Annotated in this window: 101 protein-coding genes, 4 tRNA genes and 1 other RNA gene (2 of these 106 running past the window's edge); 38 read left to right on the forward strand and 68 right to left on the reverse strand. The window is 68.6% G+C overall.

Annotated features, from left to right (window positions below; all coding sequences use genetic code 11):
- On the forward strand, positions 1–285 hold the end of the coding sequence (locus AC1C2R_RS18765; protein ID WP_495380904.1) for an nSTAND1 domain-containing NTPase. It extends 3,951 nt beyond the left edge of the window; the window shows 285 of its 4,236 coding nt (coding positions 3,952–4,236); its start codon lies beyond the left edge, outside the window; it ends in the stop codon at positions 283–285.
- A gap of 140 nt (positions 286–425) precedes the next feature.
- On the opposite strand, the gene AC1C2R_RS18770 is transcribed toward AC1C2R_RS18765, so the two are convergent.
- The 3 genes from AC1C2R_RS18770 to AC1C2R_RS18780 all read right to left on the reverse strand — a co-directional run bounded on the left by AC1C2R_RS18770 (position 426) and on the right by AC1C2R_RS18780 (position 3,001).
- The gene (locus AC1C2R_RS18770) at positions 426–1,664 is read right to left on the reverse strand and encodes a hypothetical protein (protein ID WP_495380905.1); all 1,239 of its coding nucleotides are present in this window, start codon (positions 1,662–1,664) and stop codon (positions 426–428) included.
- Positions 1,661–2,401, reverse strand: a complete 741-nt coding sequence (locus AC1C2R_RS18775) for a copper homeostasis protein CutC (RefSeq protein ID WP_495353577.1) — start codon at positions 2,399–2,401, stop codon at positions 1,661–1,663. The genes AC1C2R_RS18770 and AC1C2R_RS18775 overlap by 4 nt, the downstream gene beginning before the upstream one ends.
- A gap of 213 nt (positions 2,402–2,614) precedes the next feature.
- Entirely contained in the window at positions 2,615–3,001 is a 387-nt protein-coding gene (locus AC1C2R_RS18780; protein WP_495380906.1) for a hypothetical protein, read from the reverse strand.
- Positions 3,002–3,116: 115 nt separating this feature from the next.
- Between AC1C2R_RS18780 and AC1C2R_RS18785 the strand changes: the two genes are divergently transcribed.
- Positions 3,117–7,340, forward strand: coding sequence for an nSTAND1 domain-containing NTPase (locus AC1C2R_RS18785; protein ID WP_495380907.1), 4,224 nt, complete (start codon positions 3,117–3,119; stop codon positions 7,338–7,340).
- An 85-nt stretch (positions 7,341–7,425) separates the two neighbouring features.
- On the opposite strand, the gene ilvC is transcribed toward AC1C2R_RS18785, so the two are convergent.
- From ilvC to AC1C2R_RS18825, 8 genes are all read right to left on the reverse strand, one after another.
- On the reverse strand, positions 7,426–8,475 hold the full coding sequence (gene ilvC, locus AC1C2R_RS18790; protein ID WP_495381109.1) for a ketol-acid reductoisomerase: 1,050 nt from the start codon (positions 8,473–8,475) through the stop codon (positions 7,426–7,428).
- Positions 8,476–8,504: 29 nt separating this feature from the next.
- Complete coding sequence (ilvN, locus tag AC1C2R_RS18795) at positions 8,505–9,014, reverse strand: acetolactate synthase small subunit (protein ID WP_495353574.1); 510 nt, start codon at positions 9,012–9,014, stop codon at positions 8,505–8,507.
- A 3-nt stretch (positions 9,015–9,017) separates the two neighbouring features.
- Positions 9,018–10,823 (reverse strand): acetolactate synthase large subunit, encoded by a 1,806-nt coding sequence (locus tag AC1C2R_RS18800; protein WP_495353573.1) that lies wholly within the window; start codon positions 10,821–10,823, stop codon positions 9,018–9,020.
- A gap of 44 nt (positions 10,824–10,867) precedes the next feature.
- On the reverse strand, positions 10,868–12,562 hold the full coding sequence (gene ilvD, locus AC1C2R_RS18805; protein ID WP_495353572.1) for a dihydroxy-acid dehydratase: 1,695 nt from the start codon (positions 12,560–12,562) through the stop codon (positions 10,868–10,870).
- A 9-nt stretch (positions 12,563–12,571) separates the two neighbouring features.
- The gene (locus AC1C2R_RS18810; RefSeq protein WP_495353571.1) at positions 12,572–14,818 is read right to left on the reverse strand and encodes a bifunctional alpha,alpha-trehalose-phosphate synthase (UDP-forming)/trehalose-phosphatase; all 2,247 of its coding nucleotides are present in this window, start codon (positions 14,816–14,818) and stop codon (positions 12,572–12,574) included.
- A gap of 105 nt (positions 14,819–14,923) precedes the next feature.
- Entirely contained in the window at positions 14,924–16,870 is a 1,947-nt protein-coding gene (locus AC1C2R_RS18815) for a YhgE/Pip family protein (RefSeq protein WP_495380908.1), read from the reverse strand.
- Positions 16,867–19,749, reverse strand: coding sequence for an MMPL family transporter (locus AC1C2R_RS18820; RefSeq protein ID WP_495353569.1), 2,883 nt, complete (start codon positions 19,747–19,749; stop codon positions 16,867–16,869). Before AC1C2R_RS18820 ends, AC1C2R_RS18815 begins: the two co-directional genes overlap by 4 nt.
- Positions 19,750–19,757: 8 nt before the next feature.
- Positions 19,758–20,357, reverse strand: coding sequence for a TetR/AcrR family transcriptional regulator (locus AC1C2R_RS18825; protein WP_495353568.1), 600 nt, complete (start codon positions 20,355–20,357; stop codon positions 19,758–19,760).
- 96 nt (positions 20,358–20,453) lie between these two features.
- On the opposite strand from AC1C2R_RS18825, the gene AC1C2R_RS18830 reads away from it, so the two are divergent.
- The 5 genes from AC1C2R_RS18830 to AC1C2R_RS18850 all read left to right on the forward strand — a co-directional run bounded on the left by AC1C2R_RS18830 (position 20,454) and on the right by AC1C2R_RS18850 (position 23,339).
- Complete coding sequence (locus AC1C2R_RS18830; RefSeq protein ID WP_495353567.1) at positions 20,454–20,642, forward strand: hypothetical protein; 189 nt, start codon at positions 20,454–20,456, stop codon at positions 20,640–20,642.
- 101 nt (positions 20,643–20,743) lie between these two features.
- Complete coding sequence (locus AC1C2R_RS18835) at positions 20,744–21,220, forward strand: hypothetical protein (protein WP_495353566.1); 477 nt, start codon at positions 20,744–20,746, stop codon at positions 21,218–21,220.
- A 126-nt stretch (positions 21,221–21,346) separates the two neighbouring features.
- Positions 21,347–22,072 (forward strand): biotin transporter BioY, encoded by a 726-nt coding sequence (locus AC1C2R_RS18840; RefSeq protein ID WP_495353565.1) that lies wholly within the window; start codon positions 21,347–21,349, stop codon positions 22,070–22,072.
- Positions 22,069–22,749 (forward strand): energy-coupling factor ABC transporter ATP-binding protein, encoded by a 681-nt coding sequence (locus tag AC1C2R_RS18845; protein WP_495380909.1) that lies wholly within the window; start codon positions 22,069–22,071, stop codon positions 22,747–22,749. The genes AC1C2R_RS18840 and AC1C2R_RS18845 overlap by 4 nt, the downstream gene beginning before the upstream one ends.
- Positions 22,746–23,339, forward strand: coding sequence for an energy-coupling factor transporter transmembrane component T family protein (locus AC1C2R_RS18850; RefSeq protein ID WP_495380910.1), 594 nt, complete (start codon positions 22,746–22,748; stop codon positions 23,337–23,339). The genes AC1C2R_RS18845 and AC1C2R_RS18850 overlap by 4 nt, the downstream gene beginning before the upstream one ends.
- Before the next feature lie 83 nt (positions 23,340–23,422).
- On the opposite strand, the gene AC1C2R_RS18855 is transcribed toward AC1C2R_RS18850, so the two are convergent.
- A tRNA-Lys gene (locus AC1C2R_RS18855) sits at positions 23,423–23,495 on the reverse strand.
- 140 nt (positions 23,496–23,635) lie between these two features.
- Here AC1C2R_RS18855 and AC1C2R_RS18860 point away from each other — a divergent pair.
- From AC1C2R_RS18860 to AC1C2R_RS18870, 3 genes are all read left to right on the forward strand, one after another.
- The gene (locus AC1C2R_RS18860) at positions 23,636–24,490 is read left to right on the forward strand and encodes an inositol monophosphatase family protein (protein ID WP_495380911.1); all 855 of its coding nucleotides are present in this window, start codon (positions 23,636–23,638) and stop codon (positions 24,488–24,490) included.
- Positions 24,491–24,492: 2 nt separating this feature from the next.
- Positions 24,493–25,416: an LLM class F420-dependent oxidoreductase gene (locus AC1C2R_RS18865; protein ID WP_495380912.1), complete on the forward strand. Its 924-nt coding sequence runs from the start codon at positions 24,493–24,495 to the stop codon at positions 25,414–25,416.
- A gap of 126 nt (positions 25,417–25,542) precedes the next feature.
- A complete protein-coding gene (locus AC1C2R_RS18870; protein ID WP_495353560.1) occupies positions 25,543–26,067 on the forward strand; it encodes a septum formation family protein in 525 nt (174 codons plus the stop codon).
- A gap of 72 nt (positions 26,068–26,139) precedes the next feature.
- Here AC1C2R_RS18870 and AC1C2R_RS18875 read toward each other — a convergent pair whose 3' ends face one another.
- Positions 26,140–27,063: a DMT family transporter gene (locus AC1C2R_RS18875; RefSeq protein ID WP_495380913.1), complete on the reverse strand. Its 924-nt coding sequence runs from the start codon at positions 27,061–27,063 to the stop codon at positions 26,140–26,142.
- Positions 27,064–27,144: 81 nt separating this feature from the next.
- On the opposite strand from AC1C2R_RS18875, the gene AC1C2R_RS18880 reads away from it, so the two are divergent.
- Complete coding sequence (locus tag AC1C2R_RS18880) at positions 27,145–28,056, forward strand: LysR family transcriptional regulator (RefSeq protein ID WP_495380914.1); 912 nt, start codon at positions 27,145–27,147, stop codon at positions 28,054–28,056.
- Between the two features lie 56 nt (positions 28,057–28,112).
- Here AC1C2R_RS18880 and ssrA read toward each other — a convergent pair.
- Positions 28,113–28,484, reverse strand: a transfer-messenger RNA (tmRNA) gene (gene ssrA, locus AC1C2R_RS18885).
- A gap of 194 nt (positions 28,485–28,678) precedes the next feature.
- Here ssrA and AC1C2R_RS18890 point away from each other — a divergent pair.
- Positions 28,679–29,353, forward strand: a complete 675-nt coding sequence (locus tag AC1C2R_RS18890) for an SIMPL domain-containing protein (RefSeq protein ID WP_495380915.1) — start codon at positions 28,679–28,681, stop codon at positions 29,351–29,353.
- Positions 29,354–29,392: 39 nt separating this feature from the next.
- Here the strand turns inward: AC1C2R_RS18890 and AC1C2R_RS18895 are convergent, their stop codons facing one another.
- From AC1C2R_RS18895 to prfB, 5 genes are all read right to left on the reverse strand, one after another.
- Positions 29,393–30,130 (reverse strand): tyrosine-protein phosphatase, encoded by a 738-nt coding sequence (locus AC1C2R_RS18895; RefSeq protein WP_495353556.1) that lies wholly within the window; start codon positions 30,128–30,130, stop codon positions 29,393–29,395.
- Positions 30,131–30,177: 47 nt separating this feature from the next.
- Positions 30,178–30,654 (reverse strand): SsrA-binding protein SmpB, encoded by a 477-nt coding sequence (gene smpB, locus AC1C2R_RS18900; RefSeq protein ID WP_495353555.1) that lies wholly within the window; start codon positions 30,652–30,654, stop codon positions 30,178–30,180.
- 118 nt (positions 30,655–30,772) lie between these two features.
- Positions 30,773–31,684 (reverse strand): permease-like cell division protein FtsX, encoded by a 912-nt coding sequence (gene ftsX / locus AC1C2R_RS18905; RefSeq protein ID WP_495353554.1) that lies wholly within the window; start codon positions 31,682–31,684, stop codon positions 30,773–30,775.
- The gene (gene ftsE, locus AC1C2R_RS18910) at positions 31,681–32,724 is read right to left on the reverse strand and encodes a cell division ATP-binding protein FtsE (protein WP_495380916.1); all 1,044 of its coding nucleotides are present in this window, start codon (positions 32,722–32,724) and stop codon (positions 31,681–31,683) included. The genes ftsX and ftsE overlap by 4 nt, the downstream gene beginning before the upstream one ends.
- A 63-nt stretch (positions 32,725–32,787) precedes the next feature.
- Positions 32,788–33,894 (reverse strand): peptide chain release factor 2, encoded by a 1,107-nt coding sequence (prfB, locus tag AC1C2R_RS18915; protein ID WP_495353552.1) that lies wholly within the window; start codon positions 33,892–33,894, stop codon positions 32,788–32,790.
- 108 nt (positions 33,895–34,002) lie between these two features.
- Here prfB and AC1C2R_RS18920 point away from each other — a divergent pair, with 108 nt between their 5' ends.
- Positions 34,003–35,301, forward strand: a complete 1,299-nt coding sequence (locus AC1C2R_RS18920; RefSeq protein WP_495380917.1) for an MFS transporter — start codon at positions 34,003–34,005, stop codon at positions 35,299–35,301.
- 19 nt (positions 35,302–35,320) lie between these two features.
- On the opposite strand, the gene AC1C2R_RS18925 is transcribed toward AC1C2R_RS18920, so the two are convergent.
- The 9 genes from AC1C2R_RS18925 to AC1C2R_RS18965 form a co-directional block, all read right to left on the reverse strand.
- Positions 35,321–35,614 (reverse strand): hypothetical protein, encoded by a 294-nt coding sequence (locus AC1C2R_RS18925; RefSeq protein WP_495353550.1) that lies wholly within the window; start codon positions 35,612–35,614, stop codon positions 35,321–35,323.
- Positions 35,615–35,617: 3 nt separating this feature from the next.
- Positions 35,618–36,016, reverse strand: a complete 399-nt coding sequence (locus AC1C2R_RS18930) for a PPOX class F420-dependent oxidoreductase (protein WP_495353549.1) — start codon at positions 36,014–36,016, stop codon at positions 35,618–35,620.
- 59 nt (positions 36,017–36,075) lie between these two features.
- Positions 36,076–36,513, reverse strand: coding sequence for a pilus assembly protein TadG-related protein (locus AC1C2R_RS18935; protein ID WP_495380918.1), 438 nt, complete (start codon positions 36,511–36,513; stop codon positions 36,076–36,078).
- A gap of 8 nt (positions 36,514–36,521) precedes the next feature.
- Entirely contained in the window at positions 36,522–36,989 is a 468-nt protein-coding gene (locus AC1C2R_RS18940) for a hypothetical protein (protein WP_495353547.1), read from the reverse strand.
- A complete protein-coding gene (locus tag AC1C2R_RS18945) occupies positions 36,964–37,389 on the reverse strand; it encodes a TadE/TadG family type IV pilus assembly protein (RefSeq protein ID WP_495381110.1) in 426 nt (141 codons plus the stop codon). Before AC1C2R_RS18945 ends, AC1C2R_RS18940 begins: the two co-directional genes overlap by 26 nt.
- Positions 37,389–37,556, reverse strand: coding sequence for a hypothetical protein (locus AC1C2R_RS18950; RefSeq protein WP_495353546.1), 168 nt, complete (start codon positions 37,554–37,556; stop codon positions 37,389–37,391). The genes AC1C2R_RS18945 and AC1C2R_RS18950 overlap by 1 nt, the downstream gene beginning before the upstream one ends.
- Positions 37,557–37,631: 75 nt before the next feature.
- Positions 37,632–38,585: a type II secretion system F family protein gene (locus tag AC1C2R_RS18955; protein WP_495353545.1), complete on the reverse strand. Its 954-nt coding sequence runs from the start codon at positions 38,583–38,585 to the stop codon at positions 37,632–37,634.
- Positions 38,573–39,433, reverse strand: a complete 861-nt coding sequence (locus AC1C2R_RS18960; protein ID WP_495353544.1) for a type II secretion system F family protein — start codon at positions 39,431–39,433, stop codon at positions 38,573–38,575. Before AC1C2R_RS18960 ends, AC1C2R_RS18955 begins: the two co-directional genes overlap by 13 nt.
- On the reverse strand, positions 39,430–40,662 hold the full coding sequence (locus AC1C2R_RS18965; RefSeq protein ID WP_495380919.1) for a TadA family conjugal transfer-associated ATPase: 1,233 nt from the start codon (positions 40,660–40,662) through the stop codon (positions 39,430–39,432). Before AC1C2R_RS18965 ends, AC1C2R_RS18960 begins: the two co-directional genes overlap by 4 nt.
- Before the next feature lie 223 nt (positions 40,663–40,885).
- Here AC1C2R_RS18965 and AC1C2R_RS18970 point away from each other — a divergent pair.
- Both AC1C2R_RS18970 and AC1C2R_RS18975 read left to right on the forward strand, forming a co-directional pair.
- Positions 40,886–40,967: transfer RNA gene (locus AC1C2R_RS18970), tRNA-Leu, on the forward strand.
- Between the two features lie 31 nt (positions 40,968–40,998).
- Positions 40,999–41,226: a hypothetical protein gene (locus AC1C2R_RS18975; protein ID WP_495380920.1), complete on the forward strand. Its 228-nt coding sequence runs from the start codon at positions 40,999–41,001 to the stop codon at positions 41,224–41,226.
- A 2-nt stretch (positions 41,227–41,228) separates the two neighbouring features.
- On the opposite strand, the gene AC1C2R_RS18980 is transcribed toward AC1C2R_RS18975, so the two are convergent.
- On the reverse strand, positions 41,229–42,095 hold the full coding sequence (locus AC1C2R_RS18980; protein ID WP_495380921.1) for an LLM class flavin-dependent oxidoreductase: 867 nt from the start codon (positions 42,093–42,095) through the stop codon (positions 41,229–41,231).
- A 164-nt stretch (positions 42,096–42,259) separates the two neighbouring features.
- Between AC1C2R_RS18980 and AC1C2R_RS18985 the strand changes: the two genes are divergently transcribed.
- Complete coding sequence (locus tag AC1C2R_RS18985) at positions 42,260–42,913, forward strand: biliverdin-producing heme oxygenase (protein WP_495380922.1); 654 nt, start codon at positions 42,260–42,262, stop codon at positions 42,911–42,913.
- 130 nt (positions 42,914–43,043) lie between these two features.
- On the forward strand, positions 43,044–43,787 hold the full coding sequence (locus tag AC1C2R_RS18990; RefSeq protein ID WP_495380923.1) for a DedA family protein: 744 nt from the start codon (positions 43,044–43,046) through the stop codon (positions 43,785–43,787).
- Between the two features lie 54 nt (positions 43,788–43,841).
- Here the strand turns inward: AC1C2R_RS18990 and AC1C2R_RS18995 are convergent, their stop codons facing one another.
- Entirely contained in the window at positions 43,842–44,762 is a 921-nt protein-coding gene (locus AC1C2R_RS18995) for a cation diffusion facilitator family transporter (RefSeq protein WP_495353539.1), read from the reverse strand.
- A gap of 80 nt (positions 44,763–44,842) precedes the next feature.
- Positions 44,843–45,778 carry an NAD-dependent epimerase/dehydratase family protein gene (locus AC1C2R_RS19000; protein ID WP_495380924.1) on the reverse strand — a complete coding sequence of 312 codons (936 nt, stop codon included), beginning with the start codon at positions 45,776–45,778 and terminating at the stop codon, positions 44,843–44,845.
- 81 nt (positions 45,779–45,859) lie between these two features.
- Between AC1C2R_RS19000 and AC1C2R_RS19005 the strand changes: the two genes are divergently transcribed.
- Positions 45,860–46,780, forward strand: coding sequence for an RNA polymerase sigma-70 factor (locus tag AC1C2R_RS19005; protein WP_495380925.1), 921 nt, complete (start codon positions 45,860–45,862; stop codon positions 46,778–46,780).
- An 8-nt stretch (positions 46,781–46,788) separates the two neighbouring features.
- Here the strand turns inward: AC1C2R_RS19005 and rdgB are convergent, their stop codons facing one another.
- From rdgB to murI, 3 genes are read right to left on the reverse strand one after another with little or no spacing between them, the layout of a single operon-like run.
- A complete protein-coding gene (gene rdgB, locus AC1C2R_RS19010; RefSeq protein ID WP_495380926.1) occupies positions 46,789–47,415 on the reverse strand; it encodes an RdgB/HAM1 family non-canonical purine NTP pyrophosphatase in 627 nt (208 codons plus the stop codon).
- Between the two features lie 4 nt (positions 47,416–47,419).
- Entirely contained in the window at positions 47,420–48,193 is a 774-nt protein-coding gene (rph, locus tag AC1C2R_RS19015) for a ribonuclease PH (RefSeq protein ID WP_495353535.1), read from the reverse strand.
- Positions 48,190–49,053, reverse strand: coding sequence for a glutamate racemase (murI, locus tag AC1C2R_RS19020; RefSeq protein WP_495380927.1), 864 nt, complete (start codon positions 49,051–49,053; stop codon positions 48,190–48,192). Before murI ends, rph begins: the two co-directional genes overlap by 4 nt.
- A 55-nt stretch (positions 49,054–49,108) precedes the next feature.
- Between murI and AC1C2R_RS19025 the strand changes: the two genes are divergently transcribed.
- Entirely contained in the window at positions 49,109–50,428 is a 1,320-nt protein-coding gene (locus AC1C2R_RS19025; RefSeq protein WP_495380928.1) for a nicotinate phosphoribosyltransferase, read from the forward strand.
- A 159-nt stretch (positions 50,429–50,587) separates the two neighbouring features.
- Here AC1C2R_RS19025 and AC1C2R_RS19030 read toward each other — a convergent pair whose 3' ends face one another.
- From AC1C2R_RS19030 to AC1C2R_RS19040, 3 genes are read right to left on the reverse strand one after another with little or no spacing between them, the layout of a single operon-like run.
- Entirely contained in the window at positions 50,588–50,875 is a 288-nt protein-coding gene (locus tag AC1C2R_RS19030; RefSeq protein WP_495380929.1) for a DUF3039 domain-containing protein, read from the reverse strand.
- 10 nt (positions 50,876–50,885) lie between these two features.
- Positions 50,886–52,460 (reverse strand): hypothetical protein, encoded by a 1,575-nt coding sequence (locus tag AC1C2R_RS19035; protein ID WP_495380930.1) that lies wholly within the window; start codon positions 52,458–52,460, stop codon positions 50,886–50,888.
- Positions 52,436–53,233 carry an ABC transporter ATP-binding protein gene (locus AC1C2R_RS19040; protein ID WP_495354409.1) on the reverse strand — a complete coding sequence of 266 codons (798 nt, stop codon included), beginning with the start codon at positions 53,231–53,233 and terminating at the stop codon, positions 52,436–52,438. Before AC1C2R_RS19040 ends, AC1C2R_RS19035 begins: the two co-directional genes overlap by 25 nt.
- Positions 53,234–53,498: 265 nt before the next feature.
- Here AC1C2R_RS19040 and AC1C2R_RS19045 point away from each other — a divergent pair, with 265 nt between their 5' ends.
- The 3 genes from AC1C2R_RS19045 (at position 53,499) to AC1C2R_RS19055 (ending at position 55,255) form a co-directional block, all read left to right on the forward strand.
- Positions 53,499–53,684 carry a hypothetical protein gene (locus AC1C2R_RS19045; protein WP_495380931.1) on the forward strand — a complete coding sequence of 62 codons (186 nt, stop codon included), beginning with the start codon at positions 53,499–53,501 and terminating at the stop codon, positions 53,682–53,684.
- Positions 53,685–53,714: 30 nt separating this feature from the next.
- Positions 53,715–54,224: a hypothetical protein gene (locus tag AC1C2R_RS19050; RefSeq protein WP_495380932.1), complete on the forward strand. Its 510-nt coding sequence runs from the start codon at positions 53,715–53,717 to the stop codon at positions 54,222–54,224.
- Between the two features lie 338 nt (positions 54,225–54,562).
- On the forward strand, positions 54,563–55,255 hold the full coding sequence (locus AC1C2R_RS19055; protein WP_495353529.1) for a phosphocholine cytidylyltransferase family protein: 693 nt from the start codon (positions 54,563–54,565) through the stop codon (positions 55,253–55,255).
- Between the two features lie 165 nt (positions 55,256–55,420).
- Here AC1C2R_RS19055 and AC1C2R_RS19060 read toward each other — a convergent pair whose 3' ends face one another.
- Positions 55,421–55,963, reverse strand: coding sequence for an ECF transporter S component (locus AC1C2R_RS19060; protein ID WP_495380933.1), 543 nt, complete (start codon positions 55,961–55,963; stop codon positions 55,421–55,423).
- Positions 55,964–56,066: 103 nt separating this feature from the next.
- Between AC1C2R_RS19060 and AC1C2R_RS19065 the strand changes: the two genes are divergently transcribed.
- The 5 genes from AC1C2R_RS19065 (at position 56,067) to AC1C2R_RS19085 (ending at position 60,175) form a co-directional block, all read left to right on the forward strand.
- Positions 56,067–56,894 (forward strand): ABC transporter permease, encoded by an 828-nt coding sequence (locus AC1C2R_RS19065; protein ID WP_495354408.1) that lies wholly within the window; start codon positions 56,067–56,069, stop codon positions 56,892–56,894.
- A 1-nt stretch (position 56,895) separates the two neighbouring features.
- Positions 56,896–57,660 carry an ABC transporter ATP-binding protein gene (locus AC1C2R_RS19070; protein ID WP_495353527.1) on the forward strand — a complete coding sequence of 255 codons (765 nt, stop codon included), beginning with the start codon at positions 56,896–56,898 and terminating at the stop codon, positions 57,658–57,660.
- Positions 57,661–57,845: 185 nt separating this feature from the next.
- Complete coding sequence (locus AC1C2R_RS19075; protein WP_495380934.1) at positions 57,846–58,904, forward strand: hypothetical protein; 1,059 nt, start codon at positions 57,846–57,848, stop codon at positions 58,902–58,904.
- Positions 58,905–58,923: 19 nt separating this feature from the next.
- A complete protein-coding gene (locus AC1C2R_RS19080; protein ID WP_495380935.1) occupies positions 58,924–59,730 on the forward strand; it encodes an alpha/beta fold hydrolase in 807 nt (268 codons plus the stop codon).
- Complete coding sequence (locus AC1C2R_RS19085; RefSeq protein WP_495380936.1) at positions 59,723–60,175, forward strand: GbsR/MarR family transcriptional regulator; 453 nt, start codon at positions 59,723–59,725, stop codon at positions 60,173–60,175. The genes AC1C2R_RS19080 and AC1C2R_RS19085 overlap by 8 nt, the downstream gene beginning before the upstream one ends.
- A gap of 36 nt (positions 60,176–60,211) precedes the next feature.
- Here the strand turns inward: AC1C2R_RS19085 and AC1C2R_RS19090 are convergent, their stop codons facing one another.
- The 5 genes from AC1C2R_RS19090 to AC1C2R_RS19110 all read right to left on the reverse strand — a co-directional run bounded on the left by AC1C2R_RS19090 (position 60,212) and on the right by AC1C2R_RS19110 (position 66,348).
- Positions 60,212–61,510, reverse strand: a complete 1,299-nt coding sequence (locus AC1C2R_RS19090) for a CDP-glycerol glycerophosphotransferase family protein (RefSeq protein WP_495353523.1) — start codon at positions 61,508–61,510, stop codon at positions 60,212–60,214.
- A gap of 159 nt (positions 61,511–61,669) precedes the next feature.
- Positions 61,670–62,515: a glycosyltransferase family 2 protein gene (locus AC1C2R_RS19095; RefSeq protein ID WP_495354407.1), complete on the reverse strand. Its 846-nt coding sequence runs from the start codon at positions 62,513–62,515 to the stop codon at positions 61,670–61,672.
- Positions 62,516–62,600: 85 nt separating this feature from the next.
- Complete coding sequence (locus AC1C2R_RS19100; RefSeq protein ID WP_495380937.1) at positions 62,601–63,413, reverse strand: CDP-alcohol phosphatidyltransferase family protein; 813 nt, start codon at positions 63,411–63,413, stop codon at positions 62,601–62,603.
- A gap of 5 nt (positions 63,414–63,418) precedes the next feature.
- Positions 63,419–64,450: a glycosyltransferase family 2 protein gene (locus AC1C2R_RS19105; protein WP_495380938.1), complete on the reverse strand. Its 1,032-nt coding sequence runs from the start codon at positions 64,448–64,450 to the stop codon at positions 63,419–63,421.
- A 149-nt stretch (positions 64,451–64,599) separates the two neighbouring features.
- Positions 64,600–66,348, reverse strand: coding sequence for a S1C family serine protease (locus tag AC1C2R_RS19110; RefSeq protein WP_495380939.1), 1,749 nt, complete (start codon positions 66,346–66,348; stop codon positions 64,600–64,602).
- A gap of 164 nt (positions 66,349–66,512) precedes the next feature.
- On the opposite strand from AC1C2R_RS19110, the gene AC1C2R_RS19115 reads away from it, so the two are divergent.
- Entirely contained in the window at positions 66,513–67,730 is a 1,218-nt protein-coding gene (locus tag AC1C2R_RS19115) for a pyridoxal phosphate-dependent aminotransferase (protein WP_495380940.1), read from the forward strand.
- Here AC1C2R_RS19115 and AC1C2R_RS19120 read toward each other — a convergent pair.
- Entirely contained in the window at positions 67,717–68,559 is an 843-nt protein-coding gene (locus AC1C2R_RS19120) for a carbon-nitrogen hydrolase family protein (RefSeq protein ID WP_495380941.1), read from the reverse strand. The genes AC1C2R_RS19115 and AC1C2R_RS19120 overlap by 14 nt on opposite strands.
- A 199-nt stretch (positions 68,560–68,758) precedes the next feature.
- Between AC1C2R_RS19120 and AC1C2R_RS19125 the strand changes: the two genes are divergently transcribed.
- Both AC1C2R_RS19125 and AC1C2R_RS19130 read left to right on the forward strand, forming a co-directional pair.
- A complete protein-coding gene (locus AC1C2R_RS19125) occupies positions 68,759–70,204 on the forward strand; it encodes an MFS transporter (RefSeq protein WP_495380942.1) in 1,446 nt (481 codons plus the stop codon).
- A gap of 471 nt (positions 70,205–70,675) precedes the next feature.
- Positions 70,676–71,128: a hypothetical protein gene (locus tag AC1C2R_RS19130; protein WP_495380943.1), complete on the forward strand. Its 453-nt coding sequence runs from the start codon at positions 70,676–70,678 to the stop codon at positions 71,126–71,128.
- Between the two features lie 108 nt (positions 71,129–71,236).
- Here the strand turns inward: AC1C2R_RS19130 and AC1C2R_RS19135 are convergent.
- Positions 71,237–71,313: transfer RNA gene (locus tag AC1C2R_RS19135), tRNA-Met, on the reverse strand.
- Between the two features lie 462 nt (positions 71,314–71,775).
- Here AC1C2R_RS19135 and AC1C2R_RS19140 point away from each other — a divergent pair.
- Positions 71,776–73,428, forward strand: a complete 1,653-nt coding sequence (locus tag AC1C2R_RS19140; RefSeq protein ID WP_495380944.1) for an MDR family MFS transporter — start codon at positions 71,776–71,778, stop codon at positions 73,426–73,428.
- A gap of 147 nt (positions 73,429–73,575) precedes the next feature.
- On the opposite strand, the gene AC1C2R_RS19145 is transcribed toward AC1C2R_RS19140, so the two are convergent.
- From AC1C2R_RS19145 to AC1C2R_RS19205, 13 genes are all read right to left on the reverse strand, one after another.
- Positions 73,576–75,279: a protein kinase domain-containing protein gene (locus AC1C2R_RS19145; protein WP_495380945.1), complete on the reverse strand. Its 1,704-nt coding sequence runs from the start codon at positions 75,277–75,279 to the stop codon at positions 73,576–73,578.
- A 3-nt stretch (positions 75,280–75,282) separates the two neighbouring features.
- Positions 75,283–76,056, reverse strand: a complete 774-nt coding sequence (locus tag AC1C2R_RS19150) for a phosphate ABC transporter ATP-binding protein (protein WP_495354406.1) — start codon at positions 76,054–76,056, stop codon at positions 75,283–75,285.
- 300 nt (positions 76,057–76,356) lie between these two features.
- The gene (locus AC1C2R_RS19155) at positions 76,357–77,196 is read right to left on the reverse strand and encodes a sortase (protein ID WP_495380946.1); all 840 of its coding nucleotides are present in this window, start codon (positions 77,194–77,196) and stop codon (positions 76,357–76,359) included.
- Between the two features lie 263 nt (positions 77,197–77,459).
- Complete coding sequence (locus AC1C2R_RS19160) at positions 77,460–78,197, reverse strand: hypothetical protein (protein ID WP_495380947.1); 738 nt, start codon at positions 78,195–78,197, stop codon at positions 77,460–77,462.
- A gap of 2 nt (positions 78,198–78,199) precedes the next feature.
- Positions 78,200–79,363, reverse strand: a complete 1,164-nt coding sequence (locus AC1C2R_RS19165) for a hypothetical protein (protein ID WP_495380948.1) — start codon at positions 79,361–79,363, stop codon at positions 78,200–78,202.
- Positions 79,364–79,457: 94 nt separating this feature from the next.
- On the reverse strand, positions 79,458–80,786 hold the full coding sequence (locus AC1C2R_RS19170; RefSeq protein WP_495353510.1) for an Ig-like domain-containing protein: 1,329 nt from the start codon (positions 80,784–80,786) through the stop codon (positions 79,458–79,460).
- A 149-nt stretch (positions 80,787–80,935) separates the two neighbouring features.
- On the reverse strand, positions 80,936–82,147 hold the full coding sequence (locus AC1C2R_RS19175; RefSeq protein WP_495380949.1) for a hypothetical protein: 1,212 nt from the start codon (positions 82,145–82,147) through the stop codon (positions 80,936–80,938).
- 137 nt (positions 82,148–82,284) lie between these two features.
- Positions 82,285–84,873, reverse strand: a complete 2,589-nt coding sequence (locus AC1C2R_RS19180) for a hypothetical protein (RefSeq protein WP_495380950.1) — start codon at positions 84,871–84,873, stop codon at positions 82,285–82,287.
- 14 nt (positions 84,874–84,887) lie between these two features.
- Positions 84,888–86,531, reverse strand: coding sequence for a phosphate ABC transporter substrate-binding protein PstS (locus AC1C2R_RS19185; protein ID WP_495380951.1), 1,644 nt, complete (start codon positions 86,529–86,531; stop codon positions 84,888–84,890).
- Positions 86,528–87,847 carry a phosphate ABC transporter permease PstA gene (gene pstA / locus AC1C2R_RS19190; protein ID WP_495380952.1) on the reverse strand — a complete coding sequence of 440 codons (1,320 nt, stop codon included), beginning with the start codon at positions 87,845–87,847 and terminating at the stop codon, positions 86,528–86,530. Before pstA ends, AC1C2R_RS19185 begins: the two co-directional genes overlap by 4 nt.
- A 22-nt stretch (positions 87,848–87,869) precedes the next feature.
- Positions 87,870–88,850, reverse strand: a complete 981-nt coding sequence (gene pstC, locus AC1C2R_RS19195; protein ID WP_495353505.1) for a phosphate ABC transporter permease subunit PstC — start codon at positions 88,848–88,850, stop codon at positions 87,870–87,872.
- A 231-nt stretch (positions 88,851–89,081) separates the two neighbouring features.
- On the reverse strand, positions 89,082–89,567 hold the full coding sequence (locus tag AC1C2R_RS19200; RefSeq protein WP_495380953.1) for a hypothetical protein: 486 nt from the start codon (positions 89,565–89,567) through the stop codon (positions 89,082–89,084).
- Entirely contained in the window at positions 89,564–90,244 is a 681-nt protein-coding gene (locus AC1C2R_RS19205) for an RNA polymerase sigma factor (protein WP_495380954.1), read from the reverse strand. The genes AC1C2R_RS19200 and AC1C2R_RS19205 overlap by 4 nt, the downstream gene beginning before the upstream one ends.
- Before the next feature lie 77 nt (positions 90,245–90,321).
- On the opposite strand from AC1C2R_RS19205, the gene AC1C2R_RS19210 reads away from it, so the two are divergent.
- Positions 90,322–90,867, forward strand: a complete 546-nt coding sequence (locus AC1C2R_RS19210; RefSeq protein ID WP_495380955.1) for a hypothetical protein — start codon at positions 90,322–90,324, stop codon at positions 90,865–90,867.
- A 48-nt stretch (positions 90,868–90,915) separates the two neighbouring features.
- Here AC1C2R_RS19210 and AC1C2R_RS19215 read toward each other — a convergent pair whose 3' ends face one another.
- Complete coding sequence (locus tag AC1C2R_RS19215) at positions 90,916–93,120, reverse strand: hypothetical protein (protein ID WP_495380956.1); 2,205 nt, start codon at positions 93,118–93,120, stop codon at positions 90,916–90,918.
- A gap of 383 nt (positions 93,121–93,503) precedes the next feature.
- Positions 93,504–93,580: transfer RNA gene (locus tag AC1C2R_RS19220), tRNA-Met, on the reverse strand.
- Between the two features lie 252 nt (positions 93,581–93,832).
- Here AC1C2R_RS19220 and AC1C2R_RS19225 point away from each other — a divergent pair.
- Positions 93,833–95,206 (forward strand): glycoside hydrolase family 18 protein, encoded by a 1,374-nt coding sequence (locus AC1C2R_RS19225; RefSeq protein WP_495380957.1) that lies wholly within the window; start codon positions 93,833–93,835, stop codon positions 95,204–95,206.
- Positions 95,207–95,238: 32 nt separating this feature from the next.
- Here the strand turns inward: AC1C2R_RS19225 and AC1C2R_RS19230 are convergent, their stop codons facing one another.
- The 3 genes from AC1C2R_RS19230 to AC1C2R_RS19240 form a co-directional block, all read right to left on the reverse strand.
- Positions 95,239–96,114 carry a class I SAM-dependent methyltransferase gene (locus tag AC1C2R_RS19230; RefSeq protein WP_495380958.1) on the reverse strand — a complete coding sequence of 292 codons (876 nt, stop codon included), beginning with the start codon at positions 96,112–96,114 and terminating at the stop codon, positions 95,239–95,241.
- Between the two features lies 1 nt (position 96,115).
- Complete coding sequence (locus AC1C2R_RS19235; RefSeq protein ID WP_495353498.1) at positions 96,116–99,007, reverse strand: UPF0182 family membrane protein; 2,892 nt, start codon at positions 99,005–99,007, stop codon at positions 96,116–96,118.
- A gap of 71 nt (positions 99,008–99,078) precedes the next feature.
- The gene (locus AC1C2R_RS19240) at positions 99,079–100,203 is read right to left on the reverse strand and encodes a YlbL family protein (protein WP_495380959.1); all 1,125 of its coding nucleotides are present in this window, start codon (positions 100,201–100,203) and stop codon (positions 99,079–99,081) included.
- Between the two features lie 220 nt (positions 100,204–100,423).
- Here AC1C2R_RS19240 and AC1C2R_RS19245 point away from each other — a divergent pair, with 220 nt between their 5' ends.
- On the forward strand, positions 100,424–101,743 hold the full coding sequence (locus tag AC1C2R_RS19245; RefSeq protein WP_495381111.1) for a zinc-dependent metalloprotease: 1,320 nt from the start codon (positions 100,424–100,426) through the stop codon (positions 101,741–101,743).
- An 860-nt stretch (positions 101,744–102,603) separates the two neighbouring features.
- Here the strand turns inward: AC1C2R_RS19245 and AC1C2R_RS19250 are convergent.
- Both AC1C2R_RS19250 and nudC read right to left on the reverse strand, forming a co-directional pair.
- Positions 102,604–104,391 carry an ATP-dependent helicase gene (locus AC1C2R_RS19250; protein WP_495380960.1) on the reverse strand — a complete coding sequence of 596 codons (1,788 nt, stop codon included), beginning with the start codon at positions 104,389–104,391 and terminating at the stop codon, positions 102,604–102,606.
- The gene (gene nudC, locus AC1C2R_RS19255; RefSeq protein WP_495380961.1) at positions 104,376–105,326 is read right to left on the reverse strand and encodes an NAD(+) diphosphatase; all 951 of its coding nucleotides are present in this window, start codon (positions 105,324–105,326) and stop codon (positions 104,376–104,378) included. Before nudC ends, AC1C2R_RS19250 begins: the two co-directional genes overlap by 16 nt.
- Positions 105,327–105,418: 92 nt before the next feature.
- Between nudC and AC1C2R_RS19260 the strand changes: the two genes are divergently transcribed.
- Complete coding sequence (locus tag AC1C2R_RS19260; RefSeq protein WP_495380962.1) at positions 105,419–106,678, forward strand: phosphotransferase; 1,260 nt, start codon at positions 105,419–105,421, stop codon at positions 106,676–106,678.
- Here the strand turns inward: AC1C2R_RS19260 and AC1C2R_RS19265 are convergent.
- Together AC1C2R_RS19265 and AC1C2R_RS19270 are read right to left on the reverse strand one after the other, a co-directional pair.
- Positions 106,588–109,875 carry an ATP-dependent helicase gene (locus AC1C2R_RS19265; RefSeq protein WP_495380963.1) on the reverse strand — a complete coding sequence of 1,096 codons (3,288 nt, stop codon included), beginning with the start codon at positions 109,873–109,875 and terminating at the stop codon, positions 106,588–106,590. The two genes, AC1C2R_RS19260 and AC1C2R_RS19265, sit on opposite strands and share 91 nt — an antisense overlap.
- A complete protein-coding gene (locus AC1C2R_RS19270; protein ID WP_495380964.1) occupies positions 109,872–112,985 on the reverse strand; it encodes a PD-(D/E)XK nuclease family protein in 3,114 nt (1,037 codons plus the stop codon). The genes AC1C2R_RS19265 and AC1C2R_RS19270 overlap by 4 nt, the downstream gene beginning before the upstream one ends.
- A 93-nt stretch (positions 112,986–113,078) precedes the next feature.
- On the opposite strand from AC1C2R_RS19270, the gene AC1C2R_RS19275 reads away from it, so the two are divergent.
- Both AC1C2R_RS19275 and AC1C2R_RS19280 read left to right on the forward strand, forming a co-directional pair.
- A complete protein-coding gene (locus AC1C2R_RS19275; protein WP_495353491.1) occupies positions 113,079–113,303 on the forward strand; it encodes a DUF3107 domain-containing protein in 225 nt (74 codons plus the stop codon).
- 1 nt (position 113,304) lies between these two features.
- Positions 113,305–113,610 carry a hypothetical protein gene (locus AC1C2R_RS19280; RefSeq protein WP_495353490.1) on the forward strand — a complete coding sequence of 102 codons (306 nt, stop codon included), beginning with the start codon at positions 113,305–113,307 and terminating at the stop codon, positions 113,608–113,610.
- Positions 113,611–113,623: 13 nt separating this feature from the next.
- On the opposite strand, the gene AC1C2R_RS19285 is transcribed toward AC1C2R_RS19280, so the two are convergent.
- On the reverse strand, positions 113,624–114,337 hold the full coding sequence (locus tag AC1C2R_RS19285; RefSeq protein WP_495353489.1) for a ferritin-like fold-containing protein: 714 nt from the start codon (positions 114,335–114,337) through the stop codon (positions 113,624–113,626).
- Positions 114,338–114,543: 206 nt separating this feature from the next.
- Between AC1C2R_RS19285 and AC1C2R_RS19290 the strand changes: the two genes are divergently transcribed.
- Positions 114,544–114,814, forward strand: partial view of a DEAD/DEAH box helicase gene (locus AC1C2R_RS19290; RefSeq protein WP_495380965.1) — the beginning only. It continues 1,277 nt past the right edge of the window; only the first 271 of its 1,548 coding nucleotides appear in the window; the start codon lies at positions 114,544–114,546; the stop codon falls past the right edge of the window.

The following is a 114,814-nucleotide window of genomic DNA, read 5'->3' on the forward strand; positions in this document are numbered from 1 at the left end:
GGCGTACAGCTCGGCGACCCCATCCCCGTGATGGGCGAGTGGAATTACACCCAGGGACTGGTGTACTCGGGAGTGCTCCGCGCCGATGGAGCAGAACTCGCGGTCAACGTCCCGGCCGGCATCGCGGTGTGGGACCTACGGCCGTCAGCGCACGCGGATGCGGCCTGCGAGATGGCCGGTCGCGACCTCACGCGCGACGAGTGGATCGCCTATCTCTCCGACCTCGGTCCCTACCGATCGACGTGCGGCTTCGGGGCAGCTGGGCAAGCCGAGCCGGCCGGCTAGATATGCAGTGACCCGTTTCTTGGTGAGGGGGTTGCGGGCCGGGGCCTCGCTCACCATTCTCGTGGGTGACCGGGCAGGGTCCACCGGCCCACCTTTCCGACAGTTGTGGGAGGCTGCTCACCACCCTAGCGACCGACGACTCAGGGGACGGGCACGCATTTCCCGTCGACGCTCGGCAGCACGATGCCGAACTCGAAGTCGATCCTCGCCGAGTCGACGGCGCCCAGCGAACCGCCGCCCACCAACGGTTCGTCGTGGAGCCGTTCGATGGTTCCGAGGCCCGCCGCCTGCCAGGCTGCGACGATGCGATCGGCGGCCGCGACATTGCGCTCGGTGACCTCGCGGTCGTGTTCGTCGCTCGTCGTGTCCGTGATCACTCCCGTCGTGAACTCGCCGTTCAGGCTCAGCTGGATGCCACCGTCGCACGCCGCCTCGACGACGGCGAGCGGTGACGCAGCCGACCAGGTCGCGGAAGGGCCGGCGGCAGCAACCGCGGCATCGGCGAGCACTGCGAACTGCCGTCGAGCCTCGTCGAGCGACGGGAGCGGGCGATCCGGCGGCGGGGATTCGCCGGCATCTGCCGCACCGATCTCGGGAACGCCACCCGGAGCGGCCGGCTCGGCGACCGACGGCGTCGGCGCTGCCGTGAGCACGGCCGCGACGATGAACACCCCGCCGAGGCATGCCGTCAGCACATACGCGCCGACCCACACCGCCGACGCTGCGCCTCTGGTGCGGAACGGCCCGAGTGACACGAGCAGTCCGCCGAGACCGAATACGCCTGCGGCAACCACGAGCACCACGGCCGGCCACGACACCGGTGCGCTGGCGCGGCGAGCGAATGACGACCAGAAATCCGCGTACGTGACGAGCAGGAGTGCGAGCGTGCCGAGCGCGAACCCCACCGAGAGCAGCAATCGCACGAGCACCGGCCGCCAGGGATCGAGCGGGCGTACGAGCTCCCACCGGTGCGCGATCACCGGCACGATGAGCGCGGTCGGCACCCACAGCCACACCGCCAAGACCGCTGCCGGCCCGAAGACGAACCCGATCGCGGCCAGGGGCGGCAACGAGAGCACGAGCCCGCCGAGCGGTACGACGAACGCCTCGAGAAGCGGTGGCCATCGCAGGGCTCGACATGTCGCCAGCACTGCCGCGGCGCCGACGCCTGCTGCTGCAGCGGCCGGCGGCAGCGCCATCCACATCGGCCCGATCAGGAAGAGCTGCTGGATCGCCAACCCGAGCACGAACGCGGCGGCCGCGGAGACGCCCCCGATCAAGACACTGCGTGCCACGAGCTGTGCGGCGGCACGAAGGATGCCGTCGGCGCTGCGGTCGGGCGGCAGCCGTACCGGTATCGGCGGCGGCGCGACGGTCATCGCATCGCCACGGTCGCGGCCGCGACTGCAGCGCGCACGAGACCCGGATCGGTCACGTCGAATCCGTCGACGCCCCCGCCTGGCCCGCTCACGCCGCCTCGGGTCGTCGTGCCACGCGCCGAGAGATGCACGGCGTCGACGCCCGCGGCCGCGATCTCGGCGATGTCGGCGATGCGCACCCCGCCGCCCGCCATGATCTCGAGCGCGCCGGATTCGGCGGCCATCAGTCGCAACGCTGCGAGACCCGTTCGGCAGTCGGATGCTCCGCCAGAGGTGAGCACTCGGCGCACGCCGAGCGCTGCGAGCGCCGTCACCGAGCCTCGGGGATCGGAGCTCGCGTCGACGGCGCGGTGCACCGTCACGTCGCCGCCGGATGCCGCATCGACGAATCGCCGAATGGCCGGCAGGTCGAGGTGACCGGTGTCGGTGAGCGCACCCACGACGACCCCGTCGGCACCGTGAGCGAAGGCCGCACGGATGTCCCGCTCGATCGTGTCGAGTTCTTCGGAGTCGTACGCGAAGCCGCCGCCGCGCGGACGCACGAGGACGTGCACGAATCCGGGCACCGAGGCGTCGAGCGACGCGGCCGCTGCGGCCTCGATCAGCCCCGCGGACGGGGTCAACCCACCGAGCCCGAGCGCCTGGCAGAGCTCGACACGGGTGGCACCCGCCGTCAGGGCGATGCGCACCCCGGCGACATCCTGGACGGCGATCTCGACGGGGAGGAATCCTGACATTCCCGATACGCTACCGGGTCGCCGTCCGCATCGGGACACTGCCTGACGAGCGCAGGCAGAGCATCTCCGGGTGCTCCATCAGGGGCCGGTCAACATGGTCGTGCCCGGCGGATGTCGCAGCCGGCGTGCCGGCAGAGACCACAGACGACTCGCAGCGACCTGACGAAGGTCCGCCCTGATCTCCGGACGAGCCTTCGTTGTCTCACACCGCCGTCATCGCGGGCCCGACGGCAGGCCGTGCAGCCCGCGCGGATCGATGTCGTTGACGGGAGAGAGATTCTTCGGTGGCGGGGTCCTCGCCTCAGCAGCCGAGAGCGCAGCGCCCGCCTTCGGGACGCCGTGCAGGCCTCGCGGGTCGGCGTCGGCGATCACCGGCATCCGCAGGTGAGCCCGTGGCTGCGTGGCATCCGGCAGTGGGCCGTGCAGGCCGCGTGGGTCGATGTCGTTCGGAACCAGCCGCCTGGGCTCGATGGCAGCGCGGGGCTCTTCGACGGGCTCAACGGGTGCGCTCGCCTGGGCGGCGCATCCGGCGAGGGCGGCCGCGACGAGTGCCGCTGCCGCCGCGGAACGGGCGATTCGGGTGGTGTGCGTGGTGTCCATGTGCCGAGCGTGTCGCGCCGCGGTATCCGTCAGTCTCAGCTGCGGTATCCGTGCGGTATCCGTCCGCCCAAGTCATCGTTGACGCCTTCGATGGCGCGCGAGGACAATGACGACCATGGGTGTCGACGTCCTCGGGACACTCGTCATCGACGGGGGCCCGGTCAGCCCGCGCGAGCGTGCGGTGCTCGCCGCCCTCGCACTCGAGGTGGGGCGGCCTCTCCCGGCGCAGCAAATCGCCGATGCGATCTGGGGCGAGAAGGTACCGGCGACCTGGGCGAAGCAGGTTCAGATCGCCATCGCCCGGCTCCGCCGACACCCTGGCACGCCACCCATCACGACGACGCCGGAGGGCTACCGGCTCGACCTGGCAGCCGACGCCATCGACGCGCGACGGTTCGAGCGTCTGGTCGCGAACGGTCGCCAGCACTTGGCGGATGGCGCGCCCGACCGGGCGACCGCGGTGTTCGAGGCGGCGCTCCACCCCTGGCGTGGCGAGCCGTACGCGGACCTTCCCGATTGGGAGCCTGCCCGCGCGGAAGCCGCACGACTGCTCGACCTGCGCGCGTCCGCAGAGGAGGATCTGCTCGCCGCTCGCCTCGGGCTGGGACATGCCGCGAGCGTCGTCTCCGACGCCGAGCGTCTCGTGCGCGAACGCCCGCTCCGCGAGCACCGGTGGGCGCTGCTGGCCCGCGCGCTCTACCGCTCCGGACGCCAGGCCGACGCGCTCGCCACCCTCCGCGATGCCCGCCGGCGGCTCGACGAAGAACTCGGCATCGACCCGTCCGCCGAGCTCACCGAGCTTGAGACGGCGATCCTGCGCCATGACCCCGATCTCGATGCCCCGAGCCCTATCGCCAGGCCTGACGTCCCGTGTCCGTACCGCGGCCTCGCCGCGTTCGGCGAAGAAGACGAGGAGGAGTTCTTCGGTCGGGGTGCCGACATCCGCGCTGGGCTCGCTCGGGTGGAACGCGGACGGTTCGTGGCCTTCACCGGGCAGTCGGGATGTGGCAAGTCCTCACTCGTGCTCGCGGGAATCGTTCCGGCACTGCGCCGGGACGGGCGGTCCGTGGACGTCACGAGCCCGCGCCGCGGCCTGCTTGCCTTCGTAGCCGGAACGCACCACGATCGAGACGTCCTCGTCGTCGACCAGTTCGAGGAGCTCTTCACCGGGCCGGACACCGAAGCGACCGACGGGGCGGCCGGCGCCGTCGAGAACGTCCTCGAGTCTGGCGGCACCGTGCTCGTGACCGTGCGCAGCGACTTCCTCGACGCGTGCGCTCGTCTGCCCCGGCTCGGTGCGCTGTTCACCGACGGCGTCCAGCTGGTGCCGGCGATGGGGCCGGAAGGGCTCAGGGCGGCGATCGAGGGACCGGCGCGAGTCGCTGGGCTGCGCCTCGAACCAGGCCTCACCGAGCTCATCCTGCGGGATGCCACCGGGCGCCCCGGTGTGCTCCCCCACGTCTCACATGCCCTCGTCGAGACCTGGGCGCGTCGCGAGGGGGCGACGCTCACCGTGCACGGGTACGAGGCATCCGGCGGGCTCGCCGCTGCCATCGCACAGTCCGCCGATCGGCTCTACCTGCGGATGTCCCCCGCCGAGCGGGTCATCTGCCGTTCGACGATGTTGCGCCTCGTCGCCCTCGCACCCGATGGCACACCGGTGCGCCAGGCCATGTCGGTCAAGGGGTTGCACGACGACGGCGCACGCGATCGCGTGCTTGCGATGCTCGCGGCCGCGCGGCTCATCAGCACCGACGAGACGAGCGTGGAGGTCTCGCACGAGGCGCTCGCCGAGGCCTGGCCACGGTTGAGGAATTGGCTCGAGCACGACGCCGACGACCTGCGGACGATGCACGCGCTCACCGTCGCTGCGGAGGCGTGGGACGGGGGCGGGCGCGGCGACGAGGACCTGTATCGGGGCGCGCGGTTGCAGTCGGCGCTCGAGTGGCAGCGCGGCGGCGACCGGGATCTGACCGAGCACGAGACAGCCTTCCTCGCAGCGTCATCGGCCCGCGAGACCTCCGAGCAGGAGGCGCTCGTCGCTCAGGCCCGCCACGAACGGACGCAGAACCGGAAGCTCCGCGGTCTCCTCGTGGGCGCGGCGGTTCTGATCCTGGCCCTCGTGGGAGCCGGCGGCATCGCGGTGGTTTCGGCGGATCAGGCGGCACTGAGCCGTGCGGATGCGAAGGTCGAGGCACTCGTCAGCGCAGCGCTCGCATTGAGAACCTCGGAGCGAGACGTCGCAGCCCTGCTCGCCGCTGAGGCGTACCGGCGCTGGCCCGAAGACCCGCGTACGCGGGCCGGGATGATGGGCGTGCTCAGGGCTGCCGGCGGGTTCCTCGGCAATGCGTTCGTCGACGGCGCGCAGAGCACGATGGGTGCGGTCGTGCCGGGCACTGACCGGGCGTTGATGGTGGATGTCTCTGGAGCGGCAGCGATCCGAGACCTCGCGACGGCGGAGTCGATCGTGCACATCGACACCGGTCTCGATGGCCAGGCGTACTTCGAGACGTTCCCACTCGTCGAAGTCAGTTCCGACAGCACGACCGGAGCGATCCTGTGGCCCGCGGACGTCCCACCGGAAGTACCCGGCGCGACGCCGGACTCCTTCTTCGTGATCCCCGGCACCACGATGAACTCGAACCTCGTCGTCGTCGATCTCTCGTCGGGGGAACGACTGCTCGGGCCGCTGCGTCTGGAGATCGGTCTCGGTGCACTCGCCGTGGCGGGCGACGGCTCCAGAATCGCGATCGCGGCTGCACGGGACGGTGCCGTCTCGCTCGTGGACGTGAGGACCGGGTCGGTGACGCCGGTCACCGGGCAGGCCACCGCGCCGCTTCATTTGGCGGAGAGCGTTGCCGCAGCGCTCGCGTTCACGGAGGACGGGCGCCTTTTCGCCGGCCGGGTGGCGGGCGCGATCGAGGTGATCGATCCGGTGGCGGCGGCGGTGGCGGCACGCTATCCGGTCCCCGAGGAATCCGCTCACGTGGCGATGGAGGTGCTCGATTCCGGACTCGTGGTCGCGAGCGGGGATCGTGCGGTCATCGCGGTCGACGGCGAGACCGGCGATGTCCGATGGGTTCGTCCCCTGACCGGGTTCGGTCCTTCCGGTTGCAATTGGATCACGGCCTCCGAGGTAGTTGGACGCGTGTACTGCGCGGGTTGGTTCGGGCTCATGGAGCAGTACGATCTCGACGACGGCGGGCCGGTGGATTCCGGATTCGACGCGCTGCTCAGTACGGTCGGTCCGGTCGCGGTCGTTTCGGAGGGAACCGTGCTGGTCGCACTCGGCCAAGGGCTGCCGGCGATCTCGCGCTGGCAACTCGACGGGGGCGGCCTCATCAAACGGCTGATCGCACCCGGATCGTTCCTGGCCGGCGGCTACTCGCAGGACGGGCACGCGCTGCTCACCGCGGACGGGCAGGGCGACACCGGTTGGGCAAGTGTGCACCACGGGGTCGCGATCCGCGACGTCGTCAGCGGTGAGGTGCTCGAGGTGTTCTCAGCCCCGGTCTACGTGCCGATCTGGGTGGGATCAGACACGATCGTGGGCTGGTTCCCCGACGACGAGGCGCTGCGGCTCGTCGACACGGCAAGTGGGGAGGACATCGGGTCTCCGCTGCCCGTGCCCAGCAGTCGCGGCATGGTGTGGGAAGCCCACGCGGGCACGCGGTTGTACGTGTCGACCGAGGAGGATGGGGTCGTCCGGATCGACCCGGCGACCGGCGAGCGGACCGGCGAGCCGATCGCCGTCGACGGGAGCGTCATCTCGGTTTCCGAGTCGCCCGACGGCCGGCGTCTCGCGATCCTCTCGGTCACCGAGTTGGACAGCGCACTCCTGACCATGGTCAGGGTGGCGAGCGGGAAGATCACTCGCAGCGGAGAGCTCGAGACGGGCCCTCCCGTGCTGCTCGACGACGGCACCTTGATCGGCTCCGCGGACAACCGGATGATGCGATTCGACACGGACACGTATCAGCAGGTGGGCTCCCTGCCCGGCACGGCCGGCGGGCTCGGCGTCCCCGAGACGAGCGACGATGGGGCGACGATGCTCATGTCGGCTGGCGACGACACGCTCCTGCTCCACGACACGGCCACGGGCATCCGGTTGGCCGAGCCCTTCTTCGCGAGTTCCCCCGACTACGTCAGCGGCTACCTGCGACCCGACGGCCTCGAGCTCGCGATCTCGGACGCCGCCGGCGTCATGATCTGGGACCTCGACCCCGAGCACCAGTTCGAGGCGGTCTGCCGCATCGCAGGTCGCGACCTCACGGCGAACGAGTGGCGCAGCTACCTCGACGGACTCGGCGAGCCACGAAGCACGTGCGGACTCGGCTGACCGGAATGAGCGCCGACGCGAAACGGCGGGGCCGACCGAAGCCGACCCCGCCGTGCGGGATGAAGACAGAGCAGCTGCGCTCGCGTCAGCGAGCGACCTCGCCGTCGACGTAGTCGTCGTCGTTCGACGCGTTCCACGCGAAGAGCTTGCGCAGCTCGCGGCCGGTTGCTTCGATCGGGTGCGCCTCGCCCTTCGCGCGGAGCGCGAGGAACTCGGGGGCACCGGCATCCTGATCGGCGATGAACCGCTCGGCGAACGCGCCCGACTGGATGTCGGCGAGCACGGCCTGCATGTTCTCTTTGACGTGGGGGTCGATGACGCGCGGACCCGAGACGTAGTCGCCGTACTCGGCCGTGTCGGAGACCGACCAGCGCTGCTTGGCGATGCCGCCCTCCCACATGAGGTCGACGATGAGCTTCAGCTCGTGCAGCACCTCGAAGTATGCGACCTGCGGCTGGTAGCCGGCTTCGGTGAGGGTCTCGAAGCCGTACTGCACGAGCTGGGAGACGCCGCCGCAGAGCACGGCCTGCTCGCCGAACAGGTCGGTCTCGGTCTCTTCGGTGAAGGTCGTCTTGATGCCGCCGGCACGCAGGCCGCCGATCGCCTTGGCGTACGAGAGCACGAGGGGCCACGCGTTGCCCGATGCATCCTTCTCGACGGCGACGATCACGGGAACACCGCGACCGGCCTCGTACTCGCGACGCACCGTGTGACCGGGGCCCTTCGGTGCGACCATGATCACGTCGACGCCCTCGGGGGCCTCGATGTAGCCGAAGCGGATGTTGAAGCCGTGGCCGAAGACGAGGCTCTTGCCCTCGGCGAGGTTGTCCTTGATGGACTCCGCGTAGATGTGGCGCTGGTACTGGTCGGGCGCGAGGATGACGACGACGTCGGCGGCTGCCGCGGCATCGGCGACGCTCAGCACCTCGAAGCCGGCCTCTTCGGCCTTCGGCTTCGACTTCGAACCCTCCTTGAGTCCGATGACGACCTCGACGCCCGAGTCGCGAAGGTTCTGCGCGTGCGCGTGGCCCTGCGAACCGTAGCCGATGACGGCGACCTTCTTGCTCTGGATGAGCGCGAGGTCGGCATCCTTGTCGTAGTAGATCTCAGCCATTTGCTGTTCTTTCTCCTTGATGGTGGGTCTGGTGCAGTTCGGGAACGTGGTCAGTTCTTGAAGACGCGTTCGGTGATGGACTTGCCGCCGCGGCCGATCGCGAGGAGGCCCGACTGGGCGATCTCTTTGATGCCATAGGGCTCGAGCACCTTGAGGAACGCGGTGGTCTTGCCGGAGTCGCCCGTGACCTCGATCACGACCGCGTCGGTCGAGACGTCGACGACGCGAGCACGGAAGAGGTTCACGGCTTCGAGCACCTGCGAGCGGGTGGTGTTGTCGACGCGCACCTTGATCAGCAGATGTTCGCGGTGCACCGACTGGTTCGGGTCGAGCTCGACGATCTTGATGACGTTGATGAGCTTGTTGAGTTGCTTGGTGACCTGCTCGAGCGGCAGTTCCTCGACGTCGACGACGACCGTGATGCGACTGAGCCCGTCGATCTCGGAGTGGCCGACGGCGAGGCTCTCGATGTTGAAGCCGCGCCGGGCGAAGAGACCCGCCACCCGGGTGAGCAGGCCCGGCTTGTCCTCCACGAGGAGGGAGAGAACGTGGGTCGACATGTCTTAGTCCTCCTCGGAGAATGCCGGCGAGTGATCACGCGCGTACTGGACGTAGCTGTTCGAGACGCCCTGCGGCACCATTGGCCAGACCATCGCGTCGGCCGACACGACGAAGTCGATGACGACGGGGCGGTCGTTGGTCTCGAGGGCCAGCTTGATCGCGTCGTCGATCTCGTCTTCTTTCGTGACCCGGATGCCGAGTGCACCGTACGCCTCGGCGAGTGCCACGAAGTCGGGGATGCGCACAGTGTCGTGGCCGGTGTTCAGGTCGGTGTTGGAGTACCGGCCGTCGTAGAACAGCGTCTGCCACTGGCGCACCATGCCGAGCGAGGAGTTGTTGATGATCGCGACCTTGATGGGAATGTTGTTCAAGGTGCAGGTCGCGAGCTCCTGATTCGTCATCTGGAAGCATCCGTCGCCGTCGATCGCCCAGACCACCCGGTCGGGCTCAGCCACCTTCGCACCCATCGCGGCTGGAACCGCGTAGCCCATCGTGCCGGCGCCGCCGGAGTTCAGCCAGGAGTTCGGTCGCTCGTACTTGATGAACTGCGCCGCCCACATCTGGTGCTGGCCGACGCCCGCGGCGTAGACCGCCTCGGGCCCGGTGAGCTCGCCGATGCGCTGGATGACCTGCTGGGGCGCGAGCAATCCGTCGGACGGGGTCGAGTACCCGAGCGGAAACTCCGCCCGCAGGCCGTCGAGCGTGGTCCACCATTCTCCGAGGTCGGTGGCGACGCCTCCGGTGATCTCGGCGTAGGCGGTATTGAGGTCGACGAGCACGTCTTTCGCATCGCCCACGATCGGCACGTCGGCGACCCGGATCTTCGAGATCTCGGCAGGATCGATATCGACGTGCACGACCTTCGCGTTGGGCGCGAAGAGCGCGGCCTTGCCCGTGACGCGGTCGTCGAAGCGCGCGCCGAGCGCGATGAGGAGGTCGGCTTCTTGCAGGGCGATCACCGCGGGCACCGTGCCGTGCATGCCGGGCATACCGAGCTGCTGCCGGTGGGAGTCGGGGAAGGCACCCCTCGCCATCAGCGTGGTGACGACCGGGGCGTTCGTCGCCTCGGCGAACGCGAGCAGTTCTGCAGAGGCGCCGGAACGGATGACGCCGCCGCCGACGTAGAGCACCGGTCGCTTCGCCTCGGCGAGCAGTTGGGCTGCCGCGGCGACCTGCTTGCCGTGCGCCTTCATGATCGGGCGATAGCCGGGAAGGTCGAGCTTGGGCGGCCAGCGGAACGGTGCGGTCGCCTGTTGCGCATCCTTCGTGATGTCGACGAGGACCGGGCCGGGCCGGCCTGTCGAGGCGATGTGCGCCGCCGCCGCGATGGTCGCCGGAATCTCGGCGGGGTCCTTCACGAGGAACGAGTGCTTCGTGATGGGCATCGTGATGCCCACGATGTCGGCCTCTTGGAATGCGTCCGTGCCCATGAGGGTCGAGAACACCTGTCCGGTGATCGCGAGCAGCGGCACGGAGTCCATGTGCGCGTCGGCGATGGCGGTGACGAGGTTCGTCGCCCCAGGACCGGACGTCGCGATGGTGACCCCGAGCTTGCCCGACGACGAGGCATAGCCCTCGGCCGCGTGCCCGGCACCCTGTTCGTGGCGCACGAGGATGTGGCGGAGCTTCTTGCTGTCGAGCAATGGGTCGTAGACGGGGAGGATCGCGCCGCCGGGCAGCCCGAACACGTCGGTGATGCCGAGCATCTCGAGCGAGCGCACGACGGCCTGCGCACCGGTGAGCTGTTCGGGGGCGCCGGAGGACGGCACTGCAGCGGGCGATGGCACGGGGGTGGATTCCGTGGTCATTCGGTTCCTGTTCTGGTGGACGGTGTGTGCGGGAAGCGCAGCACTCAGCCTGTCGTGGCGCCTTCGGCGGCGGAACGCACGAGCTTCGAGTACTTCGCGAGGACGCCACGGGTATAGCGCGGGGGAAGCGGAGCCCAGCCTTCACGGCGGGCAGCCAGCTCGGCATCGTCGACAAGTAGGTCGATGGAACGAGCTGCGATATCGACCCGTATGAGATCACCATCGCGCACGAAGGCGATGGGACCTGCGTCCACCGCTTCGGGTGCCAGATGGCCGATGCAGAGGCCGGTTGTGCCGCCGGAGAATCGACCGTCCGTCAAGAGTAGTACATCTTTTCCGAGGCCCGCGCCCTTGATGGCAGCGGTGATGGCGAGCATCTCGCGCATGCCGGGCCCACCCTTGGGTCCTTCGTAGCGGATCACGACGACGTCGCCGTGATTGATCGCACCCTCGGTGAGCGCATCCATCGCATCGCGTTCGCGCTCGAACACGCGCGCCGGTCCCTCGAACGTCGCCGCATCGAAGCCGGCGGTCTTGACGACCGCGCCCTCGGGGGCGAGGGAACCGTGCAGGATCGTGAGACCGCCGGTCTCGTGGATCGGGTTGTCGAGGGTGCGCAGCACCTCGCCGTCGAGCGGCTCGATGTCCATCTCGGCGAGGTTCTCGGCGAGTGTCTTGCCCGTGACGGTGAGCGCGTCGCCGTGCATGAGGCCCGCGTCGAGCAGCGCCTTCATGAGCACGGGGAGCCCGCCGCGGCGGTCGACGTCGTTCATGACGTACTTGCCGAAGGGCTTGAGGTCACCGATGTGCGGCACCTTCGCGCCGATGCGGTTGAAGTCGTCGAGCGTGAGGTCGACCTCTGCCTCGTGCGCGATGGCGAGCAGGTGCAGCACGATGTTGGTCGAGCCGCCGAGGGCCATACCGACGGCGATGGCATTCTCGAACGCCTTCTTGGTGAGGATCTGGCGGGCGGTGATGCCATGCTTCAGCAGGTTGACGACGGCTTCGCCTGAGCGGTGCGCGTAGTAGTCGCGACGGCGGTCGGCGGATGCCGGTGAGGCCGAGCCCGGCAGTGACAGCCCGAGCGCCTCGGCGACCGAGGCCATGGTGTTCGCCGTGTACATGCCGCCGCAGGCGCCCTCGCCCGGGGCGAAGGCGCACTCGATGCGCTTCGCGTCGGCCTCGCTCATCGTGCCGGCCTTGACCGCGCCGACCGCTTCGAACGAGTCGATGATCGTGATGTCTTTCTCGGTGCCGTCTGAGAGACGCACCCAGCCCGGCGCGATGGAGCCGGCGTAGAGGAAGACCGAGGCGAGGTCGAGGCGGGCGGCCGCCATGAGCATTCCGGGGATCGACTTGTCGCAGCCGGCGAGCAGCACCGAGCCGTCGAGGCGCTCGGCCTGCATGACGACCTCGACCGAATCGGCGATGACCTCGCGCGAGACGAGCGAGAAGTGCATGCCTTCGTGGCCCATCGAGATGCCATCGGAGACGGAGACCGTGCCGAACTGCAGCGGGTACCCGCCGCCGCCGTGCACTCCCTCTTTCGCGGCCTGCGCGAGGCGGCCGAGCGAGAGGTTGCAGGGGGTGATCTCGTTCCACGACGACGCGATGCCGATCTGGGGCTTGTCCCAATCGGCATCTCCCATGCCGACCGCGCGGAGCATGCCCCGGCTGGTCATGGCTTCGATGCCGTCGGTGACGGTGCGGCTACGCGGTTTGGGATCGAACTCCGACATGCATCGAGTCTATGGCCAGCGCGAAGGGCCTCCGCGCGCCGTGTCACGGGCGTCGGCGAGGTGCTCGAGCAGGTCGGCGACGTCTTCGGGACTGCGCACGCGATGGGTGGCGAGCGATCTTCCCTGACCCACTTTCACGCCGAGGTCGTCGGATTCGAGAACGGCGAACGCGTCTTCGTCGGTGATGTCGTCGCCGACGTAGACCACGGCGCTGGCGCCCGAGTGCTGACGGAGTCGGGTGAGCGCCTCTCCCTTGTCGCTCGGTCGCACCGAGAATTCCAGCACCCCTTTGCCGCTGCGCACTGTCAGTTCGGGGATCTCCGACTCCACCCGCTCGCGCGCGGCGTGCTGCAGTTCGGCGGCAGTCGCCGGGGCGACCTTGCGGGTGTGCAGTGCGAGGCCGGCCGGCTTCCACTCCACCCAGGCGCCCTCCGCACCTGAAGCGACCTCTTCGAGGACGCGCGTGAGATGCTCGAGCGCCGCGAGTTCGGCATCGCGCAGGTCGATCGTCACTCCACCGGTGTCGAGTTGCAGTTCGACACCGTGCGAGCCGCTGAGCAGGGCGCCCTGCGGCGGATCCGCGACCTCGCGAAGGCTCTCGAGTGCGCGACCCGAGACGATCGCGACCCTGGTGTCGTCGATGGCGGCGAGCCGTTCGATCGCGGCGCGAGCACGATTGGTCGCTCGCGCGTCTTCGGGTCGATCAACGAGCGGGGCGAGCGTGCCGTCGAAGTCGAGCGCGACGAGCAGGCGATCGGTGGTGGCGATGCGCATGATCGCGGCGTCGAGGCTCTCGGGAACACCCGACGCGATGATGCCCGCGCCGGTCAGCGTCTTCAGGAATGTCGCCGACCATTTCGCGACGTCGTTCTCCCGTACGCGCTTGCGGAGTGCCCGCATGCGGCGGGCGCGTTCCTTTCGAGGCATCCGGGCCGCCTCGACCATCGCGTCTTTCAGGCCTTCGATGTCGTGCGGGTTCACGAGCACGGCTTGCCGCAGCTCGTCGGATGCCCCGGTGAACTCGCTCAGCACGAGCACACCGTCATCGTCGAAGCTGCAGGCGACGAACTCTTTCGCGACGAGGTTCATGCCGTCGCGGAGCGCGGTCACGAGCATGACGTCGGCGGCGAGGTAGAGAGCGACCATCTCTTCGCGCGGGTAGCCGTGGTGCAGGTAGGCGATGGCCTGGTGGCCGAGCGTCGAGTAGTCGCCGTTGAGGCGGCCGACCATGAGCTCGATCTCGTCGCGCAACTGCCGGTACGTCTCGACGCGTTCGCGCGACGGGCTCGCGACCTGCACGAGCGTGACGTCTTCGACCGAGAGGCGACCATCGCGCAGGAGCTCGCCGAATGCTTTCAGCCGGTGCCGGATGCCCTTCGTGTAGTCGAGCCGGTCGACACCCAGCATGATCGTCTCGGGGTTGCCGAGGCTCTCGCGGATCTCGTGGGCGCGCGCCTGCACCTCGGGTCGGCGTGCGATCTCTTCGAAGCCGGCCGCATCGATCGAGATCGGGAACTGACGGGCGACGACGTGACGCACATCGCCGTCGGGACCGGGCACGTCGATGACGCTGCCACGGGTGGCGTAGCCGAACAACCGGCGCACCGCACGGGTGAAGTTGCCCGCGTCGGCGGCACGCTGGAAGCCGATGACGTCGGCGCCGAGCAATCCGTCGATGACCTGGCGTCGCCAAGGCAGCTGCGAGTAGATGCCATATGCCGGAAACGGGATGTGATTGAAGAATCCGATGACGAGGTCGGGGCGCTTCTCACGAAGCATCCGCGGCACCAATTGCAGTTGGTAGTCGTGCACCCAGACGACTGCCCCGTCGGATGCCGCGCGCGCGGCGGCCTCGGCGAAGCGACGATTGACCCGCACATAGGCGTCCCACCACTCGCGGTGGAACGATGGCGGTGCGATCACGTCGTGGTACAGCGGCCACAGGGTGTCGTTCGAGAAGCCCTCGTAGTAGTCCTCGAGCTCCGACTCCGAGAGCGGCACCGGGATGATGTTGATGCCGTCGTACTCGAACGGGTCGAACTCTTGATCGGCGACGCCGGCCCAGCCGATCCACGCTCCGTCGGCGGCGCGCATGATCGGTTCGAGCGCGGTGACGAGACCGCCCGGTGAGCTCTTCCACCCGGTCTCACCATCGGGTCCGCGTTCGTAGTCGACCGGCAATCGGTTCGATACGACGATCATGTCGTAGGCGGCGTCGACGTAGAGCTCGTCGCCTGTGAGTTCAGGGGCGTGCATGGCGGGTGTCCCTCCTGGCGCTTCACTCAGGCTAACAGTCGCCCGTCTCGCGCTCAGGCGGCGATCGAGGGCTGGGGCCGGGCGCGGCGGCGCCCGGCCTGCAGATCAGCCGAGCGCGGCGGCCGCGAAGCCGATCGAGCGGATGCCGCGGCGCCGCCCCACCACGATGGCGGTGCCGATCACGCCGACGGCACCGAAGAGCGCGAGCATGCCCGCGGCCATCGCCACCGCTCCCCCGGCTGCACCGGAGACGATGAGCTGCATGCCCTGCACCGCCCAGGTCAGCGGCAGGAACGGGCTGATCGCCTGGAACGGCCCGCTCAACACCTCGATCGGATAGAGGCCGCCGGATGCGGTGAGCTGCAGCGCGACGAGCACGAGGGAGACGAGCAGGCCCGCGCGTCCGAGCCACACCGTGAGGAACGCGTGCAGCGAGGTGAACGCGAGCGCGAGCAGGGCCGCGAACGCGAGGGTCTGCGGCAGCAGACTCCAGGCGACACCCATGGCACCGTGCAGGAGCAGCACGACGGTGACGGCCTGGACGAGCGCGAGGAGCCCGGCGCGAGCGAGCGTGCGCCAGACGAGGCCGCCGGTCGACGCCGTGCTGCGCAGCGCCTCGCGCCCGAACGGGCGGAACACGAGGAACAGCGCCATCGCGCCGAGCCAGAGCCCGACCGGCACGAACAGCATGCCGATCACCTCTCCGATGCCCGCGATCTCGTGGTCGCGGGTGGCGTCGACCGTCACGGGTTCTGCGACGACATCGGCGGTGGTCGCGCTGTCGATGTCGGTAAGGGCCTTCGCGCTCTCGGCACCCGTGGTGAGGCCGGTTGCGAGAGTGTTCGCGCCTCCCGCGAGGTCGGTCGCTCCGGTCGCCGCATCCGCTGCACCGGTCGAGAGTTGCCCGAGGCCGACCGCGAGTTGGTCGACGCCGGTCGCCAGACCGTTCGCCCCGTCGCTGATGCCACTCGAGCCGCCGGAGAGCGCCGCGGCGCCGCCGGAGAGTTGGGAGATGCCGCCCTGAACACCGTCGATGCCGCTGCGGGTTCCGGCTGCGAGCTGCTGACCGGACGTCGCCATGGTCGTCAGACCGCCGAGCGTGCCTTGGATGCGCCCAATGGCTTCGTCGACCCGGGGCTTGAGCTCGGGCTGATCGATCGCCAACTGGGTGAGCTGGGCGATCAGCGGCGTCGTGCCCGTCTCCACCTGGGCGACTCCCGCGGCGATGCCGCCGACGTACTGGTCCCAGCCGGCGGAGAGCCCGTCGAGCTGCGCCGCCTGTCCGTCGAGTTGCGAAAGCCCACTCGCGATGCCGTCGACGCCCTCGGCGTATTGCGCGACGCCGTCGGCGTACGCGTACGCGCCATTCGCGGCATCCGTCGCCCCGGAAGCCGCCGATGCGACGCCGTTCGAGAGCGTGCCGAGCCCGCCGGCGAGGGCGCCTGCCCCCGTCGAGAGCTGGGTCGCGCCATCTGCTGCATCGCCGAGCGAGCCACCCATCTCCGCGAGGTTCGTGTAGAAGCCCTCGAGGTACTGCGCGGTGAGCGCTCGGCCGAACGTCGTCGACATGGCGTCGCCGACCGACTGGGCGACGGATCCGGCGAGGTAGCCGTGCGCATCGTCGGTGCGGATGTCGAGGTTCGCCTTCGTCGGCTTCTGACCCGAGAGGGAGGTCACCGACTCGGAGAAGTCCGCGGGAATCGTCAGCACCGCGTAGGCGTCGCCTGAAGCGAGGAGGTCGGCCGCCTCTTCGTCGTTGGAGATCTTCCACTGGAACCCGGCGGTGTCGGGGTCGGTCAGCTCGGTCACGAGCTGACGCCCGGCGAGCACGGGCTGATCGGTGCCGTCGGGCAGGGTCATCGTGACCATCTCGTCGTTGTTCACGACGACGGCGGGGATCTGCTCGAGGTTGTCGCCGGCACCGCCGAGCGCGCCGGAGACCAGCCCGGAGACGGCGAGCGGCACCGCGATGACCGCGGCCACCAGCACGCCGTAGCGCACCCGGCGCGCCGCGGGCGTCGAGCCGAAGAGTCGGGAGAGTCGAGTACTCATCGGAGTGCCTCCTGGGTCAAGACGGGTTCGAGGGTACGGATGCCGCGTGCGGCGAGTTCCGGCGAGATCGCAGGCGACACGGCCGAAGGGCCGAGACCCACGATCGTCGTGACCTGCGAGGGCACGAGCTCGGCGAGGGCGCGCCACAGCTCACCGCTGGCCGATCCGGGATCGTCGTCGAGGTCGATCACGAGGGCCTTCGGGCGCTCAGCGAGCGCGGCGGCGACCGCCACGAGGGTTCGTGCCTCCACACCGAGCCCGGCGAGCGGGGTGTCGGCGGTGAAGCGCGGACCGTCGAGACCGTGGCCGGCGGCGTCGGCCGCCCTGGCCACCCACGACTGCACGAGGGCGTTCGATGGAGCGAGCCGGTACCAGGGCCGAGTGGCGTCGAGGCGGCGGGCGATGAGTTCGCCGACAGTACCGCCTGGCGAGGCACCCGCTGCAACCTCTGCGATCGCGACGCCGCGCATGACGGTGCCGGCGTCTGAGGGCAGAGGCGAACCGAGCACGGCGAGGCGACCGGCGACGGGGTCGAGACGCCCCGCGAGCGTCGCGGCGACGACGCGCCGATCGACCGTGTCTCCGCGCACGACGAGCACGCCGCCGACGGGAACCTCGATGGAGAGCGGGCCGATGCGCCGTTCGGGCAGGCCGAACACGGCAGCGTCGGCGTTGACCGCGGCGGGCCGTGAGGCGGCCCATGCCTCCTGATCGAGGTGTGCGCGCAGGCCCTCGCCTTCGATGTCGACGTTCGGCAGCGCCTTCGCGAGCCACTTCGGCAACCACCACGCGGCTTTGCCCGCGAGGGCCATCGCGGCGGGCACGAGCGTCATTCGCACGAGGAAGGCGTCGAACGCGACACCGACGGCGAGCGCGAACGCGATGCCCTTGATCACCCCCGAGCCTTCTGGCACGAAGGCGAAGAAGACGAAGAACATGATGAGCGCGGCCGCGGTGACGACCCGGGCGGCGTGCTGGAAGCCGTGCACGACGGCCTTGCGGGCGTCCCGGTTCTTCACGAACGCTTCACGCATGCCCGACACGAGGAACACCTCGTAATCCATCGCGAGGCCGAACAACACGGCCATGAGCAGGATCGGCAGGAAGCTGAGGATCGGACCAGGCTCGACGTGCAGGAGGTCGGCGAACCACCCCCACTGGAAGATCGCCACGGTGACCCCGATGGCACCGAACGCCGAGAGCAGGAATCCGAGGGCGGCCTTGATGGGTACGAACACCGATCGGAACACCATGAGCAGCAGCACGATCGAGAGGCCGACCACGATGAGGGCGAACGGGATGAGCGCGTCGGCGAGCCGGTTCGAGATGTCGATCGCCACGGCCGTATAGCCCGTCACCGCGATGGGGGTGGCGAGGTCGGCGGTGATCGAGGGTTCGAGATCGCGGATGTTCTCGACGAGCACCTTGGTCTCCGGTGCATCCGGAGCACTCTCGGGGATCACCTGGATGATCGCGGTGTCGACTGTCTCGTTGGGCAGGCCGTCGCCGACGTAGGCGACGTCGTCGAGTTCGTCGATGCGCGCGCCGATGGCGTCGAGGTCGCCGAAGATGTCGGTCGTCTGGGTGATGTCGACGGTCACGATGAGCGGCCCGTTGTAGCCCGGGCCGAAGCCGTTCTCGATCATCTCGTAGGCTTCGCGCTGGCTGGATCCCTCGGTTCCCGATCCGTTCGGAAGGTTCAGGTCGAGGCTCGCCGCCGGGATCGCGGCAGCGCCCAGCAGTCCGACCACGAGCACCACGAACACGACGGGCGCCTTCAGCACGAGGTCGACCCAGCGGCGACCCATGGTGCGCTTGCCGCTGTCGTCGTCGGCATTCGCCCGGCGATGTGCGCGGCCGCCGGGCTTCGGGACGAGGCGGCGCCCGAGCACGCCGAGCAGCGCGGGCAGGAGCGTGACGGCGCCCGCGACCGCGATGAGCACGGCGAATGCGGCGCCGACCCCCATCACGCTGAGGAACGGGATGCCGACGACGAGCAGTCCGAGCAGCGCGATGATCACGGTGAGGCCGGCGAACACGACGGCCCCGCCCGCGGTCGCGACCGCCTCGGCGGCACTCTCTTCGGGATCCTCCCCGCGCGCGAGCTGGTTTCGATGGCGCGACAAGATGAACAGCGCGTAGTCGATGCCCACGGCGAGGCCGATCATGACGGCGAGCATCGGCGCCGTCGATGACACCGTCGCGAACGCCGCGACGATCGAGATGCCGCCGAACGCGGCACCGACGCCGACGAGTGCGGTCAGCAGCGGCATGCCGGCTGCGAGCAGCGAGCCGAAGGTGATGATGAGCACCACGGCGGCGAACAGCACGCCGAACACCTCGGTGAGCGTGAGCCCGAAGCTGGTCTCCTGGAAGACGTCGCCGCCGAAGGCGACCGTGAGCCCGGCGTCGCGGCCGAGCTCGCCCGTCGCTGTCACCTCGTCGAGCGATTCCGCCGTGACATCCGTGACCGGTCCGTCGAACTGCAGCTGGATGTAGGCGGTGCGGCCGTCGCCGGAGATCTGGTCGCCCGCATACTCGTCGAACGGACCGAGCACGCTCGCGACCCCGTCGACCTGCTCGATCTCGGCCTCCATCGCCTCGATCGCAGCGCGGAACGAGTCGGACTCGACGGATGCCCCGTCGGGCGCTTCGACGACGGTCTTCGCCGACGCACCCGCCGTCTGCGGGAAGACGGCGGCGAGCTGGTCGATCGCGGTCTGGGACTCGGTGCCGGGAATGGCGAAGGAGTCCTGCAGTTGACCGCCGAGCCCGATGCCCGCGCCGAGGAGCGCGCCGAGGGCGAGCACCCAGGCCGCGATGACGTACCAGGCGCGGCGGAAGGCGAAACGGCCGATGCGGTGCAGGAGGAGTGCCATGGGCGGGCCTATCGGATCGGGCGGCCGTCGGCCGTCAGCAAGAGTTCGGAGAGCACGGTGATGAGGGCATCGCGTACGTCTTCGTCGGCGATCTGCTGGTCTGCATCGAGGAAGGTCGCACCGGCCACGAGCGTGTAGGTGGCCCCGGCGAGCGCGACGCCGAAGCGCATCCGCTCGGCGATCGGGGCGTCGTCGTCGCAGATCGAGTTGGCGAGTCCGCGAATGGCGACGTTGGCGCGTTCGATCACGGGCAGGCCGCGCAGCGACTGCCCCTGGTTGACGAAGGTGTGCACGGCGAGCCGGTTGCCGAGCAGGAAGTCGACGAAGTCCTCGATGAAGGTCGCGTGGGCCGCCGCAGTTCGGCCGCCGGCGACGAAGTCGCGGAGGAGGGTCTCGAGCAGGTCGATGGCCGGGCCGATGGCGGCCTCGAGCAGCGCCTCTTTCGACGTGTAGTGATAGAGGACGCTCGACTTCGAGTACCCGGCATGGTCGGCGATCTGCTGCAGTGAGCTCGCGGCGAAGCCGACGGTGGCGAACTGTTCGAGGGCGACCTGGCGCAGCTCATCGCTGGCGCGCACGCGGGACGGTATGGATGCTTCGGTGGGCATGAACTCACGATATTTGACCGATCGGTCAGCTTCTGCACGATCGGTCAGATTCACGGATGTCTCCCAGCCCGGCGAAACCAGCGGTAGCGTTGCGGCATGCGCAAGTACCTCTTCAGCGGAGCCGTGATAGGCGCCATATTCAGCGGCATCGGCGTGGTGCGGGCGACCGCGTCGGGCCCCCGCGACTGGCGCCTGCTGCTCATGTGGGTGTCGTGGGCGGCGAGCCTCGCGATCGCGATCGGCACGGTCGCCGAAGAGACGAAACAGGGCGAGCTCGGCGAATAGTTTCGTCGCCCGCGCCTTGCGCGGCGTGTCACTCGCGATCCGCAACGCCGTGCCTGAAACTGGGACGAACGACCCGAAACGATCCCACCGAGAGGGGCACGATGTTCCGCCGTTGGCGCCGTGCACGGCTTGCCGCTCAGGCCTCCGCCCATGTTGCCGCCCAGACGCCGCACCCTTCCGCGGCCGATCTTCGTGGTGAGCACATCTTCGAACTCCTGAACACGAAGTTGTCCGAGTTCATCGGTCCGGGCGGCGGGTGGTCGCTCGTGCGCAAGTCCGATGGCGACACCGATCGCATCTTCCACGCGATGCTCACGCACCAGATCGCGGCGGAACTGACCCGCGCCATCCTCGACGAGCGCGATTCCGTCGCCGTCGTCGTGCCTGCCGGCGAAGAGACCCTCGCGCTCGGCTGGGAGCCCGCTCCGCTCATCGTCTGGGCTGAGCCCGTCGAGACGTCGGCACCCTCCGATGAGCTTGTCGCCGAGGCATCCGCCGACTTCGAAACTGCAGACGTCGAAGCCGCCGCCCTGCCGACCATCGGCGCCGCCACGGCACTCGAGGCCCGCGCCGCCTGAGTCGCCTCGGCCTTCGCCGTCCAAGATCGACCCGTGATTCTTGTACGGCTGAGTCGACGAACGTCATCACCTCCCTCGTAACGTGATTCCCGGGCAACCGCCCGCACGTCACGAGAGGGGAACCCGATGACCTCCGCCCACAGCACCACCCCGAGCGACACCGCCACGAACGATGCGGGCGCGCCCGCCCCGCGCCCGCGCCGCAGCACTGCACGCGACCTCGCGCAGATCGCGGTGTTCGCCGCGCTCATCGCCGCCCTCACACTGCCGGGCGCGATCCCCCTCGGCTTCGGTGTGCCGATCACCCTCCAGACCCTCGGCGTAATGCTCGCCGGCGCGATACTCGGCGCCCGCAACGGTACCCTCGCCGTCACCGTCTACGTCGTGCTCGGCCTCGCCGGCCTGCCGATCCTCGCCGGCGGTGCCGCCGGCCTCGGCACCCTCGCCGGCCCGACCGGCGGGTTCCTGATCGGCTTCATCCCCGGCGCGTTCGTCATCGGCTGGCTCGTCGAGCGCTTCGCGCCGAAGCTCCCGTTCTGGTCGCTGCTCGTCGCGAGCCTCGTCGGCGGCGTGCTCGTGGTCTACCTCGTCGGCATCCCGTGGTTCGCGGTCGTCACCGGCATGCCGGTGGGCGGCGCGATCGCGGCGATGTCCCCGTTCCTGATCGGCGACGTCGCGAAGGCCGTGGTCACGGCGATCGTCGCGGCCGGCGTGCACCGCGCCTGGCCCGGCCTGATCACCGCGCGGCGGTGGCCGTGGGCCCGCCGTGTCGCGGCTTCCGACCCCGCGGCATCCGACACCGTGGCATCCGTTGCCGAGGCCGAGGCCGCACCCGAGTCGCCCACCGCATGAGCGAGATCGTCTTCGACCACGTCACGCACCGCTACGACGGCGAGGCGGTGTTGAGCGACGTCTCGCTCCGCGTCACCGAGCGGCGCATCGGCGTGGTCGGGGCGAACGGCTCGGGCAAGTCGACGCTCGCCCGCCTGGTGAACGGACTCGTCACGCCGAGCGCCGGTCGGGTGAGCGTCGACGGACTCGATGTCGCACGCAACGGTCGCGAGGTGCGGCGCAGGGTGGGCTTCGTGTTCACGAACCCCGACAACCAGATCGTCATGCCCACGGTGCGCGAAGACGTCGCGTTCTCACTGCGGCGGCTTCGGTTGAGCGCAGCGGATGCCGCGGCCCGCGTCGACGGTGCGCTCGAACGGTTCGGACTGACCGAGCTCGCCGACCGCCCGGCGCACCGCCTCTCGGGCGGGCAGAAGCAATTGCTCGCCCTCGCCGCAGTGCTCGTGATGCGACCGGCGCTCGTCGTGGCCGACGAGCCGACGACGCTCCTCGATGCACGGAACGCAGCGCTCGTCGAACGTCACTTCGCCGAGCTCGATGAACAGCTCATCGTCGTCACCCACCGCCTCGAGGCGGTCGCCGAGTTCGACCGGGTGCTCGTCATCGAGCACGGCCGCATCGTCGCCGACGACGTGCCTGCGGTCGCCCTCGACGCGTATCGGGCGCTCATCTCATGATCGGCGCGTACTTCGCGGGCGACTCGCTGCTGCATCGCACGCCGGCGGGTGCAAAACTCGTGGGGCTCGCGGCATCCGTCATCGTGGTGGCCCTGCTCCCGGCGTCGTGGATGCTCCTCGCCGCTCTCCTCCTGGTCGTTGCCGGCTTCGCCGTCGCACGCGTCCCGGTGCGGCTCGCCGTGCGCCAGCTCGTGCCAGTGCTCTGGATCCTCGCGATCGCCGCGCCGCTGAACGCGCTCTTCTCCGGCTGGGAGTCGGCGCTCGTCATGTCGATGCGACTCGCGGCGTGCGTCGCCCTTGCGGCGCTCGTGACGCTGACGACGAAGGTCTCGGCGATCCTCGACGCCGTACAGCGTGGGCTCCGCCCCTTCGAGTCGCGCGTCGACGCCGACCGCGTCGGCATCGTGCTCGCGATGACGATCAGGGCGGTGCCGCTCATGGCCGAGATAGTGCGCGCGGTGCTCGAGGCTCGCAAGGCGCGCGGCGCCGAGGGATCGCTCCGCGCCGTTGCGGTGCCGGTCGTCGTACGGGCGCTGCAGACCGCCGATGCGATGGGCGAGGCCCTCGTCGCCCGCGGCTTCGACGACTGACTCTGCGTCGCCTGAAAGTGAAACCATGCGCCGCTTGAAAGTGAAAAAGCCCCGAACCCGGCGAGAGGTTCGAGGCTTGATCGTGCACCCCCTGGGACTTGAACCCAGAACCCACTGATTAAGAGTCAGTTGCTCTGCCGATTGAGCTAGAGGTGCATGCTTTCGCATTCGTAGTTCGGACTTTTCAGTAACTCGAACCGAGGAATCACGTTATCAGGAGAACCCGCGGTTGCGCCAATCGGGGCCGGAATCGGCGCGCCGCAGTCTCGGCATGGCAAGCCGGTAGCCTGAACGACGTGACAGATGCCGACGCCAACGACCTCACCACCGACCTTGCATTCGCCCTCGAACTCGCCGAACTGGCCGATGCCGTCTCTCTCGCGGGATTCCGCGCGATCGACCTCGACGTGCAGACGAAGCCCGACCGCTCCCCCGTCACCGAGGCCGACCTCGCCGTCGAACGCGCGATTCGCGATCGCATCTCCGAGGCCCGCCCTGGCGATGGCATCCTCGGCGAGGAGTTCGGCACTGAGGGCGAGAGCACCCGGCAGTGGATCATCGACCCGATCGACGGCACCGCCAATTTCCTGCGCGGCGTGCCGGTATGGGGCACGCTCATCGCGCTGGCCGTCGATGGCGTACCGGTCGTCGGCGTCGCCTCCTCGCCCGCCATGGGCCGCCGCTGGTGGGCCGCGACGGGTCTGGGCGCATGGACGACGGGTTCGGCCGCCGAGGCCGGTGCGAGCGAGCACGGCACGGATGCCGCGTCCGGCCCCTTCCCCGGTGCCAGGCGCCTTCGGGTCTCCGGTGTCGAGACGCTCTCCGACGCCGTCTTGAGCTTCCAGAGCATCGCGCAGTGGCGCAACGCGGGCTACCTCGACCGGCTCCTCTCGCTCGCCGAACGCGTCTGGCGCGACCGGGCCTACGGCGACCTCTGGTCGTACATGCTGCTCGCCGAAGGCCTCATCGACATCACAGGAGAGTTCGACGTGAAGCCGTACGACCTCGCCGCGCTCATTCCGATCGTCGAGGAGGCGGGAGGGCGGTTCACCTCGATCACGGGCGAACCCGGACCGTGGCACGGCAGCGCCCTGGCAACCAACGGCGTGCTGCACGACACGGTGCTCGCAGCGATCGACGGACAGGCGTAGCCATGAAACTCTGCATCTTCACCGAGCCGCAGCAGGGCGCGAGCTACGACGACCAGCTCGCGCAAGCCAGTGCGGCCGAGCGACTCGGCTTCGACGGCTGGTTCCGCTCCGACCACTACCTCGCGATGGGCGAGGGCGATCCCCTGCCCGGCCCCACCGACGCCTGGGTCACCCTCGCCGGCCTGGCGCGTGAGACCAGCCGCATCCGGCTCGGCACGCTCGTCTCTTCGGCGACCTTCCGGCATCCGTCGGTGCTGGCGATCCAGGTCGCACAGGTCGACGCCATGTCGGGCGGCCGGGTCGAGCTCGGACTCGGCACGGGATGGTTCGCCGAGGAGCACGAGGCCTACGGCATCCCGTTCCCGCCGAAGCGCTTCGGCATCCTCGAAGAGCAGCTCGAGGTCGTGACGGGACTCTGGTCGACGCCGGTCGGCGAGCACTACGACTTCGCGGGCGAGCACTACCGCCTCGCTCACTCGCCCGCGCTGCCGAAACCCGCCCAGACGCCGCTGCCGATCATCGTCGGCGGCGCCGGGCCGCGGCGCACGCCGGCCATCGCCGCACGCTTCGCGAGCGAGTTCAACATCGGGTTCCGCGACGAGCGCATGATCGCCGAGACGTTCGACGGGGTGCGGCGAGCGTGCGAAGAGATCGGCCGCGACCCGGGTTCGATTCGCACCAGTGTCGCGCTGCCCGCCGTGGTCGCGACATCCGATGCCGAGTACCTGCGCCGCCTCGCCGCCATCGGTGCCGACCCCGACGACTTCGCGGAGGTCAACATCGCGGGCTCCCCGTCCGCGGCCGTGGAGAAATTGCTGCGACTGCGCGACCTCGGCGCCGACCGGGTGTACCTGCAGCTCGTCGACATGCGCGACCTCGAACACCTCGAGCTCATCGCCGCAGAGGTGGCGCCGCACGTGCGCTGAATCGGCAAGCGACGCGTTCCCGAGTCCCGCTATGCTGACAGCGAATCAACCGGATGAGGCGGGGCGCCGGTATCTGATGGCCCTCTCGCGATCATCGAACCCCACCCAACCGAGAGGCTCTACCCCGTGAACTCTGCCACGCGCCGCACGCTGACGCGCGCACTCGTCTCCCTCGCCGCCGTCGCGGTCGCGATCCCGCTGTCCGGATGCAGCATCGTTCGCGACCTCGTCGGCGGCTCTGCACCGCAACCCGAACGCGACGAGACCACGCAAGAGATCGTTGAAGAAGGCGACGCCGACGTCTTCGCCCTTCAGGTCGGCGACTGCATGAACGAAGTGACCGAAGAGCTCGTCTCCGAGGTGCCCGTCGTTCCGTGCGACCAGCCGCACGACGAAGAGGTGTACTTCGACCTCACCCTCGAGGGCGAGGAGTACCCCGGCGACGACGTCGTGGAGACGCAGTCCGACGAGGCCTGCCTCGCGCAGTTCGAGCCCTTCGTCGGCCTCGGCTACGACACCTCGACGCTCGACATGTACGCGTACCGCCCGTCGCAAGAGAGCTGGGAGAGCCTCGACGACCGCGTCGTCTCGTGCGTGATCTACGACCCGGCCGGCCAGGTCACGGGAACCCTCGCGGGCACCGCACGCTGATCAGCTGAGCCACGGATGCCGCGTGGTGCGCCTTCGGGTGCGCCACGCGGCATTTCTCATGCCTGCCGGGTCTCATGCCGGCCGGGGCTTGCGGCGGCTCCACGCGACGCCGGCGAGGCACAGCACGCCGCCGATCATCCCGAGCAGGGTCGGCAGCTCACCGAGCAGCAGCCACGAGAGCACGACGACGATCGCGGGCACGGCAAGGGTGGCCGAGGCGGTCGCACCGGCGGAGCTGCGCTTGAGCACGTACGCCCAGAGCAGGAACGCGACGGCTGTCGGGAAGACCCCGAGGTACACGACCGCCAGCACGGCCGGCGTCGGCGCGTCGGAGAGCTCGCCGATGGTCTGCGGGAGGAATGGCAGCAGCGCCACGGCGCCGACCACGCAACCGATCCAGGTCGCGCTCAGCGCGTCGGCCTCTCGCAGGGCGACCTTCTGCACGAGTACCCCGGCGGCATAGAGCACTGCGGCGAGGATACCGAGCACGATGCCGAGCGGATCGCTGTGCGCACCGATGCCGCCCGTCGCGATGATCACGACACCGGTGAACGCGATGCCGATTCCGATCATGAGCGGGCGCGGGAACCCCTCCTTCAGCAGTGCGCCGGCGGCGAGCGCCACGAGGAGCGGCGCGATGTTCACGAGCATCGCGGCGGTGCCCGCGTCGAGGTGGCGCTCGGCGAGATTGAGCACGAGGGTGTAGCCCGCGAACCAGAGCAGACCGTAGACCGCGATGAGCACCAGTGCGCGGGGGCGAGGCAGCGGCGGGCGGCGCCAGATGGCGATCGCGACGAGCACGGTGGCACCGACGAGCTGTCGGCCGAGCGCGAGCGGTCCGGGCGAGATCGCATCCCCGACCCCTCGGATGGCGATGAATGCCGAGGCCCAGAGCACCAGCACGATGAGCATCGCGGTCAGCACCTTCCAGCCGATCGTGGCTGGTGGCACCGGTGATTGCGGCGCGTCGGGCGCGGTCGCTGAGGGGAGTCGCATCCGTCCAGCCTGACGTGCGAATCACCTCAGTACAAGCGAACGATTCTTCCTATTCGTTCAGTGACACTGTACGATCGCGGCATGGTAGACCCACATCGACTCCGCGTGTTCCGGGCAGTCGTGCAGACCGGCTCGATCAATCAGGCTGCGACGCGACTCGGTTACACCCCTTCGGCGGTCAGCCAGCACGTGAGCACGCTGCAGCGCGAGACCGGGCTGACGCTCATCGAGAAGCGCGGGCGCGGCATCGTGCCGACGTCGGCCGGCATCGCCGTCGCCGACCGTGCCGCTCGAGTGCTCGACCAACTCGCCGATTTCGACTCCATGGCCGACGATCTGCGCTCCGGCCGCAGCGGAACGCTGCGCATCAGTTGCTTCATGTCGTCGAACCGCGCCTGGATGCCGGCGATCGCCGCCACACTCTTGAGCGAATTCCCGACACTGCGGCTCGAGCTCAGCCTCGTCGAACTGCGCGGACAACACGCCGGTGAGCCCGACATCGAGTTGTACGTCGCCGAATCGGTTCGCGGCGACCGCGACCCGGCGGTCGCAGATGGCACAGCAGACGGCTACGAGATCGAAGAGCTTCGCACCGAGGGCTACGTCGTCGTCGTGCCGAACGGGCATCCGCTCACGAAGCAGCACTCGGCGACGCTGCGCGAGCTCGCCGACGAACCTTGGATCGACAATGACCACGCTCACGGACCATGCCGTGAGATCGCGCTGTCGGCCTGCGCCGCCCGCGGGTTCGCACCGCAGTTCCGCATCCAGGCCCCCGACTATGCGACCGCCTTCGACTACGTCGCCCACAACGTCGGCGTCACCGTGCTGCCTCGCCTCGGCGTGCTCGACCTACCCGACGGCGTCACCGTGCTGCCAGTCGACGATGTCGACGTGCAGCGGCGCATCATGTTGCGAGTGAAGCGCTCGATGCGAACGCACCCCGCGGTTCTGCGCATCACGGCGCTGCTGCGCGAGGCAGCACGCACCTGAGACACGGATGCATGATGCAGCGCTGAACTGCTCCGACAATGTGCGACAACGGCCGATGGTGGAGATGGGGGGAATTGAACCCCCGTCCATCGCTGTGATTCCACGCCTTCTCCGGGCGCAGCCTGTGCAAGCGTTCTGCTCGGCCCCGACCTTTGCCACAGGCGCCTAGGTCGACGAGCCCAGCCTGAGTAAAGTCCCGCGTGTCGCTCAGGCGACCACACGCAGCAAGTTCCCTTGATGACGCCAGCTACCGGGGCGGGAACAGACCCGCGGGCTGACGGACTATCGAGCTCGCTTAAGCAGCGAGGGCGAAGTCAGTGCGCTTTGAATTGGCACTTATTGTTTTCCAGAGATCGTTTACGAGATAACCCTGGATCCTCGGCCCGCTTCTCGTGGGTTCGCAGACGATGTCGAAACCGATCATCCCCATGAATCGCCGTGACTGCTCGCTCAGTCGGAACTGAGACTGCAGTCTGGCGGGCCGTTGTCGCACACTGTGGAATTTTCAATGGGCAGAGCCCAACCCGGGCGCCGATCTTTGAATCGGTGAGTGCCCGGCCTTACAGTCTAGAACAGGCGCGGCCGCTCCGCCATTCCCGAGCGGATGATTCTGGAGGTCCATGTGGCTACCGTCATCGCCGTGCGCGGCAACGCCGAAGAGCGCGTCGCACCCGAGCTCGGCGCGGTGTCGCTGACGGTCGGCGCGTCGGGCGCCGAGCGCGACTCCACATTGGCGCGCACCGCCGAGGCACGCGAAGCACTCATCGCCGCGGTGCGCGGGCTCGAGGCATCCGGCGCCCTCGACACGTGGTCGGCGGGGCAACTGCGGATCTCGTCACACCGTCCGTGGAACAGTGAGGGCAAGCAACTGCCGGTCGTGCATCAGGCGAGCGCCGAGGTCGAGGTCGTCTTCACCGATCTCGACAAGCTCGGCGAATGGGTCAGCGCCGTCTCCGTCAACGGCCGGGTCTCCGTTGGCGGTATCGAGTGGCGACTGACGGATGCCACCCGCAAGCGCACCCAGGAGCTCGCACAGCGCGGCGCCGTCGCCGACGCCGTCGCGAAAGCGACCGTCTATGCCGCTGCGCTCGGACTCGGCGTTCCCGCACCCGTCGAACTCGCCGACACGGGCTTGCTCACCGCACAGCCGGTCGTGCCTGCTGCAGGCGCTGAGCGGATGTACGTGATGCACGATGCAACGGTCGACTCGTCGGGCGGCGGCCCATCGCAGTTCACGCCGGCGCAACTCGTGATCGCGGCATCCGTCGACGCCAGGTTCGCGGCCGCGCCCGCCTGAGGCGAGCCGGATCGGCTGACGTCGAGAAGCCCGCCGAGCTCAGCTCGGGTCGATCAGCAGCGTCTCGAGCGCGGAGAGTTCGGAAAGCGCCAGCCCGGCGGCGAGCAGGTACTCGCGCACGGAGCCGTGTTCACGTTCGATGGTCTCGATGACGCCGTCGATCGCGTCACGCGGGCTGCCGCCCATGAGCGTGCGCAGCTCGGGGCTGTCGGGCACGCCGTAACGCACGACGAGGCCCACCATCTCTTCGAGCCACTCCCCCGCGAGGTTCGCCTCGGTCGAGGCGTAATCGGCGACGACGGACTCACGATCGACACCGACCGCGAGCAGCGCGAGGGCGATGACGACGCCGGTGCGGTCTTTGCCCGCCGTGCAGTGCACCACCACGGCGCGGTCACCGGCCGTCGAGATCTCGCGCAGTGCGGCGACGACGACCGACGCGTGCTGGGTGACGATGCGCTCGTACAGTGCGTCGAGCGAGATGCCCGCGGCACCCTGTGACGCACCGGACCCCTCGAACACCGGCAGCCGCAGCACCTCGACGTCGAGGTCGCCCAGATCGTCGGGCATGACCCGGGACTCGTTCTCGTCGCGCAGGTCGATGACGATACCGACCCCGAGGTCGCGGAACTTCGCTTGCCCTGCCTCCCCCAATCTGTGCAGGCCGTCGGAGCGGTAGAGCACGCCCGCGCGTACCGTTCCGGTCAGTGCCGGCAGCCCGCCGACGTCACGGAAGTTGTACGTTCCGGGCACAGGGATGCGGGTCGAGGTCTCCATCGCGACGAGCCTACATCGCACGTCGCTTCGACAGGCTCAGGGAACGATCAGTCGCCGAGGTTGCGCCGGCTCGCCATGGCCCGGTCGGCCTCGCGCTTGTCTTGACGCTCGCGCAGTGCCTGCCGCTTGTCGAACTCCCGCTTGCCCTTCGCAACCGCGATCTCGACTTTCGCGCGACCGTTCGAGAAGTAGATCCGCAACGGCACCAGCGTGTAGCCGCCTTGGCTCGTGCGGTGGCTGATCTTCACGATCTCCTGCTTGTGCAGCAGCAGCTTGCGCTTGCGCCGCGGAGCGTGGTTGTTCCAGGTGCCCTCGGTGTACTCGGGAATGTGCACCGCGTCGAGCCACATCTCGCCGCCTTCGAGGAACGCGTAGCCGTCGACGAGCGACGCCCGACCCTCGCGCAGCGACTTCACCTCGGTGCCGGTCAGCACGATGCCGGCCTCGTAGGTGTCCTCGATCGTATAGTCGTGGCGCGCCTTGCGGTTGGTCGCCACGACCTTCTGACCGGTCTCCCTGGGCACGAGCGGCTCCTTGCCTCGAAACGGATGCCCCGGGGCATCCGGAGCAGCCGTTCAGTCTAACGGATGCCGCGGCATCCGTTTCGCCGGACTCGGAAGCTGCGAACTCAGTAGCTGCGAACTAGACCTTCAGATACCTCGTGATCGCGATGCCAGCCGACGCGGCCGCGAGCAGCACCCCCACGAGGATGAGCAACGGCACCACGATGAGCGCATCGCCGAGGTCGACGAAGGTGAACGACAGGTTGTCGGCGAGGTAGCCCTGCACGAAGAAGTACACGATCGCGACCACCGCCCCACCCGCGAGCACGGAGCCGATGAGCCCCGCGAACACGCCCTCGAGTATGAACGGGGTCTGGATGAACCGATTCGACGCACCCACCAGCCTCATGATGCCGAGCTCTCGCCGGCGCGAGAACGCCGAGAGCCGGATGGTCGTGGCGATGAGCAGGGCCGCAGCGACGAGCATGATCGCCGCGATCGCGATCGCCGTGTAGCTCGCGGCGTTCAAGACGTCGAAGATCTGATCGAGATACCGGCGCTGGTCGACCACCCCCTCGACGCCGGCCATGCCCGCAAGACTCTCGACGAGCACGGCAGCCTGCGATGGATCGACGAGGTTCACCCAGAACGTCTCGTTCAGCACCTCGGGCGTCACGTAGTCGGCCGCCGGGGTGCCCTTGAACTGCTCCTGGAAGTTCTCGAAGGCCTGCTCGTGATCTTCGAAGTAGAACTCGTCGATGAAAGGCATCAGCGTGTCGGAACCCAGTTGCTCCTCGATCGCGGCCTTCTGCTCTTCAGTCGCTTCGCCGTCGGTGCAGCCGGCTGTGGTCGACACGCCCGTGCAGAGGTACACGGCGACCTGGGCTCGGTCGTACCAGTAGTTCTTCATCTGGCCGATCTGCAGCTGCAGCAGCGCCGCGGTGCCGACGAAGGTCAGCGAGATGAACGTCACGAGCACGACGGAGACCACCATCGAGGCGTTCCGGCGAAGGCCGTTCGCCGCCTCGGAGAGCACGAGACCGATCCTCATTTCGTCGGCCCCACTTCCTGGTCGTCGTCGCCTTCCCGGGGGCCTCCCGGGGCGCGCAGTCCCAGCCGCTCAGCGAGAGTCAGATGTTCGGATGCCGCGCTTCCGGCCCTCTTCGCCTTCGCTGCGTCACTCGAGCCGGCCCCCTCGCCGGCCACGGGCACGGCGGCAGTCGCTGCGGCGGTGATCGCCGCCGCGGCATCCGTCACCTCGTCGCGCTCTTCGGGCTCGACGTAGAGCGGCTGCGCTTCGCGCATCACCTCGGTCGTGACTTTCGGTGCTGCACTCGTGATCGGCTCGCCGGTCGGCTGGGCAACGGGACCGGTGCCGTCGCCGGCATCCGCGCCGGACTCGCGGAGCGACGCTCCGTAGCCGGCGCTGCGCTCGTCGCGCACGATGTCGCCGGCGGAGAGCTCGATCACCCGGCGCTGCATCTGGTCGACGATGCCGGCCTCATGCGTGGCCATGACGACGGTCGTGCCACTCGAGTTGATGCGTTCGAGCAAAGTCATGATGCCGGCGCTCGTCACGGGGTCGAGGTTTCCGGTCGGCTCGTCGGCCAACAGGATCTGCGGGTTGTTCACGATGGCGCGAGCGATGGCGACCCGCTGCTGCTCACCGCCGGAGAGCTCGTGGGGCATGCGCTTGCCCTTGCCGTCGAGGCCGACGAGCTTCAGCGTCTCGGGCACGGCCGACTGCACGAAGCCGCGCGACTTGCCGATGACCCGAAGGGTGAACGCGACGTTCTCGTAGACCGACTTGTTCGGCAACAGCCGGAAGTCCTGGAAGACGACGCCGAGATCACGCCGGAAGTAGGGCACCTTGCGGCTCGAGATCGAGCCCAGGTCTTGCCCGAGCACATGGATCGCGCCCTTCGAGGGCTTCTCCTCTTTCAGGATCAGCCGGAGGAAACTCGACTTGCCGGAGCCCGAGGCGCCGACGAGGAAGACGAACTCACCGCGGAGGATCTCAACCCCGATGTCGTTCAGGGCGGGCCTCGCCTGGCCGGAGTAGGTCTTGGTGACGGAATCGAAGCGGATCATCGCCATCGAGCCTAAGCAGGGACGGGGTGAATCGGCGCAACGACTCGCACGTTCAGCGGGTGTTTACTCGGCGGGGCGCTTGCGCCACTTGATACCGGCCGCGATGAAGCCGTCGAGGTCGCCGTCGAAGACGTGGCTCGGGTTGCCGACCTCGTAGTCGGTGCGCAGGTCTTTGACCATCTGGTACGGCGCGAGCACGTACGAACGCATCTGGTCGCCCCAGCTCGCGGTGATGTTGCCCGCAAGTTCTTTCTTCTGCGCGGCCTCCTGCTCTTTCTGCAGCAGGAGCAGTCGCGACTGCAGCACCCGCATGGCGGCGGCGCGGTTCTGGATCTGCGACTTCTCGTTCTGCATCGACACGACCGTGCCGGTCGGCAGGTGGGTGATGCGCACCGCGGAGTCGGTCGTGTTGACCGACTGGCCACCAGGCCCGCTCGAGCGGAACACGTCGACGCGGATGTCGTTCTCGGGGATCTCGACCGCCTGCGCCTCTTCCATGAGCGGGATGACCTCGACGGCGGCGAATGACGTCTGGCGTTTGCCTGCTGCACCGAACGGGCTCATGCGCACGAGGCGGTGGGTGCCGGCCTCGACACTCAGGGTGCCGAACGCGTAGGGCGCGTCGATCTCGAAGGTCGCCGACTTGATGCCGGCCTCTTCTGCGTAGCTCGTGTCCATCACGGTGGCCTTGTAGCCGTGCTGCTCGGCCCAGCGCAGGTACATGCGCATGAGCATCTCGGCGAAGTCGGCGGCATCGACGCCGCCGGCGCCGGCACGGATGGTGATGACCGCGGGGCGGTCGTCCCACTCGCCGTCGAGCAGAGTCTGCACCTCGAGGTCGCCGATGGCCTTCTGCAGCGACTCGAGTTCGGCGCGCGCCTCTGCAGCGCTCTCTTCGTCGCCCATCTCGTTGGCCAACTCGACGAGCACCTCGAGGTCGTCGAGCCGTGAATCGATGCTCTTCACCCGGGCGAGCTCGGTCTGACGGTGGCTGAGCTCACTCGTCACCTTCTGGGCGTTCTCGGTGTCGTCCCAGAGATCGGGAGCGCCGGCCTGCTCAGAGAGCCGCTCGATCTCCGACTCGAGGCCGTCGACGTCGACGACGGAACGGATGTCGCGGAAGGTGGATCGCAGCGCGGCGATCTCCTGTGTGAGGTCAAGATCCAACATGGCCTCCCAGCCTACGCGAGTCGCCCTTCCCGCGACTGACGCGGCATCCGCCCCCTCCCCGAAGGCGACGGCACCGGGCGGTGGCGGCACGGGTGTAGCGTCGAATCGATGACCGATTCCACGCCCCGATTCTCGTGGCGCTCGATCATCCTCCCGGTTTACCTGCCGACGCTCGTCTTCTCGCTCGGCGAGGGCGCGATGATCCCGATCATCCCGCTCGTGGCGACCGAACGTGGCGCGACCCTCGCGCTCGCGGGCCTCATCGCGGCGATGCTCATGGTCGGCGAGCTGGCCGGCGATCTGCCCGCCGGCTGGCTCGTGGCGCGCATCGGCGAGCGCAACGCGATGATCGGTGCGGCGCTGCTGGCCGTCATCGGGGTGCTCATCGCGCTCGTCTCCCCGACCGTCGCGGCGCTCGGCATCGGCGTGTTCCTGCTGGGGCTTGCGACCTCGGTGTTCGGGCTCGCCCGACATGCGTTCCTCACGAGCTACGTGCCGGTGCGCATCCGCGCGCGTGCGCTCTCGACGCTCGGCGGAGTGTTCCGCGCAGGCTGGGCGGTCGGCCCGTTCGTCGCGGCGGCCATCATCGCGGCGACGGGCTCGAGCGAGACCGTCTTCTGGGTGCTCGTCGCCGCATGTTTCGCGGTGATCGGTGTGCTCGTGCTGCTGCCCGACCCGGAGCGGGTCTTCGGTGCGGCGAGGCTCGCACGTGCGGCATCCGCTGACGTGCTCGAGACCGCGACGGATGCCGCGGGCCGGCCGCGCACGGCCGGTGAGGCCGAGGCTGCGGCAGAGTCTTCGCCGAGCGTGTTCCGCGCGATCCGCGAGAACCGAGGCGTGCTCGCGCGCATCGGCACGGGCGTGGGCCTGCTCTCCGCGATCCGCGCGAGCCGCACGGTGGTGCTCCCCTTGTGGTCGGTCTCGATCGGCATGCCGGCCGAGCAGGCCGCGCTCGTGATCGGCATCTCGGGCACCATCGACTTCGCATTGTTCTACGTGAGCGGCCAGATCATGGACCGTTTCGGCCGGCTCTGGAGCGCGATCCCCGGCCTGCTCGGCATGGCCGTCGGCCACATCGCGCTCGCGTTCACGCACGACCTGCCCGACAACGTCCTGTGGTTCGCGATCATCGCCGCCTGGCTCGGCCTCGCGAACGGGGTCACGAGCGGCATCATCATGACGCTCGGCGCCGACCTCGCGCCGAAGCAGAACCCGGCGCCGTTCCTCGGCGCGTTCCGAATGATCGGCGACACCGGCGGGGCCGGGGCTCCGCTCATGATCGCGGCAGTGACCTCTCTCGGCTCGATCATGGCCGCGAACGTCGTGGTCGGGGCGCTCGGCCTCGTCGGCGCCGCGCTGCTCTGGCGCTGGATTCCCCGGTACGTGCCCCACCGGCGACGGCGCTGACGCAGCGTTCGAGCTGGTTTCAGCCCGTCGTCGTGAGTGACAGCACGACGAGAATGACCTGCGAGACGAACACGAAGCCTCCGACGGCGACGGCGCCGATCCAGAGCCATCCGGCGACGAGTGTCGGATCGCTCTTCACCTCACGCCGCGCACGCAGCCCGAGCACGACGGCGAGCCCCGACAGCGGCAGCGAGGCGATCGCGGGCGTGAAGAGCGCGGCCACGACGATCGCGACGGCGGCGATCGCCGTCCACGCGTAGCGTCGCCCGTCAGCTCGCGCTGTCGGGCCCCGATCCGAATTGCCGTCGCTCATGGCTCAGCGTCCGTTGACCTTCTCGATCTGCATCACGAGGATGACCCGGTCGGCCTTGTCGGCGGGTGCCTGCTGCTCGGCGTTGCCGTAACGCTGGCCGAGGTGAACGTAGAACGCGCCTTCCGGGTCGGGGATGACCTCGGCGAGGGTGCCGCGCAGCTCGACGTACTTCTGCGGATTCTCGGGGTCGGTCATCTCGAGGGTCATGCGGGGGTTCGCCTGCAGGTTGCGGAACTTCGCGCGCTTCGTCGTGTGCGTGAACCGGATCGTCTGCGTTTCGGCGTCGAACTCGAACCACATGGGGTTGATCTGCACTTCGCCATTGGGGCGCACGGTGCCGAGGTGGGCGAACACCGGCGCGGTGAGGATGCGAGTGAAGTGGTCTGAGATCTCAAGGGTCATGTTCCCAGTCAATCGCACGGTGAGCCGTCAATGGAACGAGCCGTGAGTTGAATGCTCCGTCAATGGAACACGGAACGTGCCGTCGCCGTCACTTCGATCGGCACCGACAGCGGCACCAGTTCTGTGTGGATGGGCGCGTACCAGACGGCCCGCATCGTGATCGTCGCGCTCTGCCCGTCGTCGGATGCCGCGCGCACGAGTTCGACGTCGTGCAAGCCGTGCACCGCGTCGGCGAGGTAGCCGTCGGCGACCTGCTGCACCTCGACATCGTCGAGGCTGAGCGAGAGGTGGTCGCCCTCGACGTGCACGGTGTCGAGGCTCCACGCCTCGGCTGCGGAGAGCGCCGCACCGTCGGCGAGGGTGAACAGGCGTTTTCGCTCGAGGTAGAGCGAGGTCGCCGAGACGACGACGAGCACGAGCGAGAGGCCGAGGAAGCAGTAGAAGATCGTGAGCAGCAGGGTCGATCCCTGTTCGCCCCGATCGAGACGCGCCCGCACCCACCGCATCATGGGCCGGTACCGCCTGTCGTCGTGGCCGCCGCGAAGCGCGACACGGTCTGAGTTGCGCTCGCCTCGAGGGGCACGCTCGTCGCTCGGTCGAGCGACAGGAACGCGGGCACGAGCGGCAGCGCGACGGTGGCCGTGACGGAGACCCGGACTCGCTCGCCCGGGGCGAGGCAATCGCCCGAGGGCGAACATGAGACGGTGACGGATGCCGCGTCGGCATCGACCCCGTAGTCGTCGAGCGTCACCCGCACGGCGCGTTCCACCGCGGCATCCGCTGCCCCTGCATCGATCGCTTGCACGGCGACGCGCGCCGCCTGCCTCGCCGCGCCCTCGACAGCGAGCGCACCGCCCTGAATCGCCGCGACGGCGAGCACGAGGTAGACGAGCGGCACGAGCAGGATGATGCCGACCGTGAGGAACTCGAGCGACGCCGAACCAGACTCATTCGAGAACTTCGAGCGCAGCATGCCCCGTCACCTCCAGCGCTCGGTCGACGCCGAGTAGTCCCACGACGGGCAGCGGGGCGCGCACCGTCACCGACACGATGGCAACGCCGCCGGCGGTCGTGATGCCCGCCTCGATGTCGTTCGCGTAGTCGGTCGAGACGGCCGCACCGATCAGTTCGCGCGTGCGGGCGATGCCGGCACCCTCGCTCGACCCGGCGAGCGCGGCATATCTGGCTCCCTCGGCGGCGGCGTCGAGCACGGTGTTCCGCACGTGCAGGGCCAGCGCCAGCTGCACCACGGCGAGCGCGAGCACCGTGAGCAGAATGCCCACGAGCGTGAACTCGGCGACGGCTGAGCCACGCTCCTGCCTCGCGAGTCGCCGCGCGAACCTCCGGAGCCGGGCGGGAAGCGCCCGGTTGATCAGACGCCGAGCACCCGGCTGATCGCCTGGTCGAAGACGCCCGACAGCGCCGGCCCGGCGAGCCCCCAGATGACGATGACCAGCCCGGCCGTCATGAGCGTGATGAGCACCCAGCCGGGCACGTCGCCGCGTTCGTCGCGGATCCGTTGCTCGATCCACCTGCGCATGGGGTTTCCTTTCGTCGGTGCACCTGACTTCTGCGCACGGGGTTGAACGGTCGTCGTCATCGATGCTGCGGTTCATCAGAATCCCGTCTGCAGCACGAGGTAGCCCGGGAACAGCGCGTACGCGACTGTGACGGGCAGAATCAAGAAGATCAGGGGCACGAGCATCGCGACCTCTTTACGCCCCGCGAGCTCGATGATCGTGCGTTTGGCTTCCTCACGGGCATCGCCGGCTTGCGATCGGAGCACGGCCGCGAGCGGGGCGCCTCGATCGAGCGCACCGAGCACCTGGTCGAGGGCGCGTGAGAGCGCCGGATGCTCCAGGTCGTCACGAAGTTGCGTCAGCGCCTGGCCGAGCGGCACCCCGGTGCCGACGGATGCCACGACTCCGGCGAACTCTCGTGGCAGTTCACCCGACCGAGAGCCGACGCTCGCGAGACGACGGATCGCATCGAGCATGCCTTCGCCCGCGGTGAGGCTGAGGGTCAGGAACTCGAGCACCGTCGGCAGCTCGGCCGAGATTCGGGCGAGGCGCCGGCGGGCGGCGCGCTGCAGCACCCAGTCGCGTGCGATCGCACCGAGCGCCGCCGCGAGGAACGGCATGGCGATGCGAACGACCGCGGGAAGCGATCCGAACGCCGGCGAGAGGAGGGCGAGCGCGGAGGCCAGGGCGAATGCGCCGGCACTCCACGCCAGTTGCTCGCCCCGGAACCGCTCGACCGTCGCCGTCGACCCCGCCTGCCGGAGGCGTCGCGCGATCGTGTCGGCTCCGCCGAGCCACTCCGAGACGAGAGTGCGCAGCGCGCGAGCGGCGGGGCTTATGAGGAACCCCAGCACCGGCGTCGGGTCGGCCGGCCGTCTCGCGAGCAATGCCCGCGCCTCGGCCGAGATGTCGGCGACATACGGAGCGACACGATCGACCAGCTTCGGGCGGCCGACACGCGGCACCGCCGAGACGACGAGCCAGAGCCCGAGGCCGAGCACTGCGCCGAAGACGAGCGCGAGCGCAGAGGCGCCGTTCAGTGGAACCATCTGCGCTCCTCTGGCAGTCGGCCGAGGGCGACCATCGCTTGGTAGGCCACGATGGTCACGACCACTCCGGCGATGATCAGGGCGGTGCCCGCGGCGGAGTCGTAGGCGACGATCGTCTCGGGTCGCGAGGCGAGCACCAGGAGCAGCAACCACGGCGCTGCGACGCCGAGGCGGGCCGCGTTGCGGATCCAGGACTGCCTGGCGACGACCTCGCCGCGAAGCGCCGCGTCTTCGCGGAGGTACCCTGCGAGTCCGCGGAGCACGGCCGTCACGTCACTGCCGCCGACCTCACGGGCCATCCGGAGGGTTTCGAAGATGCGGTCGGCGACGGGGTCGGCCAGCGAAGCCTTCAGGCGGTCGAGGCACGCTCCGAAGTTGCCCGTACGTCGGTATTCGTCATCGAAGGCCGCGAACGCCGCACGGGTGGGTGCCGGGCCGAGGTCGGCGAGTGCCCCAAGACTGTCGGGCAACGACATGCCGGCTCGCACCGACGCCACGAGGTGGTCGACGACATCGGGCCACACCGCGCGATTGGTCGCCCGCCGGCGTGCGGCTCGTGCGCGCACGAGCAGCGGGACGATGGCCGCGCCCAGCAGCGTCGCGACCATAGTGAGCACGGGCACCATGAAGACCGCCTGCGCGATCGCGCCGCCTACGACTGCGAGCACGGCAGCGACGACCACGATGACGGCGACCGGCACGCCGCCGAGCCCGGCGAGGGCGAGCTCGTCGCGGATCCTCCCGCCGTCGCCGAGGCCCTTCGTTCGCGCGACCTTGGCCGGCCACATGAGCGGAGAGAAGGCCAACAACACGCCGAGACCCAACAGCGCCCCGAGCACGAGGCTCATCGGCGGGCCGCCGCGAGCACGATGTCGGGGTCGAGCCCGACGGCATGATACTTCTCGAGTCGCGCCGGCGTCGCACCCGTGGCGATGAGTTCACCGTCGCGCGAGACGAACACAGCATCGGCGTCGACGGATGCCCCGGTGCATCCGCCGGTCGGCGCGATGATCTCGGAGACCCGACGGTGACCGTCTCGGTCGATCGCGAGGTGCACGACGAGGTCGATGCAGCTGGCAACGGTCGGCACGACGAACGAGGAGTCGATGTTGCGGCCGGCGAGGAGCGGCAGCGTGCAGAGCTTCGCGAGCGCGTCGCGCGCGGAGTTGGCGTGGATGGTGCACATGCCCGGCAGGCCCGAGTTCAGCGCGATGAGCAGGTCGAGACTCTCGGCCTCGCGCACTTCGCCGACGATGAGCCGATCGGGCCGCATGCGCAGCGCTTCTTTGATGAGCCGGCGCAGCGTGATCTCGCCGGTGCCCTCGAGGCTCGGTTGACGGCACTGCAACGCCACGAGGTCGCGCACGTCGAGATCGAGCTCGAACGTCTCTTCAACGGTGACGACCCGGTCGCTCGCGCGCGCTCCGGACATGAGGGCGTTGAGCATGGTGGTCTTGCCCGTGTGCGTCGCACCCGACACGAGCATGTTCGCACCGGCGAGCACGCTCATACGGAGGAACTCGGAGGCGTGCGGCGTGACGGAACCGAGCTCGATGAGCTGTGCGAGCGAGCGGATGCGGCGCTGGAACTTGCGGATGTTGACGGCCCAGTGCGCCCTCGCGACATCGGGGATGGCGACGTGCAGCCGCGAGCCGTCGGGCAGCGAGGCATCGACGAAGGGCGACGAGAGGTCGACGCGGCGACCCGAGTGCTGCAGCATCCGTTCGACGAGCTCTCGCACCTCGCGATCGGAGAGCACGACGGTCGTCAGCTCTGACACGCCGTGGCGGGCGATGAACACCTTGGTGGGCGCGTTGATCCAGATCTCTTCGACCTCGGGATCGTCGAAGTAGGGCTGCAACTGCCCGTAGCCGGTGATCGAGGCGACCACGTCGCGAGCCGTGCCGTGCTCGTCGCCCAGCTGGGCATGCGCGCCGGCGAGCGCACGCTCGCTGTACCGCCGCACCTCTTCATGCGCGTAGCGCGCCGCGGCGGACTCGTCACGCGTGAGATCGACCCCGTCACGGAGCACCCGTGTGCGCACCCGGTCGGCGATGGTGCGCACGGCGTCGGTCATGGCATCCATCATGCGGTGTGTCGGATGCCTCGCCCCGAAGTTATCCACAGGCGCACCGCGATGGGGCGATCATCGCCTCGCGCCCGCTCGAGGCGATGCCGTGGTTCCCGGGCACGACATGGGTGGGGCAGATCATGCCGCTCGGCGCAGCCTCGAGAGAAGCACGGCACTGTGGTCGCTCCGAGGGCGGCGCCGGCGAAACGCCTAGACTGATCGGGCACTCGCGGGAGTGGTGAAATCGGTAGACACGCAGGATTTAGGTTCCTGTGCCTTCGGGCGTGTGGGTTCGAGTCCCACCTTCCGCACGAGAGATCATGCGAGCCGACAGTTACACGGATGTCGCAGCTCGCGTTGTCGCGCTACGTTCGTCTCAGGGCCGTTATTCCGACGGCGTCAGACGAGAGGAAGCTGGCCATGACTGATTTCGTCGATCCCCTTGAAGAGCCGCTCGGTCTCGACCGCGATCCCAATCGCCCGCAGTCACAGTCGCCCGAGATCGATGACGACTGGATCGAGTACGACGCCGACGGCAACGAGATAGCGAAGGACGACTCCTCCGACTGAGTTCAGTCTCTCGGCGGCCCGGCGGCGATGCGTTCGCGAGCGTACGCTTCGATGCGCTCGGCGGGCACTGACCAATCGGACTCGAGCCACCAGGTGGCGCCCGCGTCGGCCCACGGCTGCACGAGGGCAGCGTCGGCCGCGGCATCCGTACCGCTCGTCGTGCCCTCTTGGATCACGTCGAACGGCCGATCTGCGAGACCCAGCGCTTCACGCTCGGCATGTATCCACGCGATCGCTTCGGCCGCGATCTCGGGAGCGAAGAGCCGCGTCTGCTCTTCGGGGCTCGCAGGCGACGCCCCAGGCGGCGCGTAGTTCGGAATCCACCCGTCGTACGCCGCGACACGGCGCATCGACTTCATGCGCGGCCAGAGCCCGACGACCCACGTCGGAATGCGGGGCTGCTGCACGATCGCCGGCGGCAGCATCGAATCGGTGCGCGCAGCCCGATAATGCTGCCCCTCGTATTCGAACGGCTCGGCGCGCCACAACTGCTGCATGAGCTCGAGCGACTCGTCGAGCAGCTCGGCGCGATGCTTGCGGCCGGGGTCGTCTTCGAAGGTCCAGAATCGGGGCTCGGCCTCGGAGACGCCGAGCCCGGCTGAGAGGATGACGCGGCCGCCCGAGAGCCGGTCGACGGTCATGGTCTGCCCGGCGAGCTCCCACGGGCGGCGGCGCGGCACCGGCGTGAGCATCGTGCCGAGGCGGATGCGCTCGGTGACCATCGCCGCCGCCGCGAGCGTGGCCCAGGGGTCGGTGGCCCAGATGCCCTCCCACACGAAGAACCCGTGCCATCCGGCTGCTTCGGCGAGCGGCGCGAGCTCGACCGCGAGGTTCGGATCGGTACCGGTGAAGATGAACCCGTGCTTCATGGGGGCGACGCTACCGCCGACCCCTGACAACGGCTCGCTCCAGAAGATCTCGTGGCCGCGAGAGATCGAGTCGCTCCGCGGTCGCTGAAGCTTCCCACCGAGCCGTTCGCCCCGTAGGCTGGTGAGGTAACCCTTACCTAACTCGCCTCACCCGAAGGGTCGTCATGCCGATCGCTCCCCCGACTGCGCCACGCCCCGGCACCGAACCCGTCGACGTCGCTGCACTCGTGCGCGCGGCATCCGCCGACGACCACCGTGCCGCCGAATCACGCGGATACATCGTGCAACTCATGGGCGGCGAACTCTCGCTTGCGGAGTACACGCGCTATCTCGCACAGTTCGGCTGGGTGTACCAAGCGCTCGAGGAGCGCGGCAGTCGCGACGGCGACCCCGCGGTCTTCGACCCCGAGCTCGCCCGCTCGGCCGCGATCGAGGCCGACCTCGCCGCCCTCGGCGCTGCCGACTGGCGCAGCACGCATCCGCCGCTGCCCGCAACGGCCGAGTACGCCGCCCACCTCCGCGCCATCGCCGACGACGATGTTCGCTTCCTCGCCCACCATTACACCCGCTATCTCGGCGATCTCTCGGGTGGCCAGGCCATCGCACGGCTCGTCGCACGACACTACGGCGCGACCCCCGAGCAGCTCGGTTTCTACCGGTTCGAGATCGCCGAAGAAGGGGTCGTCCGCTACAAGCGCGGGTACCGAGAGGCGATGAACGACCTCGCCCTCTCGCCCGAGCAGGTCGACGTGCTGATCGCCGAGGTTCGCGAGTCGTTCCGGTTCAACGGCGCGATCTTCGAGGCGCTCGCCGCCTGAGCGACGTCATCCTCCAGTCGGATGCCGCCCGCATCTGCCCTCGGTAGACTGCAACGACACCACGCCGCCTGCTCAGACGCCACCATCGTCGACGCTGCGCCGTGCCCGACGACGACAGGAGATCCCTCCCGTGATCCACACCGCGCTCATCCCCTGGCTCGATCCAGCGGCGATCATCTCCGGCGCGGGCCCGTGGGCACTCGTCGTGGTCTGCGCGATCGTGTTCGCCGAGACGGGCTTGCTCTTCGGGTTCCTGCTGCCCGGTGACACGCTGCTCGTGATCTCGGGCGTGCTTACGCACACCTCGCTCGTCTTCGGCGTCGACATCTGGTGGGTCTGCCTTGCGATCGGTGTCGCCGCATTCCTGGGCGGCGAGGTTGGCTATCTCATCGGCCATAGATTCGGCCCGAGCGTGTTCGAACGCAAAGAGTCGGGCCTGTTCAGTGTGAAGAACGTCGAACGCACGAACGCGTTCTTCGAGCGCTTCGGCGCGCTCGCGATCATCCTCGCCCGATTCGTGCCGATCGTGCGCACGTTCGCTCCCGTCGCCGCGGGCGTCGGTCACATGAACTACAAGAAGTACTCGCTGTACAACCTCATCGGCGCACTCATCTGGGGTGCCGGGCTCACGTACTTCGGCTTTCTCATCGGCTACATCGAGCCACTCTCCGACTTCGTGCAGGAGTACATCGACGTCATCCTCCTCGGTGCGGTCGTGCTCACCCTCATCCCCACGCTCTGGCACTACTTCTCTTCCGCGAGCAAGGCGCGAAAGGCCGCTGCAGCGGGCGCCGACGTCGTCACCGACCACGACGAGGCCGAGCACCTCGTGCTCGACCCCGAGGTCTTCGAGCGCGGCCCCGAAGAGCGGTAGCCACCAGAGAGCGTTCGCGACGGAACTCGGCGTCGTGCAGCAGCCACGCACTGCTCACGGATGCTGCGGCTGCTCCCGCTCGGCACGACCCGCCGGCTCGAGCTGGAACGTCGAGTGCGCGACGTCGAAGTGATCGCTGAGACATCCGCCGAGCTCATCGAGCATTTCGCCCGCGCGGCCCGAGGCGAACACCTCGGGCTCCACCTCGACGTGCGCACTGAACACGTGCGAGCCCGAGGTGATCGCCCAGACGTGCACGTCGTGCACCGCGACGACGCCCTTCGTGCGCAGGATGTGCGCCCGGATCTCGGCGACGTCGGTGTCGGCGGGGGCGGATTCGAAGAGCACGCGCGCCACGTCGCGCAGCAGTGAGAGGGCCCGCGGCACAATGAGCGCCGCGATGGCCAGCGACGCGATCGGGTCGGCCGCGTCGAATCCCGTGAACACGATCACGAGCGCGGCCGCGATGACCATGACCGAGCCGATCATGTCGCCGAGCACCTCGAGATATGCGCCGCGAAGGTTGATCGAGGCCTTCGAACCGCCGCGGAGCACGAGCATCGCGGCGACGTTCGCGGCGAGGCCGATGACCGCGACGACGAGCATCGGCACACCCTGCACCTCGTGCACCTCGCCCTCAGCGCCGGTCACCAGACGACCGATCGCTCCGATCGCCACCGAGACCGCCACGACGACGAGGATCACGCCATTCACGAGCGCGCCGAACACCTCGGCCCGACGGTATCCGTAGGTCTGCCGATCGGTCGCCGGACGGGCCGCGACCACGGCGGCCACGAGCGCGACGACGAGACCGATGAGGTCACTCGTCATGTGGCCCGCATCGGCGAGGAGTGCGAGCGAGCCGCTGATGAGCGCACCGATCACCTGCACGACGAGGAACGCGCCGATGATCGCGATCGCCACCCAGAGCCGGGTGCGATTCGCGGTGCCCGCGTGGTCGTGATCGTGTGCCATGTCATTCCAGCGTAAGCCGGGAACCGGGGACCGGGCCCAGATAGGAATGAGTCGCGTTCTCAGGCCCGCAGGCGATGCCGTCAGCCGAGTCCGCTGCGGAATCCCTCCCGCCAGCTCGGCCATGCCGGAGTCCACCCGAGCTCTCGCTTCGCCTTCGCGTTCGACGAGCCGCGCACCTTCGTCATCATCGACACGCCGTGTTCGCCGATGAGCGCCCTGGCCACCCACGAGGGCACGTGCATCGGCGGCTTCGCACCGACCGCGCGTGCGAACTCCGGCAGCCACACCGATACAGGCGCAGGTTCGTCGTCGACGATGTTGTAGACGCCCGGTGCGCCCCGTGTGACGGCCGCAGCCGCCGCGGATGCCGCGTCGTCGATGTGGCAGAACGACCAGATCCCCGTGCCGCCGCCCACGACGGGCAGCTTGCGTGCCTTGACCATCTCGACGATCGAGCCGCCACGACCGATGGCGTTCCCCGGGCCGTACAGGGTGCCGTAGCGGAGCGCGAGACCCCCGGCATCCGTCGTGCGCTGCTCGACGTACCGGATCCCGGCGAGCGTCTCGCGCGACGCCTTCGTCGGGTTCGAGTCGAGCGGGTCCTCCTCGGTCTTCACCGGCCCGCCTGTGCGCTCGTTCGGCCAGCCCGCGTAGCTCTGCGCGATGAAGCGCTCGACACCCGCCTCTGCTGCGGCTGCGAGCAGGTGGTCGGTGCCCCGCGTGCGCAGGGCGTTCGTCGCCGCGAAGCCCTGATCGAAGTGCTTCATGTCGCCGACCTGCCCGCTGAGGGCGGTCAGCTGGTGGACGATCACGTCGGGCCGCGCATCGACCACGGCGGTACGCACGGATGCCTCGTCGAGGCCGTCCATCACGACGGCGCGTGCGCCGGCTGCCTCGATCGCCGAGAGCCGGTCGGGCCTCCTCGATGTACCGATGACCTCGTGCCCCTCAGCGACGAGCAGCGGTACCAGTCTCGATCCGATGGCGCCCGTGGCGCCGGCGATGAACACTCGCATGTCGATCTCCTTCTCTCTCACCCCCTCCGACGATCGAGTACCCGCATCTGTGACAGCCGGGATCTGTGCCATCCTCGAACCATGGCGGTCACCCGCGACGCGCAGAACGCACTGCGCCCGCTCATGTTCTCCATCGCCTACCGAATGCTCGGCAGCGTGGTGGAAGCCGAAGACGTCGTGCAAGACGCGTACGTGCGATTGCAGGAACGCCAGGCGGCGGGGAAGACGATCGACAATCCCGACGCCTTCGCTGCGACGGTTGCCACACGTCTCGCGATCGACGCGCTGCGCTCGGCCCGGCGCACCCGTGAGGTCTACGTCGGCCCCTGGATACCCGAGCCGCTGCCGGATGACGATGCCGACCCCGCGCACCGGGTCGAACGCGACGAGACACTCTCGTTCGCGTTCCTCGCGGTGCTCGAGCGGCTCGGACCGGTCGAGCGCGCCGTGTTCCTGCTGCGCGAGGTGTTCGCCTACGACTATCCGGCCGTCGCCCGCATCGTCGAGCGCGATGAGGCTGCGTGCCGCCAGATCTTCCACCGGGCGAAAGCACGCATCGCCGACGGGCGGCCTCGATTCGACGGCGCGAGCGAACGCGACGCCGCACTGACCGACGCGTTCTTCGCCGCACTCGAGGCGGGTGACGTCGACCGACTCGTCGGTGCGCTCGCCGACGACGTCGTGTTCTACGGCGACGGCGGCGGCCGGGCCCCGGCGATCCGCCAACCGCTGCACGGCGCCGTCGCCGTCGCACGGTTCCTGGCCGGACTCGCCCGCCGCGGCGAGAGCCTGGGCATACGGCTCGAACGCACGAACGTCAACGGAGCGCCGGCGTTGTGCATCACGGGGCCCGACGGCGCGATCCTCAGCGTGCTCATGGTGCACGTCGAGGGCGGCTCCGTGCACACGGTCGCCAACCAGCTGAATCCAGAGAAGCTCGGTCACCTCGGGAGGGTTGGCGACCTCACCGCCCTCATGAGTTCGAACGACGCGGAGGCGTAGCGCCGCGCTCAGGCGCCGCGCTCGGCGGCGATGCGTTCGAGTCGGGGCAGCAACGCGCCGAACGCACGCGCCCGATGGCTGTGCGCATTCTTCGCCTCGGGTGCGAGCTCGGCGGCCGAGACGTCGAAGCCCTCGGGCACGAAGATCGGGTCGTAGCCGAACCCGTGCACGCCCGCGGCATCCGTTGCGATGCGACCAGGCCACTCGCCGACCGCCGCGAACTCGAACGCGCTGCCGGCCGCGCCGGCAGCCTCTGGCGCGACGAGCGCGATCGTGCAGTGGAACCGGGCCCCCCGATGCGGGTCGCGGATGTCGCCGAGCTGGGCGAGCAGCAGGTCGAGATTCGCCTGCGCTCCCTTGCCGGGCCCGGCCCAGCGTGCCGAGAAGATGCCGGGTGAGCCGCCCATGACGTCGACGGCGATGCCGGAGTCGTCGGCGAGCGCGATGCGCCCCGTGTGGCGGGCGGCGGCTCGCGCCTTGATGAATGCGTTCTCGGCGAAGGAGGTGCCGTCTTCGACGGGTTCGGGGCCGTCGTACGCGAGCACCGTGAGTCCCGGCATCCGCTCGCCCAAGATCTTCTGGAACTCGTCGACCTTGTGCTGGTTGTGGGTGGCGAGCACGATCTCGAGCGGCACGGCGTCACTCCCCCGCTGCGGCGGACGCCTCGGCGAGCACGAGCTGCTGGATGAGCGTGAGCTCGGTCGTGCCGGCGAGCGCGAGGTCGAGCAGCGAGTCGAGCTCTCGGCGGTCGAATGGCGCGCCCTCGGCGGTGCCCTGCACCTCGACGAAGAGGCCGCGGCCGGTCGCCACGACGTTCATGTCGGTCTCGGCGCGCACGTCTTCGACGTAGGCGAGGTCGAGCATGGGCGTGCCGTCGATGATGCCGACCGAGACCGCCGAGACCGTGTCGATGAGCGGCTTCGCGCGCTGGCCGATGAACTTCTTGTCACGCGCCCACTCGATCGCATCGGCGAGCGCGACGTAGGCGCCGGTGATCGCGGCCGTACGGGTGCCGCCGTCGGCCTGCAGCACGTCGCAGTCGATCTGGATCGTGTTCTCGCCGAGACCTTTCATGTCAACGACGGCGCGCAGGCTGCGGCCGATGAGGCGGCTGATCTCGTGCGTGCGACCACCGATGCGGCCCTTCACGGACTCGCGGTCGTTGCGGCTGTTCGTCGCCCGGGGCAGCATCGCGTACTCGGCCGTCACCCAGCCCTTGCCCTTCCCGTTCATCCAGCGCGGCACGCCGTTCGTGAACGACGCGGTGCACAGCACCTTGGTGCGGCCGAACGAGATCAGCGCGCTGCCCTCGGCGTGCTCGCTCCAGCCGCGCTCGATGGTCACCTCGCGCAACTGGTCGACGGTGCGCCCGTCGGCGCGAATCACTGCGGTGGGCTCGGATGCCTCGGTCATGCGTTCTCCTGTCGAAGCCGGCTGCGGTTGCTGGCAGATCGGTGGTCTGGGATGGTGACGGCACCGGTCTCGACGAGCTCGACGCTCGGGATCTCGGGGCCGATGAGCCTGTGGGCGAGGTCGAGGAAGGCACTCGTCGAGTGCCCCGTCGCCTCGTAACGGTAACTCGGCGGGGTCGCTGCGCGGCGCTCGAGTCCGGTACTGACGAGCACGCGGTAGACGTCGTTCGCCGTCTCGACGTCGCTGGAAACGAGCGAGACCGCTTCGCCCATGACGTAGGAGATCGCGCCTTTGAGGAAGGGATAGTGCGTGCAGCCGAGCACGAGGGTGTCGACACGGGCACGCTTCAGCGGGGCCAGATATTCCTCGGCGACGGCGAGCAGTTCATCGCCGGTCGTCACCCCGGCCTCGACGAACTCGACGAAACGTGGGCATGCCTGCGAGAACAATTCGAGGTGCGGCGCCGCCGCGAACGCGTCGTCGTAGGCGCGAGAGGAGATGGTGCCGGCCGTGCCGATCACTCCGACCCGCCCGGTCTTCGTCGCGGCGACGGCACGACGCACCGCCGGCTGGATCACCTCGACGACGGGCACCTCGTAGCGCTCGCGTGCGTCGCGGAGCATCGCTGCCGATGCCGTGTTGCAGGCGATCACGAGCATCTTCACACCCTGCGCCACGAGGTCGTCGAGCACGGCGAGCGCGTACCCGCGCACGTCGGCGATCTTCTTCGGACCATAGGGCGAGTGCTCGAGATCGCCGATGTAGAGGATCGACTCATTGGGCAACTGGTCTTTCACGGCCCGGGCGACGGTGAGCCCGCCGACCCCGGAGTCGAAGATCCCGATCGGTGCATCCGTCACGACATGCAAGCGTAGCGCTCCCCGCTGGGCGCACCCTCCTCGATAGGCTTGCTCTGTGCCCGGGTCTGCTTCGCTCTTCACCGATCGATACGAGCTGACGATGGTGGATGCCGCGTTACTCGACGGCACCGCCCATCGCGAGAGCCTCTTCGAGGCCTTCGCCAGGCGCCTGCCCGACGGACGCCGATACGGCGTCGTCGCCGGCACGGGGCGCCTGCTGGAACTCATCCAGCGCTTCCGCTTCGAAGAGTCCGAGCTCGAATGGCTGCGCGAGCACGACGTGGTTCGGCCTGCGACGCTCGATTGGCTCGCCGACTACCGGTTCACCGGCGACATCTGGGGGTACCGCGAGGGCGAGGCGTATTTCCCGGGCTCGCCTCTCCTGACCATCAAGGCGAGCTTCGCCGAGGCGGTCATGCTCGAGACGGTCGTGCTCTCGACGCTCAACTACGACTCCTCGGTCGCGAGCGCCGCAGCTCGCATGGTCTCGGTCGCGCTCGGCCGGCCGATCGCCGAGATGGGTTCACGGCGCACGAGCGAGGGCGCGGCAGTCGCCGCGGCCCGTGCCGCCTACATCGCCGGCTTCGATGCGACGTCGAACCTCGAAGCGGGCCGCACCTGGGGCATTCCGACCATGGGCACCGCCGCACACGCGTTCACGCTGTTGCACGACACCGAAGAGCAGGCGTTCCGCGCGCAGGTCGATGCATTCGGCTCGAAGACGACGCTGCTCGTCGACACCTACGACATCGCGCACGGCGTCGAGCTCGCAGTGAAGGTCGCCGGTACCGAACTCGGCGCCGTGCGCATCGACTCGGGCGACCTGCCGACCGTCGTGGCCTCCGTGCGCGAGCAACTCGACACGCTCGGCGCCGTCGACACCCGCATCACCGTCACGAGCGACCTCGACGAGTTCACGATCGCCGGGCTCTCGGGCGCCCCCGTCGACGCGTACGGGGTCGGTACCGCGGTCGTCACCGGTTCGGGCTTTCCCGCCGCCGGCATGGTGTTCAAGATCGTCGCGCGTCGCGACGATGCGGGCGAGTGGGTCGCGGTCGCGAAGGCGTCGACGCAGAAGGCGAGCGTCGGCGGCCGGAAGAACGCCGCACGACGCCTCGACTCCACGCTCACGGCGCGTGAAGAGCTGGTCTTCGTCGGTGACGGCCCCGACGGTGAGGCCGAGTTCGAAGCGGGCAGCCGGTTGCGCCCGCTCATGGTGCAGCTCATGTCGGGCGGCCGGGCCGACCCGGCCTTCCTCGGACAAGCCGGCACGGAAGCCGCGCGAGCACATCGCGCCGAGGTCATGCAGGAACTGCCGATCGAGGCGTTCCGGCTCGGCCGCGGCGAGCCGGTGATTCCGACGACCTACCGCTGAGGCCCGCATCGGTCGAGTAGCGAGCGCATCGAGCCCCGGAACCTCACGTCGGTCGAGTAGCGAGCGCCAGCGAGCGTATCGAGCCCCGGAAACCTCACGTCGGTCGAGTAGCGAGCGCCAGCGAGCGTATCGAGACCCCGAGCCCCACCGCTGAGCCCTTTACGCCGACTTCATCCGCTCGTAGATCTCTTTGCAGCTCGGGCACACGGGGAACTTCTCGGGGTCGCGCCCCGGAGTCCACTTCTTGCCGCAGAGCGCTTTCACGGGCTTGCCCGTCATCGCCGATTCGAGGATCTTCTCTTTCTTCACGTAGTGGGAGAAGCGCTCGTGGTCACCGGGTTCGATGGCCTCGTCTTGAAGGAGCTTCTCGAGCTCATGGTCGAGAACGGAGGTGCCGCCACCCGGCGAATCGGGGTCGGCGATGCTCACGCGCACGGATGACGTCATGCGTTCGATTCTACGCGCGGATCGCAGCAGCGAGGATCTCAGGACCGCGTCGATCGAACACCCGGCCGCCGACGAGCACGCCCAGCACGAGCACGAGGATGCCGAGACCGACGCCCGAGGCGAAGGATGCCGCGTGCCACGACGGATCCACGAGCAGGCCGAGCCCGGCGAACACCACAGCGGGCAACGCGATGAGCAGTGAGCCCAGCATTGTGATCGACTGCACGAGCGTGGTGATGCCGCCCGTGGACTGCGGCTGCTGGAACGGGCTGTCGCCGGGCTTCACGGCCGGGTACGGGAAGCGGGCCGAGGTGATCGATCCGACACCGAGGCCGGCGAGCAGGAGGGCGGTGCTCACGCCGAGGAGTGACGGCAGCAGGCGCCAGTCGTTCAGCACGAACACCGTCACGGCGCTGCCGAGCCCGATCACGAGCACCCCGGTGATGAGCACGGGAACGAGACGACCGGCACGATCGGCGACGCCGCGCACGCCCGACACCACGTGCAACCAGATCGCGGTCGAGTCGTACGCGGTGTCGTTGTGCATGCTCCAGCCGAGCAGCAGGCACATGAGCGGCACCGGGATGAGGCCGAGGTACAGGTACGGGATGCCCGCGAGGCTGAGCGGCACGACCACGAGCAGTGGCGCGATCGGCACGATCACGAGCGAGGCCCAGTAGCGCGCGTCGCGGAACCAGTAGGTGAAGCTGCGTGCGGCGACGGCACCGATCGCGCCCTGCGGCATCCGGTCGAACCAGCCGAGGCCGCGATAGCTCTTGGCGGATGCTTCGCGGCCGGGTGTCGCGAGCATCTTCGCCACGAGCGACTGCCAGGCGAACCAGATCACGACGAGGGTCGCGACCGCGATGAGGAGCTTCAAGAACGCAGTGCCCCAGTCACCGGATGCCGCGTCGCCGGGAATCGCGAAGACCGCGCCGAGCGGGGTCCAGGCGAGTACGCTCGCCAGCGCCTCCAGCACTCGGAGCCCCGTGTTCGCCCAGTCGACGGTGACCAGCACCACGATGAGCGGCGAGACCATGACGACCAGCAGGAGGCCCAGTACGCCGCTCAGTTCGCGGGCGCGTCGGGTGGACAGGAGCAGGGATGCGAGCCCCGTCGACACACGGGCGAGCAGGAGGCACGTCGCGAATGCCAGGGCCGCGGCGATGATCGCCGCGAGCGTCTCCCCGACTCCGCGCGACCACGTGACCACCGTGCCGAGGAGCACGAGCGCGAGCACGAGCGCGGGGATGCCGATGACCGCGGCGACGGCGAGGCCGACGGCGAGGGTTCGATCGGGCAGTCCGAAGAGGGCGAACCGCCGCGGGTCCATGGTGTCGTCGACGCCGAAGATCAGCGGCACGATGATGAAGCCGAGCACGGTGACCGCTCCGGCCACGACGAAGCCGTCGCGAATCAGCTCGACGTCACCGACGAATCGCAGGCCCACGAGCGTCACGAAGAGCAGCGACGCGAGTCCCAGTCCGTAGATCAACCCGATGACGATGCCGACGACCTGCCATGGACTCCGCCGGAAGATGTTCCCGAGCAAGCGCAGTTTCAGTCGGAGAAACTGTGCAACCATTCCATGCCTTCCGCAGCCTTGCGTCCGCCGGCGAGTTCGACGAATCGGTCTTCGAGGGTCTGACCGGCTCGCACTTCGTCGAGCGTTCCCGCCGCGAGCACGCGCCCGGCGACGATGATCGCGGCCGAGTCGCAGACGCGTTCGATGAGGTCCATGCCGTGGCTGGAGAGCACGACCGTGCCGCCGCCGGCGACGTAACGCTCGAGGATCTCGGTGAGGTTCGCCGCCGACACCGGGTCGACCGATTCGAACGGCTCGTCGAGCACGAGCAGTCGCGGCGAGTGGATCATCGCGCACGCGAGGGCGATCTTCTTCGTCATGCCGGCCGAGTAATCGGCGACGAGACGGTCGACGGCGTCGTCGAGGCCGAACGCCGTGATGAGGTCGGCGCTGCGTTCGCGCACCGTGCGGCCGTCGAGGCCGCGGAGGATGCCCGAGTAGTACAGGAGTTGCGAGCCGGTCAGCCGGTCGAAGAGCCGGAGCCGGTCGGGCAGCACGCCGGTGGCGCGTTTGGCCGCTTGCGGGTTCGCCCATGCGTCGATGTCGTGGATGCGCACCGTGCCGCCGTCGGGGCGGAGCAGGCCGGTGACCATCGAGAGGGTCGTGGTCTTGCCGGCGCCGTTCGGGCCGACGATGCCGAAGAACGACCCGGCGCGCACGTCGAGCGTGATGCCGTCGACGGCGGTGTTCTCGCCGAACCGCTTCACGAGCCCCTCGATCGCGAGCACCTTCGGTGCGTTCGGAGCCGGAGCGGGCCGCGCCGGCCGCAGCATGCGCTTCTTGCGTGCAGCGGACTTCTTGGGCGCCGCGATGACGGCGACGGCCTGTTCAGCAGTTCCGGATGCCGCGATCGTCGCCCCCGCAACAACCGCGGATGCCTCCACGACCGCGGGTGCCTCAGGCACGACGGATGCCGCGGGGCTGACGGACGCCTCAGGGACGGCGACGACCGGCGCGGCCGGAGTTTCCGCCGCCGGCGGTGCGACCGGGTCCGGCGCGGTGGCTTGAACCGCCGCGGCGGTTCGAACCGGTGCGCGCTTGGGCACCCGCTCCACGGTCTCCTCGTCGATCTCCGATCGCGGGTCGCCCGACTCGGCCGTAGCCGAAGGCTCCTCGATGACGGGCGCTTCGACGACGGCGGCGGGCGGGTCTTCAGCGGCGGCCTTGCGGGTGCTGCGCTCGGCCGCGGTGGTCTCGGTCGTCAGTGCGGCTGCGACCCGCTGAGCCTGACGCTGCGACGCCGCAGAGGCCGCGGTGCTCCGGCTGCTCGCTGTACCGGCCTGGCTCTTCGCCGCCGAGGCGCGGGGGGTTCGAACCGTCTTGGCAGCGTCTCCGCGCGCAGCGGCGGCCTTCGTCGACGCCGAGCGCGATGCGGCGGTTCGCTTCGACGGCGCCGGACTCGTCACATCATCGCTGTCGGCAACGTTCCCCGAAGCATCCTTCGTCTTCGCCGCGCTCGTCTTCGCCGCAGTGCTCTTCGCCGCAGTCGTCTTCGCTCCGACGCTCTTCGCCGCAGTCGTCTTCGCGGCGGTCGTCTTCGCCCCGGCGCTCTTCGCCGCGGCAGTCTTCGCTGCAGCGCTGCTCTTCGCGGCGGTCGAGGCCGCAGTCGACCGCCGCCGGGGTGCCGGCTCCGCAGTGGTCGCAGCACTGCTGTCGACATCTTCGGCCGCGGCAGATTCAGTTGGCGCCGCAGTCGCTTTCGCAGCCGACGCGCGAGTGCTGCGTGCAGGGCGCGTCGACGCGCCTGCCGATGGAGCCGACTGAGATGCCTGCTTGTCGGAGGCCCCCGTGCCGGTGCCTTCGGCAGTTTCGTCGTCGTGTTCTGAGCGCGAAACGGAAGTCACCCAGATAACCTATCAATGAGCGCTGCCAAATCGAGCCTTGCGACGAGCGGATCCGCATTGGCAATGCTGGGTGTCACCTGAACACAACATCACGATCGCGCTACGACCTTGCCCCCAGTTGGTGGGCCACAGGCACCCCTCGATATCCTGAAGACCGGCATAACGGCGTGTCCATATGTGAACTTCCGGATGAAAATCGGGCGAACTCTCGGCGACGAGAGCGAACGCCCGAGGCATCCGACCACCGAAGGAGATGCAGTGACCACCCAGATCGTGATTCTCGCGGCCGGCATGGGGAGCCGGCTCGGGCGATCCCTCCCCAAGCCCCTCACCGAACTCGGCGACGGCCGCACCATCATGGGCCAGCAGTTCGACAACATCCAGCACGCGTTCGGCGCCAACGCCAACGTCACGATCGTCGTCGGCTACAAGCTCGAGCACATCATCGAGGCATTCCCGCAGGCGTCCTTCGTCTACAACGAGGAGTACGACCAGACGAACACCTCGAAGAGCCTCATGCGCGCCCTCGCTGCCTCGCAGTCGGGCGGCGTGCTCTGGATGAACGGTGACGTCGTGTTCGACCCGCGCATCCTCGACCGCGCGCTGCCGTTCATCGCGCGCGACCAGTCGATGGTCACGGTCAACACCTCGAAGGTCTCCGACGAAGAGGTGAAGTACACGACGAGCGCCGAAGGCTACATCAAAGAGCTCTCGAAGACCGTCAAGGGCGGTCTCGGCGAAGCCGTCGGCATCAACTACATCTCGAGCCGCGACAAGGCGACCTTCCTCGCGCACCTGCAGCGCGTGGGCGACCAAGACTACTTCGAGCGCGGCCTCGAGCTCGCGATCGAGAAGAACGGCCTCCTCGTCGAGCCGATGGACATCTCCGACCTCTACGCGGTCGAGATCGACTTCGCCGAAGACCTCGAGCGGGCCAACCACTTCGTGTGACCTGCACCACAGCACCGGTAGTACAGCAGCACCGGTAACACGGCACTGCGAAGAACACAGCAGCAGAACAGAAGAGCGGATGCCTCGAGGCATCCGCTCTTCTCTGTCTGTGCCTTCTCTGTCTTTTGCCTTCTCCGTCTCTGCGTCTTCGCTGTCTCACCGCCTTCAGGTGGTGAGGGTACGCGCGACCCCAGCGCGAGCCAGCGATGCCGCGATCACACGACCGAGCCAGGTGAAGATGATCGGGCTGAGGGTGAAGAGCAAGAGGTAGAGCACCCAGAACCACGGGGCGTAGTGCTCGGGGCCGAGCACGATGAAGGTGCCCGCGGCGAGCAGCAGGCCGGACGCCCCGGCCGCGACGTAGTACAGCCATGGCGACCAGTTCTTGTACCGGGTGATGAAGAACGGCAACTCGAGCAGCGCGCCGACGAGCAGCCCCGTGCCGAGGAACCGGAGGATCCATTGCGGCGCGAACGCCGCGCCGACCAGGCCTGCGATGAACCCGGTGAGCAGACCCACGCCCGGACGCTTCAGCAGCGCGAGGGCGACGGCGCTCGGCAGGAAGTGCGAGCCGATGGTGATGCCGTAGAGCATCGGTGCAATGGCGGCGACGAGCCCGGCGAGGTAGCCCGCTCCGGCGGCGAAGAGCCCACCCGCGACGCCGATCGCGGCGCAACTGAGGATGACGCGGGTGCTGGTGCGGTGCACGAGACTCCTTCCGACTGGGCTCGGCACTTGCCACCCGTCTGCATTCAAATCTACCTCGCCGATACATGTCCGATGGAGGGTGGCATCTACGATGAGAGGCGTGATGAGCACCGTATCCGCTGCGTACGGCGACGCGCATCCGCTGCAGCGGACGGCGTGGGCCCGGTACCGGCATTCGCTGTGGCTGCTCACGACGCGCGACTTGAAGGTGCGCTACTCGACCTCGGCCCTCGGCTACGTCTGGTCGGTGCTCGATCCGCTCGTGATGGCGGGCATCTACTGGTTCGTCTTCACCCAGGTCTTCCACCGGCCGGTGGGCACCGAGCCGTACATCGTCTTCCTGCTCTCGGCGCTACTGCCGTGGATGTGGTTCAACGGCTCGGTGTCGGACTCGACGCGGGCGTTCCTCAAAGAGGCCAAGCTCATCCGATCGACGAAGATCCCGCGCACCATCTGGGTGAACCGCATCGTGTTGTCGAAGGGCATCGAGTTCCTGCTGGCGCTTCCGGTGCTCGCGCTGTTCGTCATCGTGTTCTTCGTCATCGATCTCGGGCAATCGCTGCACTGGGAGCTCGCCTTGTTCCCGGTCGCGATCCTGCTGCAGGCGATCCTCACCGCCGGCGTCGCGCTCATCGTGGCGCCGCTCGTGGTGTTCTTCCGCGACCTCGAGCGCGCCGTGAAACTCGTGCTGCGGTTTCTGTTCTACGCCTCTCCCATAATCTACGGGGTCACCGACCTGCCCCCCGAGCTGCACTTCTGGGCGGCGTTCAACCCGCTCTCGGGAATCTTCGGGCTCTACCGTGCGGGCTTCTACCCCGACGAGCTCGACTGGTTCAACGTGGCGGTCGCCGCGGTGATGTCGGTGGGATTCCTCGTCATCGGGCTCTGGGTGTTCCGGTCGTCCGAGCGCCAGGTGCTGAAGGAGATCTGACGTGGATGCCACGACCGCCGTCGCCGCGGACACCTACGCGATTCGCACCGAGGGGCTCGGAATCCGTTTCCGCCGCAACCGCCGCGGGCGCCGCTCGTTCAAAGACCTCTTGGCCGGCCGCCGTCGCCGCACCCGACCCGGTGAGTTCTGGGCGCTTCGCGACGTCTCGATCGAGGTGCGCCCCGGCGAGGCGATCGGCGTGGTCGGTCGCAACGGGCAGGGCAAGTCGACACTGTTGAAGCTCGTGGCCGGCGTCATGATCGCCGACGAGGGAACGGTCGAGGTCACGGGCGGCGTCGCCCCGTTGATCGAGATCACGGGCGGCTTCGTCGACGACCTCACGGTGCGCGACAACGTCTACCTCACAGCCGGCCTGCACGGCATGACGAACGCGCAGATCGACGCGAAGTTCGACGAGATCATCGGGTTCGCCGACATCGGTGACTTTCTCGACACCCCGTACAAGCACCTCTCGAGCGGCATGAAGGTGCGCATCGCATTCGCTGTGATCTCGCAGCTCGAAGAGCCGATCATGCTGGTCGACGAGGTGCTGGCGGTGGGCGACAAGGTGTTCCGCGAGAAGTGCTATCGACGCATCGACGAGCTGCTCGCCGGCGGCCGCACATTGTTCTTCGTCTCGCACAACGAACGCGACCTGCGCCGGTTCTGCACGCGTGGGCTCTACCTCGACAAAGGCGCTCTCGTGCTCGACGGCCCGATCGACGACGTGCTCGACCGCTACAACGAGGAGCACGGCGGGTCGTAGCGCATCGAGAGGCCGCGGAGAGCCGCCGAGTCGAGCGACCGCGTGGAATCGAGAGCGACATTCTTCGCGACTGAAAACAGCCGGTCAACCCGCTTAATCCTGTGGAGAGATCGACGATCACGTCGCCTGTGGAGGACGAGTCGGTTGCCTCGAGTTCACCCAGCCTGCTCACGTATCATCGCCACATGTCCGACCGAGTACACAAGATCACCTCGATGAAGACGGATGCCCCCCAAGAGGAGCATTCGGTTCCCGGTGCGCAGAGCGGCGCACCGGAGCCCCGCGCGCACCGCATGGAACGCGGTATCGACCGGGTGCTCGCGATCCAGCGACCGATCGTCGTCGCCCATCTCCGCGGCATCCGTCGCCGTTCACCCGATGCCACGCCCGAGCAGATCGTGCGCATCCTCGAACGCCGGTATCTCGCAGCGGTCACGACCGGCGGCGCGGCCGTCGGCGCGACCGCCGTGATCCCGGGCGTCGGCACCGGCGTGACCCTCGCACTGTCGGGTGTCGAGACGGCCGGGTTCCTCGAGGCCACTGCGCTCTTCGCCCAGTCGGTCGCCGAAGTGCACGGCATCGTCGTCGACAACCCCGATCGCGCCCGCGCGCTCGTGATGACCCTGATGCTCGGCAACGAGGGCATCGATCTCGTGCGCCAGCTCGCCGGGCAAGCCTCGGGCACCGGCGTCGCCCGCAACGCCTATTGGGGCGAACTCATCACGAACAGCCTGCCGAAAGCCGTCATGGGCACCGTCGTCGAGCGTCTTCGCAGCGTGTTCATCAAGCAGTTCGCGGTGCGCGGGGGCGCCGGCATCATCGGCAAGGCGATTCCGTTCGGCATCGGTGCGGCGATCGGCGGCGCCGGCAACCACGTGCTCGGGCGACGAGTGTTGAAGCACTCGCGTCTGGCCTTCGGGCAGCCACCCGTGCTGCTGCCACTTGAACTCGAACCCGGCGACCGCGACTCGATGCTCCGAGCGACCGGTGCACGGATGTCGCGTGCCGGTGCCCTCGTCGGTGGCGCTGCACTCTCGGCGGGCCGCGGCATCCAGTCGGCCGGGCGCGCCGCAGGGCGGGTCGCCCGGGGTGCGATCACCCGGCGATCCGGCGACGACGGCGCCGGGACCGACGCCGACGCCGACGCCGACGACCGCGCCACCACCGGCTGCGCCACGGGCGACCGCGCCGACCCCGCCTCAGACACGTCGGACGCAGCAGAAGAGCACCACGACCCGAGCTGAGGTTCGCTATATTCAGAAGATGCTGAATTTAGATCGGACGCTCCACCGCCCGGGTGCGACACTTCGCTACACGCTGCTCGACGGTCACGCACCGTCGATCGTCTTCGTGCACGGCGCAGGCATGGACCATTCCATGTTCACCGCGCAAGCGCTCGCCCTGCACGAGTCCGGTCACCGGGTGGTGAGCTTCGATCAACGAGGGCACGGCGAATCGCGGCTCGCACCCGGCATCCGATTCACCGCCGATGCCGCACTCGACGACCTCGCGGCACTCCTCGACCACCTCGATCTCGAGCGCCCGGTGCTCATCGGTCACTCGCTCGGCGGCAACGTCGCGCAGGCCCTCGTTCGGCGCGCACCGGGTCGAATCGGTGCGCTCATCGTCGTCGACTCGACCTGGAACACAGGCCCGCTCTCGCGCGGTGAACGCCTCGCCCTGCGGCTCGGTGCTCCGACGTTGTCGCTCATTCCCGCTTCCCGACTGCCCGGCATGCTCGCTCGCGCCTCGGCCGTGACTCCAGGGGCCATCGCTGCAGCCGAGGCGGTCTTCGCGCGCATGCCGAAGCGGGTGTTCCTCGATGTCTGGCGTGCGACCGTCACCTTCGTCGAGCCCGACGCCGACTACCGGGTGCCCGTTCCACTCGGACTCATCCGCGGCGAGCTCGACCGCACCGGCAACATCGCGTCCGCGATGCCGGCCTGGGCGAAGGCCGAGGGTGTCGATGAGCGGATGATCGCGGGTGCCGGTCACGTGGTCACCCTCGATGCACCGGAAGCGGCCACGGCGGCGCTGTTCGACATCCTCGCATCGGCATCTCATGCCTGAGCACGACGAACGGGCGGAGTTCATCGAGTCCGTCGGCGACGCGCTCGCCGGCTGGCGACTCTCCCGCGCGACCGGCCGGCTCTACGGCTACCTGCTGCTCAGCAGCGAACCGACCACGCTCGACACCATCGGCGCCGAGCTGGGCCTCAGTACCGGCAGCGTCAGCACGGCGGTTCGCGAACTCGTGTCGTGGGGGCTCGCCCGAACGATCCCCCAGCCCGGGAGCCGGCGTCTCCGCGTCGAGGCGGTCGGCGGAATCGAGCAGTTGCTCGCCGCGAGCCACGAGCGCACCCGAATCTTCATCCGCACGCTGCGCTCCGGTGAGGCGCTCACCGACGACGCGCGAGCGACCGAACGTCTCCGCGCCGTCACCGGACTCTTCGAGGGCTACGTCGACGCCGGCGACGAGATGCTGCACCGGCATCGCCGCAACGAGACCGGCTGAGCGCGACCATGTTCATAGCCGCGACGAGCGCCCCGACTACGCCTCGATCTCCTCGTCGTCTTGCTCGCGGGCACGCACGTCGCGCTCATCGATCTCGCCGTCGGCCGCGTGCAGGGCGGCGAACCGCTCCCATTCGCTCATCAGGTGATCGATGGCCGCGTGGAATCGCGCAGTGGTGACTCCCGGCGTGGTGTCTCCGAAGTATCGCTCGACCCACACACCGAGCCGCTCGAGGGCGGCGTCATCGTGGGCGACCTCATCGACACGGGCGACCATCGCCGCGGCATCCGTCACCTCGAGCCATTCGCACGCCTGGAGGTAACCCGAGGTGTCGATCTGGGCCTCGGGGTTCGCAGGCCGGGTGATGAGCAAGGGCTTGCCGGCGGCGAGCCGGTCGTAGACCATCGCGGAGATGTCGACGATCGCGATGTCGGCCGCCGCGAGCTGCCAACCGAGCTTCGGCCCGCTGTCGTAGACGTGCTGTGCGCTCGGGTCGGCGGCATTCGCGGTCGAGATCGCGGCGATGATCGCGCGGTTCGCCGCGCCGTACGCGGGGTCGACGACACCCGACCGCGGATGCGGACGGTAGATCACCCGGTGCCGCCCGGTGGCGAGCAGGCCCTGCACGAGCGAGACGCCGTGCGAGGCGATCGAGCCGTAAGCGGCGGCATCGCGGTCGCCCTCCCAAGTGGGCGCGTACAACACGACCTCACGGTCGTCTTGCGGGTACGGCAGCGACGTGTCGTCGAGGTAGTGGTCGGCCTGCGGACGGCCGATCGGGATCGCCCGCTTGTCGAAGTCGTAGTCCCAGAGCACCTTCTCGAGCCGCGCCTTCGCCGCATCGCCCGCGATCAGGGCGTAGTCGTACGCCTTGAACTGGTTGGTGGTCATGTACATCTTGTCGGACTCGCCGTGGTTGATGAACACATGCCAGCGACGCCCGTAGCGCATCATCTGGAAGTTCTTGGCGTTCTGGTTCACGTAGAGGATGACGTGGAGGTCTTGCTCCTCGATGACCCGTTCGAGGTCGGCCACCCGGCGCACATAGGCGACCGGCAGCGGCGACTCGTCGAGCAGGGCGAGCGCCGCGCCCGATGCACGGCTCAGCACCAGCACGGGGTGGCGTTCGGCGAGCTCGGCGAGCGGCGCGTACCACTGCCGCAGCTGGTAGAGATTGACCTTGCCGTCGGCGAAGTACACCCCGATGCGGAAGCGGTGGGGCGGCAGCGGCTGCTGCTCGGCGAGTTTCACACCGAGCGAGCGCTGCGCACGTCTGGACCACATGATGTCCTTGGCCAGCTTGACCGCTCGACGCGCGTCTTTCCTCAATCCCACTTTCCAAGGGTAGCGAGGCCTGGCAGAGCGGATGCCTCGTGGCGGGCGCGGCGGGCGCACTGAGAGCCGATCGTTACCCCCGCGGGGTCTCGATACGCTCGCTGCGCTCGCTACTCAACCGACGGGGTCGCTGCGTCGCTACTCGACCGACGACTGCGGTCACACGACCGGCGGGCGCCCGGCGAGGGTCATGCGCCAGACCGTGCGCCACCGCATCGGCCGACGCTCCCCCGGGTATTCACGCCAGCCTGCGCGCCAGCCGCCGAACCAGGCGCGGAGGGCCGACGGGTTGCGCGCCCAGCGCAGCACCTGGATCGCGGTCCACGAGCCGACGTAGAGAGGCACGAGCACGGCGGGCAGGTTGCGGCGGGCGAGCCAGACCCGGTTCCGTGCGTTGAGACGGTAGTAGTACGCATGCCGAGCCGGGTCGATGACCGGATGAGCCGCCTCGAGGTCTCCGGCGTACCACGCGACGTGCCCGGTGTCCCATACCCGCCACGCGAGCTCGATGCCCTCGTGCGCGTAGAAGAACGGATCGGCCCAGCCGCCGGTCGCGTCGAACACCGAGCGGGGCATGAGCACCGCGCCCTCCCAGCACGAGAAGACGTTGCTCGAGTGAGCGGGGTCGCCCTTGCGGATGCGCGGGATCCAGCGGCGCGGTGAGACCTGGCCCGTCGGATCGACGACGCGTGGCTGAAGCAGCCCGATCTCTGGCCGGTCGACGAGCACGCGGCATCCGTCGGCCAGAAAGCTCTCGCTCGGCAGGAACGCGTCGTCGTCGAGGAAGAAGATCGCCTCGCCGCTCACGAGCGGCACCCCGCGGTTGCGCCCGGCCGGAATGCCGAGGTTCTCGGGCAGGTGCAGCGTCTTCACGCCCGCAGGCAGCGCCGGCGACGCGGTCGCCGGGTCCCAGCCGTTGCCGACGCAGACGACGTCGGTCACCACCTCCTGCTGGGCGAGAATGCTCCGGATGCCGCGGGCGAGGTCGTCGGGTCGGGTGCCCATCGTGAGCACCACGACGCCGACGCGGGGCAGCTCGCTCGCTGAGCCTGTCGAAGCCGGTGAGTTCCCTTCGACGGGCTCAGGGAGTTCAGGAACGGACACGGCGAGACGCCATGATCGCGGTGAAGTGCCCCACGACCGAAAGCAGAGCGAGCGGCAGCAGAGCCAAGAGCACGACGCGGTCGACGAGGGGCTGGCCGGCGAAGAGCCCGACCACCGCCGCCGCGAACACGATGAGGGTCAGCTCGACCGAGTGGTACACGCGATGGAACGGCAGGAACCGCGCCGCCTTGCGGAGCTTGGCGACGAGTCCGCCGCGGGGCGCCGTCTCGCCATGCGTGTCGGCGAGCTTCGCGAGACCGGCGTTGGCACGAGCGACGTGCACCATGTCGTTCAGTGCTTTGTTGAGCACGATCACGAGGGCGAGGAGTGCGGCGATCGTGGTCCACAGGAAGTCGGCCGGGAACTCGAGCGGGTACGCCGCGGCACGGATTCCGAGCGCGAGCGGGATGAGTGCCTCGGTCGTGTAATGCCCCACCTTGTCGAGGAAGACACCCGCGGGCGACGACGTGCGCCGCCAACGCGCGACCTCGCCGTCGCAGCAGTCGACGAGCATCTGCAACTGCCCGAACACGACGGCGAGCAGCGCACCCCAGATGCCGGGGATGAGCAGGGCCGCGGCCGTCGACCAGCCGACGAGGATCATGAGCCCCGTCACGCCGTTCGCCGAGATCGAGGTCTTCAGCAGCATCCACGTGAGGTACGGCGAGAGCTTGCGGAGGTAGAGCGACGCCGTCCAGTGCTCGGCGTTGCGTCGACCTCTCACCTCGGGCGGCTGGGTCACCTCGCGCAACTCGGCGATGCTCGAGGGTCTCGTGGTGACCGGACCGGCTTGTGACATCGGCGTCACCTTCCCGTGTGCCTTGCGATGTTGCTCGTCAACGACAGGTATCCGAGCACGAAGCCCACTCCCCACGAGACGTGTATGCAGGGCAACACTACGAGAAACCAGGCCGCCGTGCTCGCGCCGCGCCCCCGGGCGTACACGAGCATCGCCGCTACCACGAACAGCAGGTACACGATCGGCACAGCGAAACCGAGGAGCAGCCACGGCGCGACGTCGAGTGCCGCCTGCACCAGGCCGCCGATACCGGCGATGAGGCCGATCGCGACCCCGAGCACCATGACGGGCGGTACGAAGTAGCGGATGCCGTTCGCCGACGGGAAGCGACGTGCGAGTTCGCCGCGCCAGAGCCCGGTCGAGAACATCTGCCTCGCGAGCCGGTCGAGCGAGGAGCGTGGCCGGTACGTCACGGCGAGGCGCGGGGTGAACCACACGCTGCCACCGGTTTCGCGGAGGCGCCGGTTCAGCTCCCAGTCTTGCCCGCGCTTGATGGTTTCGTCGAAGAGCCCCACCCTCAGCAGCGCGGAGCGGCGGAAGACGCCGAGGTAGACCGTTTCGGCGGGGCCCGCCGTGCCGCCGACGTGGAACGCCGAGCCGCCGAGACCGACTTTGGTGGTGTAGGCGAGAGCGACGGCGCGCTCGAACGGTGTCTCGCCCTGCGCATCCATGATGCCGCCGACGTTGTCGGCGCCGGTGCGCTCGAGCTCTTCGACCGCGATGCGGGCATAGTCGGTCGGCAGCATCGAGTGCGAGTCGACTCGCACGATCACGGGGTATTGCGCGGCCCTGATGCCGATGTTCAGCCCGGCGGGCGTCGAGCCGACCTCGTTATCGAGCACGCGCACGCGCGCATCGCGCGCGGCGAGGTCGGCGACGAGCTCGTTGGTGCCGTCAATCGAGGGGCCGAGAGCGATGAGCACCTCGACGGGGCCGGAATAGTCTTGCGCGAGGATCGACTCGACGGCGGCTCGAACATGCGTTGCGTCGTTCAGCACCGGCATGACGTAGGAGACGCCGAGGAGCGACGCAGGCATCGCTTCAGGGTGTTGCTCGGGCATGTTCCTCACTCGCGCTCGGGTCGATCGAGCCTAGCAGCCGGTGTCTGCGAGAACGCGGGATGGCAGACGCCGACGGCGGGCCGGATCCCTTCGGATCCGGACCCGCCGCGGGTGGTGTCGTGCGATCAGCCCTCGAACGTACCGAGGGTGACGGTGACCGTCTTGGACGAACCGTCACGCGTGTAGGTGAGGTCGGCCTCGGCGCCACCGGGGAGGGCGCGCACCTGCGCGGTGAGGTCGGTCTGGTCGGTGATCGGCACCCCGTTGAACTCGGTGACGACGTCGCCGGCCTGCAGGCCCGCCTTCGCGGCCGCACCGTCTGCCGGCACATCGGAGATGAGCGCACCGACGGTGTCACTCGATCCCTCGGCCTCGGCCGAGGTGACCGTCGCGCCGAGCAGGCCGTGGCTGGCCGTACCGTCTTCGATGATGCCAGCGGCGATACGCTTCGCGAGGTTCGACGGCACCGCGAAGCCGACGCCGATGTTGCCGGCCGTCTCGCCCGATGCCGCGCCGCCCGTCGAGAGGATCGCGACGTTCACGCCGATGAGCTTGCCCTCGGAGTCGACGAGCGCGCCGCCCGAGTTGCCCGGGTTGATCGCGGCATCCGTCTGGATGACCGGGAGCGCGACCTGGCCGGTGGATGCGCTCGGCTGCTGGGCCTCGCCGCTGTCGGGGTCGGGCAGGTCGAAGAAGAAGTCGAACGGGCTGCCCGATCCGTCGTCGCCCTGCTCACCCTGGTCGCCGCTGCCGCCCTGCGAGTCGTCGGGCGTCGTCGGTGCTGCCGAGGATGCCACGTCGATCGAGCGGTTCAGTGCGCTCACGATGCCGTTGGTCACGGTGCCGGAGAGACCGAGCGGGGCACCGATCGCGATCGCCGTGTCGCCGACGTTGAGCTTGTCGGAGTCGGCGAACTCGAGCGGGGTGAGGTCAGATGCATCGACGAGCTTGATGACCGCGAGGTCGGAGAGCGGGTCGGTGCCGACGAGTTCGGCCTCGTAGAGGTGGCCGTCGTTCGTCTTGACCTGGATCGTCGGCTCGCCGGTCGCCCCGTCGAGGGTCACGACGTGGGTGTTCGTCAGCACGTAGCCGTCGTCGGAGAGGATGATGCCCGAACCGGTGCCGCCGGACTCGCCGCCCGACACCGAGATCGTGACGACGCTCGGGCTCGCCTTGGCTGTGGCGGCCGTGATCTGGTTGACCGAGTCGGCGTCGTTCACGACGATGTTCTGCGCGGTGCCCGCGCTCTCGCTCACCGGCGTGCCGTTGTTGTTCGTGATGAGCGCGTTGATGCCCGCGCCCGACGCGCCGCCGATGAGGGCGGCAGCCACGATCGCCGCGGCGACGCCGAGGCCGACCCGACGCGGCTTCGGAGCGGCGGTTGCGCCGGCGTCGCCGCCTTGGGTCGGCAGGCCCGCGAGGGGCACGGTCGGCTGGGTCTCGTGCTGCTGGGCGGCGGTCGGTCCGCCGAAGGCAGGGGGAACCTGGCCGGGCTGGGCTGATGCCTGAGCAGGCTGCGGGGCAGCGGATGCCGCGGCAGCGGGCTGAGCCGGCTGCTTCGTGTACTGCGGGGCGGTGTATGGCTGGGGCTGCTGCCCGGGCTCGTACACGGTGCCCGTCGCGGCCGGAGCGGGAGTCGCCGTGGCCTGGGCTGCGATCGGAGCCTCAGGCGTTGACGGGCTCGCCGGGGCCGCCGGGGCGACAGCTGCCGCTTCTGCGGCGGCCGGAGCTTCGGGCGCTGGCGATGCAGCGGAAGTGGTGGGCACTGCAGGGGTGGCGCTCGCAGCGTCTGCGGTCGTGGCAGTGTCTGCGGGCGTCGGGGTGACGTCGGCCTCGCGGGGCTCCCCCGCGGCGCCGTCAGTGGTGTCGGTCATGGTGTGCTCCTTCCAAGCGATGCCAGCATCCCGCCGCAAGCTGTGTACCCGATCGGCGCAGTCTATGACTCTGCTATCCCCGAGCCGGGATTCGTCCGAATCCGGTCCGGGAGCGTCGCTGCCTGCGCCAGCGTACCGGCCGTACCCTCGCGTACGGTGAGAACGTGAGCGACTTCTCCCCCGCACGAGGCCTCGCGCCCTGGCAACGCACCGCGGCCGGCGCCGGCCTCCTCTCGCCCGAGGGCACGATCGCCGCGACGATCTTCGCCGAGATGAGTGCGTTGGCGACCCGAACCGGCGCGATCAACCTCGGACAGGGGTTCCCCGACGAAGACGGACCCGCCGAGGTGCTCGAGGCCGCTCGCCAGGCGATCGCCGACGGCGTCAACCAGTACCCGCCGGGAATGGGCATGCCGGTGTTGCGCGAGGCGGTCGCAGCCCATCAGCATCGGTTCCACGGTCTCGAGCTCGACGCGGCATCCGAAGTGCTCGTGACGGCCGGAGCGACCGAAGCGCTCGCGGCCACGCTGCTCGCGTTCGTCGACGCCGGCGACGAGGTCGTGACCTTCGAGCCGTACTACGACGCGTACGCCGCCATGATCGCCCGCGCCGGTGGCGTGCACCGCACGGTGCCGCTCAGGTTCCCCGGTTGGCACGCGGACCCCGACGAACTTCGCGCATCGGTCACCGATCGCACGCGCATCATCCTCGTGAACTCGCCGCACAACCCGACCGGTGCGGTGCTCGACGCAGCGACACTCGCGCTCATCGTCGAGCTCGCCGAACGGCACGATGCGCTCATCGTCACCGACGAGGTCTACGAACACCTCACGTTCGGCGTCGCACACACGCCGATCGCGACACTGCCGGGGGCTCGTGAACGCACGATCTCGATCTCCTCGGGCGGCAAGACGTTCTCGACGACCGGCTGGAAGATCGGCTGGCTGACCGCGCCGGCGCCCCTCGTGACGGCCGTGCTCGCCGTCAAGCAGTACCTCACGTACGTCAACGGCGCCCCGTTCCAGCCGGCGATCGCGACCGGCCTCGGCCTGCCAGACGCATTCTTCACGGATGCCGCGGCGACCCTCTCGGCCAAGCGCGACCTGCTCGCCGCCGGTCTCGCCGCCGCCGGGTTCATGGTGTCGCTCCCCCAGGCGGGGTACTTCATCGTCGCGGATGCTGCGCCGCTCGGTGCATCGGATGCCGCGGCGTTCAGCCGCGAGTTGCCGGAGCGTGCCGGAGTCGTGGGCGTGCCGGTCACGGCATTCGTGCACGCCGATCGCCGGCCCGCGTACGCGAGCCTCGTGCGATTCGCGTTCTGCAAGCGGCGTGACGTGCTCGAAGAGGCGAGCACCCGGCTCGCCGCGCTCAACGCGGGGTGACGTCGAAGCGACGCAGTGCGAGGGCGGGGTTCACCCGGCGCACGGCATCGATGCGCTCCTTCGAGATCCAGGCGACCGCGACATCCGTCGTCTCGCCGATCGTGGCGAGCTCGACGCCCATCGGGTCGACGATCATGCTGTTTCCGGCGCCCAACGGCGGCGCATGGTCGGCCGCTGCGACGTAGATCGTGTTCTCGAGCGCGCGCGCCGTGGTGAGCACGCGCCAGTGCGCCTCTTTCAACGGACCGCGCACCCATTCGGCGGGCATGCAGACGACATCGGCACCGGCGTCGACGATGCGCCGGGTGACCTCGGGGAACCTCGCGTCGTAGCAGGTCTGCAGGCCGAAGCGGATGCCGCCGGCCTCGAAGATCTCGGGCGGTTCGATCGCGCCCGGGGCCACCGAGGCCGACTCCTGCTGCCCGAAGGCGTCGTAGAGGTGGAGCTTGCGGTAGCGGGCGACGATGCCGGCGCCGGGAGCGAGAGCGATGACCGTGTTGGAGACGCGGCGGTCGCGGTTCTCGCTCTCGCTCTCGCTCTCGCTCTCGAGCCGCTCGATCATGCCGGCCACGAGGTGCACGCCGAGACGGTCGGCAATGGCGCTGAGATGTGCCGTGAAGTCGCCGCCGAGGGGCTCTGCCGCCACCCGCCAGTCGTCACCGGGCTCGGGCGTGAAGTAGCTCGAGTACTCGGGAAAGACGATGAGTCGGGCGCCACGCGCGACCGCGAGCTCGGTGAGGCGCGCGATCTCGGTGCGATTGCGGGCGACGTCGTCGTTCGGCGCGAACTGGGCGACCGCGACGCCGAATCCCTCGGTCGTGCTCTGCATGTGCTCAGCCTATTTGCTCGAGGCGGCACGCCCGGAGCCGCGGACATCCCACGCCTTTTCCTGATTCCTCAGCCTCGCTCGCTAGAATGATCGTCTGGCCAACTCCGATGTTGGCGTGGTCGAGCCGCCGGAGGGCGCAACGATCCGGGCTGGAAACCCCGGCATTCACGCGTTCTCATTCGAAAGGCGGGCTACGCCCATGTCCAAATCCTCCTCCCGGCGCTGGTGGGTCCTCGTGATCCTCGCGCTGACGCAACTCATCGTCGTGCTCGACGGCACCATCGTCAACATCGCGCTCCCCCAAGCCCAGATCGCACTCGGGCTCAGCGACGTCGAGCGCCAGTGGGTCGTCACCGCCTACGCTCTGGCATTCGGGGCACTCCTCCTGTTCGGCGGACGCATCGCCGACTACTGGGGGCGCAAGCGCACGTTCCTCGTCGGCATGGTCGGCTTCGGCGTGGCATCCGTCATCGGCGGAATCGCCCAGACCGGAGGCGAACTGATCCTCGCCCGCGGCCTCCAGGGCGTCTTCGCCGCCCTCATGGCGCCCGCGGCGCTGGCACTCCTGACGGTCACGTTCCCCGGGGGCCGTGAGCGCAACACGGCATTCGCCGTCTTCGGCGCGGTGGCCGGCGCGGGCGCGGGCGTCGGTCTCTTGCTCGGCGGCATCCTGACCGAGTTCGTCGACTGGCGGTGGTGCCTGCTCGTCAACGTGCCCATCGTGATCGTCGTCTTCGTGGCGGGTGCACTCCTCGTGACCGAGAGCAAGGCCGAGGGCAAGAACCGTTACGACTGGCTCGGCGTCATCACCGTCGCCCTCGGCCTCGGCTCCCTCGTCTACGGCTTCACGCTCGCCGAAGAGAGCTGGGTCTCGGTCGGAACGATCGGATTCATCGCCGCCGGCGTGGTGCTGCTCGCCCTCTTCGTCTGGATCGAATCTCGCGTCGCCCAGCCACTGCTTCCGCTCCGCATCGTGCGCGACAAGGTGCGGGGAGGTGCGTTCCTGCTGCAGGCGATCGCGGGTAGCGCCATGATCGGCGCGACCGTCTATCTCACGTTCCACCTGCAGATCGTGCTCGGGTTCTCGCCGCTGTGGGCCGGCCTCGCGAGCCTGCCGCTGGCGATCGTGATCTCGCTCGTCGCTCCGCTCGCCACCAAGTTCCTGTCGCGGTACGGTGCCCGGCCGCTCATGATCGGCGGCCCGCTGTTCGCCGCAGTCGGCCTGTTCTACCTGAGCTTCATCACCGTCGACGGCAACTACTTCGTGCAGGTGCTGCCCGCGCTCGTGCTGCTCGGCATCGGCATGGCGATGCTCTTCGTGCCGATGCAGAACCTCGCCCTCGCCGGCGTGGCCCCGCACGACGCCGGCGCTGCGAGCGCCACGGCGAACGCCGCGATGCAGATCGGCGGTTCGCTCGGTCTGTCGATCTTCACGACGGCGTACGCCGCAGCAGCCGGAGGCGTCGCGGTCACCAGCTCGGCGAGCCAGCTCGAGGCGTTCGTGAGCGGCTACTCGGCCGCCTTCGTCGCCGCGGGCGTCGCGATGCTCGTGGGCGCCGTGCTCGCGATCGTGTTGATCCGCCCGCGGACGTCCGAAGTCGAGGTCGAGGTCGACACGGCCGTGACCGTCGCCGTAGGCGACTGACAGCAGGCATGAGGATGGCCCGGAACCCTGCGGTTCCGGGCCATCCTCGTTGCGCAATCGGGAAATCCGGAACGCCTTGTGTGTGCTGGGCACTTTCAGCGTCGGTGATTGAAGCGGCTCAGACCAGACCCGGCTGGCGCCGAAGCCGCGAATGTCCGGTGAGACCACACCGACCGACCCGGCATGATGTTCTCAGGCCGCAGCCGGCCGTCCCCGAACCCGACGAGGAGAACCCAGACTGTGACGCAGACGCCGCCCGACCCCGGCAACTCCTTCTTTCGACGTCCGGTGTTCTGGATCAGCGTGTCCGTGGTGGCCGTCATCGCCGTCGTCGCATCCCTCGTGTTCGTGCTGACCAAGGCTGTGACGGACGTCACTGCTGCGCCGCCTGCATCGTCGGCGCCTGAGAGCACCGCGCCACCATCGACGCCCCCGGCGAGCGAACCGACACCGCCGGCCGACCCTGCCACGGTGACGCTGCCCGCCGATTGCGCCGCGATCTACACACGCGACCTGACCCCGGACTTCGGCGGGCTGGTGCTGAACCCAGACTGGGCCGTTGACGCCACCCCGAAAATGTACGGGTCGAACGACGAGGAAGCCATCGCACTGCTCAGCGACGTGTCGCAGCTCTCATGCCATTGGGGGAACCCTGTCGGCGGAAGCGACCGGAGCCTCATCACGAACGTGTCAGCGGTCACCGCCGAGCAGTCGACGGAGATGCAGGCACGGTTCGCTGAGGTCGGGCACTCCTGCTACGAAGAGTTGGACGGCGTCCGCTGCGTGACCGAATCGCCGAAAAGCAACGACGGCCAGACCGGCGAGTCCCACTTCTTCCGTGAAGGGGTGTGGATCGCAACGAAGTGGATGAACACCGGCCCTGACGGGTACACGCACGACATCATCGCGGCGATCTTCGGGTAGCGACAAGCAGCACCGAAGAAGCGGAAGAGGCCGGGACTGAATTCCTTCAGTCCCGGCCTCTTCTGAGCGATCTCATGAGAACCGGAATCCGATTCTCCAATACCGCCTTGGTTGCGGGGGCAGGATTTGAACCTACGACCTCTGGGTTATGAGCCCAGCGAGCTACCGAACTGCTCCACCCCGCGGCACCGACCGCCTTGCGGCGATCATCCTCGTATCAGCGCTGGTCAGATCGTGTTTCTCAATCGGCCTGATTGCGATGTTCCCTTGAGTTTACGTCATCGCTCGAGTCCGCTTCGACCATCATCGCTTCTGCTCTGTCGCCACGTCACCCGCGATGCCGGCCGCCGTTGTGCAGAATCTGCAGCGATGCGATAATCCAGAAGTGCAGCAAGCACAAGGGCAGCGTCAATACAGAAGCCCGGTGTCGCCCTGGGGAGAGGCGTCAGCGAGAGGCATCAGCGACGGGCCTGATCGCACTTGTGAACGGCGTCGCCGCTCTCCGTGATGGACGTCCGTCACCTTCAGCGAGAAGCGTCGGTCACCTTCGGCGAGAAGGATGAGGGACCTCCGGTTCTTCGAGGAGGCTTCTGGGGTCTCGGTGAGACGATCCGTGTCCTTGAGTGACGAGTACTGGAGAAGGTCACATGAGTGATTTGCCCGCTTCGGCAACGCCGACTGCCGCTGCCGCCGACCACAAGAAGAGCATCTTGTTGGTTTTCGCGGGACTGATGCTGACGATGCTGCTCGCGTCCCTCGATCAAACCATCTTCAGCACCGCGTTGCCGACCATCGTCGGTGATCTGGACGCTGCCGACGAGATGGGCTGGATCATCACGATCTACCTGCTCACCTCGACGATCGTGCTCCCGATTTACGGAAAACTCGGTGATCTTGTCGGTCGCAAAGGCATCTTCATCACCGCGATTTCGATCTTCGTCATCGGCTCGACCATCGGCGGATTCGCTCCCGACATGACCTGGTTGATCATTGGTCGCGGTGTGCAGGGCCTCGGTGGCGGCGGGTTGATGATTCTGTCTCAAGCGATCATCGCCGACGTGGTGCCCGCCAGAGAACGCGGCCGGTATATGGGAATCATGGGCGGCGTCTTCGCGGTGTCCTCGGTAGCGGGTCCATTGCTGGGCGGCTGGTTCACCGACGTCATCGGCTGGCGGTGGTGCCTCTGGATCAACATCCCCCTGGGCATCCTCGCGATCATCGCAGCCGTGGCCTTCCTTCACCTGCCGAAGCACAGCACCACCGGGTTGCGGCTTGACGTATTCGGAGTGGCGCTCCTCGCGCTCGCCTCGACCGGACTCGTGCTGATCAGCACGTGGGGTGGGACAACCTACGATTGGGACTCCCTCATTATCATCGGTCTGATCATCGGAACAGTTCTCGCCGCGGGTGCCTTCGTCCTCGTCGAACGACGCACTGCGGAACCGATCATGCCTCTCGAACTGTTCCGGAGGCGCAACTTCAATCTGAGCACCAGCGCAGGTCTCTTGATCGGCGTCGCCATGTTCGGCACCCTCGCATACACGCCGACCTACCTGCAGATGGTGACTGGCGCCAGCGCAACACAGGCGGGACTACTGATGGTCCCGATGATGGCTTCGTTGCTCGTCTCCTCGGTCGCTTCCGGACAGATCGTGAGCAGAACCGGCCGCTACAAGTGGGCGCCGATAGCCGGGACGCTCGTGACTGCTGTGGGCCTGTATCTGCTTTCGACGATGTCGTCGACGACGGAGGTATGGGTGACCTGCGCATATCTGAGTGTCATGGGCTTGGGCTTGGGCATGTGCATGCAGAACCTGATACTCGTCGTCCAGAACACGTTCCCGAACGCCGTTGTCGGTACGGCGACAGCGACCAACAACTACTTCCGTCAGATCGGTTCGTCGCTGGGCGCTGCCATTGTCGGCACCGTGTTCACGTCACGGCTCGCGACCCTTCTGGCGGAACGATTGCCATCAGACGAATCAGCAGCCGCCGGCTCGAGCAACGCATTCACACCTGAGTCGGTAAAAGAGTTGCCTGCGTCGATCCGCGACATCATCGTCGGTGCGTACAGCGACGCCCTCACACCCGTGTTCTTCGCCATGGTTCCACTGATGCTCGTCGCGGCCATCATTGTTTCGTTCCTCCGCGAGGACCCACTGAAAACGACGTTGGACCATGGCGACGTGATGTCAGGCAGCCTGGAGATCGACGGAGCGAGCGCCGCGGCACTGAGCACCGCATCGCTGGCGATCATCAGTCAGGAGCAGATCGACTCCCAGCGGGCGCAAAAACAGTAGCCGCCAGACGGGGACCAGCCGACTCGTTGGTTACTGGAGTTGACCGTGTTCTTCCCCCTTCCCCTCGGCCCTGAATCCGTCCCGTGCCGCCTCCGTATGGACGAAGGACCTTCCCGAGCCCACCGCGCTGTGCGAACCCTCGTCGGTTCATCGGTCATCGCTCGCAGCTCCTGACGCGTCCGAGGTCGGTGTCGGAGTCGGTACCGCTGTCGGGGGCGGTTCGGCGAGAGTGAGGCTGACTGCGATGCCGACTCTCAGCACGGCACCGGACGCGGGCCGGCTGCCCGTCACAACGGCGGCGGCCGGCGTCGCTGCAGGCGAGACGACGGTGAAGCCTGCGGATTCGAGGAGCGCGGTGGCGGTCGCGGCATCGAGCCCGGCGACGTGCGGCACTGTGTTGGTCCCGTTGGCGACGGTGACGGCCACGCCGGAGCCGGGCGGGATGGTCGACCCGGCGCCGGGGTGTTGCGACAGCACTCTGTCGGCCGCCTCTGCGGAATCGATGCGGGTAACCGGGCCGAGCGTGAGCCCAGCTTCGCGCAGCGCGCGCTCCGCCTCGACCAGTGATCCGAACAGTGTCGGCACCGGCAGGTCGACGATCGGAGCGACCACTGGCGCCGGCGAGGGCGTTGAGGTCGGCTCGGGAGCGGATGTCTCGCTGGGTAGTGCCGTTGCTGCCGGCGCAGGCGGTCGGTCGTTGTCGCCGGCCGAGCTCCGGGTCACGACGCCCCATGCGACTGAGCCGCCGATCAACACCATCGTCGCGATGGCCACGAGGAGTCCGACACCGGACGTGCGAATCGGTATCGCGGCACCAGTGGGGCCCATTTGCGGGACATCCAAGTAGTCGGTGGGTGTCGTGCCGCCGCGCGGCAGCAACAGTGTCGCGCCAGTGACCGTCTGCGGCTCGTCCGGCACCCTCGGATCGCTGGGTATGCTCGCCGCTGCCTCAATGAGGGCGACGCGGAACTCCTCGGCATTCCGGTACCGTCGCACTGGCGTTTTGTTCATCGCGGTGGTCACGACCCGGTCCAGCGCACGGGGCACGTCGGCGATCGCCGACGGCACCGGTGGTGGGGCGCTCGCCTGGGCTTGGAGCACTTGACGCGTCGTCGTGCGCGGGTATGGTGGCCGCCCGGTGAGGAGGAAGTACAGCACCGCGCCGGTCTGGTAGATGTCCCCCGCTACCCGAACCGGCTTGCCGAGAGCTTGCTCGGGCGACATGTATTGCGCGTTGCCGATGACGCCCGCTTCGTCGGTCTCGTCGGCGCCGAGGAGGACGTCACTGCCGAGCGTCGGTCGCCCGGTGACGTCGGCGAGGCCGAAGTCAACGAGACGAACCTGCGACACTGTCACGTTGTCGTCGCCCTTGTTGGCCTCGAGCAGCACGTTCGCCGGCGACACATCCCGATGCACGAGACCATCCGCGTGTGCGGCGGCCAGGGCGGCGAGGACTCCTGAGATTACGGTGACCGCGACGAGCGGATGCATCGGACCACGCGTCGCGACCCACTCGGCCGCGCTCAGCCCGCGCACGAGATCGAACGCGATCCAACCCATTGTCACCCCGCCGGCATCGTGCAGGCCATGGTCCCGCACGGAGACGATGTTCGGGTGGGCGAGTGATTGCGCCGCTTGGGCCTCGCGGAAGAATGCTCCCCGAGTACGGTCGTCGACCGACAGGTGCGGATGAAGGATCTTCACGGCGACCGACGCCGACGCTGAGCCGCTCGGCGTCAGGTCTTCGGCCTCGAACACCGAGGCTGAGCCGCCGACACCGAGCAGCTCGCCGAGCCGGTATCGACCGCCGAGCAGCTCCCCGGGGTATCCAGGGGTTGACGTGTCGCTCATCGTTCAGCCAAACCGCCCGTTGACGTAGTCGAAGGTTCGCTCGTCCTGAGGTTCGGAGAACATCGCGTCGGTGTCGCCGTGCTCGACGATCACGCCTGGTGTGCCCTGCGATGCGAGGAAGAACGCGCATTGCTGCGATACCCGCTGCGCCTGTTGCATGTTGTGGGTGACGATCACGATCGTCACCTCCTTCTGCAGCTCCGTCATGGTCTCTTCGATCACGCGCGTCGAGGTGGGGTCGAGCGCCGAACAGGGCTCATCCATGAGCAGCACCTTCGGGGTGACCGCGAGTGATCTCGCGATGCACAAGCGCTGCTGCTGGCCACCGGAGAGGCCACCGCCCGGCTGGCGAAGCCGATCCTTCACCTCTTTCCAGAGTCCAGCCGAGATGAGGCTGCGTTCGACGAGTTCGTCCTTCTCGTCGCGGGAGGCTTTGATGCCGGTGAGCTTGAGACCGGCGATGGTGTTGTCGTAGATCGACATCGCCGGGAACGGGTTGGGCTTCTGGAACACCATGCCGATGTGGCGTCGGGCGTCGGTGAGCTTGCGGCCGCGGTCGTAGATGTCGTCGCCGTCGAGGAGCACCTCGCCGGCGAGGGATGCGATGGGGATGAGTTCGTGCATTCGGTTCAGGATGCGCAAGAACGTGGACTTCCCGCATCCTGACGGCCCGATGAGTGCGGTCACCTGCCCGGCGGGCATGGAGAGTGAGACCCTGTCGAGCACTTTGTGGTCGCCGAACCAGGCAGACACGTCACGGGCTTCGAGGTTTGACAGCGTAGGCGCGGTTCCGGCAGACGCCGTTCGGCGATCGACCGTCTCGAAGGATCTCTCCGGCGACTTCGGCGACGCGGTGGCGTTGTCTGCACCGCGTCCGCCGAACATGCGGCGCTTCGGCGTCTGCAGCACGCTCGTCACGTCGGGTGCGGACGCGGCAGAGACAGGCGTGTGCACGGTCGTGATGTCACCCAACTCGAAATCCGCCTTGCCGAGAGCAAGGTGCACGGTGGTGATGTCGTCGATTTCGGGCGCTGACTGGGGGTCGGTGTGCTGGGTCATGGTGTCCTCGGGGTGGGTTCAGAGCAGGTTGGGTAGGGCGTTCATCACGATGTCGGCAGTGGTCACGCCGAGTGCCAGCATGAGCGGCACGCCGACGAGCCAGGTCTGCCAGCGCCCCCACGTCTTCCACAGCCACCACAGGGTGATGCCTGCTGCGGCGAAGAAGACGAGCGAGAAGAATGCGATGAACCACGCGGTTCCGTCTTGTCCCATCGCTCGTTCCGGGGTCGGCAACGCCTGGTATGCCATCACTTTCGATGGTGTCGACTGGATGGTGGAGGTGAGTTGCGCGTCGACGTGCAGCGCCCCCGATGGAAACAGGGCGAGCCCATCGGCGGTGATCAGCTCGAGCCGCCCTTGTTTCGGCCGGAGTGGCTCTGGCATCGGGTCGCCGGCGCGGCGAAGCCCGAACACTTGATAGGTGTTCGTGCCCTGCCCGGTCGTGACGGAAATCTCATCGCCTGGCTCGAGTTGATTGAGTGATCCGAATGGTCCGCCGTATGTCGCCTGACGGCCCATGATCACGCTGGTCCCGGCCTGTCCGGGCATCACCGAGTCTCGGCGGTGCCCGGCGCCCGAGCGCAGCATCTCCGCGGTCGTGCCCTCGGTGATGACCTCGCTGATCCCGATCGCGGGGATCTGCATCAGCGCAACCGGGGTGCCGAGCGGGACCATCTGCTCATCGACGTTGAGCTGCCCGACCGGGGTTTCCGCCTTTGCGAGCGACGTGCGGAGCACTTGGTAGCCGACTTCCTGCGCCTTGTGGTGCTGGAACGTCGAGAACACAGCGACGTGTCCGACAAAGCCGAGGAACAGCAGCGACAGCGTCAAGATGACGGCGCCCACCCACCAGCGCATGTCACGTGGTGCGAGTTGCCGCGGCGCTGCCGCCGGCAACCGACCACGTGTCGGTGTGCCGCCTGGGGGTCTGGTGCCAGCTGGTGGTGAAGCCCGCTTCACGGGCCGCGGGATGCGTCGGAGCACTTCAGTGACCGCGGTCGTTGAGAATCCCGGGTTGCGGCGCGGTCGGTGGCCAGGGCGCATCTCGTCTGGCCGTCCCGGAGGGGCGAGCGCCTCGTCGGTTTCAGGGGGCCGGGTTTCGGTGGTCACGTCTGTGCTCATCAGCGTGCGCCTGCGAGCCGCGCAGGTTCAGGTTCGCGCATGACGCGGATGACCCGCCAGCCGAAGAACACGAGCCCTGCGAGCACGACGGCGCCGAGCACCCACCACGCCCACGGCGGAACGTTCTCGCCGGTGCTGCTCGCGGCACCCGCGGTCGTTCCGACGAGGATGTCGGCGATCGCGATCGCGTTACACCATCCGGTGAACTGCACTGTATGGGTGCCCGCAGTGGTCTTCTCGGCGACCGGGAACACTGCTTGCACCTGGCCGTTCGCGTCAGCGATGAATGTGCCGATCAGCGCCGGTTCGGCGAACAACACCAACTGCACCTGCTCACCTGCGCCGTACCCGGTCGCCGTCGCCGTGACCTGCTGGCCAGGAAGGTACAGGCTCTTGTCGGTCGTCGCCTTCTCGCCAGTGGTTGCCGCCTTCGTTGGAACGGCGGGCTCGGTTGGCGTGCAGTTGGCGGAGGTGGTGGCTGTGGGTGCACCGCCTTGCGTGTTCGCGGCCGGTCGGCCGGAGGATCCGTTGTTTGCGCTCCCGGAGTTCGCGCCCGGTGTCTGGGTGGTAGGCGGAGTGGGCTGTGTCGGGGGGTGGCTCGGGATCGTCACCGTGAATCCCGTCTCCTGGTCGGGGATTTCCTCGGCTGACGCGGGTGCCGTGCCGGCCGATGCGACGGTTGCGACCACGACGGCCGCGATGAGGCAGCGGATGGCCCCTGCTGTTCGTGATCGCATGCTCATCGCACTGGCTCGCTTTCCTTGGCGTGGTGGTTCTCCGCGGCGAGGGTATCGGCGCGGACCTGCTCGGCGTAGACGGCCAGCTCGGCCACGAGCCGGTGCCGCGACCGACGGCGCCACCAGACGCTCGCCCAGACCGCGCCCGCAATGACTGTGAGCAGCCCGAGCAGCGACCACGGGATCGCCCATGCGAGAGTCGAGGCGGTCACCGGTGCGGGTGCGACATCGGTAGCCGCAACGCCGTCAGCGGCCGCGGGGATCACCGTGAGGTCGGCGAAGAGGAGGAAGATGGGCGGCACGCCGGGGAACTCGGCGGTGACGTGGGTGGTGCCGCCGGGGACGAGGTTCTTGATTGGCGGCAGGGTGACGGTGCCGAGATCGATGCCGAACGGCCCGGTCAGGCGTGCGCTGGGCGTGGCGGAGAGGCGCATGTTGCCGGAGTTGGCGAGGTCGAACCCGATACGGCCGGTGCCAGCGCCGATCGGGTTCCAGGCTCCGTCGTAGCCCGACACCGTGCCCCTGATGTCGAGCGCGGGCGTCAGCGGCCCGTCGACGCGGAGGTAGATGCGCGTGCCGACGCGTTGCGACACATTCACAGTCGAGCCAGCGCCATCGACGGCGGTGGAGCGGAATGATGCGACGATGCCGCCGGCGTGGTCGCCCGGCGTAGCGTCGTGGGGAACGGTGATCGTGAACGGCAGGTCCACCCGGCTGCCGGGCTCCAACGTGATGTCGGTGCCGAGCGCCGCAGTACATGCCGCTTCGGCGTCGTCGTCGGTGTCGGCGCAGACCGATGCGCCTGAGTCGATGCTCGCCCAAGCTCCGGCGTCGACGGATGCCTCGTCGGCACCGATCAGTGTGAACGCTCCGGTTTCGTAGTCGGTCGCGGCATCCGCACCTTGCACGCGGAACGTCGCCGGTTGGGTCGAGAAGTTCGACACCGACACCCAGTCGCTGATCGTGGTGCCTGGCGCGACGTGAAAGTCGAATTCTGTGCGCCCGTCGGGGCCGTCGGGTGAGGAGGGTTGCACACTCCAGGTGACCTCGCTCCCTTCTTCGGCGTGTGCAGGGGCGGGGGTGAAAGCCATGGCGAGGGTCGCCAACGAGAGCGCGGCGATCATCGTGAGCCGGCCTGGTGGGAAGGCGGCGGTGCGAGCGGTCAACTTCGTGTCTTCCGTGAGTGTTGCGAATGGATCGTGACGGTAGGCCGGGGTTCCGCGGTGGATCCAGTGGAACCCCGGCTCTGCCGGTGCCGGCTCAGATCAGGGTGATCGTGAGCGTTGACGTGTAGTTGCCGGCGGCGGAGTCGGCCGGGGCCTTCAGGGTGATTCCGGCCTTGACCGTGGTGTCGGCGACGGTCGCGCCGGCAACCGCCTGCGCGAGCGACTTCTGCGACGAGAGGCCCCCGTTCGTGCCCGCAACGACCTCGGCGCCTGCCGTGCCGCCGTTCGCCGCGGCAGCGCCGATGAGCTCGGGTTTCCAGCCGAGGCTGGAGGCGGCGATCTTCTTCGTGTCGTCGGCGGTGTTCACGAACTCGCTCACCGAACCGTTCAGTGCCCACTCGGTGCGAACTTCACGGTTGTCGGACACCTTTGCTTGCTCGAGCGTGCCCGTTGCCACGTACGACGTGCCTTCGAGAGTCGCCGCGCTGAGCGCGACCGCTCCGGGGGTGATCGTGAACTTCAGCCCGGTTGCCGACGCGGGGATCGTGACCGTGATGTCGGTGTCCTGCGGCGGCTGCGGCTCGGCGACGGTGTTGACGGTCGCCACGCCCGACTCGGAGCCGTTGTGGGCGTTGTCGCCGGCGTAGACCGCCTTATAGCTGTACGTCGTACCGGCTGTGAGGCCGGTCACGGTCGTCGAAGCCGACCCGCCGGTGATGGCGCCGGTGCCGACTTCGGCGCCCGTGGCAGTGTTCACGAACGACACCGACCCGGTCGCTGCGGCCGACGAAACAGTCGCGGTGAGGGTGACGGAGCCGTCATTGCCAGCGGTCGGGGTGAGCGCGGTCGTGGTGTCGACCTTCTCGACGGGCTCCGTCTGGGCCTGGATCTTCCACGTCTCTGTCGCGGCGTCCACGGTGATCATCGTCTTGAAGTACATCGACTGATCGTTCACGCCGACACCGTTCGCGAGGCGCATGCGGTCACAGGTGACGACGAGCGGGAAGGTACCGGTGCCGGCGGCGTTGAAGAGCCCGATCGCGGCGGCTTCGCTGTGGAACGCATAAACCCCAGTGAGAGCGATCGTGGGCCCGGTCGTCTCCGGGTTCAGCCCCGTCGCCTGAGGGAAGCCGTTCTCGCGGCGTCCTGCCGCATGGAGATGGGTGCTTGCATCCTTGATGATGAATGTTCTTGAAGTGGCGTAGTAGAACTCTGGGCAGACTTGCGCCACGTTCAGCTGTGTGGGGGGCGTTTCGAACGTTCCCTCGGAAGGAGTGAAGATCGGCTCGACCGGTACGCCGTCGTTCAGGATCTGATTGCCGGGGATCAGATCGGCGGCGTGGGCCGCCGTTCCGCCGCCGACGGTGAGGATGCTCGCGAGGGTGACCGAGGCGAGCGCGGCAGCGATGAAGCGGATGCTCAATCTGGGCCGTTGGAGGGATGCAGGGGCTTGGGGAACGACGTGCATGAGGATCGGCTCTCTCTTCAGGTGGCTGAGGTCGGGTGCGTGGGCGGGCCGCGAGTGAGTGCGGTCCCGCCCACGCCGCTCATTGGGAACGAGCGATGGTGCGGTTAGGGGAAGGTGATGCTGCCACGGAGGTTCGTGGTCTGGCCGGCCTGGTACGAGACACCGTCGATGGTCTTCGCGGTGGTCAGCGAACCGAAGCCGAAGTCCTCGATCACGAGCTGGGTGCTCGCGCCGGGACGGTCAACCGTGTATGCGGTGGCCGAGACGCCCTGGAACACGTTGCTCAGTGTGGTGTTGGTCGCCAGTTCGGCGTACTTGACCACGGTGAACACGGGGCGGATCACAGGGAAGTCCGTGGTGTTGAGCTTGAGCTCGCCGCCGCCGGCGGCGAACGGCGACTTTCCGCCGATCGAGCCGAGCGCGGTCACACCATGGAGTCGGTTGCTCACCGTCACGCCGTACGCGGCACCGAGCGTTCCGGCCTTCGACTGCGCAATGTACTGCGCGATCGAGAACGGGACGATCGCCTTGTCGTTCGCAGCCAGGGCGGCTCCGTCGTGCTCCTGCACGCCGACGGTCGATCCACCCTGTACGAACGAGTCGCTCACGATCGATCCGTACGCGAGGCCGCCGAGCACCTTGGTCTGCCAGAACGACAGCGTGCCCGAACCCGCCTGCGGCTTGAACGGGACGATCTGCACGCCCGGGGTGGTGGCCGTGCCGACCAGGTACGACAAGCCACCGTGGGTGAGGGTGACCGGCGCGTTCGCCCGGTAGATCGCCTGGAGGCTCAGCTGGCCGGCGGGAGCGGTGAGCGGGATGTCGGTCGGGACGGCGCCATTCTCGTTGTAGCCGTAGCTGACGCCGTCGATGCCGAGCGGGATCCACGCGTAGTCGCCAGTGTTGTCGAGCACGCCGGGCCGGCTCGAGGAGCGCGAGAACTGGAGGTCTGCATCGGTCAGGGCGGCAGACGACGTTCCGCGTGGGCTCGTGAGAACCTGTGCGTTCTTCGCCGCGAAGAGTGCCTTGTTGCCCTCGGTGGAGCCGTTCGGGCGGGGAATCTCGACGCCGGTCGCGGAGGTCTGGATGAAGTTCCCTGCACCCGACGGGATCGTTGCGTCATATGAGGCGACGGTGCCGCCTCCGATGGCCGCGGCGATGCCGTTGTTGACGTCTTGTGTGGTGTCGGACCCGGAGCCCGAGATCACGCCGAACCCGGAAGCCGGGTCGGCGTTCGCGGCGGTGCCGGTGAAGGCGACAGCCCCAACGGTGAGTGCGGTGATCGCGGCGAGCGACCAGTTGCGGTTCAGTTTCATTTCAGCTTTGCTTTCTGCTATCGTCTCCGCTTGGTTGTCCTTGTGGACTCCGGCCCCTCATCGCGCTCTTACCTGTGATGGGGGGCTTCCCTTTGCGGTCTGGAGACGGCGACCGCACAGGTGGTCTTTGCCCGGGCTCAGTCGGTCGGTTTTCGTCGCAGGAAGAACGGGGAAGCGGCGAGGCCGCCGAGGCCGGCGAGCAGGGTTGTGCCGAGCGCTCCCTGCAGCGGCGTGATCGCCGTGGCGGTGGTCGCGGCGACGCGTCCGGCGTCGGCGTTGACGGCAGTCTGCGTCGCGCCGTTCTCAGCGGCGCCTGCTGCCTTCGGTGCACCGTTCGCAGCGCCGGACTGGCTCGGGACGGTGGTGGTCACGGTGGGTGAGCTCGCCGGGTCGACGAGGAGCCGGTCGGCGAGGGCGGATGCCGACGCGCGTTGCTCCGCGGTCAGGGGCGCATATCCAGCGGGCAGGAGACCTCGACTCGAGCCCGCGACCTGCCCGTTGTCTGCGGCGTAGCGCAGCAGATTCGCATATTCGGTGCGTGCTTCCCGGTCGGGGCCGAGGGCGTTCAGGTCGACCGCGGCGTAGATAGTGCTGGTGAGTGGGTAGGCGTCAGTTGCGAGCTTGTCGAATTGCATAGCGGTGACTCCGTCTACTCCGGGCGTCAGCCCGGAGGTGAGCGCGGATTCCATGGCGGCGGTGGTCGGGTTCACGAACACTTCCGGCCGATTGGGCAACTGCAGTGCCGCGGTACCCAGCCCCATGCGGGCCGCGCTGGCGGCGTCGACCGGGCCGAGGGCGAGGCGAGGGATACCCTCCGGTACCGGGGGGTTCGGGGCGAACGCGCCGGGCTTTCCTCCAGTGACTTTGTGTGGATCCCAGTCGAAGGTCTGTTTCGACTCGACCCGGAACACTCGTTTCGCGACTTCACTCAGGCTCTGGGCGTACGGCAGGAGGGTCAGCGAGTCGACTTGCTTGCCGTCGTACAGATTCGCCGCAGTCTCGGCATCGGGCGAGAGGTTCTGGTCGGCGCGGGGGACGATGTCGATCGGGTCTTTCGCGAGGTCGTAGGGAAGACCGCCGCCGAGGGCTCGCGCGTCAGTCGATGGAAGGTAGTAGGGGTTGATGGTCTGCCCCCACGGGTCTGGCTCTCCTTGCAGCCAGCGGCGTGCCTCGTCGTCGGCTTGGATCCACTGCCACAGCTGACGGATTCCGTCGTCCCCGGTCGGACCCATTACGATGAGCCCGCTGTCACTCAAGTAACCGCTCATCAAGTCGAAACGCGCCGGGTTTCCGAGGGCCTGCCATTCCGGGTCGTTCGCGATGCTGAAAGGCGCCCGGTTGACGTAGTCGATATCGGGCCAGTGGTTGCCGGCATGGGGGATGTGCTGTCGATACTGCTGGGTCAGGATCTTCGCCATGAGGCGCGGAGACAGTCTCACACCGTCGGTGTACCGAGCCACCGCTCCTGAGTCATCGGTCAGGACCGAGGCGTTGTACGCGATGACGAGCCCGGAGTTCAGCATCGGTGCGTAGGCCAGGTCCGCCTGCGAGAGAGCTGCGACCGCTTCGGCTCCGACGGTCTGCTCGGTGACCGGCAGCGCGCTCAGAGCCATGCCCGCCTGACCTGTGACGAGTTGGGAGCGGGTCAAGCTGCCGGAGCCGGTCGTGAGGTTGTATCGCGCCGGGCTCTCGCCGGTGCAGAGCGCCGATTGCCAGGAGCTGAGGGCTCCGGCGGTGAGTTCGGAACCCACGACCCTTCGCTCGGGCGCGCCGGACGCGCACTCGACGTAGGCCGGAGCGAAGTCCAGCGGCACGACCACCCGGTGATCCCAGTATGAGCATTCGGGCGAGATCGGCGACCCGGCCTGGACATCTTGGAAGGAGCCAGGCAGCGCGTCCGCCCAGGGATGGCACTGTTCGCCGGCCCGGCCGCCGAAGTGCTCTCCTCGCGGGACGACGACGAGCCAGCAACGGTCACCGGCAGCCGAGCTCGGGTCACCGCACCCGAGGTGCGGTGACGAGGCTGCGGACTGGACCTCGAACGCTGCACTGCCGGCGCCGCGTGCGTCGGCCCGCACGATCGGCAGTTCGTTGGTCGACGACGGGGTGAAGAACGTGGCCAGACCATCTCGCGTTTCGGTGTTCCCGCCGGGCGTCGGTATCTCCACCGGTTGGGTCACTTCGCCCCACACGCTCCGAAACTGCCGGAACCCGCTCGCGTTCGTCGCGCCTCGCGTGGCGACATCGAAGCCCGCCCCGACGGTGGCCCACCGTTCTGCCGCGCTGACGAACCCTGAATAGGGCGAGTTCACTCCGAATTGGCAGGTCTCCGCGAAGTCAGCTGCTGCCGGGTCCGCACCCCAGCACTGCATGAGCTGTACGAAGTTCCGCGCCCCGAGTTGGAACGGCATCACCGTTTGCTTCAGCCCCGTGAACGAGACCTCGACAGCCTGGTCCTGCAGGTTCTCGGTCTGTGAAACGGTGACAGTGAAGTCGCGGAAGTCCTCGACGAACGCGTCGGCGAGACCGTCGCGGCTCGGTTGGTACTGCGCGGCGCGGCTGTCGTCGGCGCGCCATTTCACGGTGAGCGAGGAGTCATCCGGCGCCGCGGCGGCCTCTGATGCCGTCGCGAGCGCACCGCCGCCACCGATGGTGATCGTCAAGAAGAGTGCGAGGATCGTGCCGGCGCGGCGTGTCCGTCGCGGGAGCGTGGCGCGGTTCGTCATCGTGGTTGTGCCTGTCAGTTCGTCGGGCTCGTAGGCGGGCCGCGGGTGGGGATGGGGAGGATCGTTCGACGTCGGCGTTTGCCGAGGATCGGTGGGATGGTGGCGAGTGCGAGCATCCCGGCTCCGGCTCCGAGCATTGAGGCGGCCGGCAGCCATCCGGTGGCGCCAACCGGTAGCGATTGCGGTGTCGCATTCACCAAGATCGGTGAGGCATCCGCGTCGATGGTCGAACCGTCCCCGTTGCCGGTCTCCGCGGCGGTCTCACCGTCCGCCCCCGATTGCGGTCCGTCCGTGCCCACTGTTTCGTTCGCTGAAGTTCCAGACTCGGTGGGGGTGTCCTTCGCACCACCGGTTCCGGTTGCGCACTGCGTGGGGCCTTGACGGTCGCAGTCCTGTGGGTACGGTGCTTCGTTCGCGAGTTTGTTCGATCCGTCGGGCGAGAACGTCGGGTTGTTGCAGTCGGTGATGCCCTTGATCGCGGGGTTGCCGCCGGGGATCTTCTGAATCTGCGTCTGCCCGGCCTGCACGAGGTTGATCGGCAGCGGCGAATACCCGAGGGTTTCCGCTTGCTGCTGTCCCTCGCAGAGGAAGTACGACCCGAAGTCCGCGAGGGTCAGACCCTTGTTCTCGGTGAACTGCGACTCGAGCGCGGTCGGCAGGATGATGTAGCTGTAGCTCGACAGCGGGTACGTTCGCGGGTCACCGGAGGTGTAGACCCCGCTGAGGTTTTGGGTGAGGTAGTCGGGGGATGCGGTGTCTTCGTTGATGCGGGCGCTCAGGAGTCCGACGGCGACATTCTGGGCAGTGGGTTCGCTGTAGTAGCCAGCATTGTTGAGGACTTTCGCGACGGGGTAGCCGGCGTTCAGCGCATAGGAGTACTCCACGAACGTGATCGCGCCGACCGCGTGCGGCAGGGCGACATATCCGGCGACGCCGTTCGAGCCCGCCTTCGCGACGAAGCCGCTGCCAGGCACCACTGGGTAGTTGCTCGTGACGCCGCAATGCCCGTTGACGAGCGGACGACCCACAGCCGGGCAGTACGCGTCCCACACCGCCGTGTGCTGCTCTCGAAGCCAGATCGAGACCTGCGCTGTCGCGCCGGAACCGTCTGAACGCACCACGGGAACGATGGGGATCGATGGGAGCGCGAGCGCAGGGTTGTCGGCTTTGATCTGCGCGTCGTCCCATCGGGTGATGACCCCGGTGAAGATCTTCGCGACCGTGTCACCCGAGAGGCGCAGGTTGGTGACCCGTCGTCCGCCGATCTCCAGGTTGTACATGAATGCGGTTCCGCCGGCGACGATCGGCATGTACGCGAACTGGCGGGTCGGGCGGATATCGGCTTCGTTGCTGTTCGCGATCTGGTATGGGATCTCGCTGACACCGAAGTCGGCGGTGCCGTTGGCGAAGTCGTTGCGGCCCTGGGTGGAGCCCGACTCTGAGTAGTCGATCTTCCACTGGTAGTTCGACCAGACATTGCGTATCCATTGTTGAAGGGCGTTGGCCGACCAGGTCGAACCGCTCCCGACGACGGGCGCGTGCACAGTGCCCACGGCTTCGGCCCTCGGGGTTGCCCCGATCGTGAGGCTGCCGGTCGTGACGAGCACCACGCCGAGCACCGCGACGACTGTGCGGGCGACATTCCAGCGGCGGCTCATCGGGCGCCCCCGTCGATCACGGCGCCGCCGGCGGCATCCGCTGGTCTCGAATCGCTCGACCGTCGGAAGCCCATGCCGCCGTAACCGGCCGTCTCGATCGTCGAGGCGGCATCGCGCGCCGCGAACCGCGCGGCATCCCGCTTCGACGCCACCTTCGCTCGGGCGAGCCCACGCGATGACAGCACACCGGCGCCACGGCCGCCGAGGATCCGAGCGAGGAGGAACAACACGAACACGAGCACCATGAGCACCGCAGCCGCACCGAACCCGCGAGCGATCTGGGTGTCTTCAGGTGACTTCACGAGCGTGAACGTCGCGAACGGCAGGCTCACCATCGGCCCCGAGAAGGGGTTGAAGTTGAAGTAGGTGGTGTAACCGGCTGTGAGCAGGATCGGGCTGGTCTCGCCGATGCCTCGCGCGGTGCCGAGGATGATCGCGGTCATCAACCCCGATTTGCTCGTCGGCAGGATGACGTGCCAGATGGTGCGCCACTGGCTCGTGCCCATCGCGAGCGACGCCTCTTTCAGGGTGCCGGGCACGAGGCGCAGCACGACGTCGGCGCTGCGGATGATGATCGGCAGGATCATGATCGTGATCGCGAGTGAGGCCGCGAAACCCGACTTGTCGAGGCCGAACATCAACACGTAGGTGGCGTAGATGAACAAGCCGCAGACGATCGAAGGCAGCGCGGTCATCGCCTCGACGACGGTGCGCACAACTCGGCTGAACGGGCCAGGGAACTCGGCGAGGAACACCGCGCAGAGCAGGCCAAGCGGAATCGAGATCGCGAGCGCGAACGCGATCATGATGAGCGTGCCGACGGCGGCGTGCAGCATGCCGCCGACCGTCAGCGGGTCGAGTGGGCCGGCGAGCGAGAGGTCCTGCACCCAGAAGTTCCAATTGAGGAACGCCTCGGAGCCGCGGGCGAGGGTGAACGCAACAACGACGGCCAGCGCGAGCAGCAGCACAACGGCGAGGGAGTGCACGAGCACCGACATGACCCGGTCCACGATCGTGACCCGGTTGTCGTCGAAGCTGATGAGCACCACGAAGTACCCGACGAACAGCAGGTAGCTGATCAGCACGAACGCCAGCGGCCCTTCGAACGGCGCGATCTGCGTGAACAGCCAAGCTGTAGTAGCGACGCCGGCGACGGCGGCACCCACGACGCGGAGGATGTCGGTGCGATGGATGCGCGAGAGGTCGCGGCGCGACTCGGACCTCGTCTGGTGCGTCTGCCGTTCGCGCACGGGTAGCTGCGTGCGGCGCTCCGCACCCGTGACGCGCGGCCTGGTGGTGGGGTCGGTGAGTGTCATGTTCCTCGTCCTTGATGCGGCGTCAGCTTGATGCGCCCGAGCGGGACCGGGCGATGATGATGCCGGCGATGAAGTTCACGATCATCGTGATGATGAAGAGCACGAGCCCGGCTGCCATCAGCGCGGAGAGTTCGAACGGACTCGCCTCGCCGTAGCGAAGGGCGATGAGCGAGGAGATCGAGTTGGTGCCGGTCTGGAGGATGTGCGGCTGGATGACGAACACCGGCGAGATCACGAGGTACACCGCGATCGTCTCGCCGAGTGCGCGCCCGAGGCCGAGCATCGTGCCGCCGATCATGCCGCCGAGCCCGAATGGGTAGACGACCGAGCGGATCATCCCCCATTTTGTGGAGCCGAGCGCGAGGGCGCCTTCTCGCTCGCCGGCGGGCGCCTGCGCAAACACCTCGCGCATGATCGATCCTGCGATCGGGGCGACCATCATCGCCACGACGAGGCCGGCAAGGAATGCACTCGCGGTGAAGACCGTGGGTGTGGCGAGCGGGTCGCTGGGGTCGAAGCCGGTGACGGCGAAGATCGGGATCCATCCGAAGTACGTCGAGATCCACTCTGCGACGGGGAGGATTGCACCTTCCAGCCAGAACATGCCCCAGAGGCCGTACACGACCGAGGGGATTGCGGCCATCAGGTCGACGATGCCGGTGAGGAGCCGCTTCAGTGCGCCGGGCGCGTACTCGGAGATGTACGTGGCGGAGGCTACCGCGAGCGGCAGCGCGACTGTGATCGCTGTGAGGGCGATCGTCACCGTGCCGAACAACACGGCGGCGATGCCGAAGCGCCCGGAGTTCGGTTCCCACGCCTCCGTCGTCAGGAATGACGTACCGGCTGACCCGATCGCCTCGGCGCCTCGGATCAGAAGGAACAGCCCGACGAGGGTCATGATGGCGAGAACCAGTACGCCGCCCCCGTGCGCGGTCACCCGGAACAGGTTGTCCGAGAGTCCGCGTACCGCCTTGAGCGGTCGGGGCTGGTCGGTGAGCGTCATCGTGATATCGCAGCTTTCGTTCCGAGCGTCGAAGGGCCGAAGTCTCCGGTGATCCCCGGCGAAGTTTGCAGGCCCCGTGCGTGCATGTTCGAGTCTGTCGATCCGGTGCGGCTCGATGAACTGCTGAAGCCGGAACAGTCAAGGTCACTCAGTGGAGCGTTCAGTGAACTCTTCGGCGAGGGGTAAGGTCTGCGATTTCTCGAACATGGCGGGCACGGCCACGCCCGCCGATCACTCCGCTACGGGTGTCGGGGGGCGCAATCCGATGGCGGCGCAGAGGTCGCCATCGGTCTCGGCGATGCCTGGAGTGCTTCGAGGGAACGCCGCGAGCGATCGGTCTGGGCGCATGCAGAGCACGAGCTCGGGTGCCTGCTCATGCGGAGCGCCGTCGACGAGGCCGCGCTCCCACATGTCTTCGCACATCGCGAGAGCGATCGCTTCGCGATGCTCGAGCGGGTCACTGTTCGAGCGAGCAGCTCCGGCGTGCGCGGAGTCGAGGTCGGCCTCGGCGTAGCAGTCGACCCAGCGCTCCTGCACCTCGCCGGGAGCGAGCACGATCCAGGCGACCAGCCCGAGCGAGATGACGCCGGCACCGGCCACTGCCGCGATCGCCTGGGTTCGGCGGCGGCGGCGGCGGCGGCGGGCACGGATGTGTCCGGTCAGCCATTGCTCCATATCGGCCCGACGCCCCGGGCTCAGGCGGGGTTCACCGGTCATCGTGTTCCCCCGAAAAGGACTCGCAGGCGCTTGCGAACACGGTTGAGGCGTTTGCCGACTGAAGCGACCGAGAGTTCGAGTTGCGCGGCAACCTCGTCGTAGCTTCGACCCTCGACGATCAGGCCATGGTAGACCTGCTGATCGAGGAACGGCATCTCGGCGATCTCATCCTCCACTTTCATCAGCAGCTCACGATCGGCGGCGCGCTGCAGCGATCGTGTTTCGAGAATGCTAGCCCCGTGCTCATCGAGGCTTTCCGCGACCGGCCGCCGGCGCAGCGCCCGCCGCCGATTCGCGACCAGGTTGCGGCACGTCACCAACAGCCAGGCTTCCGCCGAACCGGAGACGAGACGCACTCGCGCCGCCTTGTCCCACGCGGTGGCGAACACTTGCTGCGCGATCTGCTGGGCCTCGTCTTGATCGGTGAATTCATCGAGCGCGGCGGCGAAGACACGCTCTGCATGCCGGTGGTAGAAGACCGCGAAGGCGCGGTCGTCGCCTCGAGACGCCCGCAGGAGCAACTCGCCGTCACTTCGATCACCCTGCTCGCTCATCAAGCGCCGAGTGTAGTGTCTGCGACGACTCCTGCAGACACTCCGAGTGACATCACGACATCGCCCTTTTGTGCCTCGATACGGATTCCTTACCCCGGCACGAGATGGCCCGAAAGAGGTCATATTCGCTACCGTTTCTTCGCCGAAGCGTCGTTCGCCAGATGTTGTCACGCCGACGCGGCGGGCGGTTGACTGTCGCCGTGAAGATCACCCGCTTCGAAATCGGTCAACTTGCCGCGCTCGCCATCGTCGCGTCAGGCACCTTGACGTTGCTTCCGACGACAGCAGCTGCGGCAACTGAGTCCAGCGAGTCGTGCTGGTACAACGTTGACACCGGCGAAATCGGCTGCTTCGACGCCTCTCTCGACCCGCACGAGCAGATCGAGCTCGCGACCGGAGCACAGCTCGTTGCAGTTCCCACCGAGCCAGACGCCGGGCGACTGAGCGAAGAGCCTTCGACCATCGCCGAGGTATACCTGCTCGTGACCGTGTGGGACACCACAAGCTACGCCGGCCAGAGCATGAGCTATTACACCTCGAACGCGAACATCTGCGCCGGTGTCGCTCACGGATTCGCGGACCTGCTCAGCTGGAACGACCGCATCGCATCGCTGCAGTCCTACAACGGCTGCGTCACTTGGCTGTACGACGACTTCGGCACGTTGGGGCTCGAGTACGGCCCCGTGTCCTCGAGCACCGACCTCGGCACATTCGAATACCAGGCACGATCGATGTACATCGAGTGAGTCAACGCCCCAGGCGCAACGACGATCTGGATGCTGAGCTCAGCGATCTCACTCTTCGTGGTCAGAGCCGGCGATATCGAGCACTACCCCAGCGATTCGCACCCTGAGGATGGCCTCGCCCGACGCAAAGGCCTCGCGTGTTCGGCAGTACCCATCTGCAGTCTCCACCTGACCGGCCGCCCCTGATTTGCCAAGACAGAACACCCGCGCAGACTGACCACCGTTGTCAGGAAGGGTGTCCCACGTCCACTCGCCGCGCTCCTCTAAGTACGCGAGTCCGTGGAGGGTGAAATCGAGCGAAGGTCCGGGTGCGGAATGCTCCGTCCATGGCCCGCAAACTGCATCGGTACCCCACACCGTGCACGCACGGAGCCGCAACCGCACCGGCACACCGAACGGTCCTCCGGTGAGCTCGCGTGGCACCGCGGCACCGCTGAATGCCACGGGCTCACCAACTGACTCGCGCTCCGCATCAAGCTGTTGCAGCTCGTATCGGGCAGCGCCGCCAGCAGGCTCGATACGGTACTCGTTACGGGTGCCAACCCACGCCATGGTGCCGCCGGCATCGCTCACGGCCGACGGCACCGGATCAGGCTGCACCGTCACCGCCTCGCTCCTGGCGCAGGCGGTCGCCGTGTATCCCCAGACGACAATACGGTAGCCTCCCTCCGGCGGCGGCGCTCCCCCGAAAATGGCCGTCTGAGCGCGGCCGACATCGAGCACTTCGCCGCCGGGCGGCGTGACCGCACCCGTCGAGGCGACGTAGCACACGGCCGGCTCCTCACCGGGAGCCAGCCGCTGCGCAAAGTAGCCGAGCACGGGCGCGCCTCCGCCGAAGGCCGACCAGTCGAGTGAGATCGTTCCAGACGCCGGATCCGGCACGACTCGGACGTCACTCGGCTGCAGCGGTTCGCTCTTCGGTCCCGAGGGGAGCGCGCTCGTAGGCAGCGACCCCGGCACCGGAGCATCGCCCACAAGCGGAGCCTGCGCATCGGGCGGAGTCGTCACCCGTGGAGGCGCCTGCCGCAGCGGTGGATCGTCGGGCTCACCTGCGCTTGGCACGCCCGGCTCCACCGCAAGCGCATCATGGTTGCTAACGCCGAGTATGCCGCGCCACGTCACCGGCACGACTCCGTCTTCGGTGACGTTCCACACCTCGCCGGATGCTGGGTCGTTGAGCAGGAAGGCTCCTCCGTTCGAGCGAAACACCGGTGCCACACCGCCTGGACCACCGTCACCCGCGTTCTCGCCAGTAGCGCGTCTCGAAACCGCCGCAACGGTGGTACCCGATCTGGCCTCGCCACGCAGTCCAACGCCGGCCTCCGCGCACCGCCGCCATTCGTTCCCGTCACTCCATGCGGCGAAACCGCACCCATCGACCAGCAGTGGTTCCGCGGGATCACCGCTTCCTCGGGCGAGCACCCGAACGTCACCCGTCTCGGCGATCTCGAGGAGCTGTGAGGAGGTAGCGACGAGAACATGTCCGGCGCTTGCGGCACCGGCATCACTCCCGACCGCCACCTGCTGAAGCACGACTTCGGCATCGGAACTGACCACTCGACTGAGATCGACGACCCTATCCGGCAGAATGAGTCGCCTGGTCCCAGGGTCGAGCACAGCCCAGCCAGCGGATGTCGCGGACACCTGCACCGGCACGGAGCCAGATCCTCGAAATGGACCAAACCCGCCGACCCGTTCGGAACGAACTGCACCGACCCGGTACACCGACCCATCTCGAGGCGAGGCGACAATCAGGTCGCCCGCGGCATCGACCACCATCGCAGCACCCGCGCCGAACTCGAACGAAGGCGGTGACGATCGATCAAACGACGACAGCCCGTCAGCTGGCGTGAGCCACAACCGTCCCGTACTCGGCGCGAGCAGGGCGATCCTCTCCGCGTCGGCGCCGTGGTCACCTTCCGGAGCTGGGATCAGTGCCACTTCCGCCGCCGTCGATGGCAGCCAAACGGCATCGCCGAACTCGAGTGTCGCCGGGTCGAGCGGCATGATCGACCCGATCTCACGATCAATCACCAGCACAGAAGTCGGTGATTGCGCGACGTCGATCTTCGCAGCGTCCAACAGAACCGCCGCATCGAACTCACTTGTCAACGTATTCACGCGCCCGATCGCGCCGTCAGCATCATTTGTCGCCCACACATACACCTGGGCCGCGGTGAAACGTGCGCTCCCGGTCTCGTGAGGTGCGACCAAGGCGACACCGACGACGAGCACCACCAACGCGGCGCTCACCGCAGCCGCCACCCGATTCGCGATACGCCTACCTCGCCCCGGTGTGGCCATTCGGAACTCATCTCACTCGCCGGATCCCAGCCTGACAATCACGCCACTCGAGGGGGCCGTGGTGTGCACGGCGATACTGTAGCCGACCAATGCGAGCAGCAAGGGTGTTCGTGAAGAAGTGCGGATGATCGATTCACGGTCCGGCCGGCGTCGCATCCGAGCGTGAGCGTACGAGGCGAGCGACTGCCGCTCGAGGAACTGATCCACCCCGGGCCCGTCGTGACTTCACAAAAAAATCCGGCGCAGCTTGGCGCTGCGCCGGATTTGTGCCGAGTCAGTCATTCTTCATTCCCTTTGTAGGGATCAAGAAATCGAATCTGACCGGGACTTGTTGGTTGCGGGGGCAGGATTTGAACCTACGACCTCTGGGTTATGAGCCCAGCGAGCTACCGAACTGCTCCACCCCGCGGCACAAGAATTGACTCTAGCACGGCGCAGAGGAGCCGTCCAATCGAGGGCGTACCCGACCCCGAATGCCTCCGGCGCATCCGATTCCCGACCGTGACGATTGCTGCTCGGCGCGCAGAAACTCGTTCGCACTTTCTTTGTTAGGACTCTTTCCAAATGCGCCGGGCGTTGGTACTGTCACCGCAACAGTTCGCATTCAGCCGTCCCGGCCATCGGGATCGGCATGGCCCGACAACGATCGATGAGGATTCACATGTCACCACGCCATCTGTTCCGTGGAGCGGCTATCACCGCCGCCGCCACCGCCCTCCTCGCCGCTTCTGCGGTCTCCCCCGCCCTCGCCCATGGAAATGGCAACGGCCACGGCCACGGCCATGGCCATTCCAACTCCGCCGGCCCCACCGACGTCAACGGGTACCGCTCGGTCGGCTACCTCATGTCGGACACTCCGGTCACTCGCGACTACCAGATCGAAGACCTCCTGCGCACGGGAGCCATCGAGGACGTCACCCACATCAACTACGCCTTCGGCAACGTGACGGCGAACCTCACGTGCGAGATCACCGGTGTTCCCGGCGAAGGCGACGCGCAGAACGACTACCTGCGACTCGTCTCGGCCGACGACTCGGTCGACGGCAAGAAGGACAAGTCGAACAAGCACCAGCGCCTGGCAGGCAACTTCAACCAGCTGCGGAAGCTCAAGGAGGAGAGCCCCGACACCAAGGTGCTCATCTCGCTGGGCGGCTGGACCTGGTCCGACAACTTCTCGGCCGCAGCCTCGACACCCGCGGGCCGGGCCGAACTCGTCTCCTCGTGCATCGACGTGTACCTCAAGGGAAACCTCCCGCGGGTCGGCTCGCTCGGCGGCCCCGGCGCCGCGGCGGGGATCTTCGACGGCATCGACGTCGACTGGGAATGGCCGGTCAACGGCGGCGAGACCGCGAACGCCAAGCCCGAAGACCGGGAGAACTTCCTGGCCCTCATGGAGGAATTCCGCGCACAGCTCGACGCCTACGGCGCAGAGACCGGCGAGGAGTACCTGCTGACCGCCTTCGCCCCGGCCGGCGGCTGGAACACGAACGCCGGCGGCTGGACCGACCCCCGGCTCTTCGCCGTCATCGACTGGCTGAACGTGCAGGGCTACGACTACGCGGGCGGCTGGACCGGCACGACCGGCCATCAGGGCAATCTGCACCCCGACGGCGACCACAACTGGGGTCTCGCGATCGACAACGCCGTCGGCCTGTACACGGCCGCCGGCGCCCGACCCGACCAGCTGAATGTGGGCCTGGCCGCCTACGGCCAAGGCTGGACCGGGGTCACCGTCGGCGACTCGGCGTGGCAGGCGACCACAGGTTCCCTCGGCACGAGGCCGTACTACGAGATCCGCGACGTCGGCGAGGGCTACTTCGACCCCGCCCTCGGCGCTTCATGGCGATTCGATGCGGCCACCGGCGAGTGGTGGAGCCTCGACGACCCGAAGTCCGTCACCGCGAAGGCCGAATGGATCGCGAGCCAGGGCTTCGGCGGCGCCATGTGGTGGGATCTCTCGGGCGACTACCGCAATGAGCTCGGCGACGCGCTGGGCGACGCACTCCGCGACGCAGACGAGGGCCCGCTCGACTGAGCTCGCGACGCGGTGGCCGCGACGGGCAGCACTCAGCTGCCGGTCGCGGCCGTCGGCGTCTGCGGCGCCGCCACGAGTTCGTACGAGAGCGGCAGCCACCGCTCGGCCGGCCAGCCGTACATGCCCTCGCCAAGGTCGACCGTGGCCGGGAACATGCGCCAGGGCACCCGATAGTGCTCCTGGAAGGAGTCGATGGCGAGGTAGGCATCGCGCAAGGCGGCGAAGACCTCACTGAGCGGATGCGTCCACTCCCACGTGCGCACATTGACGAGCGTGGCTTCGGGGTCGGCGTAGTCGCTCGGGTCTTCGAGCACGTCGGGTGCGTCGTTCGTGTACGGGTATGCGAAGGTCGGCAGACCGTCGCGCCCGCCTTCACCGTCGAACACCAATGCTGCGGGATGGCCCTCGGCGAAGTAGAACCGGCCGCCCGGCTTCAGGAACCACGACACGATGCGCGCCCACTCCGCGACATCCGGAAGCCAGCCGATGGTGCCCCAGGTCGCGAACACGAGGTCGAACGACTCAGGTTCGGGCAGCATGTGACGCGCGTCGTAGACGTTCGCCTCGATGAACCGCGCACGTTCCGAGAGGCCGAGCTCTTCGGCCATTCGGCGGGCCTCCGTGATCGCCGAAGGCGAGAAATCTATGCCGACGACGGTGGCACCGAGGTTTGCGAGCGAGAGCGTGTCGGAGCCGAAATGGCACTGCAGATGCAGCACCCGCACGCCCTCGAGCCCGTCGGGGTAGAGGCGCTCGATCGCCGCTCGCGTGATCGGGTCGAGTACTCCCCCGCCGTTGCGCAGCGGCTCCTGGTCGTAGAACTCCGACGCGACGTGCACGCCGACGCGTTCATCCCAGTTCGCGAGGTTGTCGTCGAGCCATTCGCCGCCCCGCAGGTCGACCCCCATGTCACTCCTCCGAGGTCAGCACGAGCAACTGCGCGATGATCTCGGCAAGTTGGGCGTCGGCGGCGCCGTACGCCGTCCAGTCACCCTCGGCGAGCGCGGCCTGCTTGTTCTTCAGCGCCTGCGACGCCTGGTTGAGCAGTGCCTGCACTTCGTCGGTCGGCGTCACAGGCGTGGCGGGCTCATCGCCCTCGGCCGGCGGAGTCGGCTCTGCGCCGGGATCCACCTCGTTGTCGCCCGCGTCTGCGCCGGAATCGCCGCCGAAGAGCACGTCGAGCGCGAGGTCGAGCGTGTCTTGGAACGCGATCTGGTCGCCGAAGGCGACGAGCACCTTCTGCAACAGCGGATAGCTGGTGTTTCCGGTCGACTCGACGAACACGGGCTGCACGTACAGCAGGCCGCCGCCCACCGGCACCGTCAGCAGGTTGCCGTTGATCACGTTCGATTGCCCCTGCTTCAGCAGGTTCAGCGACTGGGAGACCGTGGGGTCGGAGTTGAACTTCGCCTGCACCTGGCCTGGGCCGGGCACGTTGTCGTCTTCAGGCAGGGTCAGGAGTCTCAGGTCGCCGTACCCCTCTGCGCGCTTTCCGTCGGCGTCGCCGGCATCGGCATCCACCGCAAGGTAGCCGCGAAGCACGTTCCGACTCTGGTCGCCGCGCGCCTCAGGGATGAACGTCGAGTACAGCGAGTAGCTCGGAGCGTCTTGACCCGGCATCTGCATGGTCAAGTAGTACGGCGGCTGCAGCAACGTGCTGCCGGTCTCGGCGGTCGGGTCCTTCGGCGTCGTCCAGGCGTCTTCACGCGAGTAGAACGGGATCGCCTCGGTCACGTGGTAGCGGCCGAGCACCGAGCGCTGCACCTTGAACAGGTCGGACGGGTAGCGCACGTGGCTGATGAGGTCGCCCGACATCTCGCTCATCGGCTCGATCGTCGTCGGGAAGACCTTCTGCCAGGTCTGGAGGATCGGGTCCTCGTCGTCCCACGCGTAGAGCTTGACGGTGCCGTCATAGGCGTCGACCGTCGCCTTGACGGAGTTGCGGATGTAGTTGATCTCGTCGAACGCCAGAGTGGGGGCGAGCCCCTCGCTGTCGGCGATCGCGTCGCTCATGCTGACCTTGTTGGAGTACGGGTACTGGTCGGAGAGCGTGTATCCGTCGACGATCCACACGATGCGCCCATCGACGACCGAGGGGTAGACGTCGGAATCGAGCGTCAGGTACGGCGCGACCTTCTGCACCCGCTTGAGCGGCTCGCGGTCGTAGAGGATCTGCGAGTCGGTCGAGACCTGGTCGGAGAGGAAGATCTGCTCTGACTGGAACTTCAGCGCGTAGACGAGTTTCGTGAACGCGTTGTCGAGCTTCGGACCGCCGTTGCCATCGAACGTCGTCTGGGTCTGATCGGCGCCCTCGGTGCCCGACGGGTAGTCGAGCTCGATCGGCTTGGCATCCGTCGGCGCACCGACGATCGAATAGGGCGGCGAGCCCTCTCCGAAGTACACGCGCGGCTGGAAGTCGCCGAGCACGCCCGATGACGGGATGCCGGACTGCAGGAACACGGGTTGCCCGTCGACTGAGCGCTGGTTGCCTGCAGCAGCCACGAGCCCGTACCCGTGCGTGTAGACGAGGTGCGAGTTGAACCAGGTCTCTGCGTCACCGAGGCCCGAGATCTTCACGTCGCGCACGGCGACGACCGTGTCTTGCGTCGCGCCATCGATCTCGTAGCGGTCGACGTCGAGCTGTTCGGGGAACTGGTAGTACTGGCGGAACTGTTCGAGCTGCTGGAAGGCCGGCGAGATCACGAGCGGATCCATGAGGCGGATGCTCGCCGTCGTTGCGGCATCCGCACGCAGCGCGCCGGACTCGGCATCGGTCTTCGCCTCGAACGGAATCTCTTCGACGTCGGCGACGCCGTAGGCATCGCGAGTGAGGTCGATATTGCGCTGGATGTACGGCTCTTCGAGCGAGCGAGCGCTCGGGTCGACCTGGAACCGCTGCACGACCCACGGGTAGAGCGAGCCGATGAGGAGGCTGGAAACGATCAGCAGTGCGGTGCCGACGAGTGGCAGTCGCCAACGGCCGATGATGGCCGTGATGAAGAACAGGATGGCGACGACGGCCGCGATGGCTGCGAGGATGCCTCGGCCGGGGATCGTCGCATTGACATCGGTATACGAGGCACCCGTAAAGAGCGAACCGGTCTCGGTGACGGTCGCGTACTGGTCGAGCCAGATGCTGACGGCCTGGAGCAGCAGGTAGAGGCCCGCGGTGACCGCGATCTGGATGCGGGCGGACTTCGAGATGACGACCTCGCGGCCGCTGACCCGCAGCGCACCGTAGAGGTAGTTCGTTGCGATGACGAGCAGCACCGAGAGCAACACGACGGCCGAGGCGAAGCCCACGATCGCGCGGAAGAAGGGGAGTTCGAAGACGAAGAAGCCCACGTCGAAGCCGAATTGCGGATCGGTCGTGCCGAACGGCGTGCGGTTCAGCCACGCGAGGGTGAGTTCCCAGCGACTGGACGCCGAGACGCCCGCGAAGATGCCGAGCACCACGGGGATGCCGTACATCGCGAGCCGGCGCAGGGGCTCGAAGACCTCTTGGTAGCGGTCGAGCTGTGAATTCAGCTTCGCGTACACCGGACGCGAACGATACGCGATCTGAATGGACCCCCACACCGGCAGCGCCATGGCGAAGAAGCCGATCGCGAAGAGCACGATGCGGGCGACCCACTCGGTGGTGAGCACCGAGAGGAAGCCGAGCTGGTCGTACCAGAGCACGTCGGCGTAGACCCCGGCGAAGGCGAAGAACGCGATGACGAGAACTGCCACCACACCGATCGTGATGGCGATCGGCGCGCGACGGCGCTGAGTCCTCGGTTCGTGCGGTTGTGCTGACACTCTCGGCCTCGTGTTCGGTCGGGTTGGGATCGAGACTCCATCCTAGAGTCGCGTTCCTTGGAATCGGCTGTTCAGGCGGCCGGGCAGGATCGGTACGAGCCCGTGACCTCTCCGTCGGCGAGGTCTTCGACGATCTGGCGGGCCTCGTCGAGGGTCGTCACCGCGAACACGGTGAGTCCATCGGGAACGTGCCCGGCGACTTCGTCGCAGTTCGCCTCGGGAGCGAGGAACCAGTCGGCACCGGCTCTTTCAGCACCCCAGAGCTTCTGACGGATGCCGCCGATGGCGCCCACGTCGCCCGACGAGTCGATCGTTCCCGTGCCCGCGACGATCTCGCCGCCCGTCATCGCATCGGGCGTCAGTTTGTCGACGATGCCGAGAGCGAACATCATGCCCGCGCTCGGTCCGCCCACGTTGTCGAGTTGCAATTCGACATCGATCGGGAACTCGTAGTGCATGCGCACACCCACGCCGAGCACTGCGACGCCGTCTCGGGAGACGGGGACCACCTCGACGGCGAGCGGGCTGCCGTCACGGACGAGCTCGATCTGCGCAGGAGCATCCGAGCCGTGCTCGCCCACCGCCGCCTGGAGCTCGCTGATCGAGTTGACCGGTGTGCCGTCGAGGGAGACGATGATGTCGCCCTCCTCGATGATGCCCTCGGCCGGCGAGCCCTCGAGGAGACCGGCGACCGTCACCTCGCGTGGGAAGTCGTAGCCGAGCTCGACGAGCGCGGCCGCGATCGCGTCTTGTTGCGAATCGACCATCGCGGCCGAGTTCTGGGCATCGCGGTCTTCGTTGCTGACGCCCGGAGGGAAGATCGCCTCGACCGGCACGACCGAACGCGTGCGGTCTAGCCAGGCGGCGATGACCTCGAGCCAGTTCGGCGTCTGACCGGGCCGACCCACGATCGAGACGGTGAGCAGATTGAGCTCGCCGTCGGTGGGATAGGTGGTCTCATCGGGGATCTCGATGAGCGGAACTTCTTCGTCGTCACCGTTCTCGGCCACGCCGAGGGTGTCGTAGACGGGGCCGGGCTGCTCGATCACGTACGGCGACGGCATCAGCGCGAAGACGATGCCGATCACGATCGCGATCGCGAGGGCGCTCCAGCCGATGCGTTCGGCGCGCGAACGGCGGCCGGGGCGTGCCGACGGCGAAGACGACGCCGACGGCTCGTCGGAGAAGAGGGCCATCCGATCATCCTTCCGGGGCGACGGGTCGTCGCTGTTGCACGCGCCGGGGTCGACGCTGTTCGCGAAGGGCGGACACCCGGAACGCCCAGCCTAGGCCATTTCCCAGACATGCGGCCGTGCCGCGGCGTTACGGTTGATGTGACGCGACTGGGAGGTGGCGAGAGTGGCCGATCGGCATGATGAGCCCGACGACCGGAGCCCCGAAGACGAGTTCCGAGAGATGCTCAGTGAGCTGCTCTCGGGTGCCGGCGGCATCGATCCGTCGAGCCTCGCGGGCGCCGCAGGTCTGCCCAACGACCCGGCGAGCCTCGCGGCGCTGTTCGGCCAGTTGCAGCAAGCGATGAACCGCGCCGACGACGGCATCGACTGGAGCGTCGCCATTCGCCAGGGTGAAGAGCGCGCCGCAACCGGCCAGCGTCAGATCGGCGACGAAGAGCGCGCCCGACTCGACCAGGCATTCCAAGTGGCATCCCTCTGGCTCGATGAGGCAGTCGATTTCGGCGCACTGCCCGGCACCCCCGAGCTGCTCACCCGACGTGCATGGGTCACCGCCACGATGCCCATCTGGTCGCAACTGGCCGAGCCCGTCGCGCTCTCCATCTCCGATGCGCTGACCCGCGTCATGAGCGAGCAGGCGCCCGAAGAGATGCGGCAGATGATCGAGGGCGCGAGTCGCATGATGCGCGGCATCGGCGGTGCGCTCTTCGCCATGCAGCTCGGGCAGGTCGTCGGCCAGCTCGCAACCGAGGTCGTCTCAGGCGGCGACATCGGCATTCCGCTCCTCGACGACGGACGTGCAGCGATCCTGCCGCAGAACGCGGCGGCCTTCGGCGAAGACCTCGACATTCCGACCGACCAGGTCGAGCTCTACCTCGCCGTACGCGAACTCGCGCACGCGCGGCTCTTCCGGCACGCACGGTGGTTGCGCCTCCACCTGATCACCGCGATCACGGCCTTCGCCCGCGGCATCGACATCGACACCGAGCGGCTCGAAGAGCTCGCCGAGGGGTTCGACCCCTCGAACACCGAAGAACTCCGCAACGCCGTCGTCAACGGCGCCCTCATCCGGGCGAAGAGCGAACCGCAGCAGGCCGCGCTCGCGCGGCTCGAGACGATGCTCGCCCTCGTCGAGGGCTGGGTCGACGCGGCCACGGCCGATGCGACCGGGCGACTGCCGAAGTCCGACGCGATCGCGGAGTCGATCCGTCGTCGTCGCGCCTCAGGCGGTCCGGCTGAGTCCGCGTTCGCGACGCTCGTCGGCCTCGAGCTGCGCCCCCGCCGCCTTCGCGACGCGACCGCCATGTGGCGGGCCGTCACGGATGCCGTCGGCGTCGAGGCGCGAGACGCGCTCTGGGCCCACCCCGACCTCCTGCCGACCTCGGAAGACCTCGACGACCCGGCTCGCCTCGTCGCGCGCCTCACCGGCACCGACACGGCCGAGGCCGAAGCCGACGACGAGTTCGATCAGGCGCTCGAGCAACTCCTCCGCGGTGAGACGCCGGCGGCGCCGGGCGAAGACGGCGAGGAGCCGACCGCCTGAGTGGCAGCGGCCGGCCGCTTCGGGCCCAGCCTGTGGAGGAATTCCGCGGTGGCTCGCGCGATTCGGGCAAGCTCTCGGCATGTCACCGCGCATCGATCCGAACCTCCCCCTCGTGTGGCGCACGCCGACCGAGCTGCAGCTCGGAGCCACGCCCCGCGTGGTGCTGAGCGAGCCGGGTGAGTTCGAGATCGGACTGATCACGGCGTTGCGGCACGGCGTCTCGGTGCGCACGCTGCAGACGATCGGTGGGGGGCTCGGAGGTTCGCCGCACGACGTGCGGACGCTGCTCGACGTGCTCGCGCCGGCGTTCGAGGCAGCACCCGAGACCGCGCACGAGACGACCGCAGACACCGCATCGGCTCCCGCGCCGGAACGAGCGGATGCCGCGGCATCCGCTCGCTCGTCGCGCCTGGTCGCCCTCGACGCGCCACCGGCCATCTCGCGCCTGCTCGCGGCGAACCTCGCCGCCCTCGGCTACGAGACGCTGCCCGCCGACGAGGCCGCTGCCGCAGCCGACCCCGCCCCCATCGCACTCGCCGTCATCGTCGCCCCGTGGGTGATCTCCCCCGCCAGGCACCTGCCCTGGCTGCGCGGCGACGTGCCCCACCTCGCCGTCGTCTTCGACGATGCGGGCACGCGCGTCGGTCCGCTCGTCGAGCCCGGCCGCGGCCCGTGCCTGCGCTGCCTCGACCTCGCACGGCGCGACCAAGACACGGCGTGGCCGGTGGTCGCAGCCCAACTCGCGGGTCGACCGGCGGCGAGCTCCACGCCGCGGGCGGCGCACGATGCCGCCGCACTGGCCGCATCCCTCGTCGATGATCGACTCTCGCACGGGCTCGAGCGACTGCGCGACGCCTCGCTCAGGCTCGCGCAGCCCGGCGCCCGCGTGCAGCAGACGCACCACCCGGCGCATCCCGAGTGCGGGTGCCGAGCTCCTGCAGGAACCGTGACGGCTCCCGTTCGCCTCGATATCCGCCGCCCTGCCGCGGCCAGCTCAGCTCGAGGCGCTGCCGTGCCCGCGTGATGCCGACGTACAGCAACCGCCGCTCCTCGTCGATCGCCTCGAGCCCCTTCGCATATGCGATCGGGAGCATGCCTTCGGTGAGGCCGACGATGTACACCTCGTTCCACTCCAGGCCCTTGGCTGAGTGCAGGGTCGCGAGCGTCACGGCGGCGACCGTCGGCTCGTGCTGCGCCTCGGCGCGGGCGCGCAGCTCGTCGGCGAAGGTGCGGAACGTGGTGCCCGCAGGCGCGTCGTCGACGAGCCGGGCGATCGCGTTCAGCGACTCCCAGCGGGCGCGCACCGCGCCGGGCCCGTCGGGAGCCTGTGCGGTCCAGCCGAGCGCGCGCAACACATCGCTGACGGACTTGAACAGCGGCTCGCCCGCGATCGTGAGTGCCGCCGCGCGCAATGCGTGCACCGCCTCGCGCACCTCGGGCTGGTCGAAGAACCGCGCGGCGCCGCGCACCCGCGACCCGACGCCGACCTCCTCGAGCGCGCGCTCGAGGATCGCCGACTGAGAGTTCACGCGCATGAGCACCGCGATCGACTCGGGCCGGATGGCCGCATCGATACGTGCCCGAATGCGAGTCGCCACGCCACGCGCCTCGGCGAGGTCGTCGGCGTACTCGACGATCGTCGGTTCGGCGGTCGCCGCCGGCGCCAGGGCCGGGGCCGGCGCATCCGCTTCGCCGGTGACCGCCTCGAGCCGGAGGGCACCGGCACGACCGCGCATGAGCCGGTTCGCGACGTCGATGATCGCCGCCGTCGACCGGTAATTGCGCTCGAGGCGCACGACCGTCGCGCCCTCGAACCGCCGCTCGAAGTCGAGCAGGTAGTCGGCGCTCGCACCGGCGAACGAGTAGATCGTCTGGCTCGCGTCGCCCACGACGCACAGATCGCGGCGGCCTCCGAGCCAGAGGTCGAGCAACTGCTGCTGGGCAGGCGAGACGTCTTGATACTCGTCGACGATGAAGTGCCGATAGCTCTCGCGCACATGCATGGCGACGGATGCCTCGGACTCGATCATGCCCGCCGTCGCGAGCAGCACGTCTTCGAAGTCGAGCATGCGCCGCTCGTCTTTCAGCGACTCATAGGCGTCGACGACGGCGAGGAACTGCTCCGACGTGAGATCGCCGGGAGCTCCACGGGCGGCGAGCCGCGCCGTGTACGCGTCGGGTCCGACGCAGGCGACCTTGCGCCACTCGATCTCAGCCGCGACATCGCGCAGCGTCGCCGCGTCGACTCGGACTCGTGCGCGTTCGGCGGCCTGGCCGAGCAATCGGCCCTTGTACTCGAGCACCCGCGGCGCACCCCCGCCGACGACGATGGGCCAGAAGTGGTTCAACTGCGCCAGCGCGGCCGCGTGGAACGTGCGCGCCTGCACCCCGCCTGCACCGAGCGCCCGAAGCCGCGCCCGCAGCTCGGCGGCAGCTCGCGACGTGAAGGTGAGCGCCATCACGCGCGCGGGGTCGTAGGCGCCCGACGCCACCCCGTAGGCGATGCGGTGCGTGATCGCCCGCGTCTTGCCCGTGCCGGCGCCCGCGAGCACGCACACCGGGCCGAGCAGGGCCTCGGCCGCGACGCGCTGCTCGTCGTCGAGCGCATCGAGCAGCGGGTCGGATGCCGTGGTCACGATGTCGACCATGCGGGCCCGATCCCCTCGGGGTCGAGGGGGCCGCCGTACCAGCGCTCGAGCAACCATCGTGCGATCGAGGTCTCGCCCGGCAGGCCGATGTCGGCACGTGCGGCAGCGAGTTCGCCGCGCGTGAACCAGCGCAGCTCGAGGATCTCCTCGCCATCGGGCACCGCCGACGACGGGGCGACCGACGGCGCCACCCGCGCGCTGAAGCCGAGCATGAGGCTCGCGGGGAACGGCCACGGCTGAGATGCGACGTACTCGACCCGATCGACCTCGATGCCGGCTTCCTCCTGGATCTCACGGATGACGGCGGCCTCGAGCGTCTCGCCGGGCTCGACGAAGCCCGCGAGCAGCGAGAACCTGTGCTGCGCCCAGAGCGCGTTCGAGCCGAGCAGCACCCGGTCGTCGTCGTCGGTCACGAGCACGATCACGGCCGGATCGGTACGCGGGAAGTGCTGACTGCCTTCGGCGATGCAGCGCCTGGACCAGCCCGCCTGCACGCTCTCGGTCTCCGCCCCGCATCGGGGACACCGCACGTGCCGCTCATGCCAGTTGGCGAGCGCCAGCGCCTCGACGAAGAGGCTCGCATCCCGTTCGCCGATCACCGGCGCCGCGTCACGCAGGCCCTGCCAGCGTGCACCTTCGGGTTCGATGATGCCCGCGGCATCTTCGTCGAAGACGCGCAGCTCGAACCTGACGCCTGCCTCGCGGCCGAGATAACAGCGCAGCAGGGGCGACGGTAAGCCCGTGGGGCCTGCCAGCTGCAGCGCCGGCGCCGAACCTTCGACCCGCTCGGCGATGAGGGCGCGGCCTCGGTGCACGGCGATGACGCGGGTCTCGGGGTCGGCATCGAGCGACGCCTCGAGCCCTGGATCGGCCCGCGACGCGGCATCCCGGTCGATCGTCGAACGCGCGAACACCGGCGATGTCGGTTCGGTCACATGCCACCTCTCGATGCCCGGTTCGGAGTCGGAGTCGGCCGGAAGGCGTGGCGGTCGCCCACAGCCGCGATTGCCTGCTTAAGCTGTGTGCCATGGCCAGATCTCCACTCACTCTAGCCGCGTTGGCCACGGCGGCGGTGCCCGGTCTCGAGGTGCGAGCGGTTCGTTCGCACACTCGGAAGAGTCACGGCGCGTTCGACGCCGTACTCCTCCGGAGCACCGACGCTCGTCTGCTGGTGCTGCGGATTCCACGATCGCAAGCCGCCGAATCCGAGCAGTCGGCCGATCTCGTCGCGCTCCGTGCGCTCACCCACGGCATCCGCTCGCTCATGCCGTTCGGCGTTCCCGAAGTGGTCGGCCAAGCACCGATCGACGGCACCCGTGCGGTCGTCACGAGCTACGTGCCCGGAGCTGCTCGAACTGCTGACGAGCTCACCGAGCACGACGGCATCGCCACCTCGGTCGGCCTCGCCCTCGCCGCGGTGCACAACCTGCCGAGCGCGTTCATCGCCGACGCCGGCCTGCCGCGGCAGACCGCCGACGAAGCGCATGACGCCGTCGTCGACGTCATCGATCGCGCCGCTGACACCGGCCACCTGCCCGCCGCCCTGCTGCGACGCTGGGAGGAAGCGACCGACGACGCCTCGCTCTGGCGCTTCCGCCCTACCGTCATCAACGGGGCACTCGCCGCCGACTCGCTGCTCGTCGACGGCGAGACGGTGACCGGCCTCATCGGGTGGTCGGCGCTCGCCCAGGGCGACCCGGCACGCGATATGCACTGGCTGCTCACCTCGCGAGGGACCGCAGCCGAGCGCGCCCTCGACGGCTACTTCGGCGCGCGCGATGGCGGCGCCGACGCGCACCTGCCGCAGCGCGCGCTGCTCTACGGCGAGCTGGAGCTCGCGAGGTGGCTGCTGCACGGTGTCGAAGTGCGCGACGATGCCATCATCACCGACGCCGTCGCGCTGCTCGACGGGCTCGTCGAGAGCGTGCACGATCGCTCGAGCGAGCCCCTCTCGCCCGAGACCGGTCCGATCCTCACGGTCGGCGACGTCGAGCGACTCCTCGACGAAACGCCGCGGGAGACTCTGCCGCGCGAAGGCGGGGCGAGCCTCCTGACCGACAGCTACGACTTCTCAGAACTCGAACGTCGCGAGGCGGGCGAACGCGATACCGCACCGTTCGACGCCACCGCCCCGATTCCGCTCGATCTCTCGGACTGGGGTGACGCAACGCCCGAGAGTGAAGGTGGCGCGGCACCTCAGCGAGACGGCGAGGCCGCCACCGACGTCGGAGCCGCTCCGGATGCCGCGACCGACGCCCACGCGCGTCGCAACGCCGCTTCGTCGTAGATCGCATCGGGCCGGATGACCCGGTCGTCTTCGACGAAGTAGAACACGGCGTCGATCTGCCCGGGCTCGATGCCGGCCCAGTTGGCGTACGCGAGTCGGTAGAGCGCGAGCTGCGTCTGCTTCAGCTCGAGGTCGTGCGCGTCACGCGGTGCCTTGCCCGTCTTCCAGTCGACGACCTGGTAGCGGATGCCGCGACGCCCGAGTTCGCTCGAGGGCGCCACCTCGTAGACCGCGTCGAGCTTGCAGACGAAGACGTTGTCACCGATCGGCAGATGCAGCTCGATCTCGACGGCGGACGGCTTGCGGCCGCCCCACTCGGACGCCTCGAAGGTCGTCTGCAGTGTGCGCAGCCGCTCGGGTGTGGCGTCGGTGACGCCACGGTCACGGGTCGCGTCGAGCTCGGCGAAGGCATCGAGACCGTCGAGCGCATCGATCGCCGCAGTCTCGAACTCGCCCGTCGACCGCTGCTCGACCCACTGGTGGAACAGGGTGCCGATGCGGGTGGCCCGGAACGGGCGCTGCGGCATCGGCCTGCGCAGCTGCGCGGCGACGGCAACAGGGTCGTCGACGTAGTCCTTGAACCGGGATGCCGGCACGCGCACGGGCACCTCGGCGTTCGCGAGTCCCTCGGCGCGGAGGCGGCGCTCTTCGAGGAGCATCCGGATGCGATCGGCCAGAACCGGGCCGATGCCCTCGCCGCTCGGGCGTTCGGCCGCGGCGCGCACCGCGGTCGCCGCCGCGGTGACGGCGTGCCGACGAGTACCCAGCGGGTCGAGCGGCCAGCGCACGCGCTCGGTCGAGCCTGACCGCGGATTCTCATCGGACTCGGGTGCCACGGGAAACACGCTCGCCTCGAGCACGCCGGCGGTCACGAGTTCGCGAAGGAAGGGGCTGGGCTTTCGCGGCGCCTTCTGGCCCGCCCACCACGAGCCCGACACGAGGAGGTCGCTGCGCGTGCGAGTGAGCGCGACGTAGGCGAGGCGCCGCTCCTCTTCGGCATGACGCTCGCGATTCTCTGCTGCGAACGCGGTGACCGCACGGTCGAAGTCCGCCTGGCTCTGCGAGCCTCGCCACGCCAGCTCGGGCAGCTCATCGGCGTCGCCCTTGAACTCGTTGGGCAACTCGCCGAAGGCGAGCCATCCTTTCGAAGATCGAGGCTTGGACGGCAACTCGTCGTCGACCATGCGCGGTATCGCCACGACGTCCCACTCGAGGCCCTTCGATCCGTGGATCGAGAGCACCTGCACGGCGCCCGGCTCGGGTTCGTCTTGCCGGGGCGCGAGCCGGTCGCGCTGCTCGGCTTCGGTGAGCCAGCCCAGGAACGCGCCGAGTGTGGGGTGCTCCGAGACCTCCGCGAATCCGGCGAGCAGTTCGTCGAACGCCTCGAGGCTCGGTGCACCGAGGGGCTGCGCGGCATTGGCCGCGACCTCGATGTCGAGCAGCATTTCCTGCTGCACGAGGCTGACGAAGTCGATGAGGCCGAGCCCTGCGCGCCGTCTCAGCGACTGGAGCTGCGCACCGGCCCGACGCATGCGCGCAAGCCCCACGTCGCTGAACGGGGCGAGCGCGGAGTGCGAGTCGGGTGCCACGAGCAGGAAGTCGAGAGCGTCGACGATCGACGGCGACTCGTCGGGCGCGATTGAGGCGCGAAGCCCCGCTCGCACCTCGTCGCCGAGCCGTCGGGTGGCGAGGTCGCGGTCGGCGAGCCACTTCGCAAGCCCGTGCAGCGCAGCGAGATCGGCGGATCCGATGCGCCAGCGGGCACCACCGAGTACTCGCACGAGCTCTGAGCCCGCCGTCGGGTCGTTGAGCACCCGGAGCACGCAGACGAGGTCGGCGATCACGGGCTGGTCGAGGAGGCCCGCCATGCCGAGCACGTGCACCGGAACCCCTTTCGCCCGCAGCGCCGCCGTGAAGACGCCGACGTTGGCGAAGGTGCGACAGAGCAGCGCCCCACTCCGAGCTCCCTCACGCGGGCCGCCGTTCGGGCCGCGCCCGAGTCGCTCGTGGAACCACGTCGCCACGAGTTCGGCCTCGTGCTCGATGGTCTCCGCCCACGCGGCATCCAGTCGCCCCGGCTGTGCGAACGGCGACGCACCCAGCGGCGCCTTCGGGATGCCGGCATCGAGCGGCTGGATGAGCGTGTTCGCCGCGTCGAGCACGACCCGCGGATTGCGCCAGCTCGTGGAGAGGTCGTACACGGCGGCGTCACCGGCGACCGCGAAGTCGGGCCCGAAGCGTGCGAGGTTCGCGGCGCTCGCCCCGCGCCATCCGTAGATCGACTGGTCGGGGTCGCCCACCGCCATCACGGCGTGCCCGCCGAACAGCGTGGCGAGCAGCCGGGTCTGAACGACACTCGTGTCTTGGTACTCGTCGAGGAGCACGGTGCGGTACCGCTCGCGATGCTCGGCGACCACCTCTGGGTGCCCCTCGCAGATCGCGAGGGCGAGCGCCACCTGGTCGGAGAATTCGACGAAGCCCTTCTGCTGCTTCGCCGCCGAGTACGCGTCGGCGAGTTCGAGCAGCGGCGGCAGTGCGCCGACGACGCCGAGCGCGTCGACGAACGAGGTGAAGTCGGTGCGCTTGCGCGGAGCCTCGATGGGCAGCCCCTGCATTGCGAGGAAATCGCGGGTCATTGCGCGAACATCGCGGCTGTCGACGACGTTCTCGGCGAGCGCCCGGCTGAGTGCGAGCACCGCCGCCGTGACTTTGTCGAGCGAGGCGTCGAGTTCGACGAGTCGCGGGTCGGCCGACGCCGCGACCACCGAGCGCGCGAGCTGCCACGCGGATGCCTCGCCGAGCACGGCGGCGTCGGGTTCTCGACCGATGAGCATGGCGTGCTCGCGGTAGATGGCGCTCGCGAAGGCGTTGTACGTGCCCACCGAGGCGGACTCGAGCGGATCGAGAGACACCTCTGCAATGCCCAGCGAGACGAGTTGCGCGATGCGCTCCCGGATGCGCTCGGCGAGCTCCCCTGCCGCCTTGCGTGTAAAAGTGAGGCCGAGCACCTCGGGTACGGCGACGTGGGAATTGGCGAGGAGCCAGACCACGCGGTTCGCCATCGTCTCGGTCTTGCCGCTGCCCGCGCCGGCAACAACGATGCTCTGCCCCTGCGGATCGGCTTCGATGACCGCGCGCTGCTCGGCGGTGGACGCGTGCAGGCCGAGACGTGCGGCGATATCGGCGGCGTCGATCACGCCGAGACCGCCGGCACGAGGTGCACCCGGTACTGCCAGCCGCCGAAGCGCGAGCGGTAGCCCAGTTCGGCCGGTCCCTCGAACTCGCTGCCCGCCATCGTGCGCGCTACGGCCCCGAGCCGGTCTCGGAACTCCGCCTCTGCATCGTCGTCGAACGGTTGCTGCGCTCGTTCGGTGAAGGCCATGCCGCGGGTCGGCTTCGCGAGGTAGACGAGTTTCGCACCGCCGTGAGTGCCGGCGCCGGGCAGCTCCCCGGCCCGAGCGGCCAGCTGGTACGCGGCGAGCTGCGGGTGGGCTGCGGTCTCCGCCGCCGAGGGCGGCGTGCGGCCGGTCTTCAGGTCGACGATCACCGTGGTGCCGTCGGGTGACGCCTCGACCCGGTCGATGGTGCCCGAAATGCGCACGCGATCGACGATGAGCGTGAATCGGCCCTCGGCGCCCAGCAGCACCTTGCCGTCGTCGGTGAAGTTGCCGAGGTAATCGGATGCTCCTTCGGCCATGCGTCGCGCGCCGCGACGTTCGCGCTCGGCCACCCAGCCGGCCTCGAACCGCAACTCGCGCCAGCGCTCCTCGACGGCCGCCCAGAGCGTCTCGACGCTCGTGTCGCCGTCGTCACGGGCACCCGCCTCTTCGACGACGGCATGCACGATCGTGCCGATCGAGGCGGCGAGCCCCGATGGCGGGGAGGCGACATGGTCGATGAACCAGCCGAGCGGCGACTCTTCAGCGCGGTCGATCTGCGACGGCGAGACGGCGACGAGCGCCTCGGGATCGCCGTCGAGATCGACGAGTGGCGCCGTCGTCGAGGGCTCGGCGAGTCCGTACCACTCGTCGGGGTGCGCGCCGGGTACCCCCTGCTCGGCGAGGAGCGCGAGCGCCGCCGACACCTCGCCCGTTGCCGCGCCCGGCACTGCGCTCGTCGCCTCTTCGCGCAGCGCGCCGACGAGTCCGCGCAAGTGCAGGGGGCGCCGCCGGGCGGCCTTGATGCGTTCGGTCGCGTACCCCATGAGCATCGACGGCTGCTCATCGTCGTTGGCGGTGCAGCTCAGCACGAGTTGCCGGTTCGCTCGCGAAGCGGCGAGCACGAACAACCGCAGTTCGTCGCCGCGCACCGAGGCGCGCGCCTCGGCGACCGTCTCGGGTGTCGGGAGCGGAGCGCCGGCGCGCGCAGCAGCGACCACCCGCGGCACGAGCGCCGCATGGAGGAGCGTGCCCCGAGGGCGCAGGTTCGGCCACACTCCGTCTTGCAGCCCCGCGATGACGACGACGTCGAACTCCCGGCCGATGACGGCCGGCGGAGTGGTCACGAGCACGGTCTCCGCCGAGCGTTGCGGCGCGAGCGAGTCTTCGGGCAGTTCGCTCGCGAGCACCTCATCGACGAAGCGCACGGCCGGAGCATCCGGCTCGCGTTCCACGAAGCGCTGGGCGGCGGCGAACAGGGCGACGGCCGCGTCGAGCGAACGGTTGGCCTCTTCTGCCAGCACGCCCGTGCCGGCCGCCTGGGCGCCCCACTCGGTGGGCAGGCCGCTGCCCTCCCAGAGCGACCACAGCACCTCTTCGATCGTGCCGCCGCGCTGCGCGACGCCGCGAGCGGTCGAGAGGAGCTTGGCCAGGCGTGCCGCCCGTCGTGCCGGGGCCGCGTCGATCGTCTCGAAGCCGCCGGGTGCCTCGAGTGCCTCGACGAGGAGTTCGTCGGCCGTGCGGGAGCCGTCGACCGCGAGCTCTTCATGCCGCAGTGCGAGCCGGAGCCGGCGGAGGCCGACGCTGTCGAGCCGGCCGAGCGGCCCCGTGAGCACGGTGACCGCGAGTTCGGGCGTGAGCGGTTCGCGGTCGAGCACCAGAGACGTCGCGGCAAGCAACGCGGCAGCCGCTGGCGCGTCGCGGAGGGCCGTTCGCACGGCGCTGCCGGCGGTGGGAACATCCGCGAGCGCGAGCCCGCGCTCGAACGCCGGCACATCGCCGCCGGAGCGCAGCACCACTGCCATCGACGACCACGGCACGCCGTCGAGCAGATGACGCTCTCGCAACACGGCCGCAACGGCCTGGCACTCGGCAGCGTGCGACGGCACCTCGATGCCGAGCACCGCGGCGAGCGGGTCGGGCTCGATCGCCGCGTGACGCTCGGCCGTGCGATGCGTGCCGCCGAGGGCCGTTCCGATGTGCTGGCTCACCGACTGGACGATCGCACGCAGCTCGGGTCGGCCCCGGTGCACGACGGGCAACTCGACGCGGCGCACGGACTCGCCGCCGAGCACCGAGCCGAGTGAGCCGAGCAGCTCGGCCCGCCCGCCGCGGAATCCGTTGGATGCCACGTCAGGGTCTCCGAGCGCCACCACGCCGACGCCGCGGGCCGCGAACGCGCCGAGCAGCGCTGCGGTCGTCTCGGTCGCCTCCTGCGCGTCGTCGACCACGACGAGGCGTACCCGCTCGAGCGCCCCAAGGGCCGCGGCAGCGGAGGCATCCGTCATGCTGCGCCTCACGATCGCCGCCGCGAACGCACCGAGCTCTGAGGAGTCGTACTGGGTCGGCCGCAGCTGCGCCTTCACCTCGTCGTACTCGTCGAGGAAGCCAGCGGCGGCGACCCACTCGGGCCGGCCGGCACGCTCGCCGAGCGTTGCGAGTGCCGCGGCGTCGACACCGTGTTCGACCGCCCGCATGAGCACGTCGCGCAACTCGGAACGGAATCCCCGGAGCACTCGCACCTCTGGGGTCAGCGGGTCGGGCCACTCGGGCCCGAAGCCGTCGCGGATGCCGCCGTCGATGAGCTCCCCGATGATCTGGTCGTGCTCGCCGCCCGTGAGGAGCGTGACGGATGTACCGGTGAACGCACGCACCAGCTGGAACGCGATGGAGTTCGCCGTGCGGGCGAGCGGACCTCTCGTCGTGATGCCGAGGCGCACCGCGAGCCGATCGCGCAGCGAGGTCGCGGCGACACGTGTCGCCGAGATCACGAGCACCTCGTCGGTGGCGTACCCGAGCCGCTCGACACGGTCGGCGACGAGCTCGATCGCGAACGTCGTCTTGCCGCTGCCGGGAGCCCCGAACACCGCTGCGTGCTCGCCATCGACGATGCTCGGGAGTGGTGCTGCGGATGTCGCGGTGGCCTGCATGTGGGCAACGGTAACGGGTTCCGCCGACAGTGAACGGGCACGGGCCCGGCCAGCCGGTGTCGTAGTGTTTGAGCAACAGGAGAAAGGCGCACAGTGGACGTTCGCATCGGTATTCAGAACTCCCCCCGTGAACTCGGTTTCGAGACCTCGCAATCATCGGCCGAGGTCGAGCAGGCGGTCGCCGCCGCTCTCGCGGGTCAGTCGGCGCTGTTGAAGCTGACCGACGACAAGGGCACGCTCTACGTCGTGCCCGCAGCCGCACTCGCATATGTCGAGATCGGTTCCGAGGAGTCGCGTCGCGTCGGGTTCGTCGCCTGACATGGAACTCATCTTCGTCGTCGTGGGCGGTGCCATCCTCGGTCTGGCTGCACAGTTCGTGCTCCCGCTGCGGCACCTCCGCGGCGTCGCAGTGGGCCCCGCGATCGGAGCGGCGGTCGCTGCGGTCGTGTGGGTGGCCCTGACTTGGCTGGGCTGGGCGTGGGACGGCGGCTGGATCTGGGTCGTCTCGCTCGTCGCGGCCGCCCTCGTGCCTGCAGCGTTCCTGTACCTCATCTCCCCGCGACGTGAGCGAGCGGATGCCGCGCTCTTCGAGCGCCTCTCCCGCCCGGGCGTCGTGCGCGCCTGACGCGCAGTCGAGCTCAGGCCGTCAGACCGAGCGCGTCCATGCGACGCGTATGCGCAGCGATCAGTTCGGTGAAGACCGGTTCGACGTCGGAACCGCGAGCCGCCGAGTCCGTTGCGCGAAGCGCGGAGCGGGCGATCAGCAGGGTGTCGCCGACGAGGCTCCGACCCCAGAGCGCCAGGCGGTCGGCCAACCCGGGTTCGGCCTCGATCGCTGCGCGAAGCTCTTCGTGCAGCACTGCACCCGAAACCTCCTCGGCGAGGATCGCGCGCGCTCGCGAAGCGAGGTCTGCCGGAAGCCCCTCGGCCAGTCGCGAGAAGTAGTCGTCGAGCATTCCCGAGGTGACGTGGATGCCGAGCAGCAGCTCGTACCAGTCGGCCCCTGCGCTCGCCTGGCGGAACCGGTCGGCCGCGGGCGCGAACGGCGCCATCACGTCGTCGGGCTCCACGTCGAGTCGACGGATCTCGGCGATGAGCGCGTGATGCTTGCGCAACGCGATGCCCGCCGCGCGACTGAGTCCCTCTTTCGACGGCAAGGTCGGCGCCGTGGCCACCGACCTCGCGAGAGACTCGAAGAACTCGAGCTGAATGTATGCGGCCTGGCCGAGGAACGGCACGGGCTCGGGCACGAGTTCGGTGAAATCGACTCGTGCGAGATCGGTCGGCGCGACCCGCGGGCGCAGCCGCGGCAGTTCGGGGCGCGGGATGCGCCGCTTCGACCAGAGGACCACGCAGACAGCCTATCCGAGGCACTCAGACAGTCTCGGATCCAGAAGACCACGCAGACAGCCCGCGCTCACAACCCATCCGAGGCACTCAGACAGTCTCGGATAGGGTAGAAGGTGCATGCGGGCGATGGATCCGCAGCCGTGCGCCTGGGGTTGAGAACAGGGCGCATCTCCGACCGCCACCTCGAGCAACACGAACAGGCAGACTTTTGACCACTTTCACCGACCTCGGCGTCGCGTCCGATATCGTCGACGCCCTCGCCGGGAAGGGCATCATCGATGCCTTCCCCATCCAGGAACAGACCATCCCTCTCGCCCTCGCCGGTCAAGACATCATCGGCCAGGCCAAGACCGGCACGGGAAAGACCTTCGGGTTCGGCCTGCCGATCATCCAGCGCCTCGGCGACGACCCCGAGGGCGGCGTTCAAGCGCTCGTCGTCGTGCCGACTCGCGAGCTGTGCGTGCAGGTCACCGAAGACC

It is taken from the genome of Agromyces sp. Y182, from assembly GCF_059445385.1.

Excerpts from the sequence above, each read along its gene's own strand:
- pstC (WP_495353505.1), bottom strand. The coding sequence starts at position 88,850 with ATGACGCTCACCGACCAGCCCCGACCGCTCAAGGCGGTACGCGGACTC.
- AC1C2R_RS19140 (WP_495380944.1), top strand. The coding sequence starts at position 71,776 with ATGAGTGATTTGCCCGCTTCGGCAACGCCGACTGCCGCTGCCGCCGAC.
- AC1C2R_RS18980 (WP_495380921.1), bottom strand. The coding sequence starts at position 42,095 with ATGAAGCACGGGTTCATCTTCACCGGTACCGATCCGAACCTCGCGGTC.
- AC1C2R_RS19175 (WP_495380949.1), bottom strand. The coding sequence starts at position 82,147 with ATGAAACTGAACCGCAACTGGTCGCTCGCCGCGATCACCGCACTCACC.
- AC1C2R_RS19280 (WP_495353490.1), top strand. The coding sequence starts at position 113,305 with ATGGAACTCATCTTCGTCGTCGTGGGCGGTGCCATCCTCGGTCTGGCT.
- AC1C2R_RS19065 (WP_495354408.1), top strand. The coding sequence starts at position 56,067 with ATGAGCACCGTATCCGCTGCGTACGGCGACGCGCATCCGCTGCAGCGG.
- AC1C2R_RS18955 (WP_495353545.1), bottom strand. The coding sequence starts at position 38,585 with ATGGTTCCACTGAACGGCGCCTCTGCGCTCGCGCTCGTCTTCGGCGCA.
- ilvN (WP_495353574.1), bottom strand. The coding sequence starts at position 9,014 with ATGTCGACCCACGTTCTCTCCCTCCTCGTGGAGGACAAGCCGGGCCTG.
- AC1C2R_RS18930 (WP_495353549.1), bottom strand. The coding sequence starts at position 36,016 with ATGACCCTTGAGATCTCAGACCACTTCACTCGCATCCTCACCGCGCCG.
- AC1C2R_RS19260 (WP_495380962.1), top strand. The coding sequence starts at position 105,419 with ATGGCCAGATCTCCACTCACTCTAGCCGCGTTGGCCACGGCGGCGGTG.
- AC1C2R_RS19110 (WP_495380939.1), bottom strand. The coding sequence starts at position 66,348 with ATGACCGACACCACTGACGGCGCCGCGGGGGAGCCCCGCGAGGCCGAC.
- AC1C2R_RS19030 (WP_495380929.1), bottom strand. The coding sequence starts at position 50,875 with ATGACGTCATCCGTGCGCGTGAGCATCGCCGACCCCGATTCGCCGGGT.
- AC1C2R_RS18780 (WP_495380906.1), bottom strand. The coding sequence starts at position 3,001 with ATGGACACCACGCACACCACCCGAATCGCCCGTTCCGCGGCGGCAGCG.
- AC1C2R_RS18985 (WP_495380922.1), top strand. The coding sequence starts at position 42,260 with ATGCCGATCGCTCCCCCGACTGCGCCACGCCCCGGCACCGAACCCGTC.
- AC1C2R_RS18845 (WP_495380909.1), top strand. The coding sequence starts at position 22,069 with ATGAGCGAGATCGTCTTCGACCACGTCACGCACCGCTACGACGGCGAG.
- AC1C2R_RS18875 (WP_495380913.1), bottom strand. The coding sequence starts at position 27,063 with ATGCGACTCCCCTCAGCGACCGCGCCCGACGCGCCGCAATCACCGGTG.
- AC1C2R_RS18965 (WP_495380919.1), bottom strand. The coding sequence starts at position 40,662 with ATGACCGACGCCGTGCGCACCATCGCCGACCGGGTGCGCACACGGGTG.
- AC1C2R_RS19100 (WP_495380937.1), bottom strand. The coding sequence starts at position 63,413 with ATGTCACAAGCCGGTCCGGTCACCACGAGACCCTCGAGCATCGCCGAG.
- AC1C2R_RS18810 (WP_495353571.1), bottom strand. The coding sequence starts at position 14,818 with ATGCACGCCCCTGAACTCACAGGCGACGAGCTCTACGTCGACGCCGCC.
- AC1C2R_RS19120 (WP_495380941.1), bottom strand. The coding sequence starts at position 68,559 with ATGCAGAGCACGACCGAGGGATTCGGCGTCGCGGTCGCCCAGTTCGCG.
- AC1C2R_RS18960 (WP_495353544.1), bottom strand. The coding sequence starts at position 39,433 with ATGAGCCTCGTGCTCGGGGCGCTGTTGGGTCTCGGCGTGTTGTTGGCC.
- AC1C2R_RS19155 (WP_495380946.1), bottom strand. The coding sequence starts at position 77,196 with ATGCGCTGGTGGGTGGGCGCCGTCATCTTGACGCTGTCGCTGCTGTTC.
- AC1C2R_RS19080 (WP_495380935.1), top strand. The coding sequence starts at position 58,924 with ATGCTGAATTTAGATCGGACGCTCCACCGCCCGGGTGCGACACTTCGC.
- AC1C2R_RS19270 (WP_495380964.1), bottom strand. The coding sequence starts at position 112,985 with ATGCAGGCCACCGCGACATCCGCAGCACCACTCCCGAGCATCGTCGAT.
- AC1C2R_RS18880 (WP_495380914.1), top strand. The coding sequence starts at position 27,145 with ATGGTAGACCCACATCGACTCCGCGTGTTCCGGGCAGTCGTGCAGACC.
- AC1C2R_RS18785 (WP_495380907.1), top strand. The coding sequence starts at position 3,117 with ATGGGTGTCGACGTCCTCGGGACACTCGTCATCGACGGGGGCCCGGTC.
- AC1C2R_RS18770 (WP_495380905.1), bottom strand. The coding sequence starts at position 1,664 with ATGACCGTCGCGCCGCCGCCGATACCGGTACGGCTGCCGCCCGACCGC.
- AC1C2R_RS18995 (WP_495353539.1), bottom strand. The coding sequence starts at position 44,762 with ATGGCACACGATCACGACCACGCGGGCACCGCGAATCGCACCCGGCTC.
- AC1C2R_RS18830 (WP_495353567.1), top strand. The coding sequence starts at position 20,454 with ATGCGCAAGTACCTCTTCAGCGGAGCCGTGATAGGCGCCATATTCAGC.
- AC1C2R_RS19240 (WP_495380959.1), bottom strand. The coding sequence starts at position 100,203 with ATGGCCCTCTTCTCCGACGAGCCGTCGGCGTCGTCTTCGCCGTCGGCA.
- AC1C2R_RS18950 (WP_495353546.1), bottom strand. The coding sequence starts at position 37,556 with ATGCGCAGGTGGATCGAGCAACGGATCCGCGACGAACGCGGCGACGTG.
- AC1C2R_RS19245 (WP_495381111.1), top strand. The coding sequence starts at position 100,424 with ATGCTCAGTGAGCTGCTCTCGGGTGCCGGCGGCATCGATCCGTCGAGC.
- AC1C2R_RS18865 (WP_495380912.1), top strand. The coding sequence starts at position 24,493 with ATGAAACTCTGCATCTTCACCGAGCCGCAGCAGGGCGCGAGCTACGAC.
- AC1C2R_RS18895 (WP_495353556.1), bottom strand. The coding sequence starts at position 30,130 with ATGGAGACCTCGACCCGCATCCCTGTGCCCGGAACGTACAACTTCCGT.
- AC1C2R_RS19035 (WP_495380930.1), bottom strand. The coding sequence starts at position 52,460 with ATGGTTGCACAGTTTCTCCGACTGAAACTGCGCTTGCTCGGGAACATC.
- prfB (WP_495353552.1), bottom strand. The coding sequence starts at position 33,894 with ATGTTGGATCTTGACCTCACACAGGAGATCGCCGCGCTGCGATCCACC.
- AC1C2R_RS19205 (WP_495380954.1), bottom strand. The coding sequence starts at position 90,244 with ATGACCTCTTTCGGGCCATCTCGTGCCGGGGTAAGGAATCCGTATCGA.
- AC1C2R_RS18975 (WP_495380920.1), top strand. The coding sequence starts at position 40,999 with ATGTCGCAGCTCGCGTTGTCGCGCTACGTTCGTCTCAGGGCCGTTATT.
- AC1C2R_RS18835 (WP_495353566.1), top strand. The coding sequence starts at position 20,744 with ATGTTCCGCCGTTGGCGCCGTGCACGGCTTGCCGCTCAGGCCTCCGCC.
- AC1C2R_RS19230 (WP_495380958.1), bottom strand. The coding sequence starts at position 96,114 with ATGGGGGTCGACCTGCGGGGCGGCGAATGGCTCGACGACAACCTCGCG.
- AC1C2R_RS18775 (WP_495353577.1), bottom strand. The coding sequence starts at position 2,401 with ATGTCAGGATTCCTCCCCGTCGAGATCGCCGTCCAGGATGTCGCCGGG.
- AC1C2R_RS18820 (WP_495353569.1), bottom strand. The coding sequence starts at position 19,749 with ATGGCACTCCTCCTGCACCGCATCGGCCGTTTCGCCTTCCGCCGCGCC.
- AC1C2R_RS18940 (WP_495353547.1), bottom strand. The coding sequence starts at position 36,989 with ATGCTGCGCTCGAAGTTCTCGAATGAGTCTGGTTCGGCGTCGCTCGAG.
- AC1C2R_RS18800 (WP_495353573.1), bottom strand. The coding sequence starts at position 10,823 with ATGACCACGGAATCCACCCCCGTGCCATCGCCCGCTGCAGTGCCGTCC.
- AC1C2R_RS19200 (WP_495380953.1), bottom strand. The coding sequence starts at position 89,567 with ATGACCGGTGAACCCCGCCTGAGCCCGGGGCGTCGGGCCGATATGGAG.
- AC1C2R_RS19075 (WP_495380934.1), top strand. The coding sequence starts at position 57,846 with ATGTCCGACCGAGTACACAAGATCACCTCGATGAAGACGGATGCCCCC.
- ftsX (WP_495353554.1), bottom strand. The coding sequence starts at position 31,684 with ATGAGGATCGGTCTCGTGCTCTCCGAGGCGGCGAACGGCCTTCGCCGG.
- AC1C2R_RS19005 (WP_495380925.1), top strand. The coding sequence starts at position 45,860 with ATGGCGGTCACCCGCGACGCGCAGAACGCACTGCGCCCGCTCATGTTC.
- AC1C2R_RS19180 (WP_495380950.1), bottom strand. The coding sequence starts at position 84,873 with ATGACGAACCGCGCCACGCTCCCGCGACGGACACGCCGCGCCGGCACG.
- AC1C2R_RS19105 (WP_495380938.1), bottom strand. The coding sequence starts at position 64,450 with ATGCCTGCGTCGCTCCTCGGCGTCTCCTACGTCATGCCGGTGCTGAAC.
- AC1C2R_RS19000 (WP_495380924.1), bottom strand. The coding sequence starts at position 45,778 with ATGCGAGTGTTCATCGCCGGCGCCACGGGCGCCATCGGATCGAGACTG.
- AC1C2R_RS19085 (WP_495380936.1), top strand. The coding sequence starts at position 59,723 with ATGCCTGAGCACGACGAACGGGCGGAGTTCATCGAGTCCGTCGGCGAC.
- AC1C2R_RS19095 (WP_495354407.1), bottom strand. The coding sequence starts at position 62,515 with ATGGGCACCCGACCCGACGACCTCGCCCGCGGCATCCGGAGCATTCTC.
- AC1C2R_RS19160 (WP_495380947.1), bottom strand. The coding sequence starts at position 78,197 with ATGCGATCACGAACAGCAGGGGCCATCCGCTGCCTCATCGCGGCCGTC.
- ftsE (WP_495380916.1), bottom strand. The coding sequence starts at position 32,724 with ATGATCCGCTTCGATTCCGTCACCAAGACCTACTCCGGCCAGGCGAGG.
- pstA (WP_495380952.1), bottom strand. The coding sequence starts at position 87,847 with ATGACACTCACCGACCCCACCACCAGGCCGCGCGTCACGGGTGCGGAG.
- AC1C2R_RS18925 (WP_495353550.1), bottom strand. The coding sequence starts at position 35,614 with ATGAGCGACGGCAATTCGGATCGGGGCCCGACAGCGCGAGCTGACGGG.
- AC1C2R_RS19040 (WP_495354409.1), bottom strand. The coding sequence starts at position 53,233 with ATGCTGCGGCCGGCGCGGCCCGCTCCGGCTCCGAACGCACCGAAGGTG.
- rph (WP_495353535.1), bottom strand. The coding sequence starts at position 48,193 with ATGACCGAGGCATCCGAGCCCACCGCAGTGATTCGCGCCGACGGGCGC.
- AC1C2R_RS18920 (WP_495380917.1), top strand. The coding sequence starts at position 34,003 with ATGACCGATTCCACGCCCCGATTCTCGTGGCGCTCGATCATCCTCCCG.
- AC1C2R_RS18815 (WP_495380908.1), bottom strand. The coding sequence starts at position 16,870 with ATGAGTACTCGACTCTCCCGACTCTTCGGCTCGACGCCCGCGGCGCGC.
- AC1C2R_RS19185 (WP_495380951.1), bottom strand. The coding sequence starts at position 86,531 with ATGAGCCGCCGCTGGAATGTCGCCCGCACAGTCGTCGCGGTGCTCGGC.
- AC1C2R_RS19250 (WP_495380960.1), bottom strand. The coding sequence starts at position 104,391 with ATGGTCGACATCGTGACCACGGCATCCGACCCGCTGCTCGATGCGCTC.
- AC1C2R_RS19145 (WP_495380945.1), bottom strand. The coding sequence starts at position 75,279 with ATGAGCGACACGTCAACCCCTGGATACCCCGGGGAGCTGCTCGGCGGT.
- AC1C2R_RS18840 (WP_495353565.1), top strand. The coding sequence starts at position 21,347 with ATGACCTCCGCCCACAGCACCACCCCGAGCGACACCGCCACGAACGAT.
- AC1C2R_RS19125 (WP_495380942.1), top strand. The coding sequence starts at position 68,759 with ATGTCCAAATCCTCCTCCCGGCGCTGGTGGGTCCTCGTGATCCTCGCG.
- AC1C2R_RS19225 (WP_495380957.1), top strand. The coding sequence starts at position 93,833 with ATGTCACCACGCCATCTGTTCCGTGGAGCGGCTATCACCGCCGCCGCC.
- AC1C2R_RS18850 (WP_495380910.1), top strand. The coding sequence starts at position 22,746 with ATGATCGGCGCGTACTTCGCGGGCGACTCGCTGCTGCATCGCACGCCG.
- AC1C2R_RS18825 (WP_495353568.1), bottom strand. The coding sequence starts at position 20,357 with ATGCCCACCGAAGCATCCATACCGTCCCGCGTGCGCGCCAGCGATGAG.
- ilvD (WP_495353572.1), bottom strand. The coding sequence starts at position 12,562 with ATGTCGGAGTTCGATCCCAAACCGCGTAGCCGCACCGTCACCGACGGC.